The sequence below is a fragment of the Micromonospora sp. NPDC049257 genome, from assembly GCF_040678915.1.
Lineage (GTDB): Bacteria > Actinomycetota > Actinomycetes > Mycobacteriales > Micromonosporaceae > Micromonospora > Micromonospora antibiotica.
The window spans coordinates 112,856-224,550 of sequence record NZ_JBFAQU010000004.1; the positions used below are offsets into that span (position 1 = coordinate 112,856).

The following is a 111,695-nucleotide window of genomic DNA, read 5'->3' on the forward strand; positions in this document are numbered from 1 at the left end:
GCCGGCCGGGCGGCACCCGACCCGCGTACCACCCGCACGGGCAGGATGGTGGCGTCCGGGGCGATGCCGACCGGGCTGCCGTCGACACTGCTGTCACCGGCGATGATGCCCGCCATCGCGGTGCCGCTGCCCAGGCAGTCGGTGTCCCCACGCCCGTTGCCGACCGTGACGTCCGCGCCGACCGCGACCCGGCCGCTGAGCTGCTGCACGCTCGCGTCGACACCGCTGTCGACCACCGCCACCTTGACCCCGTTGCCCCGGGTCAGGGTCCAGGCGCTGTCGGCGGCCATCCGCAGCTGCGCCCAGTCCGAACGGCTGCTCGACCCGGTCGTGGCGGTGCACTTCGGGCCGGTACCCCCGGGGCGGGGGCTGGCGCCCGTGCGGCTCGGGCTCGGCGTCGGGGGCGGGGTCGGGCTGGCGGCGCCGGGTGTGGGACCGGCCGTGCCGGCGGGCCGGGCACTCGGGGTGGGCCGCTTCCCCGCCGGGAGCTGGCCGTACGTCACCCCCTCACCGGCCGCGTCCCACGGCAGCACCAACTGCCAGCCGGCCTTCAACCGCCCCGGGTCGGTCAACCGGGACCCGTCCGGCTGCACCCGTCCCGTGTTCAGGTGGTAGATCTCCGCGGACCGCTCACCGCTGCCGAGGAACCGCCGTGCGATCGCCGTCAGGCTCTCCGGCTGGCCCTGGTACTGCGCCGCGACCACGTAGAACTTCACGTAGGGCTGCGGATCGTTGGTGGCCTTCGCCACAGCCGGCCCGGTCAGCGCCATGAGCACGCAGCCAGCCGTCGCCACCGCGAGCAGGCGGGCAAGGATCGAGCGCTTCGCCAGCACTGGGTGTCCCCCTTCAGTCACCATGGCCGAGCGTCACCGGCCTTCACCGTCTATTGCGGATCAGCGGCGAGTTCGTTCAAATCAATCTGAACCAGATTTCCATGATCCTCGTCATGAGGTCTGCCGAGAGTACCGGCCGACGATGACGGGAAGATCTCCTCGGGCCGTCCCCCCGATGGGAGCGGATGACCGGTAGGCAGCCGACGGTCCACCGCCGACGGTGGCGACGACGACCGAGGAGACCGGGCCGTCAGGCCCGGTGGAGACGAAGGTGGGGCGGCGGTGAACGGGCTTGGGCGTACGGCAGGGCCGACGGGCGGCAACGGCTTCGACCGGGTGCCGGCAACCCGTCGCTTCGACCCCCGCCGACACCGCCGCATCGCCGGGCTGTTCGACCTGTGGTTGGCACCCGGGCCGGGCGGACGGCTGGTGGTGCCCACCGACCCCGGTCGACCGCTCGACGCCCGGGCCGTGGCCACCCTGGTCCGGCACGGCGCGGACGCGGCACAGGACGTGCGGATCCTCGCCGACGACGGAGCCCGGCACGTCGAACTGTTCACCGAGGTGGCCGGCCTGCTCGGCCACGACGTGCTGGTCAGCCCGGACGGGTCCGACATCCGGCACGCCACGGACCGCACGACCGGCCCGGCAACCCGGTCGACCAGCGACGGCGGGCCGCTGGACGCGGTGCCGCTGGACCGGGTGACCCGCCAGCCGATGGACTGGCTCGTGCTCCAACCACCGGATCTCGCCACCTCGCTGCCCGGCTGGTTCGCGGTGGACGACGGTCTGGTCCGCCCCCGTACCGGGGTGGTGGGCCTGCCGCTGCCGGACGGTCTCGCCCTTGCCACCCGGGCCGACTTCGTCACCAGACGGGCCACCGCGCACCGGCTGGGCGCGTCGACCGGGGTGGTCACCGTGGCCGTCACGGCCCGGTCCGGGGGTTTCCTGGTCGGCAACTACAGCGGCACCCAGGACGTGCACAGCGGCGGGCAGCTCGCCGCGGTCCTCGGCGACCTCCCGCTCTACGGCGCGGACCTGCGGCTCTGGCTGACCTGGCCGTCCGACGCCGACGAACAGGCCCGGCTCGTCACCCAGGTCGTCGAGCTGGCCGAGACGACCGGTGCCACCGTCTGGACCCCACCCCCCGGTGGTCGGGCCGAGCTGATCGACGACCGCCGTGACCTGCGCTCCTTCGACCCGGCCGGCGCGATCGCCGCCTGGCAGGCCCACCGGCCGAGGTACGCCGACGGGCCGGCCACCCTCGACGCGACCCCCGAAGGGCTGCTGGTGTCCCGGCTGGACCGGCAGCGGATCGTGGTGGCGTCGGCCACCGGCGGGACCGTCGACACCACCCCGGTGTCCGACCGTCCCCCGGCGGACCGGACCGGCGAACCCGACGGCGTCGACACCGGGAGCCCGACGGCGGACCGTCCCGCGCCCTCGACCCCCGCCACCGCACCCGCCCCGACACCGGCCGGCACCACCGTCGGGTCCGCGGCGGAGCAGCCGGCCGTGGCCCTGGCCCGCCCCGCACTCGTCACCGACAACCGCCGGGCCGCGGACTACGGTCCACCCTGGTTGCGGCGGGGCCAGCAGGTCAACGCCGAGGCGTTCGAGGCGTTCGTCCTCGCCGAGGGTGATCCGGCCCGCGCAGTCACCGACGGTGTGCCGAGCGTCGAGTTGTTCCTGGCCGCCTTCCTCGATCCCCGGTCGGCCCCGGCCGGCAGCGACCTGCTGCGGGTCCGGATCGGACCCGGCGGTGCCGTCGCCATGGCGGTGCTGCGTACCCACGTCCCGGCGCGGTTCAAGTACGTCCTGGGCAGCCCCGACACCTACCTGCTGCCGGCCGCCCGGCTGGACCGGGTCCGGCTGGTGGGCGGGTTCCGGTCCGACGGCCACGGCCGGCTGCTGCCCACCGTGGACGCCGACGGCGAACCACTGCGGATCCGGCCCGCGCCCACCAGCCGCTCGGTCGCCGGGCTACCCCACGACGTCCGCCGCTGGCCCGGATTCGGCACCCGGACGGCGTACGCCCTGCTGCCGGCCAGGTCACGGGGGCTGCCCCGGGGCTGGTTGCCGTTGCACCAACAGCGGCCCGTGGCCCGCCCGGGCCGGTTGCTGGTGGAGGTCCGGGTGCCGGCGGGCCGCACCGTCGACGTCAACGCCACCCACACCGCGCTGACCGGGTTGCCCCTGGCCCGGACCAGGGTCGCGCGGCTGCACCACGCGGGGGTGGCGCTGGTCCTCGGCAGCCGGTCGTACGACCGGATCGTGGTGCAGCGCGCCTACCGTGCGCAGGGCGGCGGGTGGCAACGGATCGGGGATCTCACCCCCGGCCCGCTGCCGTCCGTCGTCGCCGACCTTCAGTCCGCCGTACCGGCCCGGGTGGTCGACCCGCCGCCGGTCGACGCCACCTGAACCGACCACCGGCCGGCGGGCACCGGCCCGATCACCACAGGTACGCACCGTCCCCCGCTCTCCGTGGCGAGTCGACGCGCCCCGGCCAGTTCCGCACCCGCCAGACCGGGCGTGAACACCACGTACGGCGGGGCGGGGTCCACGTCGGGAGCGGGGGCCGCCGGTAACCCGGGCAGCGGACGGCAGCCCTCCGGGGCCTGCGCACCGAGCACCCCACCCACCGTGGCCACCCCGATCCCGGCGGACCGTAGCCGGCGGGCGAAGAGGGCGGCGGTGTCTCGGCAGTCGTCGGTCCCGCCGACGAGGGTGAGCACATCGGGTGCCCGGCCCAGGTCGACGTGCAGCCGCCAGGGTCCCCGGTGCCCCAGCACCAGCGGCAGGGTCGCCGGCGGCGCGGCCTCGTCCGGGCCGAGCCAGGCGTAGGGGGGCGCACCCCGGCCCGCCGCCACCCCGACCAACCGGACCTGGATCGGCCCGAGTTCGGTTTCCAGCTCGGTGCTGAGGTAGGGGACCTCGTTGCCGCCCGGCACCGTCGGCCGGGGCAGCTCGGGTACGGCAGGCGGGACGACCGGCGTGCCGGTGACCGGACGGGCCGGGGCCGGCGCACCCGACGGCTCCGGAAGCCCTGATGGCTCCGACGCACCCGACGGCCCCGACGGCTCGACCGTCGCCAGGTCCACCGGGGTCGGCCGGGGCGGTGCCGACTGCGGTGACCGGGGCGGCCAGACCGGCTTCGCCGGGAGCGCCGGAACCGGGAGCGCCGGTGCGGCGGGGGGTGTGGCCCCTTCGGGCTCCGCAGCGCCGGTGCCGGGCGCACGCCGCTCTGTCGGCTCCGATGGCACCGGCGGAGCCGTGGCCAGTGACGCCGGGATTGGGAGCCGCGGGGGCGACGTCCGGGCCGGTGACGCCACGGCTGATGACGCCGAAGCCGGTGACGCCGGTGACGCCGGGGCCGGTGACGCCGGGGCCGGTGACGCCGGGATCGGTGACGTCGGTGACGCCGGGATCGGTGGCTGGATCGGCAGCGACGGTGTCGGTGACGCGGTGGCCGGTGACGGTGCCGGGACCGCCAGGGTCGGTGGGGACGCTGGTGACGGTGCCGCCGGGGCCGGGGATGACGGTGCCGGTGGGAGCGGTGACGGCTGGGGGGCGGGGGGCGGCTGGGGGGCGGGGGGCGGCTGGGGGGCGGGGGGCGGCTGGGGAGCGAAGGACGGTGCCGGTGGGAGCGGCCCGGCGACCGGGGATGGCGTGGCCAGCCGGGTGACGGGCGGCGGTGGGATCGGCCGGGTGACCGGCGGTGGCAGCGGCGGGGTCGGTCGGGGCGCCACGGCCACCGGAGCCGGCCGGGGCGCTGCGGCCACCGGAGCCGCTCGGGGTGCCGTAGCCGGGGCCGGTCCACTGGTCGGAGGCGGTGGTGGGATGTCCACGTCGCCGACCGCCGGGCCGGCGGTGAGTTCGGCGGGGGTCGGGGTGTGGTGCCGCTGCGGCGGCCACGGCCCGTCGTCCTCCAGCACCACCCGGCGGTTCCCACCCCGCCGCAGCAGCATCACCGCCACCGCCGCGAAGAAGACCGCCAGCAGCCCGGCGGTACCCCGGATCAGCAGCGGGCTCAGCGGGCCGGCCGCCACCGGGCCGTCGGGGGGTCGGGCGACCGCCCGGGTGCCCGCCTGCGCCGGGGTGGTGGCGGGCCGGGGCGCAGCGGACGTCGTCGTCCGGGGGGTCGGGCTGGGACGCACCGGGGTCGAGGGCGGGGCGCTCGGACCCGGTGGCCGCGGGGCGGGCGGGCCGAGCTGCGGCAGTCGTCCGATCCGTACCCCCTGGCCCTTCGCGTCCCGGGGCAACACGAGCTGCCAGCCGGGGCGCAGGACCACACCGTCGGTGAACGTCTCGCCGTCCGGTTGGGCCCGCCCCGCGTTCAGCTCGACGATCTCCCGGAACCGGTTACCGTTGCCGAGGGTACGCAGCGCGATGGCGTAGAGGTACTCCCGCTGACCGTCGACGGGTGGCCCGACCACGTAGTACCGGCCGGTCTCGGCGGGCACCGCACGTACCGGCCCCGCCGCAACGACCAGCACGATCCCGACCAGCAGCACCGTGACAAAGGCTCGCCGCATCCCCACCATTGCTCTCCACACCCTCGGTCCCACCGACATCCTCCCGTCCCGGTCCCCTTCTACGAACCGGGGTGCCGACGGTTCAACCGGAGGGCGATCGGCCTGCGCGCCGGGACGGACGGGCCGCCGGACCATCCCACTTCCACCGGTGGTACGCCGCCCGGGCGGACGTGGTCCGGGGGCCGTGCCAGGATGTGGCGGTGTCGTATCCCCCTCAGCCGTCGTACCCGGCCGCGCCCGGCGGCGTCACGCCGATGATCGCCTACCCCCACCCGATCCCGCCGCCCCCGGGGCACGCGGTGCTGACCGTCTCGGTCAACCGGGGGCCGTACCTGGTGCCCGCCCCCTCCACGAGCCGGTTCAAGGTCGACGGCCGGTTGGTGGCGATCCCGGGCGAGGGCACCTGGTACGTGGCCGTCCCGGCCGGGCCGCACGACGTCCGCTACACCGACTTCATGGGCATCCCCGTCATCACCACCGCGCTGGTCACCCAGCCGGGGGTGGTGTACCCGTTGTCGTTCCGCTTCGGCGGCTGGCGCAACCGGGTCCACGACGGGCAGGGCACCGACGTGACGAAGTTCGGCATGTGGTCGAACTACAGCATCCTGCTCGTCACGCTGGCCGTGCTGGGGGTGCTCTGCTGCGGTGGCTTCGGCCTCGTCGCGGCGTTCTCCACGTCGCCCTGACCGTCGCGCCGGCCGGGGCGAGTACGGGGTCGCAGCCCGTACCGGGGTCAGCGCAGCCGGCGCGCGACGAACCTGGTCGGCGGGTCGGCGATGGCGTCCTGGGCCGCGACCAGCTGGATCTCCCGGGTGCCCGCCGCGAGGGTGCGCTCCAGCACGGTGAAGACCGAGGCGATGGTCCGTTCCAGGGCGATCGCCGGTGAGCCCGTGGTGCGCAGGTGGGCCAGGTAGAGCGCGGCGGTGACGTCGCCGCCGCCGTTGGGGCTGATCGGCAGCAGGGGCGTGGTCACCGCCCAGGCACCCTCGTCCGAGACCGCCACCACCTCCAGCGAGCCGGCCGGCACGTCGTCGTGCAGCACGCTGGTGACCAGGACGTCGCGGGGGCCGGTGGCGCGGACCACGTCGACGGCGTCCAGCACGGCGGTCAGCGAGGTGGTCGTCCGGCCGGCGAGGAAGTCCAACTCGAAGTGGTTCGGGGTGATGATGTCGGCCCGCGGGACCACCACGTCGCGCAGGTACTCCGGGATGCCCGGCCGGACGAACATCCCGCGGCCGGTGTCGCCCATCACCGGGTCGCAGCAGTACACCGCGTCCGGGTTGGCGGCCCGGACCCGGTCGGCCGCGTCGAGGATCACCGCACCCATCGCCGGGTCGCCCTGGTAGCCCGACAGCACCGCGTCGGCGGTGCCGAGCACCCCACGGTCGGCGATGCCCTCGATCACCTCCGCCACGTCGGCCGGGGCCAGCAGCGGCCCGCGCCACGCACCGTAGCCGGTGTGGTTGGAGAAGTGCACGGTGAGCACCGGCCAGACCTCGTGCCCGAGGCGCTGGAGGGGGAACACGGCCGCCGAGTTGCCGACGTGACCGTAGGCGACCGAGGACTGGATGGACAGGATCTTCACCGGCCCATCATGGCCGCTGCCACCGACACCCCGGGTACGGGCCCTCCGATTCGTCCCGGCCGGGCCCACCGGTTCACCCCCGCCGGGCTGCCGGCCCCCGCCGGACGGCCCGGCCGGCTGACGCCTGTGGGCCCGGCGGCCGGGACCACCCGCCGGGTCGGCAATCCGGGGACCGGTCGCCGGGGCCGGCGCTCAGCCCAGGTCTAGGGTGTACTGCGCGGTGTGCACCTGCCCGTCGACCTGGAAGTCGAAGAACGCGCGGTACCGCCCGGTGCTCGGGGCGGTCAGCCAGAACCGGACCGTCCCGTCCACCAGCTCCGGCTCGGGGTGGACGTGCACGTAGCCCAGGTCACCCTCCCGCACCACGACCAGGTGCCCGTACGCCCCCAGGTAGCGCTCCAGCCGGGACGGCTCGACCCCGTCGGGCCGGAAGGACAGCGGCACCGTCACGCCCACTGTCGGCGTACCGGTCATCGTCACCGTGAACGGGCCGGCCGTCGACTGCTGCGCGGCGGGCGGCAGCGGGGCCGGAGTGTGCGCGCCGGGCACCTGGTGGTCGACGCCCAGCACCAGCGGCACCGTTTTGCCGTCGACGCCGGTCACCGAGAAGTCGGCGTAGATGCGGTAGCCGCCGGGCCGGGCCAGCGTCAGCGGGACCGTCCAGGTGCCGTCCGCCGCCATGGTGGGATGCAGGTGCTGGTAGCCACTCAGGTCGCGACCCACCACGACCAGGTGCAGTTGCTTGTCGTGGACGACCGCGAAGCGGGTCGCCGGCTGACCGTCGGCACCGACGATCCGGAACCGGTAGTCCGTGCGTACCCCCGCTGGTTGGGTCCTGGCCTGCGGCTGCACGGTGTAGCCGCCGGAGTTCACCGACAACCCGGTCACCTGCGCCTGTGTCGCGCCGTCACCGGGATGGGTGTGCGCGCCGGTGCCGGGTCCGTGCTGGTGCCCGTCCCCCGCCGACAGCGCCGCCCCGGTGACCGGCGGCGCTGTCGCGCTGCGGTCGGCGGGCCGGGTGCCGGAGCCGAGCCGGCCGAGCCCGAACCCGGCCAGCAGGGCGACCACCAGCCCCCCGACGAGCAGCGCGAGGCCGGTGTTGCCCAGCCGGGTGCCCCGTTCCGCTGCCGGCCCGGCCACGGCGGGTCCCTCCTCGGCCGTGGTGGGTACCGCCTCGGTGGCGGGCGCGACCGTGCTGGCTGCGGCTCCCCTGGTGCCTGCTGCCGCCTTGACGCCTGATGCCGCCTTGGCGGCGGGGGCGGCCTTGGCGGGTACCACCTCGGTGGCGGGGGGTGCCGGCACCGGCTCGGCGGCCCCCGCGCGCGGGGCAGCGGGACGGTTCGCCCCCCGGCGACCGCGCGCCGTCGTCGACCGGGTCGGGCGGGCCCCGGCGGCGGACCGGGCGACCGACCCCCGGCTGCGGGGCCGGCCACCGGCGCGGCCGGCGGCCCGGGCAGCCGGGACCGGGCGACGCCGCCAGGCTGCGAAGCCGACCGCCGCCACGACCAGCACCGCACCGCCGGCCCAGGCCAGCCACCCGAGGTCGTTCCCGTCGCTGCCGGGGGTGGCGGCGGCCGGCGGGGCCGCGGCGGTGGCGGCCGTCGAGGGGGCCGGTGGGACCGCGGAGGCCGGCCCGCCCGGAGCTGCGCCGCCGGTGTGGCCGGAGGTGGCGTGCTGCTCGGCGGCGGCCACCAACGCCGGGTCCGGCTGGTCGACCGGTGGCCGCCAGCCCTGCGGGGCGGCCGTCGCCCGCCCGGTGTACCGGAAACTCATGGTGCCCCGCACCGGCTCGCCGTCCGAGGCCACCGACAGGTAGCTCACCGCGTACTGCCCCGCCGCCGGCAGGTGGGCCAGGGTCACCACCGCCGGGAAACCCGTGCTGTACTCCTTCGGCTCGAACTTGCCGTCGACCAGCAGGTACTCGCGGACCGGCTTGTCCAGGGGCCGGGGTGAGCCCTGCCGCCAGCCGTTGTCGACCCGACCACCCCCGGGGCCGGTGACGGTGAAGTAGGCGTTGGCGGCGACCTGCTCGGTGAAGTACAGCTCCACCTCCGTCAGCGCCTCGGTCACCGTGGCGTCGGCCGCCGGGGTGGACATCGCCAGCGTGCCGTGTGCCTGGGCCGGCCGGGCGGTGGGGAGCAGGACGACCGCCGAGGCGAGCACGAACGCGAGGAGGCCCGCGAGGGCACGCCCGGTGGGCCCGGTGGCTGGAGGGGGACAGCGCATCGGATCATCCTCACGAAGAGTGGACTTCGATCAATAGTTCACCAACTTTTTACGCAGATGGCAAAAGTTTTGGCCAGGACGCCCCGATCCCGACCCCGGATGATCAAAACTCGCCGCGGCGACGGCACCGCCCGACGCAGGACCGCGGCCACCGGGTAAGGACGAGGTGATCCGTTGCCGGCTTCCGTCCGTACCAGTGGGCGAGGGTGACGCCGGGTGTGCCGTACGCTCACCCGAGACCTACTACACCCCGTCGTTACGGTTGGCGGGCGTGCGCGACCGGACACGGAGGTAGCAGGTGAGCGACGACGACGCGGAGGTCACCGCGTGGGCGCTGGCCGCGGGTCGGGGTGACCGGGAGGCAGCAGCCCGGTTCATCCGGGCCACCCAGCAGCACGTACGACGGTTCGTCGCCCACCTGATCAGTCCGGCCGAGGCCGACGACCTCACCCAGGAGACGTACCTGCGGGCGATGCGGTCGCTGCCGTCGTTCGCCGCCCGGTCGTCGGCCCGGACCTGGCTGCTCGGCATCGCCCGGCGCACCGCCGTCGACCACGTACGGGCCGCCACGTCGCGCCCGCGCACCGTGCCGTTGTCCGAGTGGCACGACACCCCGGACACTCGGGGCAGCGGCTTCGACGGCGAGGTGGTCCTCAACGACCTGCTGTTGGCCCTGCCCGCCGACCGTCGGGAGGCGTTCGTCGCCACCCAGGTCCTCGGCCTGTCCTACGCCGAGGCGGCCGAGGTGTGCGGCTGTCCGGTCGGCACCATCCGGTCCCGGGTCGCCCGGGCCCGGGAGGATCTCGTCGTGCTGGTCGAGGGCAACCCCCGCTCGATCCGCCGCCGGCCCGGAAGCGCCGCCGGCTGACCGCTGACCTGGGTCGCGACCACGGTCCACGGGAACCAACGGGCACCCCGGTCCGACTACCGGTACATGGGGTGTGAGCAGTGGCGTGAGATCCTGTCGGCGCAGCTGGACGGCGAGGAGACCCCCGCCGAGCGGATCGCGGTCGACGCCCACCTGGACGGGTGCACGGGCTGCCGGGACTGGTGTGACCAGGCCGCGACGGTGACCAGACGGTCCCGACTGGCCCTCTCCGCCCCCGCCCCCGTCCGGCGGCGTCAGGCGGTGCCCGGCCCCGATCTCACCGACGCCGTCCTGGCCGCGCTCCCCGCACCCCGCCGGCTCCGCGACCGGCTCGTGTTCGCCCTGCGCACCGGGCTGGCCCTCATCGGCGCACTGCAACTGGTGCTGGGACTGGCCCAGGTCGGGCGGGGCCCGGCTGCCGGTCACGCCCACGGCGCGCTCGACACGCTGACCTCCGGGCACCTGTGGCACGAGTCCGCCGCCTGGAACATCGCCGTCGGCGCGGGTTTCCTGTTCGTCGCGGCCCGGCGCACCCCGACCAGCGGGCTCCTGCCGACCCTGAGCGCCTTCGTCGGGGCCCTGGTGCTGCTCTCGGCCAACGACCTGGTCACCGGGCGGGTGGAACCGCCCCGGCTGGTCAGTCACGGTTTCCTGCTCACCGGTTACCTGATCGTGGTCGCCCTGTCCCGACCCCGACTGCGACCCGACGGGCCGGCGGGCCGCGACCAGCGCGACCGTCCCGCGTGGCGGCTGGCCGCGCACGACGTACCGACCGCCACGCCGCCCCTGCGCCTGGTGCCGCCGCACGTCGGTTCGGCGCGGATCCGCGACCGGTCGGCGGCCTGACCGACCACGAAACGTCGATGCCGACCGGCCGGAACTTCCAGGGCCCGGTGACCGACCAACGGGACAGAGCACCAGCACAACGGAGGAAGAACCCATGCGCCCCACCCGTCCACTCGGCTCGTATCGACGCCCGTCGGTCGTCCTCGCCACCACCGCCGCAGCGCTGCTGGCGCTCGGCACCGCCGGCTGCGGCCCGGCCGATCCGGCCGCAGCTCCGCAGTCGAGCGCCTCGGCCCCGGCGAGCGCGGTCACGGGGGTGGTCGACATTCGCGACCCGTGGGTGAAGGCGGCCGACAAGGGCATGACGGCGGCCTTCGCGACCCTGGTCAACAGCGGCGACGCCGACGTGACGCTCACCGGTGCCACGACGTCGGTGTCGCCGATGGAGCTGCACGAGATGACCATGAAGGACGGAAAGATGGTCATGCGACAGAAGGAGGGCGGCATCGTGATCAAGGCGAAGGGCACCCATGTCCTGGAGCCCGGCGGTGATCACCTGATGCTGATGGACCTGCGTCAGCCGGTGCGGGCCGGTGACGCCCTCACCGTGACCCTCACCTTCGGCGATGGTCGGACCCAGCAGTTCACCGCCGTGGCGAAGCCGTTCACCGGCGCGCAGGAGAGCTACGCCCCCGACCACGGCGCCCCCATGCCGAGCATGAGCGGGCAGCCGACGACGAGTCCGGCGTCGTGACCACGACCCCGCCCGCCCGGGCGGTGAGCCGGCGGGGTCTGCTCGCCGGTGGGGCGTTGGCTGCGGGTGGCGCGGTGGCCGGCGCGGCGGTGGTCGCCGCCGCTACCGGTGACCAGGCCGGTGGCCCGCCTGCGACGGCTGCGCCGAGCCCGGTGGCGGCCGTCGGTGCGCTGGTCGAGCCGTTCCACGGTCCCCGGCAGGCCGGGGTCACCACCGAGCCACAGGCGCACGGTGCCTTCGTCGCGTTCACCCTGCGACCGGGCACCGACCGGGCGGCGCTGGGCCGGTTGCTGCGGCTGCTCAGCGACGACGCCGCCCGGCTCACCCAGGGCCGGCCGGCGCTGGCCGACACCGAGGCGGAACTCGGGTTGCTGCCCGCCCGGCTCACCGTGACCTTCGGTTTCGGCCCCGGCCTCTACCGGGCCGCAGGCGTCGACGACCGCCGGCCGCCGTCCGTGGTGGACCTGCCGGCGTTCCGTGTCGACCGGCTCCAGCCGGCCTGGTCCGGTGGGGACCTACTGGTGCAGATCTGCGCCGACGACGCGGTCACCGTCGCCCACGCCCAACGGGTACTGATCAAGGACAGCCGGCCCTTCGCCACCGTCCGTTGGGTGCAGCAGGGCTTCCGGCGCAGCCCCGGCGTCGAGCCGGCCGGCCACACCCAACGCAACCTGTTCGGTCAGCTCGACGGCACCGCCAACCCTCGCCCCGGCCCACCGTCGGACACCGCCGTGTGGGTGCCCGACGGCCCGGCCTGGCTCAAGGACAGCACCACCCTCGTGGTCCGCAGGATCAGCATGAACCTGGAGACCTGGGACCTGCTCGGCCGCACCGACCGGGAACTCGCCATCGGCCGCCGCCTCGACACCGGCGCCCCGCTCACCGGCACCGCCGAACACGACGAACCCAACTTCGCCGCCACCGGCGACGACGGCCTCACCGTCATCCCGGACTTCTCCCACCTCACCCGGGCACACGTCACCGACGACCGGCTGAAGATCCTGCGCCGGCCCTACAACTACGACGGCACACCCACCCCGCAGGGGCACGCCGACAGTGGACTGATCTTCGCCGCCTACCAGGCCGACATCACCACCCAGTTCCTGCCGATCCAACGACGACTCGCCGACCGGGACCTGCTCAACGAATGGACCACCCCGATCGGCTCCGCCGTGTTCGCCGTCCCGCCCGGCTGCCCACCCGACGGCTGGATCGGTCAGCAGGTGCTCGGATGAGCCGGCCCGGTAGAGCGTCATGATCACCTCGACCTGCCGGCTCGCCGCCGCGCTGCTGGCCGCCGCGCTGGCGCTCCTCGTCGCCGCAACGCCGGCCTGGGCACACAACAGCCTCACCTCGGCCTCACCGGCTCGGGAGGCGACCCTGTCCCGCGCGCCCACCGAGATCACGCTCGAGTTCCTGGCCCGGCTGGACCCGGCCTTCACCACCATCGTGCTCACCGACGGGACGAAACGACGCGTCCCCACCGGCGATCCGGTGGTCGACGGGACGAAGAGCACCGTCCAGGTGACGGACACCCTGCCCAACGGGACGTACACCGTCGCGTACCGGGTGGTGTCCGCCGACGGGCACCCGGTGCAGGGGTCGTACCCGTTCACCGTGGCCGACCCCGCCGCGCCGACCGTCGCCCCCAGCACCGCGTCGGCCCCCCCGGCCGCCGCCACCGCCGCGGCCCCGGCCGGGGACGACGACGGCGGCCGGGGCACGGTCCTGGGCGTGGCCGGCGGCGCGGTGGCCGCGCTGGCGGTGGCGGCGGGCGCGCTCCGGTGGCGACGCCGGTCGGCACGCCGCTGAGGGCGGGCCGGCGCGACGCCGGCACCACGAACGCGGGCTGATCCGCCCGTAGGCACGGGACGACCATCGGGTACCTCCCGACGATCTCGATCGGATGAGTATGTCTGTCACTGAGTTGCCCGGCCCGTCGAGGCCGGAACCCGCCCCACCCGCCGACCCGCCCGTCCGGTCCACCCGGGGTGGTTCCCCGTTCGGCGCGTTGCTGCTGCGGTTGCACTTCTACGCGGGTGTGCTGGTCGCGCCGTTCCTGGTGGTCGCCGCGCTGACCGGGTTGGCGTACACGGTCGCGCCGCAGGTGGACGGGGTGCTCTACGGCGACCGGATGACGGTGGCCGAGGTGGGTGAGCGGCCACTACCGGTGGCCGACCAGGTCGGGGCGGCCCGCAACGCCCACCCCGAAGGCGGTGTCGCCTCGGTGCAGCCGGGAACGGGTGACCAGGCCACGAGGGTGGTGTTCGCGGCCCCGGAGTACGGGGAGAAGCAGCACACCGTGTACGTCGACCCGTACACGGCACGGGTGCAGGGGCAGCTGACCACCTGGTTCGGGTCCACCCCGGCCACCACCTGGCTGGACGACCTGCACCGCAACCTGCACCTCGGGGAGGTCGGCCGGCACTACTCGGAGCTGGCCGCGAGTTGGCTGTGGATCATCGCGCTGGGAGGGGTCGTGCTGTGGTGGCGACGCCGCCGGGCCTCCCGGGCCACCGTGCGGCACCTGCTCGTGCCGGACCTGTCCGCCGCCCGGGGGGTCCGCCGGACCCGGGGCTGGCATGCCACCCTCGGGGTCTGGCTCACCGTCGGCCTGTTGTTCCTCTCGGCGACTGGGTTGACCTGGTCCCGGTACGCCGGAGCGAACTTCGGCGCCGGCCTCGACTCCCTCGACGCCCGCGCCCCGCTGCTGTCCACCGCCCTCACCGCGACGCCGAGCGACCCGGCCGATGCCGACGGCGGTGGTCACCACGGTGCGTCCGGGGCGGGCGGGGTGGTCGAGTCGGCCGCCTTCGACCGGGTGCTGACCGCCGCCCGGACGGCCGGGCTGGTCGGCCCGGTCGAGATCGCCCCGGCTGCGGAGCCGGGCTCAGCCTGGACGGTCACCCAGGTCGACAACACCTGGCCGGTCGCGAAGGACCGGGTCGCCGTCGACCCCGCCACGACCACGGTCACCGCCCGCAGCGACTTCGCCGACTGGCCGCTGCTGGCCAAGCTCAGTGGTCTCGGCATCCAGGCCCACATGGGCGTGCTCTTCGGCCCGGTCAACCAACTCCTGCTCGCCGCGCTGGCTCTCGGGCTGCTCTGCGTCATCGTGTGGGGCTACCGCATGTGGTGGCAACGGCGACCCACCCGCACCGACCGGCGCGCGCTCGTCGGCACCCCACCGGCCCGGGGCGGCGTGCGGGCCGTACCGCGGTGGGTCCTGCTCGTCGGCGTGCCGTCGACGGTGGCGATCGGCTGGGCGCTGCCCCTGTTCGGGCTCACCCTCCTGGCCTTCCTCACCATCGACGTCGTCCTGGGCGCGACCTCGCGACGGCGTCGGCGCACCACCACCCCCACGTCACCCGCACCCGCCGGTCGATGACCGGTCCCGGCCGGTTGTCGCGCGACGGCCGGCCGGGACCGTCGACCCGTCAAAGGCGTCGGGCTTCCGCCCGGGGTGGCTCACATTCGTCAGGGTGACGATTGACCAGTCGGGGGTCGCGCCGTTACGGTCGACCTACTATCTGCGGCGTCGCGAGGTAAGCCGGTGAGATTCCGGCGCGGTCGCGCCACTGTGAGCGGTCCCGTCGTCGACGGTGCCACGAGCCAGGACGCTCGGTCGTCCGCAGCCTTGCGATGGGGACGCGTCATCCCCGGGAAGGTTCGTGTCCCATGTCGAGTTCCACTCCCACCCAGTCGCTGGTGCAACCCGTCGGGTCGGCCCGCGTGTGGGGGACGGCCCTGGTCGTCGTCGGCGTACTCCTCCTGCTCACCTACCTGGTCGCCTTCGATCAGGGCGCGATCTCGCGCAGCGGCATGTACCTGCACGAACTCATGCACGACGGGCGGCACCTGCTCGGTGTCCCGTGCCACTGACCACACCCCACAGTCCACCCACGTTCGCGACCGTCCTGCTCCGCGGTCTACTCGCCGGTCTCGTCGCCGGCCTGCTCGCGGGGGCGTTCGGCTATCTCGTCGGTGAGCCGCGCATCGAGGCGGCCATCGCGATCGAGGAGTCGGCCACCCACACCGGGCCGGTGGCCGACGACCACCACGCGGACGACCTGGTCGGTCGGGGCGGGCAGCGGGCCGGCCTGTTCCTGGCCACCGGGCTGTTCGGGACCGCGATGGGCGGCCTGTTGGCGACGGCGTACGTGCTGCTGCGCCGTCGCCTGCGCAGCACGGACGACGGCCGGTCGGTGCTGCTGCTCGCCGGTGGCACCCTGGTCGGCGCGGTGCTCGTGCCGTTCGGGAAGTACCCGGCCAATCCACCGGCGGTCGGTGATCCCGACACCATCGACCAGCGCACCGTCGCCTACCTGGCGCTGGTGGTCCTCGGCCTGGTGGCGGTCTGGGCGGGCACCCTCGGCTACCGGTCGGTGCGCGCCGACGCGCCGGTCTGGCAACGGTTCGGGGCGGGCGTCGGCGGATTCCTCCTGGTCGCCGTCGTCGGCTATGTGGTCCTGCCGTCGTTCCAGGAGGTTCCGGACGACTTCCCGGCGACCCTGCTGTGGAACTTCCGGTTGGCCTCGCTCGGCACCCAGGTGGTGCTCTGGACCGCGATCGGCCTGCTGTTCAGCGCCCTGATGAGTCGGGGCGGCGGACGGCCGAAGAGCGAGCGGCACGCAGGCGACCGCCCCGGTGAGCCGGCGATCGGTCAGGGCACACCGGCTCACCCGTGAGCACGACCAGCCTGCGGCTGGTCGCCCACGCGCACACCGCCGCCCTGCGGCAGGCGGTGTTCGGCGCGGGTGACGACGACCTGGACGAGGGCGGCCGGCAGGCCGCTCTCGCCCTCGTCGGCCCTGACCGGCGCACCCCTCTGGGCCGGGTGGACGTCTGTCTGACCAGCCCGGCGGCGGCAGCGGCGCAGACCGCGTACGCCCTCGGGTTGCATCCCACCGTCGAGGCCGCGTTGGCGGACTGCGACTACGCCGCCTGGGCCGGGCGGAGCCTGGCGGACGTGGGGGCGCGGGAGCCCGAGGCGTTGCGGCAGTGGTGGGAGCACCCCGGGGCGGCACCGCACGGCGGGGAGTCCCTCGCCGCACTGCGCGACCGGGTCGGGGGCTGGCTCGACGGTCGGCTCGCCCCGGGTGTCCGGATCGCCGCGGTGACCCATCCGATGGTGGTCCGGGTGGCGATCGTGCACGCGTTGCGACTTCCGACGGCCGTGTTGCCCCGACTGGACGTCGCCCCGCTGGCGGTGGTGCGGCTCAGCCGGCACGGCTCCCGGTGGCGGCTCCAGTTCACCGCGCCGCGGGTCGGACCAGGTTCGCAGCGCCGGCCGCAAGGGTGATCATCCGGGCCGCCGACCGCCGCCGAATCCCGGTGGCAGTCCCGGCCGGTGGTTGCGAGACTGCCACCGTGCGAGAGCCCGACCGTTTCCGCGCCGCCGTCGGCGCCTGGGCGGCCGGTGGCGCGGACGCGGCGGCGGCGGCGGTGACCGCCCGCCGCCTGGCCGGTGACGTGGTGGCCACGGTCGTGCTCGTCGAGGGGGTCAGTGACCGGAGCGCGGTCGAGGCGTTGGCCGTGCGGCGTGGCCGCGACCTCACCGACGAGGGCGTCTGCGTGCTGGCGATGGGGGGCGCGATGAGCGCCGGCCGGTTCCTGCGGCTGCTCGGCCCGCCGGGTCTCGGCCTGGCCGTCCGGGGTCTCTGCGACGAGGCCGAGGAGGGGTGGTTCCGGCGCGCTCTGGAGCAGGTCGGCCTCGGCGTCGACCTGAACCGCCCCGCGATGGAGGCGCTCGGCTTCCCGGTGTGCGTCGCCGACCTGGAGGACGAGCTGATCCGCGCGCTGGGTCCCGCCGGTGTCGAGGACGTCCTGGACACCGAGGGCGACCTGCCCAGATTCCGGGTCTTCCAGAACCAGCCCGCCCAGCGCGGTCGGTCCGTGCAGCGGCAGCTACGCCGGTTCCTGGGCACCACCAGCGGCCGTAAGGCGAGGTACGCCGCCGCACTGGTGCACGCCCTCGATCTGGAGCACGTCCCCCGGCCGTTGGACCGGCTGCTCCCCGGCGGCAGGTAGGGTCGCCAAGGTGACGGGTGACCTCCTGCTGCTCGCGGTCGACGACCCGCTGGCGGTCACGGCGAGCGGGGCGATCCGCAGCGGCGACCTCACCACGCTGCGCCGGCTGCTCACCGCACATCCGGGGCTGGCCACCGCGCACCTCGTCGACCACGTCGGTGGGGCCTCCGGTGCGACGTCCCGCACGCTGCTGCACGTCGTCACCGACTGGCCGGGCCGGTTTCCGCACGGGGCGGCCACCGTGGCCGCCCTGGTCGCCGCCGGCAGCGACGTCGACGCCCGGTTCGTCGGACCGCACCGGGAGACCCCGCTGCACTGGGCGGCCAGCTGCGACGACGTGGACGTCGTCGACGCCCTGCTGGACGCGGGTGCCGACATCGAGGCTGCCGGGGGCGTGATCGCCGGCGGCACGCCGCTCGCCGACGCGCGGGCCTTCGCCCAGTGGCGGGCGGCGTACCGGCTCGTCGTCCGGGGGGCCCGCACCACCCTCACCGACGCGGCCACCCTCGGCCTGCTCGACCGGGTGGAGCGGGCCTGCACCGACGTCGTCCCGCCGTCGGCCGACGAGATCGACGCGGCGTTCTGGGGCGCCTGCCACGGCGGCCGGCAGTCCTGCGCCGGGTACCTGTGGGAGCGGGGCGCCCGGCTCAACTGGATACCGCCGTGGGAGCACCGCACCGCCCTGGACGCGGCCGTCCGGCGCGGCGCCACCGAGCTGGTCGTCTGGCTGCGGGCGCGGGGCGGCGTCACCGCCGCCGAGCGGGACCGGCAACCGCCCGGACCAACCCCCTAGCCGGTACGCCGACCGCGTCGCCGCGCGGACCACCGGCCGGACGGGCACCACGCGACGATGGTGGCGCGGTGTGCCACCTGCGGGTGACGACGGCCGAGGCGGCCCGCGCGGGGCGCGGCTACTCCCCTGCGGGCAGTTGCTCCTTGGCCTCGTCGTAGCCGGCCGGGGCGGGCGTCTCGACCGGCGCGTAGACCACCCGGATCACCCCGGTCGGGAACACCTCCGTCGTCGTCACCCGCAGGTGGTAGGGCGCGTCACCGTCGTCGAACAGTCTGCGGCCCTTCCGCGCCGCCACCGGGTGCACCAGCAGCCGCAGCTCGTCGACCAGCCCGGCGGCGAGCAGCTGCTGCACCACGGAGATCGACCCGGGGATGAGGACGCCACCGATGCCGGCGTCGTTCCGGAGCGCGGCGACGACCTCGAGGAGATCGCCGTCGAGCAGCTCGGAGTTGCGCCAGGGAAACTCCCGGGACTGCCGCGAGACGACCACCTTGCGCAGGTCACCGAGCTGCTTGGCAAACGGCGCGTCGTCGCCGCCCGCCGTCTCCCGGCCGGGCCACGCCCCGGCGAAGCTGTCGTAGGTCTCCCGGCCGATGAGGAGCACGTCGGCGGCGTCGTAGTCCTCGCTGACGGCCCGACCCATGTTGTCGTCGAAGTACGGGAAGTGCCAGTCGGGGTCGATCTCGGCCACGCCGTCGGCCGAGATGAAAAGCGTGGAGATGACCTTTGCCATCGGAAAGGTCCCTTCGAGTCGGATGGATCACTTGCTGGACCGTCACAGCATCCCAAAGTCGCCGGCCGGGCACCGCCCGTCGGCCGGCACCGCGTGTCGCGCCGCACGCCGCCGGCCCTACCCGTGCAGCGTGATCCGGTAGCGTCGGGTGGGACCGAACCGGGTCTCCCCGATGCCCTCGAAGACTCCGCCGCACCGCTCGATCGTCCGCGCCGAGGCGACGTTGCCGGTTGCGCAGACGACCAGCAACCGTTCCCGCCCGAGCGCGCGCGCCTCGTCGAGCATCCGGCCCAGCGCCCAACTTGCCAGCCCACGGCCCCGGGCGGACGGGCGGATGCCGAACCCGAGGTGGCCGGCCCACTGCGCGTGTTCGTCGCGGTCGTGGCGCAGGGCGATCCCGCCGAGCACCCGCTCGTGTGCGACGATCCAGCGGTACGTGCAGCGGTCGACCTCGGCTGGCCCGGCCGGACCAGGCTGTCGCGTCAACCGCGCCACCCAGGCGGCGAACCCGTCCGGCGAGTCCACCTCGTCGCACGGGCGCAGCCCGAAGCCGTCCTCGTGCCGCCCCGGCCCCCACTCCAGGTGCGCCTCCCGCCAGGCGTCGTACCGCTCGACGGCAGGTGCGATCAGTTCGGGCACCCGACGACGATACCCGCGACCGGGCGACCGGGCGACCGGGCGACCGGGCGGGCATGCGGGCATGCGGGCCTGACGCCCCGGTCCCGCCGCCAGGACGATGTCGGCGGTGCCGAAAAGATCGTGGGGTGGGGCTGAAACCTGGCGGCCACGCCGAACGTCCTGAGAGGTGAGTCGGGCAACGACGTCGGCACCGGGCCGGTGCGACGACGGACCTGCCGACCACGTCCCCAGGTGAAGGAGCGGACAATGGCGATGAGACGATGGCTCGCGGGTGCCGGGTTGCTGGCGCTGACCGGGGCGCTGGCGGCCTGTGCGGTGGACACCCGACCCGGGGCCGACGGTGGGCAGGCGGCCCCGGCGCAACGGGACACCACGGCCGTGGCGGACAGCGTACCGGTGGGGTTGTCGGCCACGCCGCCGACGGCGACCAGGGCCCCACGCGGGTTCACCGGCACCCGGCAGTACACGATCGTCCGGGTCGGCGCGTTCGAGAGCGGCCTGTCGCTGACCGACTCCGGGCGGCTGGCCGAGGTCGACGACGACCAGGGCCGGCAGCTGTTCGTGCCGACCCCGCTGGGTGGGCAGAAGTACCTCGTCAAGTCGTACTCCCGGGCCAGTGCCGGCCCGCTCTGCTGGCGGGTGCATAATCCCGGCAACAGCAAACCGTTGGAGGTTCGGGCCGCCACGTGCAACGCCGATGATCCCCGCCAGCAGTTCGAGATCTTCGCCGCGACCGGCACCACGCCGTCCTACCTGATCAGCAACGCCGGGGCGTTCCTGCGGGACTCCGCACGCTCCGGCCTCATCCTCGAGGAGCTGGGTGACGCCCCGCCGACGAGCAGCTTCCGGTTCAACGACAACGGACCGGCGCCCGCCAACCGCTGACGGCAGGCCGGTCGGATCGGACTGGACCGACGTCCCGTCCGATCCGACCGGGCCCGCGCGGGGCGGGGCGGCCCCCGGGCCGGGCGCTGCGGGTGCAGAGGCGACCGGTCAGGTGGAGAGCGTGATCGATGCGTGACGCCGAGGAGTTCGACGCCTTCTACGCCTCGTCGGCGCAACGGGTGCTGGGGCAGGTGTACGCGATGCTCGGCAGCCGTACCGAGGCCGAGGACGCGGTGGCCGAGGCGTACGCCCGGGCCTGGAGCCGGTGGGCGACGGTGCGGGAGTGCGACAGCCCGGAGGCGTGGGTACGCAAGGTCGCCTACCGGGTGGCGGTGAGCGCGTGGCGCAAGGCGGTGAACCGGGTCACGGCGCACCGGCGGGAGGCGACCGGACAGCAGGTGGAACCGGTCTCCGTCGACCACGTGGTGCTGGTCGACGCGTTACGGCACATCCCCTCCGAGCAGCGCCGGGCCATCGTGCTGCATCATCTGGTCGGCCTCAGCGTGGCCGAGATCGCCGCGGAGACCCGGGCGAATCCGAACACCGTCAAGACCCGGTTGGCCCGGGGCCGCCAGGCCCTGGCCAGGTACCTGAGCGATGACGGACATCAGACGGCGGCCGGGAGGAGCCATGGGGCCTGACGACATGCTCGACGAGGCCCTGCGCGGGCTGGCCCGACAGGCCGGGCAGACCGGTCGGCTCGCCACCGTCGCCGAGGTCCGTCGACGCGGTGACAGCCGGCGTCGGCGTCGGCACGTCGCGACCGCCGCGCTGGGCATCGCCCTGCTGGGGGCGGTGGGTGCCGGTGCCACCGTGGTGCACCTCGCCGGCACTGCGCGCACCACCCTGCCCGCCGGCCCGAGCGGTACGACGTCGGGCCCGACACCGGGGGCCACCCCGTCCACCGGGCCGACCCCGGACACCTCGACCACCGGGGATCCGACGTCCGGGTCGCCCCGGGCCACCCCCAGGGGCACGCCCAGCGGGTCGAAGAGTTCGGCGTCCACCGACCCGCTACGGCTCGGACAGCGCCGCTACGTCGTCCTGCGGTCCGCCGCGATGGAGTCCGTGGTGTCCCTGCTCGACGACGGCAGTCTCGGCGAGGTCGACGGCGACGAGGGGCGCAGCCTGTTCGTGTTCGTGCCCCAGGGGTCCGGCACCTATCTGGTCCGTACCGCCGAACCGAACGCTGACGGTAACCGGGACTGCTGGCAGGTCCGGTCGGCGGGTTCCGACCCGCTCACCGTCGTCGCGGCGGCCTGCTCGCCGGACGAGCCGAGGCAACTGTTCTCGATCGTGGTGCACAGCTCGGAGGGGGGCCAGCGGACCTACGCCCTCAGCAACAACTCCGCCTATCTCCAGTACTCCGACCAGCGCGGGTTGATCCTGGAGGAGCTCGGCGACGCTCCCCTGGAAACGGTGTTCCGGTTCGTGGACAACGGGCCCGCGCCCAAGTGACGACGGTCCGGGGCGCGGCGGCGTCCCGGCCACTCACCTGTCCCGGCCGCTCACCGTCGGGGCAGTGTGGCAAGCCAGCGGTCCAGCTCGGTCGGGGAGCGGAACAGCAGCACCGGTGGTCCCGACGGGTCGGCCTGCCAGGCCCGCATCCGCCGCCGGGCACGACCGAACGCGCTGACGTGCCACACCAGGATCGAGTCCCGGGACAGCACACTGCCCAGTGACTCGCGGTTACCGTTGCAGATCTCCTCCCCCGTGGCCAGCCGGCGGAGGGTACGCCGCAGCAGCCGCCCGAACGAACGCCAGCGGGGGTAGTCCAGGGCGACGACCAGGTCGGCGCGGTCCAGGGGCACGTCCCGCCACCCGTGGTAGGCCCCGTCGAGGATCCACCGGTCGCCCCGGCAGACCTCAATGATCCGGCTGCGCTGCTCGGCGACCGGCACCTCGACCCAGCCGGGTTGCCACAGCAGGTCGTCGACCGGGTGCCACGGCAACCGCAACCGGTCGGCCAGCACCGCCGCGAGGGTCGACTTTCCCGCGCCGTACACCCCGTAGACCAGGATCCGGGACGGTGCGCTCATCCGGGCAGCCTACGTAGCGGGTGCGGGGGCCGCTCGTCGTCTCCGGGTGGGGTTCGGCCCGGCGGGCACGCCGACGTCACGGCGACCCGACGCGCCGCCGGTACCGGTACGGCGACCGTCGATGCCTCTTGTCGGAATCTCCCGCCGTCCATTAGTTTGTTTAACATCCAGACCAACTAGCTTTACCCCAACCTGCGAACCCACTACCTAGCCCTTCTCGAAGGGGGACCGATGACACCCCAGCAACCCGGCTCGACAGGCTCGCGCCGACACTTCCTCGGCCTGGTCGGCCTCGGCACGGCAGCCATCGCCGGCGGCCCGCTGCTCGCCGGGTGCTCCGAGAAGCCGGCCGGCTCCGGTGCCGCGCAGAACCTGGACGCGTACGCCAACCTGCTGCCGACGCAGAAGGACCTCGCCCAGAGCATCAAGCCCGACATCATCGGCACCCGGCCGGTGCCCGACGGCTACACGAAGTACCCGACCTCGCTGGTCGACGCGATCACCGAGCGGCCCGGCACCAGCGGCAAGGAGATCACCGCGATGACCCCGGCCTGGGGCCCGGCCCCACCCGGGGTCGCCCAGAACGCCTACCTCCAGGCGGTCAACGCCGAGCTGGGCACGCCGGTGAACTTCACCATCCAGGACGGCAACACCTACGCCGACAAGCTCAACGCGATGCTCGGCGCGCGGGACGTCCCGGAGCTGCTCTGCGTGCCGGGTTGGGAGGTGCAGAAGATCCCGCGCTTCTCCGAGGCGATCAAGGTGCTCTTCGAGGACCTCACCGACTACCTCAAGGGCGACGCGGCCAACGCGTACCCGATGCTGGCCTCGTTCCCCACCGGCGCCTGGCGCAACTCGCTGTGGAACGAGCGGCTGATGGCCGTGCCCAACCCGACCGACGGGCCGTTCCCCTGGGCGTTGTTCACCCGCAAGGACCTGCTCGACGCGCGCGGGCTGGCGGTGCCGGCGTCACTCGACGACCTGCTCACCGTGGCCAGGCAGGTCACCGACCCGGCCAAGAAGGTGTGGGCGTTCGACAACGTCTTCGAGATGATCCAGATGTACCACAAGGTGCCGGCCTCCAAGCAGGGCTGGCGGCTGAAGGCCGACGGGACCCCGGAGTTCAAGTACGAGACCCCGGAGTACCGGCAGGCCGTCGAGGTGATGGCCAAGATCTACAAGGACGGTCTGGTCCACCCCGAGATCGTCGCCAGCAAGGGCGCGGACAACGTCCAACTGTTCGCCAAGAACGGCGCGATCGTCTTCTCCCGCAACGGGGTGGGCTTCTGGCAGGGCGCCCAGGCCGAGCACCAGAAGGTCAACCCCAAGCTGAACATCCAGCCGGTGCCGGTCTTCTCGGCCACCGGCGGTGACCCGCTGGTCTGGGGTGACGACGAGCCGATCTCCTTCACCTTCGTCAAGAAGGGACTCGGCAAGGAGCGGGTCGAGGAGCTGCTGCGGATCATGAACTGGTGCTCCGCGCCGCTGGGCTCGCAGGAGGCGCAGCTGCGCGACTACGGGTTGGCGGGCAAGCACCACAACAGCACCCCGAACGGGCCGGTCAAGACCGACCTGGCGTTCAAGGAGATCGCCAACCAGTACTTCTTCATCAGCGGACGCAACCCCACCATCGGCCCGTACCCGGAGACCCCGAACTACGTGCCGGACCTCCTGAACTACTCCAACGCCATGGTGAAGTTCCTGGAGAAGGACCCCTGGGACGGGGTGAAGCTGGAGATGCCGGCCGCGTACAAGGCCAACCAGGTGCCCACCGAGGACAAGTTCACCGACCTCCTGCGCGGCCGCCGGCCGCTCTCCGACGTCGACGCCATCGTGCAGGAGTGGAAGGCCAACGGGGGCGAGGAAGCGCGGGAACTGCTCGCCAAGTCCCTGCCCAAGGCCGGGCGATGACCACTCGCGACACCACCGTCGCGGCCGGGTCCGACCGGACCCGGCCCGACGGGCCCACCGGGACGCCACGCGGGCGCCGTCCCGCCCGCCGTCGCCGGGTGCCGCTGCGCACCCGGCTCGCCCGGGACTGGCAGCTGCTGGTCATGGTGACGCCCGGCTTCCTCGTCCTGCTGGTCTTCAGCTACCTGCCGATCCTGGGCAACATCATCGCCTTCCAGGACTACAACCCCTACCTGGGCGACAACCCGTTGCAGGCGTTCGCGCGCAGCAACTGGATCGGGTTCGGCCAGTTCCAACTGCTCTTCGAGGACTCGGCCTTCTGGGAAGCGCTGCGCAACACCCTGGCGATCACCGCGTTCCAGCTGGTCTTCTTCTTCCCGCTGCCGATCTTCCTGGCGATCATGCTGCACAACCTGCTCTCCAGCCGGTGGCGCGGCTTCGTGCAGACCGTCGTCTATCTGCCGCACTTCTTCAGCTGGGTGCTGGTGGTCAGCTTCTTCGTCGCCATGCTCGGCGGCGCCGGCCTGCTCGCACAGACCATGCGCGACGCCGGCATGCAGCCGTGGAACGTGATGACCAACCCGGACACCTTCATCATCCTGGTCACCGCCGAGGCGGTCTGGAAGGACGTCGGGTGGGGGACCATCGTCTTCCTCGCCGCGCTGTCCACCATCGACACCAGCCTCTACGAGGCGGCGGCGGCCGACGGCGCCGGCCGGTGGCGGCGGCTGTGGCACATCACCCTGCCCGGCCTGCGCCCGGTGATCGTGCTGCTGCTCATCCTGCGGCTGGGCGACGCGCTCTCGGTCGGGTTCGAACAGTTCCTGCTGCAACGTGACGCGGTGGGCCGGCAGGCCGCCGAGGTGCTCGACACCTTCGTCTACCACTTCTCCATCGCCACCGGCAACTACGGCTACGGCGCGGCGGCCGGGCTGTTCAAGGCCGCGATCGGGCTGGGCCTGATCCTGGCCGCCAACCGGGTCGCCCACCTGCTCGGCGAACGAGGGATCTATTCGAAATGACCGAGACCGTCGCACTGCGGGCCCGCTCCGGGCGCGACCGCCGGCCGGTGTGGGAGGAGCCACCGACCCGGATCGGCCAGGGGTTCAAGGCCGCCTTCCTGGGTCTGCTCGTGCTCAGTGTGCTCTTCCCGCTCTGGGTGATCCTGGTGACCAGCCTGTCCTCCCGGGAGACCCTCGCCGAGGCCGGCGGCATCGTCGTCATCCCCCGGGGCATCGACACCGCGGCCTACGAGACGATCTTCGCCGGTGGGGCGGTCACCCGGGCGCTGTGGATCAGCACGCTGGTCACCGTCATCGGCAGCACGCTGGCGTTGACCGTGACCGTCCTCGCCGCGTACGGGTTGTCCCAGCCGCGTTCGGTGGGCTACCGCTGGCTGCTGATCTACTTCCTGGTCCCGTTCCTGGTGTACCCGCCGTTGGTGCCGAAATACCTGGTGGTGACCGGGCTGGGCCTCAAGGACACCATCTGGGCGCTGATCCTGCCGCCGGCGATCAGCGTGTTCAACCTGGTGGTGGTGCGCGGCTTCTTCCAGGCCATCCCGCAGGAACTGCTGGACAGCGCCCGGGTCGACGGGGCGAGCCACTTCCGTACCCTGGTGCGGATCGTGCTGCCGCTGTCCCGGGCGGTCATCGCCGTGGTGGGGCTGTTCTACGCGGTGAGCTACTGGAACGTCTGGTTCGACGCGCTGCTGTTCATCGACCGCAACGACATGTACCCGATCCAGCGGGTGTTGCAGAGCTACCTGCTGGCCGGCCAGGCCCCGCACACCTCCGGCGGCAGCACCGGCGTGTCCATGCCACCGACCGAGGCGATCAAGATGGCGGTGGTCGTGCTCACCGTCGCCCCGATCGTCGCGGTCTATCCGTTCATCCAGCGGCATTTCATCAAGGGTGTGCTGATCGGCGCCGTCAAGGGCTGACCGCTGCGGCGGGACCGGGTCGACGGCCACACCGGCCCGCGTGCGACAGTGCCTGGTTGTGAGCACACTTGCCGTACGCGGGCTGACCCGCCGGTTCGGCGCGCTGGTCGTCCTCGACGACGTGCGCTTCCAGCTCGACGCGGGGCAGGTCGCCGTCGTCGTCGGGCCCAACGGCTCCGGCAAGACCACCCTGCTGCGCTGCGTCGTCGGGGCGGACCGCCCCGACGAGGGCGAGGTCCTGCTCGACGGCCGACGCTGCGACGAGACCGACCCCCGGGTCCGCGCGGCGGTCGCCGCCGCCCTCGACGACATCGACTTCTTTCCCGACCTGTCCGTCGTCGAACACCTCGAACTGCTCGCCTACGCCCACGGCGGCACCGCCGACCCGGTCGAGGAGGTGCTCACCGAGCTGGGTCTCGAACCGGCCCGCGACCAGCTTCCGGCGACCCTGTCCAGCGGCCAGCGCCGCCGCCTCGCCCTCGCCTCCTGCTTCGTACGCCCGCGCCGGTTGCTCGTCCTCGACGAACCGGAGCAGCGCCTCGACGTCCGGGGCCGGGCCTGGCTGGCGCAGCGGCTGCTGCGGGAGAAGGCAGCCGGCACGGCGGTGCTGATGGCGTCGCACGACACCGAACTGATCGACGCGGTCGCCGACCGGCGGATCGAGATCGGCGGCTGAGGTGACGTCGACCAGGACCTCCCCACCACCGGTGGTCGGGCCCACGCCCCGGCAACTGCGGGCCGGGCTGCGACGGGCCCGCCGCCGCCACCATCCCGGCTCGCTCGGCGAGGTGCTCACCGACGCCTACGTCGTGGTCCTGTTCGTCGCCCTGTACGGCTGGTTCGCGGTCGCCGCGATCCGCGACCACCTGGCGGCCCCGCAGGTGACCCGGACCGACCCGGGCGACAGGTACTGGATCGCCGTCGCCGCGGTGACGGCAGGGGCCGGGCTCGCCTGGTGGGGCCTGCGGCTGACCGGGCCGCTGCTGGTCACCCCGGCCGCGCAGACCTGGTTGGTCAGCTCACCGGTGGACCGCCGGGCGTGGCTGCTCCCCCGGTTCGGTGGCCTGGTCGGCGGCGGCACCATCGGTGTCGGGCTGCTGGCGGTGGCAGCCGCGTACGCCGGTGGCCTCGACCGCCCCGTCGACCTGGGCTGGGCGGCGTTGGCCGGCCTCACCTGCGGGGCCACCGCGACCGGGTGGGCCGTCGTCGCCCAGAGCGTCCGCCCCACACCCCGCTGGGCGGGACGGCTCGGCGTCGGTCTGTCCGCCGCCGGGGCGACGATCGCGGTGCTGGTGGTGCTCGGGCACGCCGCCGGGTGGTCCCTCCCGCTGCCGCCGGTGCCGCTCACCGCCGGCGTCGGCCTGGTGCTGCTGCCGGTCGCGGTGGCGTCCACCGTCCGCGCGCACCGGCGGCTCGCCCGGGTGGACCGGGCGGCGCTGACCACGGGCGCGCAGTTCGCCAACGCCGCCACCACCGCCGCCGTGCTGCTGGATCCGTCGCTGCTCGCCGCGCTGGTGGAGAGCCGCCGGTGGCGCGGGATCGGCCTGGTGCGCGGGCGGCCCTTCCGTGCCGGTGGTCGGTTGCGGGTGCTGCTCCAGGCAGAGGTACGCCGGTTGTCGCGCCGCCGGGGTGCCCTCGTCGGCTGGGTCGGGGCGCTGCTGACCATGTACGCCGTCGCGGTGGCGCTGCCGTCGATCGCGGGTCCCGCGCACCTGGTGCTGGCGTACCTGGCGACGGGCGGGCTCACCGGCGGGCTCCGCGCGGTCAGTCGCGCACCGGGCCTGCGGCGGTCCCTCGGCGGCAACGACGCCCTGTTGCGGCTGACGCATCTCGTCGTGCCGGGCGTCGGCGCCACCCTCTGGTATCTGGCCACCCTGCCCGCCCTGCGGCCGGTGCCCGTCCCGCTCGACGCGGTGCTGCTGCTCGGGGTCGTGGCGGCGGCCTTCTGGGCCGGCACCCGCCCACCCATGCGGTACGGCGGGGCGATGGTGAACACGCCGTTCGCGATGGTGCCCGTGGACCTGGTCCGTCAGGTGCTGCGCGGCCCGGACCTGGTCGCCGTGCTGGTGGTCGTCCAACTGCTCGCGGGGTGACGGTGGCGGCCTGGCGCTCAGCGGGCCGGCAGGCAGACCTTCCCGGTGAACGCCGGGTCGGGTTGCCGGTTGCCCGCCCAGGCCGGGTTCGCCGCGATCGGCAGCGGCGGCGCCTGCCAGGCGGCGGCGAAGCTCTGCATCAGCGGGTACTCGGCCCGGGTGTGGGCGATCGGCTTGCCGGTCAGGAAGTCGATCAGCCGGTCCTGGAGCAGCCTGCGGTCCAGCAGGCCACCGTGCACGCCGGGGATCTGGTAGACCGGAATCCGGCTGTACTCCCCCGGTGGCGCTTCGGTGGCCGTCGCGGTGGGCAGGAAGGCGACCATCCGGACCCCGGGCACGGGACACATCAACTGGTTGCGGTAGAACGGCGCGTCGTCGAGCAACGACCGGATGAACGGCTCGTCGGGGCCGCCGCCGACGTCGGCGAGCCCGAAGATGGCCCGCAGTTGCCAGCCGGTGACCACCCCCCAGCCCTCGTCGTGGTGCGGGGGCGGGTAGTAGGCCCGGCCGGCATAGATCAACGGGCTGAACATGACGAGGATGTCGACCGTCGCGTCGTGCCGCCGGGCCAGATAGGTGCGGGCCACCATCGCCCCCTCGCTCTCCCCGATCAGCGCCACCCGCCGTCCGGTGCGCCGGTGCAGCAGCTCCACCTGCCGGGCGAGCAGCGCCACGCTGTCCGCCATCGACCGGGTGGTGTCCGCCGACCGGTACGCGAGCGGCTTCCCGTCGGAGTCGAGCCCCCGGTAGGAGAAGCGCTGCACCCGGGGGTCGGACGGCTGCTCACCGCCGTAGTCCGAGCCGTAGCCGGTGAGCACGATCACCGCATGGGTGACCGCGGCGGGCAGCGGTCGTTCCAGCACCGCCGTCCTGATCCACTGCTCGTTTCCCGGGACCAGCTCGGTCACCGGCGGGATGACCAGCGGCACGGCGACGGCCAGCAGCGCCGCCAGCGGGGTCACCGGCACCCGGGCCCAACGCACCCGTGAGGGCAGCAGCGCCGCCCGTACGGTCCGGTTCCACAGCACCCCGTTGAGCGCCCCCGCCGCCCCGGCCACGGGCACCGTCCACCAGCCGGGCACCACCCAGCACAGCGCGCCGGCCACGGTGAGCACCACGAAGTTCAGCAGTGACCAGCCGACCAGCGAGATCGACGGCAGCCCCCGCCACCAGTGCTCCACCACGGCCACCCGTTGCAGGAACGGCGCGAGCAGGAACATCGGCAGCAGCGACGCCAGCAGCACCCAGGACAGGGCGACCACCGACGCCGCCACCGAGATCGCCGCCCAGGGCGCGACGAACCCGCCGACCAGCACGCCGAGCACGACGTTGCGGCGCAGCAGCCAGCCCAGTGGCGGCCGGGGCACCCCGGCCGGCCAGGCCAGCAGCACCAGGCCGGTGGTGAACAGGCCCCGGGCGACCAGCACGTAGGTCAGCCAGAGCGCGAACTCCCACCACGACCGGTGGTAGACGTAGAGCCACCGCAGGTCGTGGTAGGTGTCGTACGGCCACAGGGCGGTGAGCTGCGGGGGGATGCCCTGGGCGGCCCGGAATCCGAGGGCGACCAGCACGGTGGCCTCGATCATCGGCACCAGGCTGGTCACCAGCAGCAGCCCGACGAACCTTCGGTTCAAGACCACCCCGTTCCGCCGCACCGTGCGCGATAGCGTCCCTCGCAGGCTCCACCGGAACGACGGCCGGCGTCGGCGAATCCGGCACATTGCCCCGGTTCGACCGACGCCGGGGTGTCGGCGACGACGCGACCGCGTCGCCCGGACGGGCCGGGTGGCACGGCGGACGGCGGCCGGTCCGGGGTGCCCCGGACCGGCCCCGTCGTGGATCACTGGACCAGGCAGACTCCCCCGTTGAACTGGAACGCGGCCGGGCGTGGGTTGCTCGCGCCGGAGGTGCCCTGGACGCCGAAGCTGACCGTGCCGCTCTGCGGCACGCTGCCGTTCCAGGCGGCGTTACGCGCGGTGACCGCGGACCCGGACTGGGTGACCTGTGCGTTCCAGGCGTTGGTGATCCGCTGGTCGGCGGCGAAGGACCAGGTCAACGTCCAACTGGTGACCGGGAAACCCAGGTTGGTGATGGACACCTCGGCGGTGAACCCGCCGTTCCACTGGTTGGGCTGCCAGACGACCCGGCAGGAGACGGGCGGCGGGGTGCCCGGCGTCGTGGGCGGAGGCGGCGTCGTCGTGGGCGGGGGCGTGGTCGGCGGAGGCGTGGTGGGCGGAGGCGTCGTCGGGGGCGGGGTGGTGGGTGGCTGGCTGGTGGGGGGCGGGGTGGTGTCCTTCGGCGGGAAGCGCAGGATGCGGTCGTCGGTCGACGCCGGGGTGCCACGCCCGTCCCGGTTGCTGGTGGTGACCCAGAGCCAGCCGTCCGGCCCGTACTCCACGGTACGCAGGCGACCGTACGCGCCGGTCAGCTCGGCGGCCGGGGTGCCGACCCCGCCGGTGCCGGTGAGCGGCACGGTCCACAGCCGGGTGCCGCGCAGGGCGGCGACGAAGAGCCGGTTGCCGGCGACCGCCGCGCCACTCGGGGACGCCTCGGCGGTCGTCCAGACCAGCAGCGGGTCCCGGAACCGTGGGTCGTTGGCCCGCCCCTCGACCGTGGGCCAGCCGTAGTTGCCGCCGGCCACGATGAGGTTGACCTCGTCCCAGGTGTTCTGCCCGAACTCGGCGGCGTAGAGCCGCCCCTGAGCGTCCCAGGTCAGGCCCTGCACGTTGCGGTGCCCGAGGCTGTAGACCAGGGAGCCGGCCGTCGGGTTGTCCGACGGCGCGGACCCGTCCGGACGCATCCGGAGGATCTTGCCGTTGCGGCTCTGCGGGTTCTGCGCGTTGGCCGTCTGCCCCGCGTCACCGACCCCGGCGTAGAGCATCCCGTCCGGGCCGAAGGCGATCCGCCCGCCGTTGTGGATGGTGGAGCGGGCCAGTCCGGTGAGGACCGGCTCCTGGTTCTGCGGGGCGCTGAGCCGGAACCGGACGATCCGGTTGTCGGTGGTGGTGGTGAGGTAGACGTAGACGTAGCCGTCCTGGGCGTACCCCGGGGAGACCGCGAGGCCGAGCAGGCCGCCCTCGCCGCTGGCGTTCACGCCGGAGATCTGGGCCACCTGTTCCGGGGCCTGACCGGGTCGGACCCGTACCACCTGGCCGGAGTTGCGCAGCGCGGTCAGGGCGCTGCCGTCGGGCAGGAAGTCCATCCCCCAGGGCACCGTCAGGCCGGTGGCGACCACCTGGGGGCGGGTGAAGTCGAAGTCGCCGACGGCCAGGGTCGGGGCGGCCGGGGCCGGGTCGGCCGGCGCGGCCCCGGCGAGCGTGGCGGTGCCGACGCCGGTGGCCGCCAGCCCCGCCGCGACCGCTGCCGCCACCATCGAACGGACTCTCACGTCGGGCACCTCCAGAGCAGTAGTGACTTGCGTCAATATAGCCCGACCTCGGTGAAAGCCGCAGCGGTGGACGAAACCGACGCTCGTCGACGACCCTGCCGCTGGCCCCGGGTCCGGCGGGCGAGCCTGTCGGGGTCGGCGGTTAGCATCCGCCGGTGACCCTCACCCCTGACGATCTGACCGGCTACGTCGAGCGGGACCTCGACGCCGATCTCGCCCGGTGGTTCGCCGACCGGCCGCCCGTCACCGTTCCCGCCGGGACCCGCCCGGTGACGTCGCTGCTCGACCGTCTCCCCTCCCCGGCCGCCACGGCGCTGGCGGCCTTCGACCACCGCGTCCGGTCCGGGCGGATGCCCCAGTTCCTCGACATCTACGACTGGTCCTACGGGTTCGACTTCGCCGGCAACGACTGCCAACTCCTCGACGCCGACTACCAACCGACGCTCGCCGACGACGACGTCTACTCCGTCGGTGCCGACGGCGGCGGCAACCTGCACGTGGTCCTCGCCGACGGGCAGGTCGGCCTCTGGTTCCACGAGGAGGAGGTCGTCGAGGGCGGCACCCGCTTCGACACCCTCGACGTCTTCCTCTGGTCGGTCGTGCGCTACCACGCGGTGCGGGCGGGCCGGCTGGAGCGGGCCGCCGTCGAGGCCGACTTCCGGTCGCTGGGCCAGGACGGCGTCCTGCATCCGGAGGTCGGGCTGCTCAGCACGATGACCTGACGCGACACCCCGACCCGGACACCCCCAAATCCGTGGTCCCCGTCCGGGCCGGGGTGAGCGCACCGTCGTGTCTATCGGGCCCGGCCGGTGTCGCCGGACTGGGCCCACTCCTTGGCCAGCAGCTGGTAGGACCGCACCCGGTCGGCGTGGTCGTGGGTGATCGTAGTGATGAGCAGTTCGTCGGCGTCGGTGACGTCCCGCAGGGTGCGCAACCGGGCGGCGACCGTCTCCGGCGCGCCGACGAACCGGGTGTCCACCCGGTCGGCGACGAGCTGCCGGTCGGCGTCGCGCCACGGCAGCGTGGCGGCCTGCTCGGGGCTCGGGTACGGGATCGCGCCGTCGCCGCCACGGATGCTGCGCACCCAGTGCCCGTACGGGCTGCCCAGCCGACGCGCCTCGGCGTCGGTGTCGGCGACCAGCACGTCGGCCGAGACCACCAGGTAGGGCTCGGCCAGCGCCGCCGACGGCCGGAACGCGGCCCGGTACGCCTCGGCCGCGTCGAGCACCGTCGCGGGGCTGACGTGGTAGTTGGCGGCGAAGGGCAGGCCCCACGCCCCGGCCAGCCGGGCGCTCTCCCCACCGCTGCTGCCCAACAGCCACACCTGCAGATCCGCCCCCTCCCCCGGCACGGCGTGCGCGTCGAGGCCGTCGGCGTCCCGGTAGTCGCCACGCAGCAACGCGAGGATGTCGTCGAGCTGTCCGGCGAACGCGGGTGGTTGCGCACCGGCCTGGTGCAGCAGCGCGGTGGCGAGGGCGTACCGGGGTGCGCCGACGAGGTGGGCGTAGGAGAACGGGGCGGGGATCAGCAGCCCGTCGACCACCCGGGCCCCGGTCGGTGGCGGGACGGGTTCCCGGGTGGCGTCGGCGCGGGGCGGTCCGGACCGGCCGATGCCGAGGTCGATGCGGCCCGGGTGCAGGGCGGCGAGGGTGCCGAACTCCTCCACCACCGACAGGGCGGTACGGTGCCCCACCAGCAGCGCGCCGGAGCCGACCCGCAGCACGCTGGTGGCCGCGGCGACCTGCCCGATGAGCACGGTCGGGGCGGAGCTGGCCACCCCGGCGGCCAGATGGTGCTCGGCCAGCCAGTAGCGGCGGTAGCCGAACTGCTCGACCCGGCGGGCCAGGTCCACGGTGTGCCGCAGGGCGTCGGTGACGGTGCCGCCGGCAGGCACCGGCGACAGGTCGAGCACGGACAGCGCGGTCGATGACATGGGGGTCCCGTTTCTGGTCAGCGCGACGCGACGGCGGTCGCCGGCGGGCGGAAGGGGCGGCTGGGGATCTCCCGACGCAGCACCGGCGCCACCTCGGCCTGGAACAGCTCCAGGCTCTGCCGGTGGGCCTTGTCGGTCAGCCCGTCGGGGTCGGCCTGGAGGTGGATCACCTCGTGCCCGAGCTGCTCGTGGTGGCGCAGCACCTTGTCGACGATCTGCTGCGGGCTGCCCACCAGCAGGGAGCTGCGGGCGACGGCGTCGGCGATGGTGGGGAAGACCGGCTCCACGCCGAGCCGGCGGAACGCAGCGAGCCGGGCGTCGAAGATCGGCCGGTACGTCTCGACCGCCTCCTGCGAGGTGCGGGCGGCGTAGAACCCGGCGGTGCCGGCCCCGACGAGGGCGTCCGCCGGATCGTGGCCGTGGTGCACCCACCGCTGCCGGTAGTACCGGACCAGCTCGGCGTACGGCTCGACCGGGTTGGTGACGTTGGCGGAGAAGATCGGGTCGCCATGGCGGGCGGCCAGGTCGACCGATTCCCGGCTGGTGGCGCTGCCGTGCCAGACCCGGATCGCCGGTTGCAGCGGACGGGGCCAGGTCTCGGCCTCGGTCAGCGCCGGGCGGTACCGGCCCGACCAGGTGACCCGGTCCTCCCGCCAGAGCCGGCGGAACAGCTCGTAGCTCTCCCGGTTGCGGTCCCACTGGTCCTCGGCGGTGACGTGGAACAGCTGGGCCTGGGCGGCGCCGTTGCCCTTGCCGATGATCAGCTCCAGCCGACCGTCGGAGAGGTGGTCGAGGGTGGCGTAGTCCTCGTAGGCGCGGACCGGGTCGAGCAGGCTCAGCGTGGTGACGGCGGTGAAGAGCCGGATGGTGCTGGTCCGCGCCGCGATGTGGCTGAGCACCACCGGCGGCGAGGAGGAGATGAAGGGGCGTTCGTGCCGTTCGCCGACGCCGTAGCCGTCGAAGCCCAACTCCTCGGCCAGCACGGCGGTGTCGACCACCTCCCGGAACCGTTCGGTGGTGCTGCGGCGTCGCCCGGTGACGGGGTCGGGCAGGTGGGTGATCAGGGTGATCAGCAGGAACTTCATGCCGGGACCGGGGCCTTCCGGGGAGGGATGGGGTGGACCACCAGGGCGTAGCAACGGGAGTAGGGCAACGCGTCGTACGGCGGGAAGACCGGGACCGGTCGGTAGCCGGCCCGAAGGTAGCGGCGGACCGCGTCGGGCTGCCGGTCGCCGGTCTGGAGCACTATCCGGCCGGCACCGAACCGCCCGGCCGCCTCCCGGGCGGCGTCCAGGAGTTGGTCGGCGATGCCCCGCCCCCGGTGGGCGGGCGCCACGTACATCCGTTTCAGTTCCAGGTCGGGGCCGCACCAGCGCAGCGCGGCGTGCCCGACCGGGGTGGCGTCGGCGGTGTACGCCACCCCGGTCCAGGCCACCGAGCCCGGCAGGAGCACCCGTGCCGGGGGCAGGTGGATCGGGTCGTGCGGACGGTCGGCGTAGCGCTGGCGCAGCTCCCCGGTCATCGCCGCGCGCAGCGCCACGGCGTCCGGGTCGTCCCAGCGCAGCCGGCAGACGGTAACCGGCGTCGACGCCACCGGGCCGGTCACGCCGCGCCGACCCGGGTGGCCGGTCGGGCCGGCCGCAGGCCGAGATGCCCACGCAGGGTGGTGGACGTGTACTCGGTACGGAACACGCCGCGTTCCTGGAGCAGCGGGACGACCCGGTCGACGAACTCGTCGAGCCCGCCCGGGGTCAGGTGCGGCACCAGGATGAACCCGTCGGCGGCGTCGGACTGCACGAAGTGGTTCATCCGCTCGGCGACCCGCTGCGGGGTGCCGATGAAGGACTGCCGGCCGGTGACCTCGATGATCAGGTCGCGGATGCCGAGTCCCTTCTCCTCGGCCAGCGCCCGCCACTGCCGGGCGGTGCCGACCGGGTCCGGGTACATGCCGGCCCGGCCCCGGCTGATCGCGTCGCCGTCCACGTCGGGGTCCTCGGCCGGCAGCGGGCCGTGCGGGTCGTACCCGGACAGGTCCCGGTTCCACAGCTGTTCCAGCAGCAGGATCGCGGTCTGCGGGCTGACCTGCTGGCGGCGGATGTGGTGGGCGCGTTCCTGGGCCTCGGCGTCGGTGTCGCCGAGCACGAAGGTCACCCCCGGGATGATCTTCAGGTCGTCGGGGGTGCGGCCGTACCGGGCCAGTCGGGCCTTCACGTCTCGGTAGAACTCCCGACCGTCCTCCAGGGTGCCGTGCCGGGAGAAGATCGCGTCGGCGCTGGATGCGGCGAACTCCCGGCCCTCGGGCGAGTCGCCGGCCTGGAGGATCACCGGGTGCAGTTGCGGGCTGCGCGGCACGGTGAAGTGCCCGGCGATGTCGAACTGGTCGCCGTGGTGGACGAAGGCCCCCGGGTCGGCCGCGCGGACGTACCGGCCGGCGGCACGGTCGCCGACGATCGCGTCCGCCGGCCACGACTCCCACAACCGCCGGGCGACCCGGACGAACTCGGCGGCCCGTTCGTAGCGCAGCGACCGGTCGAGGTAGCCGCCCCGGCGGAAGTTCTCCCCGGTGAACGCGTCGGAGGTGGTGACCACGTTCCAGGCGGCCCGCCCGGCGCAGAGGTGGTCCAGGGTGGCCAACTGCCGGGCCAGCTCGTACGGCTCCCGGAAGGTGGTGTTCAGGGTGCCGGCCAGCCCCAGGTGGGTGGTGACGGCGGCGAGCGCGGCCAGCACGGTGAGGGTGTCCGGCCGGCCCACCACGTCCAGGTCGTGGATCCGGCCGCGCTGTTCGCGCAGCCGCAACCCCTCGGCCAGGAAGAAGAAGTCGAACCGGCCCCGTTCGGCGGTGCGGGCCAGATGGACGAAGGAGGCGAAGTCGATGTGGCTGCCGGAGGCCGGGTCGCTCCACACGGTGGTGTTGTTCACGCCGGGGAAGTGCGCGGCGAGGATGATCTGCTTGGGCACGGGGTCGTCTCCTGGGATCAGCGGGGGCCCGCGACGGCGTACCGGTTGGCCGGCCGGGGCAGGCCGAGCAGGTCGCGCAGCGTTCCGCCGGGGTAGCGGGCACGGAACAGGCCCCGGTCCCGCAGCGCGGGCACCAGCGCCCGGGTGATCGTGGTGAGGTCGTCGGGCAGCACGGCGGGCCGCAGCCGGAATCCCTGCACCCCGGCCCGCCGCCAGTCGGCGAGCAGGTCGGCGAGCTGTCCGGGGCTGCCGGTGAAGCTCGCCGCGTCCGAGGAGAACTCCGCGCCGTGCCACTCGTCCAGCCGGGTCCGCCGACGCCGGGCCAGCTGCGGGGTGTCGTCGAGCAGCACCTCCAGGTCGGCGAGGATCCGCAGGGGTGGGCCGGACCGGCCGACGGTCTCCTCCGTCGCCCGGACCTCGGTGACGACGGCCTCGGCGTGTGCGGCGTCGGTGGGGGTGACGAAGACGACGTCGGCGTGCCGGGCGGCGAACGCGTACGGCACCGTCGAGTGGGCCAGCACGGCGACCACCGGCTGCCCCTGCGGCGGCCGGGGCACGATCGACGGTCCTCTGACGGACAACCACCGGCCGGTGAAGTCGGTGTGGTGCAGCCGGTCCCGGTCGATGAACCGGCCGGTCGGGGCGTCCCGGATCTCCGCGTCGTCCTGCCAGCTGTCCCAGAGCCGCCGGACCACCTCGACGGCCTCGGCGGCCTCGGCGAACAGGTCACCGACGAGGCGTACGGTCCGTGGGTCGTCGGACCGGGTCGGGTCCAGCGGGGGCAGGTCACGCCGGCCGAAGTGCGCGGCCTCGCTGTGGCGGGCGGAGACCCGGGGCCGCCAGCCGGCCCGCCCGCCGCTGACGTGGTCGAGGGTGGCCACCGCGGTGGAGACGTGGAACGGCTCGGTGTGGGTGACGCTGGTGGTCGGGATCAGCCCGATGTGCCGGGTCGACGGGGCGATCCGGGCGGCGACCAGCAGCGCGTCGAGGCGACCCCGGACCTGGTCGGTCCGACCGTCCGGCCCGTCGGGCAGCGACGACTGCAGGTCCAGCGAGTCCTCGATGGTGACCAGGTCCAGGGCGGCCTGTTCGGCCTGTCCGACCAGGGCGGACCACCAGCGGGGGAACAGCGGCCCGGCCGGGTCGGCGTGGGACAGCCGCCAGGCGGCGGGGTGCCAGCCGAGACCGTCGAGGGCCACGGCCAGGTGCAGGGTGGGATCGGGCATGGGTTCCTCCTACGGTCAGCCGGCGGTGACGAGCGTGGGCAACGCGTCGAGCAGGGACCGGGTGTAGTCGTGCCGGGGGTAGCTGAAGACGTCACCGACCGGGCCCTGCTCGACCACCACACCGTCGTGCAGGACCAGCACCCGGTCGGCGAGGTGGTGCACCACGCCGAGGTCGTGGGAGATGAACAGCAGGGCGGTGCCGTCGGCGGCGCGCAACTCGGCCAGCAGGTCGAGGACCTGGGCCTGGATCGAGACGTCGAGGGCGGAGACCGGCTCGTCGCAGATGATCAGGCTGGGTCGGGGGGCGATGGCCCGGGCGATGGCGACGCGCTGCCGTTGCCCGCCGGACAGCGACCGGGGGTGCCGGTGGAGCAGGTCCGGGCCGAGGCCGACCCGGTGCAGCAGGGCGAGCACCCGGTCGGTCCGGTCCGGACCCGGGTCGAGGTTCTCGGCGACCACCCGGCCGACGGTGTAGCGGGGGTCGAAGGAGCCCAGCGGGTCCTGGGAGATCAGCTGTAACCGGCGGCGCAGCGGACGGCGGGCCCGCTCCGGCACCCCGGACCACCGGGCCGACTCGAAGGTGACGGCGCCGGCGTCGGCGGTGAGCAGTCCGGCGGCCAGCCGGGCGATCGTGCTCTTGCCGGAGCCCGATTCGCCCACCAGCCCCAGCGTCTCGCCCCGGGCCACGCTGAACGAGACGTCCCGCACGACGGTGTGCGGGCCGTACCGCCGGGTCAGGCCGACCGCGTCGAGCACGGTGTCGTCGGGACGGACGACGGGCCGCGCCGGCAGCGGGGTGCGCCGCAGCACCGGCACGGCGCAGTCGTCGCGGACCCGGGCCGGTTCGCCGAGTCGACGTCCCCGCGACGAGGCCGACGGCACCGCCGCGAGCAACTGCCGGGTGTACGGGTGCTGCGGGGCCCGCAGCAGCCGGCCGGTCGGACCGTGCTCGACGATCCGGCCGTCCCGCATCACGAGGACCCGGTCGGCCACCTGGGCGACCACCGCCAGATCGTGACTGATCAGCAGCAGGCCGACGCCGGTGTCCCGCCGTTCGGCGAGCAGCCGCAGGATCTGCGCCTGCACGGTGACGTCGAGCGCGGTGGTCGGCTCATCGGCGATGAGCAGGGCGGGTTCCCCGGCGATCGCCGAGGCGATCAGCGCCCGCTGCCGCAGCCCGCCGGAGAGCTGGTGCGGGTACTGCCGGGCCCGCCGTCCGGGTTCGGGCACGTGCACCTGGTCGAGCAGGTGGATGGCCCGGCCGACGCGTTCCCGCCGACCGACGATGTCGTGCGCGGCGAGCACCTCGCCGATCTCCGCGCCGACCGTGCGCAGCGGGTCGAGGGAGACCAGCGCGTCCTGTGTCACCAGCCCGGCGAGCCGGCCCCGCACCCGCTGCCAGTCCCGTGGTCGGTAGCCCCGCACGTCCCGGCCGGCGAGGTCGAGCCGGGCGGCGCGGACCCGGGCGCCGGCACCGGCTAGGCCGACCAGGGTACGGGCGGTGACGCTCTTGCCCGAGCCGGACTCTCCCACGACGGCGACACACTCGCCGGCCCCGACGGTGAAGCCGATGCCCCGGACCGCCTCCACCGGGCCGGTCGGGGTGTCGAAGGTGACGTGCAGGTCCTCGACGGCGAGCAGCGCGGCCATCAGGGTCGCCGCCCGTCGAAGCGGGCCTGCCAGTGCCGGCCGACGACGGTCAACGCCACCACCGTCGCGGTGACCGCCGCACCGGGCAGCACCGTCATCCACCAGGCCACCTGGAGGTAGTTGCGCCCCTCGGAGAGCATCGCGCCCCACTCGGGTGACGGCGGTTGCGGGCCGAGGCCGAGGAAGCTGAGGCCGGCGGCGGCCAGGATCGCCTCGCCGAGCCCGATCACGGCGAGCACCGGGACCGGGCCGAGCACGTTGGGCAGCACGTGCCGCAGCACCAGACGTGGCCGGGACAGGCCGAAGCTGACCGCCTCTTCGACGTAGCCGGCCCGACGGACCAGCAGGGTCTGTGCGCGTACCACCCGGGCGTGGTGCGGGAGGGTGGCGATGCCGATGGCGACGATCAGGCTGGCCGTACCGGGGCCGGCGACCGTGATCAGCAGCAGCGCCAGCAGCAGCAGCGGGAACGCCGACAGCGCGTCGAAGCTGCGGCTGAGCGTCTCGTCGGCGAACCGGTGGGCCAGCCCGGCGAGCAGTCCGAGCAGGACCCCGCCGGTGACCGCGATCGCGGTCGCGGCGAGCCCGATGGTCAGCGAGTGCCCCGCGCCGTGCACCACCCGGGTCCAGACGTCCCGGCCGAGGTGGTCGGTGCCGAGCCAGTGCGCCGCGTCCGGGGCGGCCAGCGCGGCGCGCGGGTCGGCGGCGATCGGGTCGCCGGGGGCCAGCAGCGCCGGCACGGCCGCCGCGACGACCAGCAGGCCCAGGTACGCCCCGGCGACGAGCAGTCCCGGTCGGGGTCGGCCCCGGCGTCGGCGTACCGGTGCGGGTGGGTGGGCGGCGAGGGTGGCCGCCTTCTCGGCGGTGGGCGTGGTGCCCAGGGTGACGGTCATCGTCAGCTCCTTCGCAGGCGCGGGTCGACGAGCAGGTAGGTCAGGTCGGCGGCGGTGTTGACCAGCACGTGGACGGCGGCGGAGAGCGTCACCACGGCCAGCACGACCGGCATGTCCTTGCCGGTCACGGCGCTCAGGGTGACCTGACCGAGGCCGGGTCGACCGAACACCTGCTCGACGATGACCGCGCCGCCGAGCAGGATGCCGAACAGCCAGCCGGCGAGGGTGACCGCCGGCAGCAGCGCGTGCCGCAGCGCGTGCCGCAGCAGCACCGTCCGCTCCCGCACCCCGCGGGCCCGGGCGGTCAGCACGAACGGCTCGTCCAGTGCCCGGTCCAGGCCGTCGCGCAGCACCTGGGCGAGCAGACCGGCGATGGGCAGCGCGAGGGTGACCGCCGGCAGCACCAGGGCGGCCGGCCCCTGGTCGCCGGAGACGGGGAACAGCCCGTACCGGAAGGACAACACGCTGAGCAGCACGAGGCCGATCAGGAACGGCGGGGTGGAGACCAGCAGCAGCTCGCCTGCGGAGCTGACCCGGCGCGGCCACCGGCGACGACGGCCGGCGGTGCCGACCACCACCGCCACGGCCAGCAGCACCCCGAGGCCGGCGGCGGCGACGGCGAGCGTCGCGGTGGGGGCGAGCTGCTCGCCGATGACCTCGGCGACCGGGCGTTGCCGCAGGTAGGAGCGGCCCAGGTCACCCCCGGCCAGCCGCCACAGGTAGTCGAGGTACTGCCCGACCGCCGGCCGGTCCAGACCCCACTCGGCGATGACCTGGGCCCGGATCTGCGGGGTGTCCGCGCCGTCGCCCACGATGCTGTCCACGGTGTCCCCCGGCGCGGCCAGCAGCGCCAGGTAGGCGGCGGTGGCGGCGGCCCACAACACGACCAGACCGGCGACCACACGGCGGGCCACCGCCCGCAGCAGGCTCATCGCGCGATCCACAGGTCGTACGCGCTGGCGGGCACCCCGGCGGTGGGCTCGAACCGCACCCCACCCACGGCGGTGCTGGCGGCGATCTGGTCGGCCGGGGCGTAGAGCGGCAGGGCGAGCGCCTGGTCGGCCACGACCCGCTGTTGCAGGTCGGCGTAGCCGGCGGCCCGACGGGTCGGGTCGGCGGTGGCCTGCCCGGCTTCCAGGAGCCGGTCGAGCTGCGGGTCGTTGATCCGGGTGCGGTTGATGCCGCCACCGGAGTGCAGCAGCAGGTTCAGCGCCGCGCCGGCGTCGGTGTCGGCGCGGGAGTTGTCGAAGACCTCGTACTCGTTGCGCTCGAACGCCTGCTGGGCGGTGCCCTGGTCGACCACGGCGACCTTCAGGTCGATGCCGGCGCTCTGTTTGACCGCCGCCTGCACTGCCTGGGCGAGCACGTCGCGGCGGTCGCGCACGTACGGGGCGGCCTGCACCAGCCGTACGGTGAGCCGCCGGCCGTCCCGGGTGCGGTAGCCGTCGGCGTCGCGGGCCCCCCAGCCGGCCTGGTCGAGCAGGCGGTTGGCCCTGGCGGTGTCACCGCCGAAGCTGCCCTCCAGCCGCTTGTCGTACAGCGGGCTGGACGGGCTGACCACGCTCCACGCCCGGGTGGCGGTGTCCCGGTAGACCGAGGCCAGCACGGTGTCGACGTCGAGGGCCTCCCGGAACGCCTGTCGGACCCGCAGGTCGTCGAAGGGGGCGTGGGAGACGTTGAGGTAGTACGAGTAGGCGGAGCCGGAGTTCAGCTGACGGGTCAGCCGCAGCCGGGGGTTGCCGGTGATCAGTGGCTGGTCGGTGGCGGGCACCCCCTCGATGAGCTGCACCTGCTGCGCGGTGAGGGCGCCGACCCGGACCGCGGACTCCTTGAGGAACCGGTAGGTGATCTCGTCGAGGTGGGCCGGCCCGGTGTGGGCGGCGGTGGGTGGCGCCCAGTCGTAGCCGGGGTTACGCCGGTAGTGCAGTTCCTGGCCGGGGACGTAGCGGTCCAGCACGAACGGTCCGGTGCCGACGACGTCGACGCCGCCGGCCTTGAGGTTCCTGGCCTCCCGCAGCGACCTCGGAGACACCTGGGCGCCCTGCGGGGAGGCGAGGAAGTCGAGGATGAGCACGTCGGGGGCGGTCAGGGTGAGCCGTACGGTGCGCGGGTCGACGACCTCGACGGCCTTGAGGTGGCGCAGTTGCACGGCGGCCACGGCGGGCGCGTACCCGGGTTCGCGGAGCTTGTCGATGTTGGCCTTGACGGCGACGGCGTCGAACGGGGTGCCGTCGGTGAAGGTCACTCCGGCGCGCAACGGCAGGGTGTAGTTCAGCCCGTCGGGCGTGGCCTGCCAGCCGGTCGCCAGCCAGGGCACCAGGGCGCCCCGGTCGTCGTAGGTGAGCAGCGACTCGAAGCTGTTCCACACCAGCAGGCGGGCCTTGGCCTGGGCGTACTGGTGCGGGTTGAGGGTGATCGGTTCGGTCTCCACGGCCCAGGTGAGGGCGCCGCCGGAGCGGGGCTGTCCGACGGCCTCGACGGCCGGGTCGGTGGTGGTGGCGCAGCCGGCGGCGAGGACGAGCACGACGGCGGCGAGGGTCCGCAGGGGGCGGACGGACATGGCGGGGTCTCCTGTCCAGACAGGCGGGAGGGGTACGCCGACATCCGGCCGGGCAGGGTGCGCGGGCCGGTGGGGTGTCGGGGAAGGGGTGCGGCGGTCAGCTCGGCGGTGAGCCCCACCTCGGCGGGCCGGTGCGGCGCGTCGGGTACGGGTGTGGGTGCCGGGTCAGGCCAGACAGGAACTCGACCACACCCGACCGAAGTCGATGTGGCCGCGGATCGTCAACCGCAGCTCGCTGGACATGGGCCGAGTCCACCGTCGGGCGTCGCCGGTGTCAACGAATCGCGCGGCGGATGTCGGCTATCGCACCCGGAGGTGTCGATCCGTTGACGCATACCCTACTAAAGCTATAGGATTTACGGGGATTGTGTCTCGTGCGACGACCCGAGGCGGGACCCACCCCGGGTCCCGGACGGGTGACGCCGACACCGGGACCAGCGGCAGGGACGCCATCGGCACCCGGCACGGCAGCCATCGGCCGCGACGCGGGCCCGGCCGGTCACCCCGGTCGGGCCCGCGTCGGTCAGGCGGCGGGGCGGCGGGTCACGCCGTCCGGACCACCGGCCAGGCCGGCGTAACGACCCCGGTGGTAGAGCAGCGGCGAACCCACGTCGGCGTGCTGGATCAGCTCCGGCTCGGCGAGCACGATCGCGTGGTCGCCGACGACCACCCGCTCGACCACCCGGCAGAGCAGCCAGGCCAGGGTGTCGTCGAGAATCGGCGCACCCTCCGGCCCGGTCCGCCAGCGGGTCGGCGCGGCGAACCGGTCGATGCCGCTGGTCGCGAAGGTACGGGCCAGCTCCTGCTGGTGGTGGGCGAGCAGGTGCACCACCACGTGCCGGCTCCGGGCCACCGTGGGCCAGCTCGACGCGCCGAGATTCAGACAGAACGAGACGATCGGCGGGGCCAGTGACACCGAGGTGAACGAGGTGGCGGTGAAGCCGACCGCCGGGGCACCGGGTGCGGTGACCACCACGACGGTGCTGGCCTGATGGCGCAGCAGCGTACGCAGCGCGTCGGCATCGGCGTCGACGGGCGGTGGACGATTGTCGGGCTCGGTCATCGGGGGGACCTCCTGCGCGCGGATCGGCGGGTCACGGCTGCCCGGCGGACGCGTGCCGCTCGTACGGGAGCTTCTCGCCGGCGTCGACGGCGACCGGCAGCCGGTTCTCCACCGGCGGCAGCGGACAGGTCGCGAAGTCGGTGTAGGCGCAGGGCAGGTTGGTCGCCCGGTTGAAGTCCAGCGTCACCCACCCCTGGGCGTCGGGGGCGTCGACGGCCAGCGACCGGTTCGCCGGGTAGGTGGTGACCCCGGATGTGGCATCGGTGAACAGCACCGACAGGCTGCCCGGCGTGAAGCCGTCGAACGCGGTCAGGCTCAACGGCACCCCGTCGACACTGAACTCGATCCGACCGGGGGCGTCGTAGACGTGTGCCAACCCCTCCACCGCCGCGCCGACGGTGGTCGGCCGGGGTGCGTCGAACGGCACGTACCGCCCGTCGAGGACCCAGCGCGGCGTCGGCGGGTAGGCCGGGGTGCCCCGGAAACCGGTGCGCAGCGGGTGGTCGGGGCGGCGGGGTCGCAGGATGTCCCGGCCGCCCCGACGGGCCACCTCCAGCACCCCGCCCTCGATCCCGACGGTGAGCCCGCCGCGCTCGGCGATCGACGCGAACCCGTGCCGGCCCCGCACCGGCTGCCCGTCGATGGTGAGCTGCTCGCCGTCGGCCAGCTCGACGACCACCCCCTCGTCACCGGTGTGCCAGCGCCCCGGCAGGTCGGGGAAGCGCTGCGGCCGGGAGGTGAGCCAGTGCAGCCCGGTCACGGCGAGGAAACCGTGCGGGGCCGCCAACGCCTCCTCGTGCCGTCGGTGCCAGTCCTGCCAGTCGCGGACGAAGGCGGCGGTGTCGGTCGGTGTGTCGGTCATCGGGACTCCCCCGGTCGGACGACGAGGTCGTGGAAGAAGTGCCGGGCGGGCCGGGCGGCCACGCGCGGGCTGGAGGGCTGAAGGGGCTGAAGCCGGTCGCCGGCCGGTGACCGGGGCCGGCAGCGGGTGACCGGCACGGCGGCGGCGCGGCCGGTCAGGCCGCGACGGGCGTGCCGGGACAGCGCTGCGCGGCGACCCGCATCAGGTCGACGACCCGGCGGGAGGTGAATAGCCGAACGCGCAGCATGGCCTCATTTTCCTATCAATGCGATAGGATTTCAAGCCCCGGCCCGGAGCCGTCCGCTCCGTGGGCGTCACGCGGTCCACGCCACCCTCACCTGCCGACCCTCGCCCTCAGGTCACTGCCGCAGGGTGAGGGTGACGGTGCCGGTGGCCGCCCCGGACGGGTCCACCACGACGGTGTAGACACCGGTGGCCGGCAGGACGGTCGCGTCGATGCCACCGGCACCGTTGACCACGCAGCCGGTGCCCACCGGCACCCCGTCGGGGTCGCGCAGTTCCAGCGGCGAGCACTGGTCCGGCAGGGTGGCGTCGGTGGCCGTCACGGTCACCGACGTGCCGGCCGTACCGGTGAACCGGTAGCCGAGCACCGCGCCGGGCCGGTCGACGGTGGCGACGACCGGCGGTCCGTCGAGCGCGATCGGGTCGAACCGGTCCCCGGTGACGAACAGCCGCAGCGCCACCGTGCCGACGGTACGGTCCACCGGGTCCACCAGCACGGTGTACGTGCCGTCGGCGGGCAGCACCGTGCCGTCGATGTCGCCGGTGCCGTTGACGACACAGCCACTGCTGAGCCGCTGTCCGTCCGGATCGCGCAGCTCCAACGGGGAACACTGGTCCGGCAGGGTGCTCTCCGGCACCTCGACGAAGACCCGCTGGCCGGCGACGCCGGTGAACCGGTACCGGGCCCGGCCGCCCGGCCCGGCGATCGTCACCGGGACCGCCGGCCCGTCCGGTCGCAGGGTGCCGGTGACGTCCCGGGCCGCGTAGACCCGCACGGCCGCCCGACCGGTGCCCCCGGCGGCGGCGTCGACCACCACCGTGTAGTTGCCGTCGCGGGTGAGTTCGGTGCGGTCGACGAGGCCGCGTCCGTCGATGTTGCAGCCGCTGGCCAGCTCCGTCCCGGTCGGGTCGAGCAGCCGGTACGGGGAGCAGCGGTCCGCCAGGCCGGGCGCGCTGACGTCGACGAACACGGCGTCGCCGGCCCGGCCGCGGAAGGTCAGCGGGTCGCCGCCCGGGGTCAGCGCGCCGGTGGCGATCGGTGTCGCGGCGATCGGCGCGTCGGCCGGCGGGGCGATCCGCTCGGTGCCGACGCCGCTGACCGCGAACTCGGGACGGCCGGTCACGGCCACGTCGAAGACGCACTCGGCGAGTTGCCAGGGATCGGTGATCCCGGCCCACCGGCACACCTGCTCGGCGGCGGCCCGCCGGGCCGGGTCGAGGTCGTCGAGGGTCACCGCCCGCTCCGGGAAGCCGCGATCGGTGAACGACCCGGTGTCCTGGCCGTCGGGATAGCTGAACAGGGAACTGTCCCGGGTGACCCGCCAACTGTCCGCGTACGACGGGTAGAGCTTCGCGAACGGCGCGGGTTGGGGCAGGGCGGCACCGGACGGCGCGGCGACGTCGTCGGTCGGGTCGCCGTCGAAGTCGCCGAGCAGTCCCCGGACCTTCCCCGCCCGGCTCGCCGCCAGCTTCGTCAGCACCCGGTAGCCGTAGGGGCCGATCTGGTCGACGGCGGCGGCGGAGCCGTCGGGCCAACCCAGGTCGTAGCCGTCGGCGGCACCGGTGTCGGAGTCACGGCGGGTGAGCGTGCCACCGCCGGGCAGGGCCGTCTCCCCCGGCGGCGGGACGCGGACGGCACCGTCGACGCGTACCTCGGTGTCGCCGTCGACCAGGGTGAGGGCGACCCGGTGGGCGCCGATCCGGACGGCGACGGCGGTGTTGACCGACACCGTCCGCGAGTCGCCCATCGGCGTCTGCCGGACCTGCACCGCCAGCGGGGCACCCGAGGTGGAGCCGACCAGCACGAACTCGCCGACGGCCTGGAAGTCGTAGTAGTGCCGGTCGAAGGTGACCAGGTGCGGGTCGCCGTTGGTGCCGCCGCAGTCGCCCCCGTCCTCGCAGAGCTTGACCGGGCCCTTCGGCGGTGGAGTCTTCTTCGCGGGCTTCCTGCACTCGTCGAGGCTCTTCGGGAGGGTCTTGCCGTCGTACTCGGTGCGCGCCGGCAGACCCTTGGCCGCCCGGTACCTGTTCTCCGCCAGGGTCGCCTTGACCTCGGCGGTCTTGATCCCGGTGCCACCGCAGTCGCCCTGCGGCACCGCGTCGCGGGAGATGTCGTCGGAGTGGTTCAGCTCGTGGTAGAGCGCCGCGCACGGGTCCCGGGCGATCCCGTCGCCGTACGGGTCGACCGAGGTCGGGTTCCAGGTCACCGTGGACGAGCCTTTGCCGTCCTTGCTGGTGGGAGTCTCGAAGGACCCCGACCCACCGGGGGTGGGGATGATCCGCACCCGGGGGGTCTTGGTGTCCTTGAGCCGGGGCAGGATGCCCGCCGGGTCACCGCCGGCCGCCGCGAACCCCTGGAGGCAGCCGTCGACCGCCGCCTGGAAGTCGACGCCGCTGACCGGCACCCCGGCGCTCGGGTCGACCTGGTAGTCGGCCCGGGCCGGCCCACCGGTGCCCCCGACGGCGGTCCCGACGCCGACGAGCAGCAGCGCCACGACGAGCGTCGGGCGACGGCGACCACGCCGCAGGAGCAGGACGGCCAGCCCGCCCACGACGACCAGCAGCAGCACCGCCCCGCCGAGCAGCCAGGGCCACCACCCCCGGCCGGCCGGGTCGTCGCCGACGGTGAAGCTGGTGGTCCGCAGCGCCGTCGCGCCCGTGCACGGGGTGTCGAGACCGGTCACCGGCAGCGCCGTCCAGCTCGCCGTCACCTCGTAAACCCCGGGTGCCCCGACCGGCCAGAGGGTGTCCAACCCGCCGCCGTCCGGGGTCGCCGCCACCGACCGCAGCACGACGGCACCGGCGTCGGTGCCGTCGTGCATCCGGGTGCCGGCCAGCGGCACGGCCACGCTCGCACCGGGTTCCACGGTCGTCGTGCCGGCGGTGGCGGCGGCACCGATGCCGTCGCCGTAGAAGCTGCGGCCCAGCGCCGGCACCAGTTCCTGACCGTCGCGGCGGACCGAGATCACCTGCACGGTGCCGTCGGCCACGGTGGCCAGGCCGCAGGCCGCGCCGGTGGCGTTGGTGACCGTGAGCGTCAACCGGATCGCCTCGCCCGGGGCGTACCGCGGGGCGGTGGTCCGCAGGTCCAGCCCGAGACCTCCGTCGGCCGGCGCGGCGCAGGCCGCCCCCGGCCCCGCCGCCAACGCCGCCACGAGGACGGCGAACCCGCCGGCGAGTCGCACGATCAGCTTCATGCGCGGCACTCTAGGACCGCGACGCCCACCGCCCGCGCCACTGTCGTGCATCGGTCGCCGCCGCCCCGGCCGGTCCTACGGTACGCGGGTCACTCCGGCCGTCCGTCGACCTACGGACGCCCCACCGTCACGAGGCGATCACCTCGCGCAGCCGGGCGGCGAAGCCGGCGGGGTCGTCGGTGAAGCCGATGTGCCCGCCGGGGAACATCGTGGGTGGCACCCCCAGCGCGGCGGCCAACGCCCGGGAGCTGCGGTCGCACAGTTCCCCGGCCGACTCCTCGCCGAGGCCGACCAGCACCCGGGTGGGTCCGTCGCGCAGCGCGGCGACGTCCGGCTGGTAGCGGGTCGTGCCGCGCAGGGTGTGCAGGTACTGGTAGCGCTCGTCGGCGGCGTCCTGCGGGTCGGGGTCGCGGCCGAACATGCCCTGGATCATCTCCTCCGGCATGGCGATGTTGGCGTTGGCGAGGAACTTCCGCCAGGCGCCCAGCCGGTCCCCGCGCCGGTAGGTGGCGACCATGTCGTCCTCCCGGGCGAGGAGTTCCTCGCGGTCGTCGAGCAGGAGCAGCAGCGGCGGTTCGTGGGCGATCACGGTGTGCGCCGCCTGCGGGTGGGCGTGGGCGAGCGCCAGCACGGTGACCGCGCCGCCGCTGGAGCCGAGCACCGTCGCCGGGCCGGCGTCGAGGTGGGCCAGCAGCCGGGCCAGGTCGTCGGCGCGTAGTTCGGGCGTGGAGTCCTGCTCCGGGTCGTGCAGCCGACTGCGGCGGATGCCGCGCGGGTCGGTGGTGAGCACGGTGTGGTCGGCGGCGAGCAGGTCGGCCAGCGGGGCGAACGCCCGGGCATCCATCGGGGCGGCGACCAGCGCCACCAGGGGGCCCTGGCCGCGTACCTCGAAGTGCAGGGTCCCGTCGGGGACGGACAGGGTGGCGGTGGTCACCGGGATGGTGGTGGGACTGCTCATGATCGGGTCCTCCGGGTCGTGACGTGCGGCTCTTACACGGTGCAGACTCCCGGCGTGGGGCAGAATCGTCGGTCGTGAGCATGATTCTCGCCGACATCACGGCCGACGACCACGAGGCGACGCTGACCCGGGCCCGGGGCGGGGACGACGCCGCGTTCACCGCGCTCGTCGCGCCGCTGCGGCCGGAGCTGCACGCGCACTGCTACCGGATGCTCGGTTCCCCGCACGACGCCGACGACGCGTTGCAGGAGGCGCTGCTGCGGGCCTGGCGGGCGCTGCCCCGGTTCGAGGGGCGCAGCTCGCTGCGGACCTGGCTCTACACCGTGGCCACCCGCACCTGCCTGGACCTGTCCACCGGGCGGGGCCGGCGGGCGTTGCCTGTCGACCTGGGGCCGGCCAGCGAACACGCCGTGCCGGGCAGCGCCGCCGCCGACCACGTCCGGTGGCTCGGCCCGTATCCCGACGCCGCCCTGGTCGCCGGCCCGGCCGCCCCCGACGCCCGCTACGAGCAGCGGGAGGCCGTCGAGTTGGCGTTCGTCGCCGCGCTGCAACACCTGCCCGGCAACCAGCGCGCCGCGTTGCTGCTGTTCGACGTGCTCGGCTTCACCGCCGCCGAGATCGCCGCCATGATGGGCACCTCCACCGGTTCGGTCAACTCGGCGTTGGCGCGGGCCCGCCGGGTCGTCGCCGAGCGGGTGCCGGCCCGCAGCCAGCAGCGGACCCTCCGCACGCTCGGTGACGCCCGGCTGCGGGAGGTCGCCGCCGGCTACGCCGCCGCCCTGGAGAACGGCGACGCCGACGCCCTGGTCGCCCTGCTCACCGAGGACGTCACCTGGTCGATGCCACCGCTGCCGCACTGGTACGCCGGCCGCGACGCGGTGCTGGACTTCGCCCGGACCATGCCGTTGGGCAGTTGTGGCAGCTGGCGACACGTGTCGGTGGCGGCCAACGGGCAACCGGCGGTGGCCAACTATCTGCGCACGGGCGACACCGGCCCCTACCTGCCGTGGTCGATCACGGTGCTGACGGTGCGCGACGGCCGGATCGCCCAGCTCGTCTCGTTCCTCGACGACACCCTGTTCCCGGCGTTCGGCCTGCCCGCCACCCGCTGACGGCCGGGGCCGGCCGGTGGACGTGGCTGCGCCCACCGGCCGGCCCCGCGCCGGGCTCAGGCCAGCGGCGTGGTGAGGGTGTACGAGGCGTCCCCGGCGAAGGTGCTGCCGGCGGCGTACGGGTCGACCCGCAGCACGTAGTCGTAGTGGCGCAGGTAGCGGCCGGGGTGGTTCCACGACTCGAACGAGTAGCTGCCGCCCCCGGCCAGCCCGGTGCGGCTGCAGAAGGTGGCGTCCCCGGCGAAGACGGCGCTGCCGTCGTTACCGGCGAGCCGCATCGTGAAGTCCCAGTGCCGCAGGTAGGAGCCGTTGACCGCGCGGAACGAGTAGCAGGACGCGTTGGCCAGCCCGGGGACGATCTGGAAGGTGGCGTCCTGCCGGTCGGCGAGCGGGCTGCCGCTGCCCAGCACGTCGATGCGGGCGACGTTGTCGCGGTGGCGGACGTAGCGGTCGGGGAAGTTCGCCGAGCGCAGCGAGCGGTTGCCGGTGGGCGGGGCGGAGCTGTCCCCGACGCTCTCCCTCAGCACGGTGAAGTGGCGCACCGTGCCGGACAGCCCGGCCAGTTCGGTCTTGCCGGTGAAGCCGTACAGGTCGCTGCTGTCGGCGGAGTAGTAGCGGCCGGCGCCGTACTGGTCGAAGTAGATGCGCCACCGGTTGTCGGGCAGCCGGACCAGGGCGGGGCCTTCCAGGCCGGAGCCCCAACCGGCCCAGTTGCCGGTGCCGACCCAGCTCCACGGGCCGGTCAGCGCGGGGGCGGTCGCGTGCTCGATGTACTTGGTGGTCTCGTTCTTCATGAAGTTGTGGTAGGTGTTGCCGACCTTGACGATGAAGCTGTCGATGTGGTTGGTGCCGATGCCGGCGAGTGCCGCCGGGGCGCTCCACGCCGACAGCGCCGCGTTCGTCGCGGTGATCCGGTACGGCTGGAACTGCCCGGCCGTGCCGGTCTGCGAGACGGACACGACGATGTGCACGCTGCCGTCGCTGTCGACGAACCACTCCGGGGCCCAGGTGCTGCCGTTGGCCGGCGCGACGGAGATGGTGACGTTGCGCTGGAACGTCCAGGTCAGGTAGTCGCTGCTGCGGGCGATGCCGATGGTGTTGCCGGTCCAGCCGGTGGTGTAGACGAGGTAGTAGTAGCCGTCGGTGTGCCGGATGACGCTGGGGTCGCGGACCAGCCCGGACGGCGGGGTGTAGGCGTTGGCCCGCTGGAGGGTGAACCGGGTGGCGTCGGCCGAGTCGTAGACGTACATGTTGGATTCGCTGCTGTTGGTGAACGCGGTCATCAGGTAGTGCGGGACCGGCCCGGCGGCGTTGGCCCGCGCGGGTGCGGCGACCAGCAGGCCACCGAGCATGCAGAGCACCGCCGCCAGAGCGGCGTAACGGAGACGTCCCATCGACACACCTCTTCCCCATAAATCGACGGTTGTCATCCTGCACTATTGCCAAGGGTTTTCGTAAGTGTTGCGATAAGCCATGGCCCGGACCTCCCGCGACATCCGCTCCGCCAACCGCCTCACCGTCGTCCAGCAGGTCGTCGCCGCCGGCACCACCAGCCGGCAACGCCTCGCCGCCGACACCGGCCTCAGCCTCGGCACCGTCGCCACCCTGGTCGGCGAACTCACCGCCCTCGGGCTGCTCACCGAAGCGGGCCGGGAGGACTCCGGTGGCGGCCGGCCCCGTGGCCTGGTCACCGCCGACCCGCACGGCGGACTGCTCGTCGGCGTCGACGTCGCCGAGACGTACGTGCACGTCGACCTCTTCGACACCACGCTGACCCGGCTGGCCGGGGCCGAGGAGCCACTGCACCCGCTGGAACGCCGCCCCCACCAGGTGGTCCGGCACATCGTCAGCGGTGTCGACGCCGTCCTGGCCGGCACCGACGCCCGGGTGCTCGGCGTCGGCGTCAGCGTCCCCGGGCAGGTCGACCGGGAGGGCGGCGTGTCGGTGTTCGCACCGAACTGGGACTGGCACGACGTACCGCTGCGGGACCTGCTCGCCGACGGCCTGGCACTGCCGCTGCACCTGGACAACCCGCTGCGCGCGGCGGTGCTCGCCGAGCTGTGGGCCGGGGCCGCCCGGGGCCGCGACGACGTCGCCGTGATCAACCTGGGCACCGGGGTCGGCGCGGGCCTCGCCTTCGGCGGCACCCTCTACCGGGGTGGCAGCAACAGCGCCGGCGAGTGGGGGCACACCACCCTGGTCCTCGACGGGCGGCTGTGCCGGTGCGGCAGCCGGGGCTGCGTGGAGGCGTACGTCGGTGCACCCGGCATCATGCAGACCCTGCGCGACCTGGCCCCGACCAGCCCGCTGCTGCACCCCGAGGACCAGACCGCCACCCTCGACGCCCTCGCCGCCGCACTGGCCGCCGACGATCCCACCGCCGCCAAGGTGGTCGCCGAGACCGCCCGCTACCTCGGCGTCGCCGTCGCCGACCTGGTCAACCTGATCAACCCGGAGGTCGTCGTGCTCAGCAGCTGGGTCGCCGACCGGCTCGGCGACCGGCTGCGCGACGAGGTCCGCACCGTCGTCGCCCAGCACGCGCTGCGCCGCCCGCTCGCCGCCACCGAAATCGTCCGCTCCCCCGTCGCCGGCAACCCCGTCAGCCTCGGCGCGGCCACCCTCGCCCTGGAGGGCTTCCTCACCAGGGGACGCTAGCCCGCCGCGCGGCGACGCCGCGTCGACCAGGTCCGTCGATGCCCTGACGCCCCCGGTGCCGGAGGCGGCTGCTCCCCGCCGCCCCCGGCACCGTCGGGTCCGCGCCCCGCCCGCCCCGGCCGGACCGTCCCCGCGACCCGCACCGGCCGGACCGTCCCCGCGACCCAGCCCGGCAGGCCCCGGTCACGCGCGGCCCGGCGGGCGCAGGGCGAGCGCGGCCCGGCGGGCGCAGGGCGAGCCGGCCGGGGGTGGTCCCGGCAGGGCAGGGCGGCGTCAGCGGGCGACGTAGGCCGCGAGGTGTTCGCCGGTCAGGGTGGAGCGGGCGGCGACCAGATCGGCGGGGGTGCCCTCGAAGACGACCCGCCCGCCGTCGTGGCCCGCGCCGGGACCGAGGTCGATGATCCAGTCGGCGTGTGCCATCACCGCCTGGTGGTGCTCCACGACGATGACCGAGGTGCCGGCGTCGACCAGCCGGTCGAGCAGGCCGAGCAGCTGGGCCACGTCGGCGAGGTGCAGCCCGGTGGTCGGCTCGTCGAGGACGTAGACGCCGCCCTTGTCGGCCATCCGGGTGGCGAGCTTGAGCCGCTGCCGCTCACCGCCGGAGAGCGTGGTGAGCGGCTGGCCGAGGCGCAGGTAGCCGAGCCCGACGTCGGCGAGCCGGCCGAGGACGGCGCTCGCCGCCGGGGTACGCGCCTCGCCCGCACCGAGGAACTCCGCCGCCTCGGTCACCGACATCGCGAGCACCTCGCTGATGTCCCGACCGCCGAGGCGGTATTCCAGCACGGCGGCCTGGAACCGTCGGCCCTCGCACTCCTCGCAGACGGTGGCGACCCCGGCCATCATCGCCAGGTCGGTGTAGATGACACCGGCGCCGTTGCAGCCGGGGCAGGCCCCCTCGGAGTTGGCGCTGAAAAGGGCGGGTTTCACCCCGTTGGCCTTCGCGAACGCCTTGCGGACCGGGTCGAGCAGTCCGGTGTACGTCGCCGGGTTGCTGCGCCGCGACCCCCGGATCGCCCCCTGGTCGATCGCCACCACCCCGTCGCGCCCCGCCACCGAGCCGTGGATCAGGGAACTCTTGCCCGACCCGGCCACCCCGGTGACCACCACCAGCACGCCCAGCGGAATGTCGACGTCGACGTCGCGCAGGTTGTGGGTGTCCGCGCCGCGTACCGGGAGGACGCCCGACGGGGTGCGCACCGCCGGCTTCACGGCGGCCCGGTCGTCCAGGTGCCGCCCGGTCAGGGTGCCGCTGTCGCGCAGCCCGGCGACGGTGCCGGCGAAGACCACCTCGCCACCGGCCGAGCCGGCACCCGGGCCGAGGTCGACCACGTGGTCGGCGATCGCGATGGTCTCCGGCTTGTGCTCCACGACCAGCACCGTGTTGCCCTTGTCCCGCAATCGCAGCAGCAGGTTGTTCATCCGCTGGATGTCGTGCGGGTGCAGCCCGACGGTGGGCTCGTCGAAGACGTAGGTGACGTCGGTCAGCGAGGACCCCAGGTGGCGGATCATCTTGGTCCGCTGCGCCTCCCCGCCGGACAGGGTGCCGGCGGGGCGGTCCAGCGACAGGTAGCCGAGGCCGATCTCCGCGAACGAGTCGAGCAGCCGTTGCAGCCCGGTCAGCAGCGGGGCCACCGAGGGTTCGGCGAGGCCGCGCAGCCAGCCGGCGAGGTCGCTGAGCTGCATGGCGCAGACGTCGGCGATGTTCTTCCCGGCGATCTTCGACGACCGGGCCTCCGGGCCGAGGCGGGTGCCGGCGCAGTCGGGACAGGTCGTGAAGGTCACCGCCCGCTGCACGAACGCCCGGATGTGCGGTTGCAGGGTGTCGACGTCCTTGGCCAGGTACGACTTCTGGATCTGCGGGATCAGCCCGGCGTACGTCAGGTTGATGCCGTCGATCTTGATCTTGGTGGGCTCCCGGTGCAGCAGGTCGTGCAGCTCGGTCTTCGTGTACCTGCGGATCGGCTTGTCCGGGTCGAAGTAGCCACAGCCCCGGAAGATCCGGCCGTACCAGCCGTCCATGCTGTAACCGGGGATGGTCAGCGCGCCCTCGTTGAGCGACCTGCTGTCGTCGTAGAGCGCCGACAGGTCGATGTCGGTGACCGCGCCCATCCCCTCGCAGCGCGGGCACATGCCGCCGAGACGGTGGAAGGTCGCCTTCTCGGTCTTCGTCCGGCCCGCGCCCCGCTCGACCGTGATCGCGCCGCTGGCCCGGACCGAGGGGACGTTGAACGAGTACGCGTTGGGCGGGCCGATGTGCGGCTGCCCCAACCGGCTGAACAGGATGCGCAGCATGGCGGTGGCGTCGGTGGCGGTGCCGACGGTGGAGCGGGCGTTCGCCCCCATCCGCTCCTGGTCCACGATGATCGCCGTGGTCAGCCCGTCGAGCACGTCGACCTCGGGTCGGGCCAACGTCGGCATGAAGCCCTGCACGAAGGCGCTGTAGGTCTCGTTGATCAACCGCTGGGACTCGGCGGCGATCGTGCCGAACACCAACGAGCTCTTGCCCGACCCGGAGACCCCGGTGAACACGGTCAGCCGGCGCTTCGGGATCTCCACGTCGACGTCGCGCAGGTTGTTCACCCGCGCGCCCTGCACCCGGATCAGATCATGGCTGTCGGCACCGTACGGCCCGGGCGAGCGGTCGTCCGTCATCGCGTCTCTCCCACCATCGGACGGGCCACCGGCGGATCATAGCCGGCACGACGCCCCTGAGCTCGCCGCTCAGTCCAGGATCGCCGTCGCCTCGACCTCGACGAGGACGTCGGGCTCGAAGAGGTAGTCGACGCCGATGAGCGACGACGGGGGCAGCGGCTGCGGCAGGCCGAGTTCCCCCGCGACATCCTCGACCCCGGCCATGAAGTCGCCGATCCGCTCCGGCGACCAGTTCGTCACGTAGAACGTCAGGCGGACGACATCCGCGAAGCCCGCGCCGGCACCGGCCAGGCCGTGTCCCGTGCTGCGCAGCGCCTGGGCGACCTGACCCCGTAGGTCGCCGGTGGCGACCGGCCGGCCAGCCTCGTCCCGACTGATCTGGCCGGCCACGTGGACGTGGCGTGACCCCGACGCGACTGCGACGTGGTGATAGGGGACGGGCTGCATCATGCCCTGCGGCGAGAAAAGCTGGACACCCATCTGGCTTCCTTCCTCTTGGGTAGCTCATGGATACCTGGTGCGCCAAGGAAACTTCAACGAGACTAAGTGTCATGGCAGTTACCGACCCCCTCGCGGCAGAACGCCTCCAGATCACCCCGCCGCACCGTGAACTCCTGGACCAGGTCCTCGACAAGTGGTCGTTGGAGGTGCTCCACCAGCTCTGCGAACGACCATCCCGGTTCAACGAACTGCGCCACGCCATCCCCGCCGTGTCCCAGAAGTCGCTGAGCGCCACCCTGCGCCGGCTCGAACGCAACGGCATCGTCGCGCGACACGTCCTCTCCTCCCGGCCGGTCGCCGTCGAGTACCGCATCACCCCGCTGGGCAAGACCCTGCGCAACCCGGTCGACGTGCTGCTCGACTGGGCCGGACAGCACCTACCCGCCATCGAAGCCGCCCGCCGGTCGTACGACGAGGCGACCTGACGGCGCGCGACCGCGCCGCCTCCCCGGGGTGACGCCTCAGACGAGGCGTTGGAGGCGTACCTTCGGGTGCTCGTTCCTGAGATGGCCGTGCTTGTGCTGGCGGACCTCCTCGTTCCACACCTCCTGGTCGTAGTCCGGGTCCGGCGGGACCCACCGGTGTGAGCCGTCGCCGTAGTGGTACTTCTCGTCGCCACGTCGCAGGATGCTCATCGGGTCCAGCCGAGGAAGCGGTGGTGCAGCTGGCCCGCGGGCAGCCGGGCGAGGTCCCGGCCGGCGGTGACGAGCTGGGCAGCCAGATAGAGCGCGAGGGCCACCCGGGCATCCCGGTACTCGGCCAGCAGTTTCCGGCGACCCGGCCCACAGGGCCAGTCGGCACCGCAACCGCCACAGGTCCAGGTCGGCGAGGTCGGGTGATGGTTCGTCATCGGGGATCGTCCTGATCGGGCCAGTGACCACGGTTGATCGGGATGCGGTGCCGGCTGTGACAGGGCAGGTCAGCACCGCAGCGGCAGACCCGCCGCCAGCGCTGCCAGGACCAGACCGGCCGGTGCCGCCGGGCGAGCGTCAACGCCACCGCCGCGACGTACCCGTCGTACGAGACGCGCGGCTGGTCGCCTCCGAGTCCTGCGCTCCGGGCTGCCGGGCGGCGATGACCAGGACCTCGGTTGTCATGCCCCATCGGCACACCGTTCACCGCCCCCTCGCTGGGTTGAGTCACTACACCTCCCGTGGACGCTTCCAGGGGCCGTGGGCACCCCGGCCGGTCCGTTCGAGGCGGGGCACCCACGGCGGGGAGGTCCGGCCGCCAAGCTGGGCCATCCCACAAGCAACTTAAGACGCAATGTGCGCAGGGTCAACACCTGGCAACACATTGCGTTGCAAGTCCGGCGGCGACGTGGTCTCCTTGCACCAGCCGCCAAGCTGGGAGCACCACCATGTCTGAAGCCGCGTACCTACAGGTCGCCCGGGATATCCGCGAGCAGGTCCGCTCTGGTCACCTGAAGCCGGGCGACAAGCTGCCGTCTTTTGCCGCCCTGTGCGAGCAATACGAGGTGAGCAACACCGTCATCAGGGCCGCGATGCTCATCCTCAAAGCCGAGGGAGTGATCGACGGCAGACAGGGCAAAGGCGTGTACGTGACAAAGCCGCTCCCCCGCTAGAGTCGGCCGTTCACGGGATTCCCCGTCCACTACGCGCCTGGTCACAGAGCGCCTTCCGCTGGTCGTCACTGTAGTCACGGGTTGGCGCAGGTGGCCTACTCGTGTTGCCAGCAGAGGAGGATCGCTGTGCCACCGCGCTACCGCTACGAGCAGATCGCCGACGAACTCGCCGAACGCATCGCTGCCGGCGAGTTCCCGCCGGGTGCCAAACTGCCCAGCCGACGAGAGTTGATCGAGCACTACGGGGTCACCGAGCCCGTGATCGACCGGGCGATGCAGGTGCTACGGATCAAGGGGATGACCGAAACCCTGCCCGGCGTAGGCGTCTTCGTCGCCGAACAGCCTCCGGCAGACAAGCCATGAACAGGCAGCTACCACCTCGACGACGCGGCCGGGGGCCATGACAACAGCATCACCCGCTTCCCGCCGACCGCGACACTTGTCCGCCAACTGGCCCGCGTCACCTCAACAGTTGATCGCGATCCTGACGACCAGCACGCGTGTTGACACCGGCTGCCATGCTGCACTGGGCGAGATCGGCGCGAGGGAGAACTTCAGTGGACTTCACTGGCATCGTCCAAACTCTTATTGGCGGTGCCCTTGGCGGTGCCATTGTCCCCCTTCTGACTCACGCCAAGGAGAAGCGGGTTGCTCGTAGTGCTGTTCGTGAGCACCTCTCCCAGGTTGAACAACAACGCTGGTGCACGACGAAGGATGCGGATGCGGAGAGCCAGTTCATCAGGGCCACCGAGCGACTTGAAGCTGTAGCGCTTAGCGCTGGCATCCCTAAGGGGGTAGTGCGGACGTATATCAACTTGGCCGGGGTTGCTTTCTACTCCACCCAGCGGAACGTGGGAAAGTACGTCGACATGGAGGGCCAGCCGCTAGAGGGCGGCGCGCTACATTCTGATCCAGCCGCTGTTGTCGAAGCGAGTCACGAACTCCTCACGGACGCCATCTGGCGTCCCGTCAGAAGCGCGCTCTTGAGGCGGCAGCGACTTCGCCGTATTCGACGGACCGTGGCGTTGCTTATCGAGTTGGCGTATATCGACGATCCGAATGACGATGGGCTGACCGACTGGGATAGCTGGCAGGAGGACCAAGTCCGGTCCAAAGTGAAGCTTCGGAATGTGGCTAGACAAGCGAAGGTCAGGCTGGCACGCGGTGGCACCCGTGCGGCGGGCGAAACAGACTGCGGGGCGCAGGCGGTTGAAGGCTCGACGGCGGCACCCAACCCTCCCATCCCGAAGGAATGATCAGACGGTGGCAACCAAGGACGGCAGACGCCCTGAGCTGCTGAGACGTTCCGTCAACGCCCTTAGCCGTCCGTCGTTGGTCGTCCTCGTTGTCACTCAGTTCGTCAGTCGTCCTGCCCGACGGCTTCCCGGGGGCCCGAGGGCTACCCTCACACCATGCTCACTCTCCTAGTCGACCACCCACCTCTTGCCGGCCAGCGAGGACCGCACCCGCCGAGCGATCGACACCGCCTTCGGGCACGGCCCCACGACCCCCGACGGCCTAGCGACGGCCTAGCAGGGCGGTGGAACCATGTTTGCGCAGCTCAGACGGGGTGACGGTGTCACTTGGCGTTGAAGTAGTTGGCCTCCGGGTGGTGCACCACGATCGCGTCGGTGGCCTGCTCCGGCACCAACTGGAACTCCTCCGACAGCTGCACGCCGATCCGCTCCGCCCCGAGCAGCTCCACGATCTTGGCCCGGTCCTCCAGATCGGGGCAGGCCGGGTAGCCGAACGCGTACCGGCAGCCCCGGTAGTCGTTGCGCAGCAGCCCGGCCAGGTCGGTCGGGTCGCCGGTGGCGACCGTGCCGCCGCCTGGGAGGGTCAGCTCGGAGCGGATACGCCGGTGCCAGTACTCGGCGAGCGCCTCGGTGAGCTGCACGGACAACCCGTGCACCTCCAGGTAGTCGCGGTACTCGTTGGCGGCGAACATCTTCGCGGTGTACTCGCTGATCGGCTGGCCGACGGTGACCAGCTGCAACGCCACCACGTCGAGCCCGTCACCCCTCGGGCGGAAGAAGTCGGCCAGGCAGAGCCGGCGTTCCTGCCGCTGCCGGGGGAACGAGAACCGGGCCCGCTCGCTGTTGCCGTTCTCGTCCAGGATCACCAGGTCGTTGCCTTCGGAGTACGCCGGGAAGTAGCCGTACACCACGGCGGCCTCCAGCACCTGGTCGGCGATGAGCCGGTCCAGCCAGTAGCGCAGCCGGGGCCGCCCCTCCGTCTCCACCAACTCCTCGTACGACGGGCCCTGGCCGCCCCGCGACCCGCGCAGCCCCCACTGGCCGAGGAAGGTGGCCCGCTCGTCCAGCAGGGACGCGTAGTCGGCCAGCGGCACCCCCTTGACCACCCGGGTGCCGAAGAACGGCGGGGTGGGCACGGCCACGTCGGTCGCCACGTCGGAGCGCACCGAGGCGTCGTCCAGCTCCGGCAGCACCTCGGTGACCATGGTGCGCTGCTTCTCCCGGCGGGCCCGCCGGGCCGCCAGCGCGGCCTCCCGCTCCGGGTCGATCACGGGTGCGCCACCGCGCTTGGCGGTCATCACCCGGTCCATCAGGGCCAACCCCTCGAAGGCGTCCCGCGCGTAGTGCACCTGGCCGGGGAACATCGCCCGCAGGTCGTCCTCGACGTACGCGCGGGTCAGCGCCGCCCCGCCCAGCAGCACCGGCCACCGCTCGGCCACCCCGCGCGAGGCCATCTCGGCGAGGTTCTCCTTCATGATGACGGTGCTCTTGACCAACAGCCCGGACATCCCGATCGCGTCGGCGCGGTGTTCCTCGGCGGCGTCGAGGATCGCGGTGATCGGCTGCTTGATGCCGATGTTGACGACCTCGTAGCCGTTGTTGGACAGGATGATGTCGACCAGGTTCTTGCCGATGTCGTGCACGTCGCCGCGCACGGTGGCCAGCACGATCCGGCCCTTGCCGCCGTCCTCGACGGCCTCCATGTGCGGCTCCAGGTAGGCCACCGCCGTCTTCATCACCTCGGCGGACTGGAGCACGAACGGCAGCTGCATCTGCCCGGAGCCGAACAGCTCACCGACGACCTTCATCCCGTCCAGCAGGATGTCGTTGATGATGGACAGCGGGCTGCGCCCCTGCGCCATCGCAGTGTCCAGGTCGGCCTCCAGGCCGTTGCGCTCGCCGTCGATGATCCGTCGCTTGAGCCGCTCGTCCAGCGGCAACCCGGCCAACTCCTCGGCCCGGGTGGCCCGCGCCGAGGCGGCGTCGACCCCCTCGAACGCCTCGATGAACCGCTGCACCGGGTCGTAGCCCTCGCGCCGCCGGTCGTAGATCAGGTCGAGGGCCACCTCCCGCTGCGCCTCGGGGATCTTGGACATCGGCAGGATCTTGCTGGCGTGCACGATCGCCGAGGTCAGCCCCGCCTGCACGCACTCGTGCAGGAACACCGAGTTGAGCACCTGCCGGGCCGCCGGGTTGAGCCCGAAGGAGACGTTCGAGATGCCCAGGGTGAAGTTGACCCCGGGGTAGCGGGCGGCGATCTCCCGGATCGCCTCGATGGTCTCGATGCCGTCCCGGCGGGTCTCCTCCTGGCCGGTGGCGATCGGGAAGGTCAGCGCGTCGATGAGGATGTCCCCCCGGTCCATCCCCCACCGGCCGGTCAGGTCGTCGATCAGCCGGGCCGCGACCCGGACCTTCCACTCCCGGGTACGCGCCTGCCCCTCCTCGTCGATGAGCAGCGCCACCACGGCCGCGCCGTGCTCGGCGATCACCGGCATCACCCGGGCGTAGCGGGAGCCGGGGCCGTCGCCGTCCTCGAAGTTGACCGAGTTGACCACGCAGCGCCCACCGAGCATCTCCAGCCCGGCCTCGATGACCTGCGGCTCGGTGGAGTCCAGCATGATCGGCAGGGTGGACGCGGTGGCGAACCGGCCGGCCAGCTCCCGCATGTCCTGGGTGCCGTCGCGGCCGACGTAGTCGACGCACAGGTCGAGCAGGTGCGAGCCGTCGCGGGCCTGGCTGCGGGCCACCTCGACGCACGCCTGCCAGTCGGCGGCGAGCATCGACTCACGGAACGCCTTGGAACCGTTGGCGTTGGTCCGCTCCCCCACCATCAGCACCGAGGCGTCCTGGGCGAACGGCACCGGGTGGTAGATCGACGAGACGCCCGGCTCATGCCGGGGCTCCCGGGGTGCCGGGGACGCGTCGTGCAGCCGCTCGGCCAGCGCCCGGATGTGCTCCGGGGTGGTGCCGCAGCAGCCACCGATCAGCCCGACGCCGTACTCGCCGACGAACCGCTCCAGGGCGTCGGCCAGCTCCACCGGGGTCAGCGGGAAGTACGCCCCGTCGGCGGTCAGCACCGGCAGGCCGGCGTTGGGCATCACCGACAGCGGGATCCGGGAGTGCTGCGACAGGTAGCGCAGGTGCTCACCCATCTCGGCCGGGCCGGTCGAGCAGTTCAGCCCGATCAGGTCCACCCCGAGCGGCTCGATGGCCGCCAGCGCCGCCCCGATCTCGCTGCCCACCAGCATCGTGCCGGTGGTCTCCACCGCGACGTGACAGATGATCGGCACCTGCTGGCCCAGCTCGGCCATCGCCCGCTTGGACCCGACCACGGCCGCCTTGACCTGCAACAGGTCCTGGCAGGTCTCGATGATCAACGCGTCCGACCCGCCGGCGATAAGCCCGGCGGCGTTCTCCTGGTAGGCGTCCCGCAGCGTCGCGTAGGGGGCGTGGCCGAGGGTGGGCAGCTTGGTGCCGGGGCCGATCGAGCCGAGCACGAAGCGGGGCCGCTCGGCCGTGGTGTACGCGTCGGCGGCCTCCCGGGCGATCCGTGCGCCGGCCTCCGACAGCTCCCGGATGCGCTCCGGGATGTCGTACTCGGCGAGGTTGGCGAGGTTGGCACCGAACGTGTTCGTCTCGACACAGTCCGCGCCGGCCGCCAGGTATTCCTCGTGCACACCGCGGACCACGTCGGGGCGGGTCACGTTGAGGATCTCGTTGCAACCCTCCAGCCCCTCGAAGTCGTCGAGGCTCAGGTCAGCCGCCTGGAGCATCGTCCCCATCGCGCCATCGGCGATGAGGATCCGGTCGGCCAGCACATCCCGCAACGAAGTCCGCACAGGTTCAGGTTAGTGCGAGGATCCCGACGATTGTCGACGCCCGGCCCCGTCCCACTATGTGTCCATCCGCTCATCGGGTCGGTTCGTACCGGTTCGGGGGCGGGGTGGGTCGGCGGACCGGCGCGGCCGACGGGCCACGCGCCGCGCCGGGACGTAGGCTGGCGGACGTGAAGGACATCAGGGACGCCACCGTGCACGGCGGGCGGGTGACCGGGTCGACCCCCGGCACCGTCGGCGACGAGCGGGGCGAGGTGACGGCGTGACCGAGTTCGACGGGCTGCCGGTGTTGCGGTCCCCGGTGGCGATCGCCGCCTTCGAGGGGTGGAACGACGCCGCGGACGCCTCCACCGCCGCCGTGGAACACCTGGAGCAGGTCTGGCAGGCCCGGCAGATCACCGAGATCGACCCGGAGGAGTTCTACGACTTCCAGGTCAGTCGGCCGACGATCACGATGTCCGACGGCGAGACCCGCCGGGTGGAGTGGCCCACCACCAAGTTCGTGGTGGCCAGCCCCGAGGGCACCGAACGCGACGTGGTGCTGATCCGGGGCATCGAGCCGAGCATGCGCTGGCGCACCTTCTGCGAGCAGGTGCTGGAGATCTGCCACAGCCTGGAGGTCGAGCGGGTGGTGCTGTTGGGCGCGTTGCTGGCCGACGTGCCGTACACCCGGCCGTTGCCGATCAGCGGCAGCGCCTCCGACGCCCAGGCTGCCCAGCGCTACCAGCTCACCCCCACCCGCTACGACGGGCCCACCGGCATCGTCGGGGTGCTCCAGGACGCCTGCACCCGGGCCGAGGTCGACGCGGTGTCGTTCTGGGTGCACGTGCCGCACTACGCCAACAACCCGCCCTGCCCGAAGGCCACCCTCGCCCTGCTGCACCGGGTGGAGGAGGTGCTCGACCTGCCGGTCCCGATGGCCGACCTGGCCGAGGAGGCCGCCGAGTGGGAGCAGCGGGTCCGCAGCGCCGCCGAGCAGGACGCCGAGCTGGGTGAGTACGTCCGCGAGCTGGAGGAACGGGTCGGTGACGCGGGCATCACGCCGTTGACCGGTGACGAGATCGCCCAGGAGTTCGAGAAGTACCTGCGCCGCCGGGGTGGCTCCGCCGGCCCCACCGCCGGCTCCTGGTAGTAGTTCTTCGCATTCCTGGTAGTCATCTTTCGGGTTTCTGGCAGTTGTCTTCGAAAGGCCCCGGACGTCGCGGCGTCCGGGGCCTTTCGGCGTGTCCGGGGTGGCGTCGTCACGTCCTCTAGGGCATCCTAGGAACCTAGCTGTCAGGAGGAGGCGGGCGTGCAGATCAACCCGGGGACCGCCGAGTTCCCGCACCGGCAGATCGCCGCGCAGCTCAAGGCCCAGGTGCGCCGGGGCGACTGGGGGCCGGGCGAGCGGCTGCCATCCATCCCGGCCATCGCCGAGCTGTTCGGGGTCGCGAAGCAGACCGTGCAGCGCGCCATCGACCAGCTGCGGGTCGAGGGCATCCTGATCACCAAACCCGGCTCCGGTACGTACGTGCGGGGCACCCGGCGGCGACTCAACCGGCTCTCCCGGGGCCGGTACGGCGGCTTCCGGGGCTACCACGCCGACCTCGCCGCCCGGTACCGCCAGCAGCTCGTCTCCGTCGGTCGGGCACCCGCCCCGCCCGAGGTGGCCGACGCGTTCGGGATCCCCGACGGCACCGAACTGCTCTGCCGCCGGCACCTGGTACGCACCGACGAGTCCCCGGTGGAGGTGGGCGCGTCGTGGTTCCTGCCGAAGGACACCGCCGGCACCTCCCTGGAACGGGCAGAGGCATTCGGTCGACCGCTCTACCAGGAGGCCGAGGAGGCGACCGGCCGGCGGTACACCACCGCCGCCGACACCATCAGCGCCCGCCAGCCCAGCCGGGAGGAGGCGGAGACCCTCCAGATCCGCCCCGACACGCCCGTGCTGCACCTGCTGCACGTCGCCTACGACGCCCACCGTAAGCCGATCGAGGTCGCCCAGGCCACCTGGCCCGGCCCGATGACCACGCTGACCGAGGAGTACCAGATCCCCGCCCCCGCGCCGGACCCCGACCCCGACCCCGGCCTGGTCCTCGGCTGATCCCGCCCGGGCACCGCCCGCCGTCCCGGCCCCCGCACGGCCGGGCAGCACCGCGCGGGGGCCGGGCGGCAGTACCGCAGGCCGGGCAGGGGTGGCGCGGCTCGCGGGACGGCACCGGGCGCACGGGGCCAGCCGTGCCTCAGGTGACGGCGGTGACCACGACGACGGCCGCCCCAAGCGCGACGACGATCAGGGAGGCGACCACCCCGAGCAGGTCGGCGACCCGTACCGGGACGGTGGCGCCCAGGGCCGCGCCGATCGCGGCGAGGCCGGTCTGCCACAGCAGGGAGGCCAGCCCGGCAGCGACGACGAACACCCCGGGCCCCGTCCAACTGCCCGGCACGGCGTTCACCGTCCCGGCCAGGGCGAAGAAGTACACCAGGGTCAACGGGTTGACCGCAGTGAGGAGCACGAAGCGGACGTAGACCGGTCCGGCGGCGGTCCGGGCCGGACGCTCCCCACCGCCGCCGTTCCGCTCGGCACCGGCCCGGTCCCGCAGGGCTCCACCGGTGCCGTTCCGCCAGGCCTCGCCGGTGGCGTTCCGCTCGGCACCGGTCCCGTCCCCGGGGGCTCCACCGGTGGCGTTCCGCTCGGCACCGGCACCGTCCCGGCGGGCTCCGCCGCTGGCGTTCCGCTCGGCTCCGGCACCGGCGGGGCGTGCCGGGGCGCGGCGCAGGGTGACCAGTTGGTGGCAGCCCAGCCCGACGATCACCAACCCGGACAGATAGCGGGGGGCGTCGCCCCACGAGGCGATCACCGGCGCGAGCGCCGCCCCGGTCAGCAGCGCGCCGAGGCAGTAGAGGGTGTCGACGGTAGCGACGCCGGAAGCGGCGGCCAGGCCACTGCGGTGGCCACGCAGCATCCCCTCCCGGACGACGCCGGGACCGACTACGAGGCGTTCGTCGATGCCATCGCCCCGATCGAGCAGATCGTCGACGCGGTGCACATGACCGGGCCGTACGACTATCTGCTGCGGGCCCGGCTACGGGACACCGCCGCCCTGGACGCGTTGCTGCGTCGGCTCAAGAAGAGCTGCGGCGTGGTGCAGACCCAGACGCGGGTCGCGCTGCGCCAACCCGCCCCGCAACCCCGCAACGGGGCTCAACCCCACCACAACTCCATGATCGACGAGCCGGACGGGGCCACGCGGAGTCCGGCCGGGGGCCGTGCCGTGGTCGGGGCGGGTGGGGTTAGAGGCGGATGCCGAGCAGGGCGTCGACGGTGGTGGCGAAGAGGGCGGGGGCCTGCGGGTCGTCGGTGGTGCCGGCCAGCGCCGCATCCGCCCAGCCGTCGGCCAGGGCGAGTGCGCCAGGGGTGTCCAGGTCGGCGCCGAGGCGCTCGCGTACCCCGGCGAGGAAGGCCGCGCCGGACGGCCCGGACGGCGCGGTAGCGGCCCGCCGCCACCGGTCCAGCCGCTCCTGCGCGGCGGTCAGCACGTCGTCGGTCCAGGCCCGGTCGGTCCGGTAGTGCCCGGACATCAGGCCGAGCCGGACGGCCATCGGATCCACCTGGTCGGCGCGCAGCCGGGAGACGAAGACCAGGTTGCCCTTGGACTTCGACATCTTCTCGCCGTCCAGGCCGATCATGCCGGCGTGCACGTAGTGGTCGGCGAAGGGGGCGGTGCCGGTGAGCCGCTCCGCGTGCGCGGCGGAGCACTCGTGGTGCGGGAAGATCAGGTCGTTGCCGCCACCCTGCACGTCGAGCCGGTCACCGAGCAGGTTGAGCGCGATCACGGTGCACTCGATGTGCCAGCCGGGCCGCCCCGGGCCCAGCTCACCGCCCGGCCAGGACGGCTCGCCGTCGCGCGCGCCGCGCCACAGCAACGGGTCGAGCGGGTCGCGCTTGCCGGCCCGTTCCGGGTCGCCACCGCGCTCCGGGAAGATCTCCAGCATCTGCTCCCGGGTCAGGTTCGACTCGTAGCCGAACGCGGGGGCGGCAGCGATGTCGAAGTAGACGTCGCCGGTGCCGTCGTCGAGCCGGTAGGCGGCACCGCCCTTGAGCAACTCCTGCACCCGGTCGGCGATGTCCGGGATCGACTCGACCGCGCCGACGTAGTACGCCGGCGGGATGATCCGCAACGCCTCCATGTCCTCGCGGAACAACGCGGTCTCCCGCATCGCCAGGACCTTCCAGTCCTCCCCGTCACGCTCGGCGCGTTCCAGCAGCGGGTCGTCGATGTCGGTGACGTTCTGCACATACCGGACGGTCAGACCGGCGTCACGCCACATCCGCTGCACCAGATCAAAGGTGATCATGGTGGCGGCGTGCCCCAGGTGGGTGGCGTCGTACGGGGTGATGCCACAGACGTACATGGTGGCCGGGCCGGCAGGGCTGCTCGGGTGGACACCGCGCCGCGCCGAGTCGTACAAGCTCAGTGGCCCGCCGTCGCCCGGCAGCCGTGGCACCTCGTGTCCCGCCCAAGACTCCATGACCGTCAGCCTAACGAGCCGTCCCGCCGCCGGGCACGGTCGCCCGGGTGATCAACACGACAACGGCTCACATGGGCGGCCAGGGCATCGCCGGCCACTCCTGCGGCGGCAACGGGAAACGACCGGTGTCCCGCAACCGCCCCACCCGGGCCCCCACCTCGGCGACCTCGCCGAGGGTCAGGTGCTCCGCCAACTCCTCACCCAACTCGCCGGCAAGCTGCCCGGCGAGGGCGTCGAGCACCTGCACCGCATCCGCCGGGAGCTGGCGGCCCGCCCACCCCCACAGGACGGTCCGCAGCTTGTCCTCGACGTGGAAGCAGACCCCGTGGTCCACCCCGTAGATGCGGTCGTCCGCGCCGGCCAGCACGTGCCCGCCCTTGCGGTCGGCGTTGTTGAGCACCGCGTCGAGCACCGCCAGCCGGGCCAACCGGGGATCGTCCGCGTGGGCCAGGGCGTACGCCGCCCCGTCGTCGTCGCGGGCGGCGGCCACCGGGAACCAGCGTGGCGGCACCGCCTCGGCCGGCACGAACCCGACCAGCGGATCGGCGTCGTCCGGCTCGTCGATCCAGAGCTGACACGACCCCGGCCCGAGCGGCCCGTCCCGCAGCACCGTCGGCGGGACCAGGTCCCAGCCGGTGGCCCGGGAGACCAGGTAGGCGGAGACCTCCCGGCCGGCGAGGGTGCCGTCGGGAAAGTCCCAGAGCGGGCGCTCGCCGCGCACCGGCTTGTAGACGCACCGGGCCGTCCGGCCGTCCAGGGTCAGGATCGCCCGCAGGGTGGTGTTGGAGGCGTCGACCAGCCGCCCCTCCAGCTCCAGTTCACCGTCGCACAGCAGCCGGAGCGCGGCGTCGGCGTCCTGACGCCGCACCTCCGACGAGGTCACCGGTGGTAGCCGTTGTGCCGGGGGCAGAGGTGCCCGGCCGGGTCGAGCGGCTGCCCGCACAGCGGGCAGGGCGGACGGCCGGCGTTGACCACCCGGCGGGCCCGTTCGATGAACTCGCGGGTCGCCTCGGGGGTCAGCCGCACCCGCAGCCGGTCGAGGTCCTCGTCCGGCTCCTCGTCGTCGTCCTCGTCGGCCTCGTCGTCGTCGCCCAACTCGACCTCGGCCTCCCCCTCACCGGCGGCGATCGCCTCGATCACCACGGTGGCGGAGTCCACGTCGAAGGCCAACCCGAGGGTGCCGACCCGGAACTCCTCGTCGACCGGGTTGTCCAACGGGTCGTTGTCACCCACGGCCACGGGCGCCTCCGGCAGCTCGACACCGAACCGGCGCTGCGCCTCGGAGAGGAGCTCCTCCAGCTTTTCGGCGAGCAGGGAGACCTGCACCTTCTCCAGCGCGACGCTGACCAGCCGACCGCCACCGCGGGCCTGGAGGAAGAACGTGCGCTCCCCCGGTGGCCCGACGGTCCCGGCGACGAACCGCTCCGGCGGCTCGAAGGCGTGCACCTGGTGGGTCATACCCACGACCCTATCCGGAGCGTGGAACGGTCGCGCAAGGCACCGACGCCGAATCAGCCGAGGGCGAAACGGCGCGACCCGGGTGCGACGTCGGACCGCCGGCTCAGCCGGCGGTCCCCGCACCCCCGCCGACGGCCGCGTCGGAGTCGGCCGGTCGGGTCGCCCGACGCCGCCGCCGGGCCGGCGGCGGCACCAGTGCGGCCAGGTCACCGCCGGTGTCGTTGAGCCGGACCAGGAACGGCCGCAGCGAGGTGTAGCGGATCGCGGTGACCGAGGCCGGGTCGGCGACGATGCGTTGGAACAGGTCCAGGTGCACCCCGAGGGCGTCGGCCACGATGGCCTTGATCACATCGCCGTGACTGCACGCCAGCCAGACCGCCTCCGGCCCGTGCTCGGCGGTGACCCGGGCGTCCCAGGCCCGCACCGCGGCGACCGCGCGCGCGGACATCTGCGCCATCGACTCCCCGTCGGGGAAGACGGCCGCGCTGGGATGCTGCTGCACCACCGGCCAGAGCTTCTCCTTGGCGAGCTTCTTCAACGGCTGCCCCTCCCAGGCGCCGTAGCCGCACTCGATCAGCCCCTCCTCGACCACCGGCGCGGCCTGCGGGAGCGCCAGGTCGAGGGTCTGCCGGCAGCGGATCAGCGGACTGGTGACCACCGCCGCCAACGGCAGGCCACGAAGCCGCTCGCCGACCGCGGCCGACTGGGCCCGCCCGGTGTCGTCCAGCTCGACCGGCTGCCGGCCGGCCAGCCCGCCGTCGGCGTTCGCGGTCGTCCGGCCGTGTCGCAGAAGCAGAAGGGTCGCCACGCCCCCACCCTAGGGGCAGGTGGCACGGCGACGGCCCCCGACACCGGCTGGTGGTGTCGGGGGCCGTCGGGTCCGGCGGGCCGGCGTCGGGTCAGGTGGCGCTGATCGTGCCGGTGAGCAGCAGCGCCAGTACCAGGGTGCCGAGCGCCACCCGGTAGAGGACGAAGACGTAGAGGGTGTGGTGCGCCACATAGCGCAGCAGCCAGGCGATGGCCGCGTAGCCGATGCCGAAGGCGATGATCGTGGCGACCACCATCTGCGCCACCGAGGGCACCGAGGTGCCCGGCGCGGCCGGCTCGAAGACGTCCCCGACGCTGAAGATGCCGGACATCACCACCGCCGGGATGGCCAGCAGGAACGAGTACCGCGCGGCGGCCTCCCGGGTCAGGTTGAGCAACAGGCCGGCGGTGAGCGTGCCGCCGGAGCGGGACACGCCGGGGACCAGCGCCATGGCCTGGGCGAAGCCCATCACGATGCCGTCGCGCATCCGGAAGTTCGCCAGGGTACGGGTCTGCCGGCCCCAGTACTCGGCGAAGGCCAGCACGAAGGCGAAGACGATCAACGTGGTGGAGACCACCCACAGGTTGCGCCCGGCGGTGCGGATCTGGTCCTTGAACAGGAAACCGAACAGCCCGATCGGGATCGAACCGACGATCACGTACCAGCCCATCCGGTAGTCGAGGCTGGAGCGGACCGAGGCGTCCCGGATGCCGACCAGCCAGGTCCGGGTGATCCGCCAGATGTCCTTGGCGAAGTAGATGAGCACGGCCGCCTCGGTGCCCAGCTGGGTCACCGCGGTGAAGGACGCGCCCGCGTCCCGGTCGAAGAAGATCGCCGAGGTGATCCGCAGATGCCCCGACGAACTCACCGGAAGAAACTCGGTGAGCCCCTGGACGATGCCCAGGACGATGGCCTCGACCCAGGTCACTCGCCGACTCCCGAGAGGTCGAGGGCCTCGGCGACGGTACGCAGGGTCTGCACGCCGCTGTCCCGGTCGGCCACGAACAGGGTGACCGACAGGGTGGTCACCCCGGCGGCCGCGTACTCCCGCATCCGCTCGGCGATGCGTTCCTTGGGGCCGAGCAGCGAGGTGCGGTCGATGAACTCCATCGGCACCGCCGCCGCCGCGTCCCGCTGCTGCCGGGCCAGGTAGAGATCCTGGACCTGCCGGGCGGCGTCGCCGTAGCCCATCCGGGTGGCCAGCTGGTTGTAGAAGTTCTGCTGCCGGCTGCCCATCCCGCCGACGTAGAGGGCGGCGTACCAGCGGACCAGCTCGGCGCAGGAGGCCACGTCGTCGCCGACCACCACCGGCACCGACGGCACCACGTCGAAGCCGGCCAGCTCCCTGCCCGCCTTCGCCCGTCCGGCCCGCACCGAGGCGAGCTGCTCCTCGGCGAACTCGGGGGCGTAGAAGACCGCCAGCCAGCCGTCGGCGATCTCACCGGCCAGTTCCAGGTTCTTGGGGCCGACGGCGGCCAGGTAGATCGGGATGTGCTCGCGTGGCGGGTGGAAACCCAGTCGCAGCGCCTTGCCGGGGCCGTCGGGCAGCGGCAGCGTGTAGTGCTCACCGGCGTAGGCGACCTCCTTGCGGGCCACCGCCAGCTTCACGATGTCGACGTACTCGCGGGTGCGGGCGAGCGGCTTGGCGAACCGGACGCCGTGCCAGCCCTCGGAGACCTGCGGGCCGGAGACGCCCAGGCCGAGCCGGAACCGGCCGCCGGAGAGGGCGTCGATGGTCGCCGCGGTCATCGCGGTCATCGCCGGGGTACGGGCGGGGATCTGCATCACCGCGCTGCCCACGTCGATCCGCTGGGTCTGGCCGGCCATCCAGGCCAGCATGCTCGGGGAGTCCGAGCCGTACGCCTCCGCCGCCCACACCACCGAGTAGCCGAGGCGGTCCGCTTCCTGGGCGAGCGCCAGGTGGTCCGCCGGCATGCTCCACGCTGTCTGATATCCGAGGCTGAGCCCGAGTCGCACTGATCCTCCCCATCCCGCACCACAGGTCGCATCAGGTTACGCAATGCCATGGGTCCCGTCGGAGACCGGCTCACCCCCGGGCACCGCGTCCGCCGACACCGGCGGGCCGAGCCGGTCGGGCCGAGCCGGTCGCGGGTACGCCGACGTAGACCGGTGCGGGACGGGCGGTGACGGCCGGGCGGGTCGGCCGGGCGACCGACGTCGGACGGGGTGGCGACGGGCGGCCCACGTCGGACGGGCAGCGGCGGGTGGGCGGGGTCGACAACCAGCGACCGGATCGGCGCATCGGGTGCACAACGCGCCACCGGGGGCGGCGGTGACGGTCGGATCGGCGACCCGACAGGCAGAGATGCCGGGAGCAAGGATATCGGTTGCGCCGGGTTCGAAATAAGGTTCACCCATGCAACAGCGACCGCTCGGCCGAAGCGGGCTGGCGGTTTCCCGGCTCGCGCTCGGCACCATGACCTGGGGCCGGGACACCGACGCCGACGACGCGGCGGCCCAGCTGAAGAGTTTCCTCGACGCGGGCGGCAACCTGGTCGACACCGCCGACGTGTTCGCCGACGGGGACGCCGAGTCGGTGCTCGGCTCGCTGCTGGGCACCCTGGTCCCCCGGGAGGACGTGCTGATCGCCACCAAGGCGGGTCTGCGGCCGGGCAGCGGCCGACGGCGCGACGGCTCCCGGGGGCACCTGCTGCGGACGCTGGACGGCTCGCTGCGCCGGCTCGGCACCGACCACGTCGACCTGTGGCAGGTGCACGGCTACGACCCGGACACCCCGTTGGAGGAGACCCTCGCCGCGTTGGACCACGCGGTGGCTTCCGGCCGGGTCCGCTACGTCGGGGTGTCGAACTTCTCCGGCTGGCAGACCGCCCGCGCCGCCGCCTGGCAGGCCGCCTGGCCGGGGCGGGCCCCGGTGGTCGCCACCCAGATGGAGTACTCACTGCTGGAGCGGGGGGTGGAGCGGGAGGTGCTGCCGGCCTGCGCCGCGCTGGGCCTGGGCGTGCTGCCGTGGTCGCCACTGGGGCGGGGGGTGCTGACCGGCAAGTACCGCAACGGCCGCCCGGCGGACTCCCGGGCCGCCTCGGCGCACTTCGAGCCGTTCGTCGCCACCTACCTGGAGCCGCGCTGCTCCAGCATCGTCGAGGCGGTGAGCATCGCCGCGGGCGGGCTGGGCGTGTCGCCGCTGGAGGTGGCGCTGGCCTGGATCCGGGACCGGCCGGGGGTGACGGCGCCGATCCTCGGTGCCCGCACGGTCGGCCAGCTGCTCGGCGCGTTGCAGGTGGAACGGATGACCCTGCCGGAGGAGATCACCACGGCCCTGGACGACGTGTCCGCCGTGCCGGCCGGCTACCCGGAACGCGAGGGCTGACCCGCCCGCACCGGAGCGGGGGCTGACCCGGACCGTCCCGGTGCCGGAACGCGGAAGGCTGACCCCGGCCCGCCACCGGACGCCGGTGGGGCCGTCGCCGTGCCCCGACGGGCGTCGGACCGTCCTCGCCCGTTCACGCCGGCCGGGCGGCTGCCGTGCCCGCAGCGGGCCGACGGTGTGGCAGTCCGGCCGCAGCGGGCCCCGGCGGCGACCCCGCACAAGGTAGCGGAACGCCCCAAAAGCGCACCGGAGCCCGTCAATTCCGCCGATCATCCTTTACCAACTGTCACACCCCCATAATTCGATCCACCCGCTGGTGTGTGTTCCGCCCGAATAGGCGGACTTCGACGCCCCTGGCGCGCTTTTGGCCCGGCTTTGTTCGTCCGCTTTCCGGCGGCCCTGCCCGAAAAGGGATTACCGCCCTCGCGGGCCACCTGATCCGGCCCCCGAAAACATTGTGGCGAACCAATGGCGGTGCTCTAATGATTGCGGCGCGAGCGACCCCCGCCGCGTCGTTTCTCCCATTTCGTTGGAGGACCCGTGGACCGTAAGACCGACGTCAAGCGCAAGCCCGCCAAGGTCGTCGTGCGCAAGCTCGAGCGGCTCGAGACCACCGTCGCCATCATCAGCGAGCCGGGCTGCCGCAACGACGTCTGCGGCTGACCCACCCCGTTTCGGCCGGGGCGCGGCGTGCCGCGCCCCGGCCGGCCATCTTCCAGGAGGTCTTCGCCCGATGCAGCGGCCCCGGATCAAGGGCATCCACAAGCCGGTACGGCTCCGCCCGACCCTGATCAACATCGGTGGTCGGCAGCTGGGGATCGGCGCGGAGATCGACGACGAGGACGGCAGCCTCTGGGCGCTGCTCGGTCTGATGGACGGCACCCGCACCCGGGCCGAGATCGTCGCGGCGCTGCTCGCCGGGCACCCGGAGATGACGGCCGACGAGGCGACCGACGCGCTGGAGACGATCATCGACGCCGGGTACGTGGAGGACGCCGCCGCGCCGCCCCCGCCCGAGCTGAGCCCGGCGGAGATCGACCGCTACGACCGGGCGTTCACCTACCACGCCTGGGTGGATCTCACCCCGCGTACCTCCCGCTACGAGGTGCAGGCCCGGCTCAAGGCGGGCCGGGTGGTGGTGCTGGGGCTCGGCGGCTCCGGTTCGGCGGTGGCCGCCTCGCTGGTGGCCGCCGGGGTGGGCACGGTGCACTGCGTCGACTTCGACGTGGTCGAGACGGGCAACCTGACCCGGCAACTGCTCTACACCGAGGACGACATCGGCGCCGCCAAGGTGGACACCGCGGTGGCCCGGCTGCGCCTGATGAACTCCCACGTCACGGTGACCGGCGAGGAGGCCCGGGTCGACTCGACGGCGGACGTGGCGGCGTTGATGCGCGACCGCGACCTGCTGGTGCTCTGCGCCGACCAGCCCCGGCACGCCATCCGGGAGTGGACCAACCGGGCGGCCCTGGCCACCGGCACCCCCTGGATGCTCGCCCAGTACGCCGGCCCGATGGCGGTGATCGGTCTCTTCGTGCCCGGTCAGACCTGCTGCGAGGCGTGCCTGCCGAGCGTCACCGACCGGCTGCGTGAGGAGCACGGCACCGAGCCGGAGGAGCTGTTCGGATTCACCGGGCACGCGGTGATCGCCCCCACCGCCAACCTGACCGGGCACCTGGCCGCCCTCGACGTCGTCTACCACCTCGCCGGCATCCCGACGACCACCCGGGGCCGGATGTTCCACCTGAGCCTGACCGACCTGACCTATCACTACGTGGTCAATCCCCGGCCCGGCGTGAAGTGCGACACCTGCGGCTGGTTCCAGGAGGAACGGTGACCGTGCTCGGGTTGGACAGCCACCCTCCGGTGACCCACCTGGTGGTCCGCCAGGAGGAGGACGACGAGTACGTCGTCGGCGACCTGGCCAGCGGAAACTTCGTGGTGGTGCCCGAGGTGGGGGCGCGGCTGGTGGCGCTGTTCGCCGCCGGCCGGACCGTCGCCGAGGCCGCCGACGAGGTGGAACGCGAGACCGGTGAACCGGTCGACGCGTTGGACTTCGTCGAGGTGCTGGTCGAAGCGGGCATCATCCGGGTGCAGGAGGGGCCGCCACCGGCACCGGCCCGACCCTGGTCGGTGTCGCGCATCCCGGCCCGGCTGGTCCGGCCGTTGTTCGGCCGGGTGGCCTGGACGATCTACGTCGGCGCGTTGCTGGCCACCCTGGCGATGTTCGTCGCCGAGCCGTCGCTGCTGCCCACCTACGAGGACACCTTCATCTTTCCCGACGTGGTGCTCAGCCTGCTGATCACCAATGTCACGGTGGCCCTGCTCACGGTGGTGCACGAGGCGTGGCACGCGTTCGCCGGGGCGGCCGTCGGCGTACGGTCGCAGCTGCGGTTGGAACGCCGGGGAATCTTCCCGGTGCTGGAGACCGACCTGACCGGGCTCTGGGCGTTGCCGCCGGAACGCCGCTACGGCCCGTTCCTCGCCGGTATGGCCATCGACGGGATCCTGCTGTTCGCCGCCGTCGCCCCACGGTTCGCCTGGTCGCGGGGCTGGCTGGAACTGCCGCCGGGGATGGTGCGGTTCCTCGCCATGGTGGTGTTCAGTCAGGCCGTCAAGCTGGCCTTCCAGACGCTTGCCTATCTGCGCACCGACATGTACCTGGTGATGGCCACCGCGACCGGCTGCCGCAACCTGCACGAGGTGACCCGGCTCAGCGTCAAGAAATGGATTCGCCGGTTGACCCCGGCCGAACGCGCCGTGCTGCGTGACGCACACGCCCGGGATCTGCGGGTGTCCCGCTGGTACCGATTGTTGTATGTCGCCGGAGTAATCTGGATGCTCTGGTTCGCCATCCATTTTCTGCTACCGGGGGCGAAAGTGACCCTGGGGTGGGCCGCCGGGGTGCTGACCGGCGCACCGTTCGGCAGTGCCTACTGGTGGGAGGGAATTGCGCTGGCGGCTTTCGCCTCGCTCAACATTCTGCTTCCACTCGGGGTGATCGTGCGTAATCGTTACCGCGCCGGAAGGTTGGCCACGTGAACCGCAGATGGCTCGGCCCGGTGGTCAGCGTGGTGGTCACCGTGCTCAGTGTGGCGACCATGTCCAGCCTCGGGGTGGGGGTGTTGATCAACCTGGTCGGCGGGGACACCGCGCTGCCCTGCGACCGGCTGCCCGGCACCGCGCAACCGTTCGAGGGCGACCGGCACATCGCGTACGAGGGGGCGCCGCACGAGCCGTACCGGACGCTCCCGCCGACGTCGGGGCCGCACTCGCCCCGGGTGGTGGTGCCGGGCATCTACCGCGACGCGGTGCCGGAGGAACTCCAGGTGCACGCGCTGGAACACGGCCACGTGCTGGTGCAGTACGCCCCGGACGTCCCGCCCGGCGATGTCGAGAAGCTGGAGCGGCTCGGCCGCCGGCATCCCCGTGACGTGGTGGTGGCCCCCTACCCACCGCTGGGTCACGGCATCGGGTTGACCGGCTGGCAGCGGCTGGACCGGCTGGACACCCTCGACGAGCGGGCGGTCGAGGAGTTCATCGAGCGGATCGCCGGCCGCTACGACCATTCCTGGCAGCACGGGGCGACCGACTGTGTGTCGGGGTGACGGGTGGGGCTGAGCGCAGCAGGGCGACCTGACGGTCCGGGCCGACGGGCGGACCTGACGGGCCGGGTCGACGGGGGCGGGGTCACCCCCGGTGGTGGCGCGGCGCACCGCGCGGGGGGTGGCGCCCGGCCGCCGGGCTGGGCAGCATGGATGCCATGGACTACGAATACGCGCCGTTGCGGTTGCCGCCGAACGTCGACCGGTTGACCGCTGCGGCGCAGCTGGCCATCCAGGCCGAGTTCTCCGGCTGGGAGCTGGCCCGGGTGCAACTGTTCCGCGACGGCACCCGCAAGGTGGTGCTGCGTCGCCGCCGGGTCAGCCAGCCGCAGCCGGGCCTGTCCTACTGACCACCGGCACCGGCAGAGGCCACCGGCACCCGGCAGTGCCCTCCGGCACCGAAGGCTGGCCGCCGGCACCGAAGGCTGGCCGTCGGCACCGAAGGCTGGCCGTCGGCACCGAAGGCTGGCCGTCGGCACCGACGCGGCGGGTGCGGAGGGACACCGTGCCGGCCCGGGTCAGATGAGCCCGGGCCGGCACGCCCGACACCTAGTGCTGGTGCCCGGCGTGGTCGTGGTCGTCCTCGTCGAGGAACGGGTGCTCGTCGAGCCGGCCCACCAGCCGGTCGTCGGCGGCCGGGGAGAACGGGCCCACCGGGTCGTCGTCGTCGAACGACTCCAGGTCGACCGGGGTGCCCACCTCGCTGACCATCACCACGCCGTCCAGCGGCTCCAGCTCCGGCACGTCCAGGGCGCTGAGCGAACCGTCGCCGCTCTGCAACAGCTCCAGCACCGCCTCGCCGACCCCCTCGACCGGCGCCGGCTCGTCGTCCTCGGGGGTGCCCTCCCGGCGGGCCACCTCGGCGACCCGCAGCAGCGCCGAGACGCTGGGCACCCGGTAGTCGCGGCGCTGCCGCACCGAGATGACCTGGGGGTGCGGATCGGTGGCCTCGGCGCCCTCGGCCGCGCCGCCGAAGCGCTCGTCGGCCTCGTCCGGGTCGATCGACTCCACGTCCCAGGGGGTGACCTCGCCGAACGCGTCGAGCAGCTGCTCGTCGTAGGCGAAGGAGGCGTTGTTCAACGCCACGTACGCCTGCCACACGTCGTCGTCGTCGATCCGCCCCTGGGCGGCACGCACGGCCGTCAGGTGGGCGCGGGCCGCGTCGATCACGCGCTCCAGGGCGGCGTCCAGCTCACCGTGCTGGTCGGTCATGAGGCAGTCCCTTCAACAAATGGGGGAAGGTGCGGCACCGGTGCTGCTCAGCAGTTGCGGAGGAACCGGTCGAGCACCCGCACGCCGAACTGTAGTCCGTCCACCGGTACCCGCTCGTCGATGCCGTGGAACAACGCCGAGAAGTTGAGGTCCGCCGGCAGCCGCAGCGGGGCGAAACCGAAGCAGCGCATCCCGAGCTGCGCGAACGCCTTGGCGTCGGTGCCACCGGAGAGCATGTACGGCACCGGCCGCGCCCCCGGGTCCTCGGCGCGCAGGGCGGCCGACATCGCCTCGACCAGGTCCCCGTCGAAGGTGGTCTCCAGGGCCGGCTGCCGCTGGATGTACTCGATCTCGATGTCCGGGCCGACCAGCTCGCGCAGCTGCCGTTCCAGCAGCTCCGACTGGCCGGGCAGGCTGCGGCAGTCGATGGTGGCGGTGGCCCGGCCGGGGATGACGTTGTCCTTGTAGCCGGCGGCGAGCCGGGTCGGGTTGGCGGTGCTGCGGATGGTCGCCCCGATGATGTTGGCGATCGGGCCGAGCTTGGCGATGGCGGTCTCCGGGTCGTCCGGGTCCAGCTCGACGCCGAGCACGTCGGACAGTTCCGTCAGGAAGGCCCGGACGGTCGGGGTGACGGTGATCGGGAAGCGGTGCCGGCCGATCCGGGCGACCGCCTCGGCCAGCGCGGTGACCGCGTTGTCGTCGTGGACGAACGAGCCGTGCCCGGGGCGGCCCTTGGCGTGCAACCGCATCCAGTCCAGCCCCTTCTCGGCCGTCTCGATCAGATAGAGCCGCTGGGCGTCGCTGATCGAGTAGGAGAAGCCGCCGACCTCCCCGACCGCCTCGGTGCAGCCGTCGAAGAGGTCCCGGTGCTGCTGGACGAGGAAGTGCGCGCCGTAGTCGCTGCCCGCCTCCTCGTCGGCGGTGTAGGCCAGCACGATGTCGCGGGGCGGACGGACACCGGTGCGCTGCCAGTGGCGTACCACCGCCAGGACCATCGCGTCGAAGTCCTTCATGTCGATCGCGCCCCGGCCCCACAGGTAGCCGTCGCGGATCTCCCCGGAGAACGGGTGCACCGACCACTCGTCGGCGTCGGCGGGCACCACGTCCAGGTGCCCGTGCACCAGCAGGGCGTCCCGGCTCGGGTCGACGCCGGGGATGCGGGCGACCAGGTTGGCCCGGCCCGGCGCGGACTCGTGGATCTCGGCGGCCACGCCGACCTCGGCGAGCTTCTCCGCGACGTACTCGACGGCCCGGCGCTCCCCCGCACTGGTGGCGTTGTCACCGGTGTTGGTGGTGTCGATGCGCAGCAGGTCACGGCAGAGGTCGACGACCTCGACGGTGGGATCGGGCGGGGCGGAGGCGGCATCGCTCGTCATCGCCTCTTTCTACCAGTCGCCGGTCCCGCCGCGAACGGCCCGGCCGGCTCTGGCACGTCCCGCCCCGCCGACCGCACCGGGACCACCCGCCGGGCCGGGCCGGCCTGCGCCGCCGAGCCCGGTCGACAGCGCCGGACGGCCCGGTCGACAGCGCCGGACGGCCCGGTCGACAGCGCCGGACGACCTGGGCCGGGGTGCCCGCACCGGCCGCCGGGGTTTGCCGGTCACCGGGTACGGGTACCGGCGCTGGCGTCCCCGTTTCGCCCGTCGCACCGGCCGGCGACCCGTGCCGGCCCCGTCGAGGAGGGCGTCATGTCCGCCGTTCCCCTGCCCCCGCTGCCCCCGGCCGCCGACGACGCCTACCGCCCGGGTGGGCGGAGCATGGCCGATCTCGCCGACACCGAGCACCGGCAACTGCTCGACCTCGTCGAGCAGGTCACCGACCCCACCCTGGCGGTCGAGCGTCGGCGGGAGGTGCTCCAGGTGCTCACCGCCACGGTGTCGCGGCACCTGTCGGCGGAGGAGCAGTACCTGCTGCCCAGCGCCCGTGCCGCGCTGCCCGACGCCGGGGCCCGGGTGGACCGGGAGATCGCGGCGGACGCGGCGCTGCTCACCGTGCTGAAGGCCCTGCGCGGCCCGGACGACCCGACGCTCGCCGACGTGGTGGTCCAGATCCGGCGGCACGTCACCGCGGTCGGCGCGCTCATCGTCCCGCTGCGCGAGGTGGCCACCGACGCCGAGCTGATCCGGTTGGGCAACCGGTGGGAGATCGCCGAAGAGGCGGCCCCGACCCGGCCGCACCCGGGCACCCCGGCCACCCCGCCGTGGAACCGGATCGTCGAGCCGGCCGTCGGAGTGGTGGACAAGCTCCGCGACGCGGTGACCGGCCGGCGTACCCAGCTGAGCGACCTCACCCGCCGCGCGCGGCGGTGACCGGTCGACTCCGATCCGTTCAGCTCGGCCAGCCGGTTGCGTTCAGGGCCTTCCGTCTATCGACGAGTGGCCATACCGTCACCATATGAATCTGGAGCTGCGCCACCTGCGGGTGGTCTGCGCGATCGCCGAGACGGGCAGCGTGACCAAGGCCGCGTCCGCCCTCGGCCTGGCCCAGCCGGCCCTGACCGCCCAGCTTCAGCGCATCGAGCGGACGCTGGGCGGTCCGTTGTTCGAACGGGACCGCCGGGGGGCCCGGCCGACCGCCCTGGGAGAGTTGGTGCTGTCCCGGGCCCGGGTGCTGCTGCCGGCGATGAAGGGCCTACAGGACGAGGCGGCCCGACTGGCCGGCGCCGACGACGCCCTCGGCCGGTACCGCTTCGGCGGGGTGAACAGTCCCATCCTGGGCCGGCTGGTGCACCGGCTCGCCGCCGAGCAGCCGCACGCCCAGATCACCACCTACGCGTCGTGGTCGGCCGACGAGTTGGCCGCCCTCGTCGCCGGTGGCCGGCTCGACTTCGCACTGACCGGGATCTGCGGCGATGCCACCCCACCGGCGGAGTTCGGCCTGACCTGGCAGGAGGTGGCGGTCGACCCGGTGCTGGTGCTGCTGCCCGCCGGCCACCCGACGGCCGGCCAGGACGAGGTCGGCCTGGCCGAACTGCGCCACGAGCAGTGGGTGGCCGCCCCGGGCGACGGCTGCTTCGGCGACTGCTTCGCCGCCGCGTGCGCCCGCGCCGGGTTCACCCCCCGCAAGGTGTACGAGACCGACGTGCGCGGCTGCATGGACCTGGTCGACGCCGGGGAGGCGGTGGCGTTGTGCCAGGCCACCTTCCGTCCGGTCGCCGGGCTGGTGACCCGTCGGCTCGCGGGCATCCCGCTGCGCTGGCGGCTGCTGCTCGGCTGGCACCCCGAATCCCCGGCGGCCCGGGTCGCCGAGGCGGTGCTGGAGGACGCGGTGGCCGCGTACACCGATTCGTTGGCCGCGCATCCCGACTACCTGGCCTGGTTGCTGCGGCATCCCGAGTTCGGGGCCCGGGACACCGGCACGGCCCGCCCGGCCGGGCGGGTGCGAACGGCGTGACGACGGGTATCAGCCCTGCATGACCGATCTCTATCCGGCCGCCGACCAGCGGAAACTGCTGCGCCGGGCGGCCACCGCGCACACCGCTGCCGCCCGCGACGTCGAGACGTTCCTGCGTCGCCTGCCCGAGGTGCCCGACCCGGCCGACATCACCGAGTACGCGACGCTGCTCACCCGGGAGGAGCAGACCCGGGCCGAGCGGCAGGACGCCGCCGACGCCGCCGGCCTGCAACTGCCCAGCCTCGGGTCCGAGTAGCCCACCGACGAGCGGGCACCCGGGACGGCGTCCCGGGTGCCCGCGCCATCGTCGACCAGCCTTCGGAGCCGCCCGGCCCCCGCCGGACCGGTCCGCCCGCCGGACCGGGTCGGCATCCGAACCGGGTCGGCGGGCGACGGTCCCGGTCAGCGTTCGACGAGGACGTCGTGGCCCAGGTCGAGCAGGGCGTACCGCCACTCGTCGTCGACGTCGCCGGGCTTCTCGTCCACCAACGACCGGATCCGGTCGATCGCCGTCCGCATCACCGCCACGTCGGCCGGGGTGAGGTCGACCTTGCGCTTGCGCAGCACGGCCAGGATCTGCCGGCCGGGCTCGGGCAGGTCGAGATCCGGGTCGGGGCCGAACGCCTCCTCCCCCGACCCCCGGGTCAGCAGCCACTGCCGCAGCTGCTCGGAGGGGACGTTCACCTCGGCGTGGAAGTCCTCCCAGAGCACCTCCACCTCGGGGTCGAGTCGCTGTTCGCGTGCCATCACGCCTCCTCTTCCGGTGCCCCGGGTGGTGCCGGGTCCCCGTCGTCGGTCCACTGCTTGAGTCCCTCCGGCGGCACCTGGACCCGCCCCGGGTTCGCCGTCGGGGCCGCGAGGATGGGTGGGGTCTGCTCGGCGTACTCCTCGGTCTCCTCGGGTTCGGTCATCTCCGCCCTCCGGTCATCGGGGATGCGAGGTGGTGGCGGGCGCGTAGTCGCGGTCGCCGGCGGACACGTCGAAGGTGAGCTGCCCGTCCCGCGCGTCGACGGTGACCTTCTGCCCTGGTGAGAGCTGGTTCTCCAGCAGCATCCGGGACAGCCGGTTGTCCACCTCCCGCTGGATCACCCGGCGCAGCGGGCGGGCCCCGAACTCCGGCTGGTAGCCGTGCTCGGCCAGCCAGTCGGTGCCGGCCGCCGTGACGTCGACCTGGATGTCCTGGGCGTGCAGCCGACGCCGGGTCTCCTCCAGCAGCAGGCCGGTGATCTGGCGTAGCTGCTCGGCCTCCAGCCGCTGGAAGATGATCGTCTCGTCGATCCGGTTGAGGAACTCCGGCCGGAAGTTCTCCTGGAGCCGGCGCATCAGCCGCTCCCGCAGCTCGTCGGCCTCCTGCTGGTCGCCCTGCGCGCCGACCCCGAACCCGACCGTACGCTGGGCACCGGTGATCAGCTCCGAACCCAGGTTGCTCGTCATGATCAGTACGGTGTTCTTGAAGTTGACCGTGCGGCCCTGGCTGTCGGTGAGCCGCCCGTCGTCGAGCACCTGGAGCAGGATGTTGAACACGTCCGGGTGGGCCTTCTCGATCTCGTCGAGCAGCACCACCGCGTACGGGCGGCGGCGTACCGCCTCGGTGAGCTGACCGGCCTCCTCGTAGCCGACGTAGCCGGGGGGCGCACCGACCAGCCGGGCCACGGTGTGCCGTTCCTGGAACTCGCTCATGTCCACCCGGACCATCCGGTCGGCCTCCCCGAACAGCGCCTCGGCCAGGGCGCGGGCCAGTTCGGTCTTGCCGACGCCGGTCGGGCCGAGGAACAGGAAGCTGCCCATCGGCCGGTTCGGGTCGGCCAGCCCGGTACGCGAGCGGCGGACCGCCTCGGCGATCGCGGTGACCGCGTCGTCCTGGCCGATCACCTTCTGGTGCAGGTGCCCCTCCAGGCGCAGCAGCCGGTCGCGTTCCTCCTCGGTGAGTTGGCTGATCGGGATGCCGGTGGAGCGGGAGACCACCTCGGCGATCTCCGTGGTGTCGACCGACGGGACCTGGCTGTCCCCGCCGTCGCCCCGGGCCCGCCCGATCTGCGCCTCCACCTCGGCGAGCCGGTCGCGCAGGGCGGACGCCTTCTCGTACTGCTCGTCGGCGACGGCTTGTTCCTTGTCCCGGCGGACGTCCTCCAGTTGCTGCTCCAACTCCCGGACGTCCGAGGCGGGGGTCCGGGTGCGCAGCCGTACCCGCGCACCGGCCTGGTCGATCAGGTCGATCGCCTTGTCCGGCAGGAACCGGTCGGTGACGTACCGGTCGGACAGTTCGGCGGCGGCGACCAGCGCCTCGTCGGTGAACCGGACCTGGTGGTGGGCCTCGTAGCGGTCCCGCAGGCCGCGCAGGATGGCCACGGTGTCCTCGACGTCGGGCTCGGGCACCAGCACCGGTTGGAACCGGCGGGCCAGGGCGGCGTCCTTCTCGATGCTGCGCCGGTACTCGTCAAGCGTGGTCGCCCCGATCACCCGCAGCTCGCCGCGGGCCAGGGCCGGCTTGAGCATGTTGGAGGCGTCCATGCCGCCCTCGCTGCCGGCGCCGCCCGCGCCGACCAGGGTGTGGATCTCGTCCAGAAAGATGATCAACTCGTCCCGGTGGGCCCGGATCTCGTCGATCACCTTCTTGAGCCGCTCCTCGAAGTCGCCCCGGTAGCGGGTGCCGGCGACCAGGCCGGCCAGGTCGAGCTGGACGACCCGCTTGCCGAGCAGGGTCTGTGGCACGTCGCCGTCGCAGATCCGCTCGGCCAGGCCCTCCACGATGGCGGTCTTGCCGACGCCGGCCTCACCGATGAGCACCGGGTTGTTCTTGGTGCGCCGCGACAGGATCTCGACGGCCTGTTCGATCTCGTCGGCGCGGCCGATCACCGGGTCGATCTGGTCGTTGCGGGCCAGGTCGGTGAGGTCCTGGCCGTACTGGTCGAGGGTGGGGGTGCCCCGGTCGGGTTTCGGGCCGGCCATCGGGCCGCGTTCGGCGCCGGCCGCCTGGAGCGACTCGGGCTGGATCCGGCCGGCGGCGAGCATCCGACCGGCGGGCGACTCGGGGTTGAGCGGCAACGCCATCAGGATGTGTTCGGGGCCGATGTAGTTCGCCCCCATCGCCCGGGACAGCTGGTGGGCGTCGAGCAACGCCCGTTTCGCCGCCGGGGTGAGGGAGAGGTTGGGTGGCACCTCGCCGCCCGGGGCGCCGTCGGCGCGGCCACCGAGCGCGTTGACCAGGGTGTCCGGGTCGGCACCGGCGCGGCGGACCAGGTCCCGCAGCGGGTCACGCTGCAACGCTGCCCAGAGCAGGTGGTCGGTGTCCAGGTCGGTGCTGTGCTTCTGGGCGGCCCGGCGGGCCGCGTCGGCCAGCATCTCCCGGGCGTCGGCGGTCATCAGCCGGGTGATGTCGACCCGATGGGCCGGCCGGCGTCCGCCCTCACCCCGGCCGAAGTACCGGGCCAGGAACTCGTCCCACGGGTCGGAGCCGAAGTCACCGGGTCCCATCATGTCTGTCCTCCGCTCCTCGGGCGCGGCAGGGTCGCCGAGGGCGACACGTAGGCGCGACACGATCGCCGGTGGCTACCCGACGGTCGCCCCGACAAACGCCCGCAGGTGGCAGGGTGGGGGGCATGGACACCAACCCGCTGCTGATCGTCGACGGTGCGAACGTGGTCGGCTCCCGACCGGACGGCTGGTGGCACGACCGGGCCGGCGCGGCGGCCCGGCTGCGCGACCGGCTGGTCCCGGTGGCCGACGCCGGCGTACCCCCGGAGCTGCCCGCGCCCGTCGAGGTGGTGCTGGTGGTGGAGGGCGCGGCCCGCGACGTGCCGGGGGTGGCCGGGGTACGCACCGTCGCGGCCCCCGGCTCGGGCGACGACACCATCGTCGACCTGGTCCGGGACGCGCCGGACCGGCGTCGGCTGGTGGTCACCGCCGACCGGGAGCTGCGCGGCCGGGTGGGTGAGCTGGGCGCCGAGGTGTACGGCCCCCGCTGGTTGCCCTCCTGATCCGGGGCGGTCCGGGGTCCGGGACCACCCCCACCCAGTCCCGCCGACGGGATCAGGCGTCTTGCTTGCGGGACCCCGCGACCGCTTTCCCGCACGTCAGGGCAGTAACCGGACACCCGGGCAGCAACACCGACAGGGCGGATGTTCTCTCCCCGTCGGGGATACGTTGTAATGGAGATCTCCCCGCCCACAGGAGGTCACCGTGGCGAGCGTCGCCGAGCTGAAGGCCGCGATCGACATCGCCCTCCAACAGATCGGTGACGGGCAGAGCGCCGTGCAGGCCGCCGGGGAGAAACTCTCCGAGGCGCAGCAGACCCTCGCCGGGGCGTTGGAGGGCAGCGGGCACGAGACCGTCGAGGCGGCCCAGGCCTCCCTCACCCAGGCCGGCCAGGAGCTGGAGGAATGTCTCGCCGCGACACTCGTCGCGGTGGAACAGGCACAGCTCTACGTGTCGTCGTTGTAGCGGGGCGTCGTGTCCATCGTCGAGGACGTCGGAGCCCAGGTACGGGCCGCCGCCGAGGAGTTCCCGCTGGCCCAGCTCGCCCTGGCCCTGGAGAAGTTCGGCCAGGCCACCGAGCGGCTGCGCTGGGTACGTCAGGAGTCGGCCAACCCGATGGGGGTGCCGGAACTCGCCGCCGCCACCGAGCACGCCGAGTCGGCCGGGCACGCCCTGCGGGTCGCCCAGGAGCAGCTCTCCGGATACCTGGCCGCCATCGGGCTGGCCCCCGACGGCCCGCCCCCGGCCCGCGCCGACGGTCCCGCGCCACGCCACGACGGGCCCCGGGGCGAGAGCACCGCACCGCCGGCCGCACCGGCACCGGCCGCCGACGAGGACCCCACCGTCAAACGCTGGTGGGCGGTCCGGGTGGCCGAGCTGACCGGCGGGCGGGAAGGCCCCGCCGAGCAGCCGGACGAGCGGGTCGCCGACTCGCGTGAGCTGCTGCGTCGGGTGGTGGCCGGCATCCGCTCCGGCGACCGGGACCGGCTGCACCGGGAGCTGCGCGCCGCCCACGCCGACGTCGGCCTCGGCCTGGCCGCGATCGCCCCGCCGCTGCTGCGCGACCTCGCCGGGGAACTACTCGGCCACCCGCCCCGCGCCGACGACCTGCCCCGGTTGCGCCGGGAGCTGGACGGCCGGGTCCGCGACCTGCTGCCCGGCCTGCCCCCACCGGTGCTGCACACCCTGCTCACCCGGGTCTGCCGGATGCCCCCACCACGCCGGGGTGACGGGGACGACGCGCAACCCCACGCCGCCGACCCCGCCGTCACCGCAGGCGTGCTCACCGGTGTGCTGCTGGCCCGGCTCGGCCGGGAGCTGCCCCGCGAGGACCACGACCCGTCGCGGCAGCCGGCCCCGCAGCCGCCCGAGCGGACACCGCAGGCCGACCGCTCCCGCCCGCGTCCGCTCGCCGAGCGGCACCCCGAGCCACGCCCACCGCGCCGGCCTGAGCCGGGCCCACCCCGCCGGCCCGAGCCGGGCCCGCCGCCGGGAGCGGGGCCACCCACCGGGTTTCCCGCGCCGGGCCGCAGGAGTCCGTGGGCGGACGGTGGGCCCCGTGGCTGACCTACGCGCCCAGGTGGCGGCGCGGGTGCGGGGGATGCTCTCCGAGGCGCTCGGCGTCACCCGTACCCGGCTCGCCTCGGCGGAGGTGGAGCTGACCGCCGCCCGGGACCGACTGACCCGGGTCCGGCGGGCCGCCACCGCCGTACCGGAGCGGGTCGGCGCGGAACGTGACCGACGACTCGTCGAGATCGACCGACGACACGCCGCCCGGCTCGCCGAACTGGCCCACCGGGCGACCGAGGCCGCCCGGCGGGAGGCCCCCGGGGCGGCCGGCATGCCGTGGTCCGGGTGGCGGGTCACCCCGGCGGGACGCGGCGAGAGCCCCGGCCCGCTGCGCGTCGGCACCCTGCGGGTGCCCGGAGCGGAACCCGTCCCGGCGCTGGTGCCGCTGCTCGACGCCGGTCACGTACAGCTGCTCGGTGACGACCGGGAGGGCGCCGACGCGGTGGTGTCGGCGCTGCTGCTGCGCGGGGTCGGCCGGGCCGAGCCGGGCGCGGTCCGGCTTTACGGCTACGACCCCGAACACCTCGGTGGCGGCTTGGCCGGCTTCGCCCCGCTCGGCACCGCCGGGCTGCTCACCTTCGTCGGGCCGGGCGGGCTGGCCCGGCTCCTCGACGATCTGGTGGAACAGATCCGCCGGATCAACGAGACGGTGCTGGCCGGCGAGTACGGCTCGCTGCGCGCCCTGGCCGTGGCCACCGGCCGACGCCCCGAACCGTGGCGGGTGGCGGTACTGCTCGGCGGGGACGAGTTGTCCCGGCACGAACGTGGCCAGCTCGACCGGGTGGTCCGCACCGGCGCGGCCTGCGGGGTGCACCTGGTGACACGCGGCATCGACCTGCCGGACGACCCGAGCCTCACCCGGATCGTCACCGGGCCGGGCGGGGTCCGCATCGGCGACCCACCCGGCCCCCCGGTACGCCTCGACCCGCCCCCACCGGCCACCCTGGTCACCGAGACCTGCCGGGAGGTCGCCACCCGGGTCAACGCCGGGCCGCCACCGACCCCCTTCACCGACCTGCTCCCCCCGCCGGAGCAGATGTGGAAGGACGACTCGGCGCACGGGCTGACCGCCCCGATCGGCGAGGGACCGCACGGCCGGCCGGTGCTGCTGACCCTCGGCGACTATCCCCCGCACGCGCTGATCGGCGGGCCGTCCGGCACCGGCAAGACCAACCTCATCTTCGCCTGGATCGGTGCGCTGGCCGCCCGCTACTCCCCCGCCGAGCTGGAGTTCTATCTGCTCGACTTCAAGGAGGGGGTGTCCTTCGCCCGGTTCGCCCAGGGCCGCCGTGACCCGAGCTGGCTGCCGCACATGCGGCTGGTCGGGATCAACGTGAACACCGACCGGGAGTTCGGCCTGGCCCTGCTGCGTTTCCTCGCCGAGGAGCTGCGCCGACGCGCCGACGCGGCCAAGAAACACGAGGTGACCAAGCTGGCCGAGCTGCGCGCGGTGGACCCGACCGGGCACTGGCCCCGGATCGTCGCGGTGGTCGACGAGTTCCAGGCGCTGCTGGCCGGTCGGGACGTGGTGGCCCGGGAGGCCGCCGACCTGCTGGAGGACCTGGCCCGACGCGGTCGGTCGCAGGGCATCCACCTGGTACTCGCCTCGCAGGACGTCCGGGGCATCGAGGCGCTGTGGGGGCGGCCCGCCCTGGTCGCCCAGTTCACCCTGCGGATCGCCCTGCCCAAGGCGCTGCGCATCCTCGCCGAACGCAACGACGCCGCGCAGGCGCTGCCCCGCCACCACGCGGTGGTCAACGCCGAGTCGGGGATGACCGAGGGCAACCAGGTGGCCCGCATCCCGTCGGCCAGCGACTGGGAGACCTGGAGCGAGTTGCAGCACCGGCTGTGGCGGATGCGGCCCGCCGACGCCGCCCCGGCGCGGCTCTTCGACGGCGACGCCATCCCCCGGCTCGCCGAGGCACCCGACTTCCGGGCCCTCACCCCGCCGGAGGACGACCTCCCGCCGCGCGGCCCGGTCGCCGTGCTCGGGGAGATCATCGACGTGCAGTCCCGGTCGGCGGCGCTGCGGTTGCCCCGGGCGCCCGGGCGCAACCTCGCCGTCCTGGGCACCCGGGTCGACGAGGCGTGCGCGGTGCTCGACGCCGCCGCCCGCTCCCTGGCCCGGCAGCACCGCCCCGGTAGCGCCCGGTTCTCCATCGCCTGCCTCGACCCGGACGCCGACCCGGCGGCCCGCGCCCTCTACGAGGACCTCGCCGACGACGCCGCCTGGTACGACGAGGAGACGGTGGCCGAGCTGATGGCCGAGACGGCGACCGCGCTGACCCGCCCCGGCACCCCGTCCACCCCGCACTACCTGCTGCTGTTCGCCGTCGACGCGGCGGCGGGGGCGCTGGCGACTGGCTCACCCGGATCGACCGGGCTGGACCGGCTGCGCCGCATCCTGCACGACGGGCCGGAACGGCGTACCCACGTGCTGGCCTGGTGGCGGGGGGTGGCCCGGATGCGGGCGGACCTGGGCGGGCCGGCCGCCCGCACCGACCAGATCGGCGCCTGGGTGGCCCTGGACGTGCAGGGTGGCGAGCTGGGCTCGGCGCTCTACCCGGGCTCCGGCGGGCCGGACTGGTACCCGCGTCCGTGGCGTGGGCTCTTCTTCGACCGGGCGGTGCACCGCACCGGACAGGTGATCATCCCTTATGGTCCGTCCCGATGAACGAACCGGTCGCCAGTGACACCTACGCCGCGCACGTGCGCCGGCTCGCCGAACTGACCGGCCGGGTGGCCGCCCAGCGGGCCGAGGCGCAGGCCTGGCACGACCAGCAGTGCGCCGCCGCGCAACGGGCCGTGGCCCAGGCGAGCGCCCAACTGCGGGACGCCGAGCAGGAGGCCACCGACGCTCGGTCGATGCTGGAGCGGGTCGACACCGAGGTCGGTCACCTCTGGGCCGAGCTGCGCTCCCTGCTGGGCACCCGCCGCCTCGGCGACCCGCCGGGGCCGGCCCGGGACGTCACCGGCGACCCGGTGCCGCTGCTGCACGGCGTACGCGAGCTGCTGGACCGGACCGGGCAACGAGGTGAGCTGCCCGGGTCGGTGAACCCGCTGCTCGCCCTCTGCGGGGTGGCCGGGGCGGTCGTCGCGTACGCCCTCGGCGCCGGCGCCCGGGCCGTCGGCCAGCGCTACGGTGGTGACCTGGCCGTCGGGATGCCGGTGCTGGCGCTGGTGGTGACGCTGCTCGGCCCGGTGGCCGGGCTGGCACCGGCGAAGCGGCTCGCCGACCGCCGGCATGCGCTGCTCGGCCCCCGCCCGTTGGCGGTCGTGCTGGCCGCCGGGGTGCTGACCACGATCCTGCTGCTGGTGTCGACCCGCTGACCACGCCCCGGACCGCCCGGCCCGGGGCGCAGGTCGGACCACTCGCCACCCCGGCCCGGGCCGGCGCTCACAGCGGTACGGCGACCGCCTCGCGTAGCAATCGACGGGCCAGCACCAACCGGTCGGCGTCGTCGTCGAGACCGGGCAGGTCGCCCACCCGCAGACCGGTGGACCCGAGCAGGGCACGCAGCGCCGCCGCACACTGGGCGGGCAGGGTGACGGTGCGGTCGACCAGCCGCAGCGCCACCCGGTCGGCGTCGGCGGTGAGCTGCCAGCGCAGGCCGCCCCGGGGTGCTATCCGGCTGTCGGCGGTGAGGCCGTCGAGTGCGGCGGCCTGGGCCAGCGGCCGGATCGGGGCCGGCCGGGCGGCCGGCCAGGCCCGGTCCCGCAGCCGGGCGGAGACCGCAGCCGGGTCGGCCCGCAGCAGCCAGTCGCGCAGCGCCTCGACGGTCTCGGTCAGCTCCGGCTCGATGGCGTCCGGGTCGGCGACGTCGGTGCCGAAGGGCAACCCGGCCCGCAGCCGGGGATCCTCGGCGGCCAGCGCCAGCAGCTCCTCGACCAGGGCGTACCGGGTCAGCGCCCGGATGCCGACGGTCAGGTGCAGCGAGCGGGACTCCTGCGCCTGGGCGCTGTGCAGCCAACCACGCGGCAGGTAGAGCGCGTCGCCCGGTTCGAGGACCACGTCCAGCGCGGCCGGGCCGTCGGCGGTGGCGGACACCTCGTCGGCCCGACCGCCCCAGGGCTGACGCTCCAACGGGTCGGTCAGCACGGGCGGGTGGATCCGCCAGCGCTTACGGCCGTCGACCTGGAGCACGAAGACGTCATGGGTGTCGTAGTGGGTGGCGAAGCCCTGGCTCCCCGGTGGGGTGAGATAGGCGTTGACCTGCAACGGCTGCGTCAGGGCGGCACCGAGGTCGCGGGCGAAGTCGACCAGGGCCGGCCAGAGCCGGTGCAGTCCCTGGAGCACCAGCGTCGCACCACCGGCGTACAGCTCCAGGATGCGCTCGTCGAGGACCTGGTCGCTGATCTCCGCGCCCGCGCCGCCGCCGCCGGTGAACCGCGCCGCCGGCACCAACTGGCCGTCGCGGGCCACCCGCAGGAACGGGGTACGCAGACCGCGCCGGCTGAGCAGCTCGTCGGCGTCGTCCGGGCTGAGCAGATCGGTGAACCCGGCGGCGTTGGGCAGCTCGGCGGCGCGGGACAGCAGTGGCGCGCGGCCCCAGTGGGCCGCGGCGAACTTGGCCGGTTCGACGCTGACGCAGCGCGCCAACGCCCGGGTCGCCGCAGACGGGACCGCCGGGCGGCCGTAGCCGCCCGGCGGGTCGATGATCGTCACGGTGCCGGTCAGCGGGCGCTGCCGTCGGCGCCACCGTCGTGCTGACCCGGGGTGGCCCCGCCGTCAGCCGGGCCCTCCGCGCTGCCGTCGGCGCCGCCGTCGTGCTGACCCGGGGTCGCGCCGCCGTCAGCCGGGCCCTCGGCCCCGCCGTCCGCGCCACCGTCGTGCTGACCCGGGGTGGCCCCGCCGTCAGCCGGGCCCTCCGCGCTGCCGTCCGCGCCACCGTCGTGCTGACCCGGGGTCGCGCCGCCGTCGGCCGGACCTTCGAGGCCGCCGCCGCTGGTGGTCTGGATGTCGTCGTCGTTCAGTGCCATGGGTGCTCCCTCGGGTGTGCCGCCCCGCCACGGGCGGGGTCTGTCGTGCGGGTGGTACCCCCCACACGATCTTCTCTAACCACACCGTAGACGCCCGGTCCGACGCGCGGGACGGATCGCCGGGCCCGGGTCGGGGGCAACGTGCGACCCGGATCAGGGAATCAGCCGTTGCAGGTCCCTCGGCATGCCGGACTTCACGTCCTGCCACTCGCCCTGGGTGACGTGCCGGCGCAGGGCGTCCAGCACCACCTGCGCCACCCGCTGCGGGCCACCCTCGACGTCGTACGGGAAGCCCTGCCGGACCTCGTAGAGGAAGTCGTCCCGGTTGAGCTTGACCGGCACGTTCTCCGGCTGCCACCCGTCGAAGTAGATGCCCCGCACCAGGACCGGCAACTGGGCGGCGAACTCCGCGCACTCCTGCACGGTCATCCGGTCGCGCAGCAGGTGCAGCACCGTACGCAGCGCCGCGTACGACTGGTTGCGTCGCGCCCGGGGCCACCCGTACGCCTGCTCGATGTCCTTGAGGATCAGGTTGGTCTTGTCCACCGACGACTCGAACGCCGACATCAGTTGCTCCGCCATCGGGTCACCTCCCGGCCTTCGGCTCGCCGTCCCACCGACGGTCGTCGGCACGTCGGGGTGGCCCCGACGGTCCCCGCCCCTGGCGGGCCGGACTCCCGCCCCGGCCGATCCGCTCCGGTCGACGGGTGTCCCCACCCGAGCCGACGACGTGCAGCACCGCGCCCCGTCGTGGGTCCACCACCACCCGCACCGCCATCTCGGTCACCTCCGTGCCCGTTCTCGGTGTCCGGCCGCACGACGCGACCGGTCGGCCCTGCCGGCCGGCACGGCCGGGAGCATCGCCCCGGTCCGCCAGCACCGGCCGGCACCTTCGATGCTGCCCGGTGGCGGGGTGAGTCGTCCTCACCCCGACGAGGTGAAACCAGGCGACCTGGGGGGAGGTGACCGGCGTCGGTCACCGGCCGGTGGTGGCGGCACCAGGGCCGCGGTCAGCGGCCGGCCGCACGTGGTGGACGGCGGTCGGCGCGTGGTGGCGGGAGGGCTGCGGTCAGGCGGCCCGCCGCTCCCGGTTCTGCTTGCAGGTCACGCAGGCGGTGGCCGAGGGGTAGATCTCGAGCCGCTCCACCGGGATCGGCGCCGTGCAGCCCTCGCAGAAGCCGTAGGTGCCCTCGTCCAGCCGGGTCAGCGCGTGCTCGAACTGGGCCCGCCGGTCGAGGATGGTGCGCAGCAGGGACTGGGCGGTGTCCCGCTCGGCGGTCTTGGTGCCGCTGTCGGCCTGGTCGTCGCCGGCGGTGTCGCCGACCTCCACCAGCCGCAGCACCTGGCTCTGCGCGACGGCCTGCTCGTACTCCGCGGACAACTCGTCGTAACGGGCCCGCAGGGAGGTCCGGATCTGGTCGGCCTCCGCCGTGGTACGGGCGGTGCCGACGGTGTCGTGGACGAGCATCGCTGCCTGCCTTTCCTGGGACCGGCGCGGCCGAACGGCGCGCTCCGGACTCGGACGGCACGGTTGAGATCACCCGTGCCGGATGAGCCCCGCGATTACCCACTCTCCCGATCCAGCAAACCATCGGGTTTCCCGGTCCGGTGAGCGCCGCCTCCCGCGAGCCACGCCGAGGGCTCAGCCGGTCGCCTCGTCCCGCTGCACCCAAGCCGGGTGGCGGGGGTCGTCGACCCGGACCACCACGTCGGCGAAGGAGGCCGGGGCGACCTCGTCGGCATACCGGGCGAAGGCCGGGAGGGTCCACCGCTGCGCCGGTTCGGTGCGCCGGGCCAGCGCGCCCGGCGAGAGCACCAGGTGCACGGTGACGTCGAACGGGAGTCCCCCACCGAGCAGGAACGCCCCACTGACCACCAGCACCGTACCCGGGGACAGGACCCGGTAGGCCGCCCGGCTGGCCCGGTCGGCCGCCGCGTCCCACAGCGAGGGCAGCACCCGCCCGGTGCCACCGGGGCCGGCCGGGTCGAGCACCTCCCGACGCAGGCCGGCCTCGTCGGTCCAGCTCTCGTAGTAGGCGTCGGGGTTGGTCCGGCCGGTTTCGTAGCGGACCGAGGCGGGCCGGAGGAAGTCCCCGGCACGCAGGTGCACCGCCGGGCGACCCCCGGCGCGCAGCGGGTCGATCAGGGCGGCGGCGAGCCGCTCGGGAGCCGCAGCCGGTGGGCCGTCGACCGCGACCCGTAGATGGGCCGGCGCAGCGGATCCGGCGGAGGCCGGTGCGGACGCGACCGTGAGGAGCCGTTCGGTCAACTCGGCGACGAGCCGGTCGGGCGAGATCGGACGGACACGCATCCCCCCATGGTGCCCTGCGGGCCCTCAGCCGGTGCGGTCGACGGTGACCCGGGCGTCGTCGGCGAGCCGGTAGCCCACCCCGTAGACCGTGGTCACCAGCGGGACGTCGATGCCGACCTTGCCGCGCAGCCGACGGACGTGCACGTCCACGGTGCGTACCCCGGCATGCTCGTAGCCCCACACGGCGTTGAGCAGTTGCAACCGGGTGAACACCCGACGGGGGTGGGCCACCAGGTGCAGCAACAGGTCGAACTCCAGTCGGGTCAGCGGCAGCGGCTCGCCGTCGCGCAGCACCGAGCGGGAGGAGGCCAGGATGTGCAGCATCGGGATGGTGGCCGCGAGGGACCGACCCGGGGACCGGCCGGCCGGGACCTGGTCGGGTCGCCGCTCGGCGGGGACGCCGGTGGTGGTGATGGTGCCCTCGCCGCGTTCCAGCATCTCGCGGGCCGCCTCCAGCAGCCGGCGGGCCGGCGGGGTCAGCGACTCCTCGCTGGCCAGCGGGATCGACAGGGTCACGGTGAGCACGGGGGTCACGCCGTTGGCCGGCCGACGCTGGCCGCCGGGGGGTCGACCCGGGACCGAGGGTTGGGACGTATGCCATCCGGCGCGCGACGATGCGGGGCTGACCGACATGGTCCTCCTTGGGCTGGTCCGGGTAACTCCGCACGGCCCGGGACGCCGCTGCATCGATGCTTCCCGGCCCCTGGACGGGGGTCAAGGGGCGACCGCGTTGCATGAATGTGACAATTGACGAACAGTTCGCAGCCGGTCCCTCGCTCTGCGTACGAGCCAGATGATTACAGCAGAAGCGCCGACGTGTCCCAAAACGGGGGGTGCCTGCGCGTCAGGGCACCACCACGACGACGCGACGCACCCGCTCGGCTGAGCCGGGTGCGTCGCGAATGGGTCCGACGGTCAGCGGAAGCGGTCCACCCGGACCCTCGCCTCGTCGGCGAGCCGGTAACCCACTCCGTACACGGTGGTCACCAGCGGGGTGTCCACGCCGAACTTGGCGCGCAGCCGCCGGACGTGCACGTCCACGGTACGGGCGACGGCGTGCTCGTACCCCCAGACGCTGCCGAGCAGCTGGAGCCGGGTGAAGACCCGGTGCGGGTGCTCGGCGAGGAAGAGCAGCAGGTCGAACTCGATGCGGGTGAGCGAGATCTCCCGCTCGCCCTGGCGCACCACCCGGGTCCCGGCGAAGATCCGCAGGGTCTGCGGGTCGTCACCGGCCGGCGAGGGGTCCATCGTGGCCGGCGACGGGCGCGGGGGCGGCACCGACGACAGCAGGCGCGGGGCGGTCGGCTCGCTGAGCCGGACCGCCCCCTCCCCCGTCTCGACCAGTTCGCCGAGCAGGTCGACCAGGCGGGCCAGCCGGGGCGTCAGCGGCCCGGCGGCCAGGTCCAGGGTGATGGTCACCGACGGCGTGGACCGGGGCCGACCCGGCGCCACCCGGTCGGGGCGGCCCGGTGGGTGCGGACGCGCGGTGAGGGTGACGAGGGACATGGGAGCCTCCTGTGTGGCGGTGCGTCCGCCACGCCCGGTGGGGCGCGACGGTCAGTGCGGCGTCCGGCCGGCGGTCACCGGCGGCGCGAGGGAGGGGGTACGGGGCGACGGCGCCGGCCCCAGGGTCGGCAGTCCGGCGATCCGCCAGGCGACAAATCCGCCGACCACGTCGGTGGCCCGGTGCAGCCCGAGATCCTGCAACGCGACGGCGGCCAACGACGAGGTGTAGCCCTCCTGGCAGATCACCAGCACCGGCAGGTCGTAGCCGGCCGCCTCGGGTAGCCGGGCCGGGCAGCGTGGATCGAGCCGCCACTCCAGCACGTTGCGTTCGATCACCAGAGCGCCCGGCACGGTGCCGTGGGCGGCCCGTTGGGCGGCCGGCCGGATGTCGACCATCAGTGATCCGCCCCGGTGGGCCAGGTGCGCCTGCTCGGGGTCGAGCCGGCGCAGGCGGGTGCGGGCCTCGGCGAGGATCTCGTCGATGCCACGCGAACCCGGTGGCGGGGCCGGACAACTCTCGGTGAGGGTGAGGTGCTGCGGCATCGTCGCGGTCCTTCCATGGGCGAGCCGACGGGCGGGCGGAACAGGGGCGGAGGCGGGGACAGCGGCAGGGACGGGGACAGCGGCGGCGGGGGGCGTCACCAGGAGACGCCGGCGAGGGCGACCTCGGCCACCTGGAGCCGGCCGTCGACGAGGTGGTACCGGGTCATGTGGCGCAGTGCGGGCCGGTAGACGTGCACGCTGACCGCGGGCCGGTCGCCCCGGTTGGTCACCACGTGCACGTGGCGGGGGCCGAACCGTCGCCCGGCCCCGGCAGCGAGCCGGTGCGGGCGCAGCCGTCCACCGGAGACCGTCTGTTCGGTCAACTCACCGGCGACGACCAGGAAGGCGCCCGAGGAGCCACCGTGATCGTGCAGGTCGGTGCCCTGACCGGGCAGCCAGCTCAGCGCCCAGACCTCGTGGTCGTCGGCCGAGACGAGCCGGGCGTACCACCGCTCGGCGCGGTCGAAGCACAGCGGCACCGCCCAGGTGGTGGGGTCGGTGTACCGGCCCGCGACGGCGAGCAGGTCGGCGGTGTGGATGCTGGTCATGGTCACTCCCGTGGTGAAACGTCCCGCACCACTCTAAGCTGTAAAGCCTATAGGTTTAGTAGGTAATACCGCATGCTGGGACAGGCGGTGCGGGCCGGCCCGCTCCGGCATCCGGACGGGTGACAGCGGGCACCCGGCGACCACGCCCCCGCCCGCGCCCGGACCTCTAGGCTGGACCGGTGACCGAGGAGTTGGACGCCGAGACGCTGGCCTTCGCCCACCGCATGTTCGACCTGGCCCGGCTGGGCGAGGCCACCGAACTCGGCGGCCACGTCGACGCCGGGCTACCGGTGAACATGACCAACGACAGGGGCGACACCCTGCTCATCCTGGCCGCCTACCACGCCCACCCGCAGACCGTGGCGGTGCTGCTGGCCCGGGGCGCGGACCACACCCGGGTCAACGACCGGGGGCAGACGGCGCTCGCCGCAGCGGTGTTCCGGCGCGACGCCGAGACGGTACGTGCCCTGCTCGACGCCGGAGCCGACCCGGAGCACGGCACCCCGTCGGCGGTGGAGACGGCCCGCTTCTTCGACCTGCCGGAGATGCTCACCCTGCTCGCCACCCGCTGACCCCGGCTCCGGCGGGGACACCGGCCAGCCGCGACGGGCGCGGCGGCCTCCGGGCCCGGTCGACTCGGCCCGGTCGACGGTGCGGTGTCCTGGCAGGCGGACACCGCGTCGGCGACCCCCCGGAGTGGACCTTCCGCCCGACCGGTCGACGTGGTCGGGGTCACCCGGCCGGCTTGTCGGCCTCGATCAGAAAGCGGCGGGAGTGGGCGACGAACACACCGTCGGCCCGGATCCGCGCGTGCAGCCGCTCCAACTGCGGCCGGTACCGCTCGACGTCGAAGTCCGGCACGGTCCAGACCACCTTACGCAGGAACCAGACCACGGCACCGACGTCGTGGAACTCCACCCGCAAGACGGCCCGCTCGAGGCATACCACGTCGAGGCCGGCGGCCCGGGCGGCGGCCACCGCCTGGGCGGTGTGCCGGGTGGCCGGCGGCGGCAGGGGCCCCAGCACCGCCTCGCTCAGCTCGCGCATGGTGCCGGCGCCGATCTGCTGGGACAGGTAGTGGCCGCCGGGCCGCAGCACCCGGGCGATCTCCGCCCACGGGGTGTGCACCGGGTGCCGGCTGGTCACCAGGTCGAAGGCGGCGTCCCGGAACGGCAGGCCCGCGTCGGGGTCGACCTGCACCACCCGCCCGTCGAGCCGTTCCAGCGTCCGCCGGGCGACCGCGACGTTCGGCGGCCACGCCTCGGTGGCGACCAGCAGCGGGGGCGGCTGCGGCACCTCGGCGAGCACCTCACCACCACCGGTGTCGATGTCCAACGCCGACTGGGCCGCCGCCATCCGGGCGGCCGACAGGCGGGCGTAACCCCACGGTGGGCGTTCCTCGGTGGCCCGGCCGCCCAGCCAGTCGAACCCCCAGCCGTCGACGGGGGCCACCGCCGCCTCGGCGATCAACTCGGCACAGCTCCGACCGACCATCCGCCCACCCTGCGGCACCCCGGCGCGAGCAGCAACCCCATTGTCCGCGCCGGACCCCACCCGGATCGCCGCCCGGCGCGTTGCCGGGGCGGGGACAGCGGTCAGGGGGCGGGGCGGGCGATCTCGACGGTGGAGCCGGCGGGGAGGGCGTCGAAGGCGTCGAAGCCGGTGGGCTCCGGGAGGCCGGAATCGAACTGGCGCATCAGCCGGGCACCGAGCCCGACGCCGACCGCACCGACCGTCAGCGCCACCAGCTCGGTCACCAGCAGCACCCCGGTCGCACCACGCTGTGGGGCGTCCGCCCGGATCAGGCAGGCCAGCAGGAAGAGCGCGGCCATGCCGGCGTTGACCATGTTGAAGGTGATCATGGTGCGACGGTGCGGCCCCGGCCGTACGTCCCACAGGTCGATCATGCCGGCCACTGCGGCGAGCCCGGCGGCCACCAGCGCGGCGACCGCCGTCCAGTAGCCGACCTCACCGAGAAAGGCCGGACCACCGGCCACGTCGGCGAGGTCGAAGACGGTGGCGCTGACGAAGAGCCCGAACGGGAACGTCACGAGCATCGGTTGGATGGGATGCCCCTGCACCCTCAGGCGGCTCTCCATCGTTTCCTCCCCGGGATCGGCTCAGCTCACCGGTCCAGGGTGCTACCCGCACGCCGCTGCGACGAAACGGTCGGGCCGTGATTCGCGGGTCCGGAGAGAAACGACACCGTCGGCTGACGCCGTACCGGGATCAGCATCGGCGACATGGCGGCATCGCCATACGTCGATACTGCTACGTCGGCCCCGGCGAGCGGGTCGACCGAACCGGCCGGTCGTCAGGACTCGCGGGGGCGGGAGACCGTGGTGACCAGCCGTTCGGCCACCTCCCGTAGCGGGATGTCCAGTGAGGACGCCGCGCTGCGCAGCACGTCGAGGGCCTCCGGCGCCGGGCAGCCCCGCTGGGTCATGATCACCCCGACGGCCTGGCCGACGACGTTCTCCCCGAGCAGCGCGCCGTCACGTTCGCTGTCCCGCTCGGCCCGCCTGGCCCGGTCCCGTACGGCGGCCAGCAGCAGTCCCGCGTGCTCGGCGAGCAGCATCGCGGTGAGCTGGTGCCGGGTGCCCAGCGTGCCGTGCCGGCCGGCGTACAGGTTGATCGAGCCGATCGCCCGCTCGTCCACGTCCACCGGGGCGGAGATCACCCCACGCACGCCGAGCCGGCGGGCGCGGTCGGTCCAGGCCGCCCACCGGTCCTCGACGGTCAGATCCGTCGCGATGATCATCTCGCGGCGGCGGATGGCGCTCATCGCTGGTGACTCCGCACCGTGCCCCAGGTCGTCCAGCTCGGCCAGCCGGGGGTCCGACGCGGCCACCCCGGCGGGCTCACCGGCCCGCAGCGCGGTGAAACCGCACCAGAGCACCCCCGGGACGGCGTCCGCGGCGATCCGGACCAGCTCGGTCAGCGCCTCGTCGAAGTCGTCGACCGCGATCAGCCCCGCGGTCAGCTCCCGCAGCAGGGCGGCCGTCTCCAGTACCCCGAGCGTGTCGATGGTCAGCTCCCGCATGTCCAGGTTCACCGGCCCACGGGCTCCGTCGTACAGCTGCCGCCCGGCACCGGCGTCGTTGCCTGTGTCATCGTGATGATCTCTCCCCCGAGTCGTGGGCCCCGGGCTACTACCCTGGCAAAACCGGATCGAAACCGCGTAAAGGAACCCCTCCGGCGCGTTTCGCGCCGGAGGGGTTCCCGGGCCGCTCAGCGGGCGGCGGCGAGCCGACGACCGACCGAGGCGATCAACCGGTCCAGCTCCGAGCCGAACGGGTTGTCGTGCACCAGGTACGTCCAGGTCGCGCTGGGCCGCACCAGCTTGGCGGCGTCCGGCTCCCAATCCTCGGCGAACTCGGTCTCCTCGAAGGTCGCCAGGGTCCGCGTCTCGATCTCGGGGATGAGGTTGGTGAACGCCGGCACCGCCGCCCGGTGGAACTCGTCGAGCGGGTCGAGCCGGCCCAGCGCCCGCAGGTGCACGCCCTCGCGAACCTCGGACAACTCGGCCAGGTGCTCCGCCCAGAGCCGGTCGGTGTGGTAGAGCGCGATGGAGCGGGCCACCCGGGCCAGCAGGTCCTCGTCCATCTCCCCGGCCTTGTCGGGCATCCGGTCGAGCAGCATCAGCGCGGCCACGTCCGAGGTGAGCAGCCGCTCCCGGCGCTCGGCCAGGGCGATGCGCTGCTGCTCGATGACGACGCTGTAGCGCCAGGTGTTGCGGTGGATCTCGTGGTTGACGCCCTCGGCGACCCGCTGGGCGTGCTCCACCGCGTAGTCGACCTGCTCGTCGGTGACCAGGCCGTCGGCGTTCATCCGGGGCGAGGCCGGGATGGTGTCGCCGGCGTGCCGCACGACCAGGTCGTCCTCCAGGCTGGTGAAGAAGACCGAACCGCCCGGGTCACCCTGCCGGCCGGCCCGACCACGCAGCTGGTCGTCGACCCGACGGCTGTCGTGCCGGCCGCTGCCGATCACGTAGAGGCCGCCGAGTTCGGCCACCCGCTCCTGGTCGACCTGCTCGCTGCCGCCGAGCCGGATGTCCACGCCCCGGCCGGCCATCTGGGTGGAGACGGTCACCGCGCCGTACGCGCCGGCCTCGGCGATGATCGCCGCCTCCTCGTCGTCGTTCTTGGCGTTGAGCACCACGCACGGCACCCCGGCGGCGTGCAGGCCGGCGGCGAGCCCCTCGGACTCCTTGACGTCGAGGGTGCCGACCAGCACCGGGCGGCCGGCCTCGTGGCAGCGCCGGATCTCGTCGATCAGCGCCTCCTCCTTCTCCGCCCGGGTCGCGTAGATCCGGTCCGGCTCATCCTCGCGGACGCAGGGGGTGTTCGGCGGGATCACCGCCACCTCGAGGCCGAAGAACTCGCGGAGCTGGTCGCCGACCAGCACCGCGGTCGCCGTCATGCCGCACAGCTTGGGGTAGCGCGCGATGTACGCCTGCACGGCGATGGTGCCCAGCACCTCGCCCTCGGCGGTGGCGTCCAGTCCCTCCTTCGCCTCCACGGCGGCCTGGAGGCCGTCGGGCCAGCGGCGGCGCTGGGCGACCCGGCCGCGCATCTCGTCGATCAGCTCCACCGAACCGTCACGGACGATGTAGTCGACGTCGCGGTGCAGCAGGGCGTGCGCGTGCAGCGCCACGTTCACCGCGGAGAGCTGGCCGACGTGCTCGGTGTCGTACAGGTCGATGCCGCCCAGCTTGGCCTCGACGGCGGCCAGGCCCTCGGTGGTGAAGGCGACGCTGCGGCCGTCCTCGGCGACCGTGTAGTGCCGGCCTCTGCGCAGGCCGCGCACGAGTGCGGCGGAGGCGTGCACCGGATCCTGCTCGCCGGTGGTCGAGCCGGCCAGCACCATCGGCACCCGGGCCTCGTCGATCAGGATCGAGTCGGCCTCGTCGACGATCGCGGTGGCCAGCGGCGGCTGGACCCGGTCGGCGATGTCGGTGACGAGCTGGTCGCGCAGGAAGTCGAACCCGGCCTCGCTGACCGAGACGTAGGTGACGTCGCAGCCGTACGCGGCCCGCCGCTCGGTCGGGGTGGAGGCCTCGTTGACCCAGCCCACGCTCAGCCCGAGCAGCCGGTAGACCGGCGTCATCCACTCGGCGTCCCGGCGGGCCAGGTAGTCGTTGACGGTGAGCACGTGCACCGGCCCGTTGCCCAGCCGGACGTGCCCGTAGGCGGCGATGGTGGCGGTGAGCGTCTTGCCCTCACCGGTGGCCATCTCGGCGACCTTGCCGGACAGCAGCGCCATCGCGCCGAGCAGCTGCACGTCGTACGGCCGCTGGTCGAGGCCCCGGCGGGCGGCCTCGCGGCCGACGGCACAGATCTCGGCGTACTCCGTGGCCGCACCGGCGGCCACGGTCAGCGCGTCGTCGTCGAGCGCCGACAGGTCATCCTCGCGCGCGGCGATCCGCGGCAGCAGCTTCTCCAGCGGAGCCAGGTCGACCGTCGTCCCGGGGCGCTGGAGGAACCGGCGGAACCTGCTCTTCAACCGTTGCGACACACCCATGAGCGGCAACGGTACGCGAACCAGCGCGGAAAAGGCTGCCCGGTTGGCCCGACGCGGGCCCGGTGTCCCGTTCCCCACCCGTGCGGGCAGGTCAACGCGGGTGCCGGCGGGTCCGGGTGGCCACCGGCCGACCGGCGGCGACCGACGCGGTGGACTGGCGGGCGTCGATCCGGGGGGCCGGTCCGGCCCGCCGGGCGGGGGCTCGGTGGCCGGAGCACCCCCGATCCACAATTCCCACTTTATGGGACGTGTGAGCGGCGGATTCGGCGGCGGACGGCGGGCCCACGGCGACGGGGGGCGAAGCTCCCATAGCCCTCCGTAGTCGCAGGTCAGTTCGCCCCACCGCCACCGCACAACCGCCGGGGCGACGCGATCCGGACGCCGGCCGCCACCACGGGTGCCGCAATTATCCGGCGTCGGGGGCGCGGGTGCTGGCGGACACCCGGTACATTGACTGCTGTTGCTCCCGGGCAGGCATCCCAGGGGGAGGAGAATGCCATCCCGACTTCCGCTGGATCCGCTGTCAAATGCCCGCGACGGGCGGTCGAGCAACCCCGGTGCGGCACGCCGAAGACGGTTGGCGATTCGCCGCACCCGAACCGCTACGATCATTACTCTCACTATTCCGCCGGGGGGCTACGGGTAGGAGTATGGACATCTTCTTCGCCGGCCTGTTGCTCGGGCTGGCCATGATTACGCCGATCGGTCCACAGAACATCTTCCTCATCAACCAGGGCTTCAGCGTGGGCATGCCACGGGCCTGGGTGGCGGTCGGTGCCGCGGGCGTCTGCGACACCGTCCTCATCGTCCTGGGCGGCGCCGGCGCCTCGGCGGTGCTGCAGAGCGTCCCCGGCCTCAAGACGGTGCTGCTCGTCGTCGGGGTCGGCTTCCTGAGCTACCTCGGGGTGCAGTGCTTCCGCACCAGCACCCGCGGGCCGGACGCCCTGGCCACGGGTGGTCTGCCCTGGACCCGGGTGGTGGCCCGGTGTGCCTCGGTCTCGGTGCTCAACCCCCACTCGGTGCTCGACGTGGTGGGTGTACTCGGCGTCGCCATCGCCACCCAGACCCCGGACGACCGACCGGTGTTCGCCGCCGGCACGGTCAGCGCCTCCTGGGTGTGGTTCATCGTCCTCACCTCCGCGGCATCCTCCCTGCGGCGCTGGTTGACCCCGCAGCGTCGGCAATGGATCGATTGGCTCTCCGGTTCGCTGCTGCTCCTGTTCGCAGCACTGTTCGCCATCGAAGCGGTACGCGGTTAGTCCCTCCTATTCGCGAACGGAGACACCGCACCATGTTCAAGATCGGATTGGTGCAACAAAGCGCATGGGACCTGCCCATCGATTCCATGCCACTGGCGGCGGGATATCTCAAGGCGATCCTCGACGCCGATCCCGACCTCGGTTCCGAGACCGACGTGCAGATCCACAACCTGCGCGGCGGCTGGTCGATCACCGAAATGGCCCGAAGGATATTCGCCAGTGAGCCGCCGGACATTCTCGCGTTCTCGGTGCTTGGTTGGAACTACCGGAACTTCGCCTGCCTGGCCGACCTCTACAAGCAGCTGAAGCCGGGCGGCACCGTGGTCTTCGGCGGCAACCACGTCAGCCACCAGGGGCCCCGGGTGTTCCGCGAACACCCCGCGGTCGACGTGGTGGTCAACGGGGAAGGGGAACTCACCTTCCGTGACCTGACCGCCGCGATCCTCGCCCGCCCCGGTGACCCGGCGCTCGACACCGTGGCCGGGGTCTCCTACCGGGACCCGGACGGGGCCTGCCACACCACCGAGGACCGGCCACGGATCGAGAACCTCGACGTGATCCCCTCGCCGTTCCTCACCGGAGCCATCCCCCTGGTCGACCGCAACGGAGCGTTCCCGTACGAGTTCGCGTTGCTGGAGACCAACCGGGGCTGCCCGTACAAGTGCTCGTTCTGCTACTGGGGCGGGGCGACCGGGCAGCGGGTGCGCTCGTTCTCCCGGGAACGCCTCGCCGAGGAACTCGACCTGTTCGGCTTCCACCAGGTGCCCACGGTCTTCCTCTGCGACGCCAACTTCGGCATGTTGGAGGCCGACGAGGAGTTCACCGAGGACCTGCTGAGCACCAACGCCCGGTACGGCTTCCCGACGGCGCTGGAGGCCAACTGGGCCAAGAACAAGTCCGAGCGGTTCCACCGCATCGTGCGGACCCTGCGGGACCGGGGGTTCAAGAGTTCGTTCACGCTCGCCCTCCAGACGCTGTCCGACGAGGCGCTGGGCGACATGCAGCGGCGCAACATGAAGCTCAACCAGTGGGAGGCGCTCGCCGACTGGCTGGCCCAGGAGAAGATGGAGGCGTTCGTCGAGTTGATCTGGGGAGCGCCCGGTGAGACCACCGCCTCGTTCTTCGACGGCTACGACCGCCTCGCCGAGAAGGTCCCCCGGATCGCGGTCTACCCGTTGCTGCTGCTGCCGAACACGGGCTACAGCGAGCAGCGCCAGCTCCACGGGTTCGTGACTGTCCGGGGCCAGCACGACGACTTCGAGTACGTGCTGGCCAACCGCACCTCGACCCTGGCCGAGAACTTCGCCATGCAACGCTTCATGTACCTGGCCCGCATCCTCGGCGAGAACCAGTACTTCCGGCGGCTGTGGCGACCGGCCCGCCTACTCGCCGGGCTCACCCAGAGCCAGGTGATCAACAGTCTGCGGGACTTCATCGAGGCGTCGGCCCACCCGGCGGTGGTGGCGTTCCGGGAGAGCTTCCCGATCATCGCCGAGTCGCCGGCCGTGGCGGCGGGGCACCGGATGCTCTACAGCGAGCCGGCGCTCGACGAGCAGATCGAACGGTGGTGGAACGACGCCGTGGTCAGCCGCTTCCCGGCCGACTGGGCCGAGTTCGGCCGGGAGCTGTACCGCTTCGAGCGCTGGAGCCGCCCGGTCTACCAGCCACCGGGCGCCACCCGGCCGGCCGGCTGGCGGGTCGACGGCGAGGAGTACGCCAGTGACCCGGTCACCTTCCCCATGCCGGTCGCGGAGGTGCTCGCCGCCCTGGCCGACGGGGACCTGACCGCCCCGCGCGCCGCGGTGACGACGTACGAGTTCCGCAGCACACGCGGGTTCTACCAGCACCTGGACAACCACGAGACCGGGGCGCACTACTTCGCCCGGGCCGTGCCGCAGGTGACCGCCGCCGCGCGGTGACCTGCGGTACCGGTCGCGTGCGGTGGCCGGCCCATCGCACGCGACCGGCCCCCGGTGCGGTGCCGGTCAGCCGGTGAGCACCACCTGGAGTTCCTGGCGACGGCGTTCGGCCAGCTCGGTGAGGAGGGCGGGTCCCTGCCCGAACGGGACCACGGCCGAGATCAGGTGGGTGCGGATCAGGTCGCCGTACCGGCGCAGCAGGTCGATCGTCTCGGCGGAGAGGCGTTCCCGGTCCCAGGTGGGGGCGAGACCCCGGGGCACCCGGCCGATCTGTGCGCAGCGCAGCGACAGCCCGTTGTGGTGGAACTCCTCACCGAGCCGGACGGCGTCCGCGCCGCCCTGGTAGAACGCCAGGTCGATCACGGTGCCCTGGGGGCGCAGCAGGCGCAGCGCCAGGTGCAGCGCCCAGTCCTGACCCCGGCACTGGAACACCACGTCGGCGCCCCGGTCCCCGGCGCTGTGATGCCACCGGGTCTTGAGCACCACGGCGGGGTCGTCGGCGTCCGGGTCCAGGGTCTGCAGGCCGAGCGCCTCGGCGACCTGGCGGCGCTGCGGCGTCGGGTCGACCACCACCACCGAGGCGGCACCGTGCTGCCTGGCGAACAGGGCGGTGAGCAGGGCGACCACCCCACCGCCGACCACCGCGACCCGTCGGCCGCGCACCCCGTCGCCGAGCGAGCGGACATCGGTGCCATACAGGTCGGCGGCGGCGTGCAGCAGCCCGTTGGCGCAGATCGGGCCCATGTGGGCCACGTAGACGCCGAGCAGCGGATCGAGGTCGTCGGGCAGCGGCACGAACCGTTCGGCCAGCGGGTCGGCGACGTACCCGGTGCGGTGGCCGTAGGTCATCGCACCGACGGTGCCGACGGCGATCGCCGGGGTACGGCTCTGCACCACCTCGGCGACCTGCATGTAGCCGAGCCGGGTGACCGGGTACGGGGTGCTGGCCGTTCCGGGCCGGAACAGGCCGAGGCCGGTGTCGAAGGTGACGTTGAGGTAGGGGTTGGTGCCCTTGACGAAGCTCAGCTCGGTGCCGGCGGAGATGCCGCTGTAGCGGGTCCGCACCCGGATGGTGCCGTCGCGCAGCTCACCGGCCTCCTGCTCGGCCAGCTCGACCCGTCCCGGTCCGCTGACCACCACCACCGTGTCACGCATCGACGGTCGCCCCCGCGGGCCTCGCCGGCACGCCGCCGGCCACCGACGTCAGGGCGGCCGGGCCGGTGGGCAGGGTGACGGGGCGACCGGTGCGGGCGCTCTGCGCGACCGCGACCGCCAGTCGCTGGGTGCGCAACGCCTCCGCGTACGGCACCCGGATGTCGTCGCCGACGCCGGTGACCGCGTCGACGAAGGCCCGGTCGACGGCGACCCGGGCGTCGTCCGGGTCGGCCGCCAGGTGGCGTTCCCCGTCGGCGTCGCGGATCGTCAGGCCGTCCTCGGCCAGGGACAGGGCCAGCCCGTCGGCGAGGATCTCCAGGCCGGCGCGGTGTTTCCAGCCGAGCACGCAGGCGGTGGCGAGGGTGCCCACCGCCCCGGAGGCGAAGCGCAGCGTGGCAGCGGTCACCGCGTCGATGTCGGCGTCGTCGACCGGCGGCGGGTTGCCGTCGCCGTACGCGGTCACCTCGACGGCCTCACCGGCCAGCACGCGGATCAGGTCCAGCACGTGGGCGGCCTGCTCGACGACCGGGCCACCGGAGCGGTCCCGCACCGCCCACCAGGACACCGGGGGCACCTTGTCCAGCCAGGCTCCGTTGACCATCCGTACCGGACGGTCGGCGAGCAGTTGCCGGGCCCGCTGCACCACGTGCAGGTGACGCCAGTGGTGTCCGACGGCGGTGAGCAGCTGCTTCTCCTGGACCAGGGCGGCGATCCGCTCGGCGGTGTCCAGGTCGGCGGCGACCGGTTTCTCCACGAACATCGGCACCCCGGCTGCGATCACGGCTTCCTCCACCGGCCCGTGGGCGAACGGAGGCACGCAGACGTAGACGGCGTCCGGGCCGGCGGCCAGCAGTTCGTCGACGTCGGCGAAGACGTGCGCGGAGTGCGCGGCGGCCAGTTCCGTCGCCGCGTCCCGGGCCACGTCGGTGACGCCGAGCAACTCCACGTCGGCGAAACTCCCCAGCACGCGGGCGTGGCGTTGCGCCACCCCGCCGGCCCCGACCAGCCCCACCCGGCACGTACGCATTCTTCGGCCCTCTCGACGCGGTCATGACCAACGCCGTCAGCACTCCCCCCGATGGGCCGGGGCGAAACCCCGGGGTCGTCGCGCAACACAGCGTTCACCTGCCGGGAACCGGCCGGTGGAACCGACGTGATCAAGCTGTTAGGGATTATCCGGTTAGCGGTTGTGCGGGGGTGGGAAAACCACATCCGGGTTTTCCGCCATGGATCTGGGGGTTTGCCAGTGCGGGATACAACACCGATCGTCTCTCCTGTCGTGGAGGCGTGGGCCACCTATCGAACGACGTCGGCGCAGGACTGGCCCACGCGACGGCTGATGCGGGCGAAGGGAGAGAACCGGGTCAGCGTCGTGCTGCCCGCCCGCAACGAGGAAGCCACCGTCGGGGCGATCGTCGCGACGATCCGGGAACACCTGATGGACCGGGTTCCCCTGGTCGACGAGCTGATCGTGGTCGACTCCCGGTCGACCGACCGGACCGCACAGGTGGCCCGGGCCGCCGGCGCTGAGGTGGTCGGTCAGGACGAGATGACCCGGGGGCTGCCCCGGCTGACCGGCAAGGGTGACGCGCTCTGGGCCGGCTTGGCCGCCGCCGAGGGCGACGTCGTCGCGTTCATCGACGCCGATCTGCGGGAGTTCCGGCCGCACTTCGTGACCGGCCTGATCGGTCCGCTGCTGGTCGATCCGTCGGTGGAGTTCGTGAAGGGCTTCTACCACCGGCCCCTGGTCGGCACGACCAGCGTCGAGACCGACGGCGGCGGACGGGTGACGGAGCTGATGGCCCGGCCGCTGCTGAACCTGTTCTGGCCGGAGCTCGCCGGCTTCGTGCAGCCCCTGGCGGGCGAGTACGCCGGCCGGCGCGAGGTGCTGGAGCGGGTGCCGTTCGTCACCGGTTACGGGGTCGAGACGGCCATGCTGATCGATCTGCTGGAACTGGTCGGCCTGGACGCGTTGGCCCAGGTCGACCTGGGCGAGCGCAAGCACCGGCACCAGGACACCGCGGCCCTGGGCCGGATGTCCGCGCAGATCATGCACACCGCCTGGACGCGGTTGCAGCGGCGCGGTTGGGCCGCCCCGGGCACCAGCCCGGGAGCGCTGCTGACCCAGTTCCGTCGGGGCGGCTCGGAGGCGCTGCCGAATCTCGACCGGGAGATCGTCGTCAACGACGTCTCGGTGCAGGAACGTCCACCCCTGGCCGAGCTGCGGCCCCGGCTGCCGCGCCGGCGGGTGGCCGCGTGACGACGCGGCGGACCCTCCGACGCGACACCGGCAGTGCCACCCGACGCGCGGGGTCGACACCCGCCCGGGACTCCCACCGTCCCGAGAGGATTCCCCGATCATGAGTCTCACCGTGCTGATGAACGCCGGCCCCTGGCTGTCCGTGCCCCCACCCGGCTACGGCGGCATCGAGAACGTCATCGCCACCCTGGTGCCGGAGCTGCGTCGGCTCGGGGTGAAGGTGGTGCTGGCCTCGGTGGGGTCGAGCACCCTGCCGGTGGACGAGAGGTTCTCGGTCTACGACGACGGGCAGTTCGCGGCGTTGCAACGGCCCTACAACCAGGTGTGCGGGGTGTCCCAGGCGCACCTGGCCGGGGTGGTCCGGCAGGTACACGGCCGCGACGACATCGACCTGGTGCACGACCACGTGGAAGCCGTCGGGCTGGCCACCCTCGCGGCGATGGGGCCGGCCGCCCCACCGGTGCTGCACACCCTGCACTGGGACCTCGCCAAGCACCCCGAGCTGTACGGCAACCTCGACGCCGGGGCGCGGGTCCGGGTCAACGGGGTCTCCGCCGCCCAACTGGCCCGCGCACCCCGGGCGCTGCGGGCGCACTCGGTCGGGCACGTGCACCTGTCCACCCCGCTGGCCGTGCACGCCGACCGGGCGCCCCGGCCGGCCAAGGGTGACTACACGATCATTCTCGGCCGGATCAACCCGGGCAAGGGCCAGGACGTCGGCGCCCGGCTGGCCCGGCGCACCGGGGTGCCGCTGGTGCTCGCCGGCCCGGTCGGGCCGTACCACCGGCCGGCGGACCTGGCCGCGGCGGGCGAGGAGGCCCGGCAGAACCCGGACGTGCGGTTCTTCTACGACCAGGTCGCCCCGCACGTCGACGGTGACCTGGTCCGCTGGGTGGGCACGGTGGCCGGCCGGGAGCGCGACGACCTGCTGGCCGGGGCGCGGGCGTCACTGTTCCCGCTGCGCTGGGAGGAACCCGGCGGGACCGCCGTGGTGGAGTCGCTGGCGTTGGGCACGCCGGTGGTGGCGACCGGTCGGGGTTGCCTGCCCGAGCTGATCGCGCACGGGCGGACCGGCCTGCTCACCGACGACGAGGAGGAGCTGGGTGAGCTGCTGCTGGCGGCACGCCGGCTCGATCCGGACGAGTGCCGGCGGGAGGCCGCCGAGCGGTTCACCCCGGCGGTGATGGCGCAGCGGTACGTCACGCTCTACGAGACGGTCCGCGCCGGGGCCCGCAAGCCGCAGCTCCAGGCCGCCTGAACCACCGACCCGACCGGGTCCGGCCCGTCCTCGGTCCGGGCCCGGTTTCGTTCCCCGGGACCGCGGGTACCTGGCAGTTCTGCCCAGCACCGCGAGCGGAATCGAGGGGCCGATGGCCAGCCGGATCACCTGCGAGGTCCACGACGAGTCACCCGTGACCGTCGTACGCCTCGCGGGCGCACTCGACCTGGGCACCATGCGCGCCGTACACACCGTGCTGGACCGCTGCCTGGCCACGCTGCCGGACGCGTTGGTGGTCGACCTGGGCGGGGTGACCGTCGCCGACCGGTTGGCGCTGTCGGTCTTCGCCGCCACCGCCCGGCAGGCCGCGGACTGGCCGGCCGTGCCGGTGGTGCTCTGCTCCCCCCCGCCGGACGCCGCCGCCTGGCTGTCCACCTCCACCACCTGCCGGGTGGTGCCGGTACGGCAGGACTGCGCCGAGGCGGCCCGGCTGGCCGGGGCGAGGGCCGCACCCCGGTTGCGGGTCCGGTTGGATCCGGTGGCGGGGGCCTGCCGGCGGGCCCGTGAGCTGGTCGGTGACGCCTGCGCCCGGTGGAACGTCCCGCACCTGGTGGAACCGGCGTCGCTGGTGCTCAGTGAGCTGGTCGGCAACGTGGTGCGGCACGCCCACACCCCGATGCGGATCACGTTGACCCTGCACCAGCCGTACCTGCGGGTGGCGGTCGCCGACGGCAGCCGGGCGGTGGCGCGCGCGGCCAGCCCGGACGTGACCGCCGAGGGCGGCCGGGGTTTGCTGCTGATCCGGGACATGGCGCAGCGCTGGGGCAGTTCCCCGCTGGCCGACGGCAAAGTGGTTTGGGCACTCCTGCCCGCGAATTGACCGAAATTCCCTCTCTCGCCTGGTTACATGGGCGGAGGGACGGGTAGTCGCGCCCGTCCTTTCTGTCGTCACGACGGGGTGAGAGAGCCATGCCCAGACGGGTAACCACGGAACCCGCCCGAGACCGCGGCCCGGCGATCCTCGCCCCGGCCCGGTTCGGTGGCTTCCCCGGACCGGTCCGCCCGGCACTGCCCGGGAACAAGCTGCTGCGGCTGCTCGGCACCACCGACGCCAAGCAGATCGGCCTGCTCTACCTGGCCACGTCGTTCGTGTTCTTCCTGATCGGCGGCGTGCTCGCCCTGCTCATCCGGGCCGAGCTGGCCCGGCCCGGGATGCAGTTCCTCTCCCCCGAGCAGTACAACCAGGCGTTCACCATGCACGGCACGATCATGCTGCTGCTCTTCGCCACCCCACTGGTGTTCGCCTTCGGCAACTACATCGTCCCGTTGCAGATCGGCGCACCGGACGTGGCGTTCCCCCGGCTCAACGCGTTCGCGTACTGGCTGTACCTGTTCGGCGGCACGATGGTCG

107 protein-coding genes, 2 pseudogenes and 1 riboswitch (2 of these 110 running past the window's edge) are annotated in these 111,695 nt (G+C 73.5%); of the genes and pseudogenes, 52 read left to right on the plus strand and 57 right to left on the minus strand.

All coding sequences use genetic code 11. The annotated features are described in order from the left end of the window. On the minus strand, nt 1-833 hold the 5' portion of the coding sequence (locus AB0K25_RS08885) for a S8 family serine peptidase (protein WP_363819345.1). It extends 658 nt beyond the left edge of the window; the window shows 833 of its 1,491 coding nt (coding positions 1-833); the start codon lies at nt 831-833; its stop codon lies beyond the left edge, outside the window. Between the two features lie 282 nt (nt 834-1,115). Here AB0K25_RS08885 and AB0K25_RS08890 point away from each other — a divergent pair, with 282 nt between their 5' ends. After that, complete coding sequence (locus AB0K25_RS08890; protein ID WP_363819348.1) at nt 1,116-3,254, plus strand: hypothetical protein; 2,139 nt, start codon at nt 1,116-1,118, stop codon at nt 3,252-3,254. Here the strand turns inward: AB0K25_RS08890 and AB0K25_RS08895 are convergent. Beyond that, nucleotides 3,200-5,368: a hypothetical protein gene (locus AB0K25_RS08895; RefSeq protein ID WP_363819351.1), complete on the minus strand. Its 2,169-nt coding sequence runs from the start codon at nt 5,366-5,368 to the stop codon at nt 3,200-3,202. The two genes, AB0K25_RS08890 and AB0K25_RS08895, sit on opposite strands and share 55 nt — an antisense overlap. A gap of 200 nt (nt 5,369-5,568) precedes the next feature. Between AB0K25_RS08895 and AB0K25_RS08900 the strand changes: the two genes are divergently transcribed. Continuing rightward, nucleotides 5,569-6,054 carry a hypothetical protein gene (locus tag AB0K25_RS08900; protein ID WP_208566208.1) on the plus strand — a complete coding sequence of 162 codons (486 nt, stop codon included), beginning with the start codon at nt 5,569-5,571 and terminating at the stop codon, nt 6,052-6,054. 47 nt (nt 6,055-6,101) lie between these two features. Here the strand turns inward: AB0K25_RS08900 and pdxY are convergent, their stop codons facing one another. Next, nucleotides 6,102-6,953 carry a pyridoxal kinase PdxY gene (gene pdxY / locus AB0K25_RS08905; protein WP_208566209.1) on the minus strand — a complete coding sequence of 284 codons (852 nt, stop codon included), beginning with the start codon at nt 6,951-6,953 and terminating at the stop codon, nt 6,102-6,104. A gap of 192 nt (nt 6,954-7,145) precedes the next feature. Continuing rightward, a complete protein-coding gene (locus tag AB0K25_RS08910; protein WP_363819355.1) occupies nt 7,146-9,179 on the minus strand; it encodes a copper resistance protein CopC in 2,034 nt (677 codons plus the stop codon). Between the two features lie 298 nt (nt 9,180-9,477). Between AB0K25_RS08910 and AB0K25_RS08915 the strand changes: the two genes are divergently transcribed. The 11 genes from AB0K25_RS08915 to AB0K25_RS08965 all read left to right on the plus strand — a co-directional run bounded on the left by AB0K25_RS08915 (nt 9,478) and on the right by AB0K25_RS08965 (nt 18,410). Next, nucleotides 9,478-10,047, plus strand: coding sequence for a sigma-70 family RNA polymerase sigma factor (locus AB0K25_RS08915; protein WP_208566211.1), 570 nt, complete (start codon nt 9,478-9,480; stop codon nt 10,045-10,047). A 66-nt stretch (nt 10,048-10,113) separates the two neighbouring features. Continuing rightward, entirely contained in the window at nt 10,114-10,893 is a 780-nt protein-coding gene (locus AB0K25_RS08920; RefSeq protein WP_219461336.1) for a zf-HC2 domain-containing protein, read from the plus strand. Between the two features lie 94 nt (nt 10,894-10,987). Then, on the plus strand, nt 10,988-11,587 hold the full coding sequence (locus tag AB0K25_RS08925) for a copper chaperone PCu(A)C (protein ID WP_357533740.1): 600 nt from the start codon (nt 10,988-10,990) through the stop codon (nt 11,585-11,587). Nucleotides 11,588-11,610: 23 nt separating this feature from the next. Continuing rightward, nucleotides 11,611-12,822, plus strand: coding sequence for a Dyp-type peroxidase (locus AB0K25_RS08930; RefSeq protein WP_219469933.1), 1,212 nt, complete (start codon nt 11,611-11,613; stop codon nt 12,820-12,822). Nucleotides 12,823-12,841: 19 nt separating this feature from the next. Continuing rightward, nucleotides 12,842-13,399: a copper resistance CopC family protein gene (locus AB0K25_RS08935; protein WP_357533742.1), complete on the plus strand. Its 558-nt coding sequence runs from the start codon at nt 12,842-12,844 to the stop codon at nt 13,397-13,399. A 100-nt stretch (nt 13,400-13,499) separates the two neighbouring features. After that, complete coding sequence (locus AB0K25_RS08940) at nt 13,500-14,975, plus strand: PepSY domain-containing protein (RefSeq protein ID WP_219461331.1); 1,476 nt, start codon at nt 13,500-13,502, stop codon at nt 14,973-14,975. 161 nt (nt 14,976-15,136) lie between these two features. After that, nucleotides 15,137-15,205: riboswitch (cobalamin riboswitch) on the plus strand. Between the two features lie 60 nt (nt 15,206-15,265). Further along, on the plus strand, nt 15,266-15,469 hold the full coding sequence (locus AB0K25_RS08945) for a CbtB-domain containing protein (RefSeq protein ID WP_208566216.1): 204 nt from the start codon (nt 15,266-15,268) through the stop codon (nt 15,467-15,469). Next, complete coding sequence (locus tag AB0K25_RS08950; protein WP_219461329.1) at nt 15,460-16,275, plus strand: CbtA family protein; 816 nt, start codon at nt 15,460-15,462, stop codon at nt 16,273-16,275. The genes AB0K25_RS08945 and AB0K25_RS08950 overlap by 10 nt, the downstream gene beginning before the upstream one ends. Continuing rightward, nucleotides 16,272-16,889 (plus strand): histidine phosphatase family protein, encoded by a 618-nt coding sequence (locus tag AB0K25_RS08955; protein ID WP_363819362.1) that lies wholly within the window; start codon nt 16,272-16,274, stop codon nt 16,887-16,889. Before AB0K25_RS08950 ends, AB0K25_RS08955 begins: the two co-directional genes overlap by 4 nt. Before the next feature lie 68 nt (nt 16,890-16,957). Continuing rightward, entirely contained in the window at nt 16,958-17,617 is a 660-nt protein-coding gene (locus AB0K25_RS08960; RefSeq protein ID WP_363819365.1) for a TOPRIM nucleotidyl transferase/hydrolase domain-containing protein, read from the plus strand. Between the two features lie 10 nt (nt 17,618-17,627). Beyond that, nucleotides 17,628-18,410 (plus strand): ankyrin repeat domain-containing protein, encoded by a 783-nt coding sequence (locus AB0K25_RS08965; protein WP_357533751.1) that lies wholly within the window; start codon nt 17,628-17,630, stop codon nt 18,408-18,410. A 118-nt stretch (nt 18,411-18,528) separates the two neighbouring features. On the opposite strand, the gene AB0K25_RS08970 is transcribed toward AB0K25_RS08965, so the two are convergent. Together AB0K25_RS08970 and AB0K25_RS08975 are read right to left on the minus strand one after the other, a co-directional pair. After that, on the minus strand, nt 18,529-19,143 hold the full coding sequence (locus tag AB0K25_RS08970) for a dihydrofolate reductase family protein (protein ID WP_357533753.1): 615 nt from the start codon (nt 19,141-19,143) through the stop codon (nt 18,529-18,531). A gap of 117 nt (nt 19,144-19,260) precedes the next feature. Continuing rightward, nucleotides 19,261-19,782 (minus strand): GNAT family N-acetyltransferase, encoded by a 522-nt coding sequence (locus AB0K25_RS08975; RefSeq protein ID WP_357533754.1) that lies wholly within the window; start codon nt 19,780-19,782, stop codon nt 19,261-19,263. Nucleotides 19,783-20,028: 246 nt separating this feature from the next. On the opposite strand from AB0K25_RS08975, the gene AB0K25_RS08980 reads away from it, so the two are divergent. The 3 genes from AB0K25_RS08980 (at nt 20,029) to AB0K25_RS08990 (ending at nt 22,125) form a co-directional block, all read left to right on the plus strand. Next, complete coding sequence (locus AB0K25_RS08980; RefSeq protein WP_219461313.1) at nt 20,029-20,667, plus strand: hypothetical protein; 639 nt, start codon at nt 20,029-20,031, stop codon at nt 20,665-20,667. A 128-nt stretch (nt 20,668-20,795) separates the two neighbouring features. Beyond that, on the plus strand, nt 20,796-21,308 hold the full coding sequence (locus AB0K25_RS08985) for a sigma-70 family RNA polymerase sigma factor (protein WP_357533757.1): 513 nt from the start codon (nt 20,796-20,798) through the stop codon (nt 21,306-21,308). After that, the gene (locus AB0K25_RS08990; protein WP_357533759.1) at nt 21,298-22,125 is read left to right on the plus strand and encodes a hypothetical protein; all 828 of its coding nucleotides are present in this window, start codon (nt 21,298-21,300) and stop codon (nt 22,123-22,125) included. The genes AB0K25_RS08985 and AB0K25_RS08990 overlap by 11 nt, the downstream gene beginning before the upstream one ends. A 50-nt stretch (nt 22,126-22,175) precedes the next feature. Here the strand turns inward: AB0K25_RS08990 and AB0K25_RS08995 are convergent, their stop codons facing one another. Beyond that, complete coding sequence (locus AB0K25_RS08995; RefSeq protein ID WP_219461306.1) at nt 22,176-22,706, minus strand: adenylate kinase; 531 nt, start codon at nt 22,704-22,706, stop codon at nt 22,176-22,178. A gap of 231 nt (nt 22,707-22,937) precedes the next feature. Between AB0K25_RS08995 and AB0K25_RS09000 the strand changes: the two genes are divergently transcribed. The 5 genes from AB0K25_RS09000 to AB0K25_RS09020 are packed head-to-tail and all read left to right on the plus strand — an operon-like array spanning nt 22,938 to nt 28,652. Then, nucleotides 22,938-24,617, plus strand: a complete 1,680-nt coding sequence (locus AB0K25_RS09000) for an extracellular solute-binding protein (protein ID WP_219461303.1) — start codon at nt 22,938-22,940, stop codon at nt 24,615-24,617. Next, entirely contained in the window at nt 24,614-25,639 is a 1,026-nt protein-coding gene (locus tag AB0K25_RS09005) for an ABC transporter permease subunit (RefSeq protein WP_357533762.1), read from the plus strand. The genes AB0K25_RS09000 and AB0K25_RS09005 overlap by 4 nt, the downstream gene beginning before the upstream one ends. Beyond that, complete coding sequence (locus tag AB0K25_RS09010) at nt 25,636-26,559, plus strand: carbohydrate ABC transporter permease (RefSeq protein ID WP_357533764.1); 924 nt, start codon at nt 25,636-25,638, stop codon at nt 26,557-26,559. Before AB0K25_RS09005 ends, AB0K25_RS09010 begins: the two co-directional genes overlap by 4 nt. 58 nt (nt 26,560-26,617) lie before the next feature. Further along, on the plus strand, nt 26,618-27,235 hold the full coding sequence (gene ccmA / locus AB0K25_RS09015; RefSeq protein WP_307799071.1) for a heme ABC exporter ATP-binding protein CcmA: 618 nt from the start codon (nt 26,618-26,620) through the stop codon (nt 27,233-27,235). A 1-nt stretch (nt 27,236) separates the two neighbouring features. Further along, nucleotides 27,237-28,652, plus strand: a complete 1,416-nt coding sequence (locus tag AB0K25_RS09020) for a DUF6297 family protein (RefSeq protein ID WP_357533767.1) — start codon at nt 27,237-27,239, stop codon at nt 28,650-28,652. 17 nt (nt 28,653-28,669) lie between these two features. Here AB0K25_RS09020 and AB0K25_RS09025 read toward each other — a convergent pair whose 3' ends face one another. From AB0K25_RS09025 to AB0K25_RS09035, 3 genes and pseudogenes are all read right to left on the minus strand, one after another. Next, nucleotides 28,670-30,373 (minus strand): hypothetical protein, encoded by a 1,704-nt coding sequence (locus tag AB0K25_RS09025; RefSeq protein WP_219461290.1) that lies wholly within the window; start codon nt 30,371-30,373, stop codon nt 28,670-28,672. A gap of 119 nt (nt 30,374-30,492) precedes the next feature. Further along, the gene (locus tag AB0K25_RS09030; protein ID WP_357534031.1) at nt 30,493-30,966 is read right to left on the minus strand and encodes a cellulose binding domain-containing protein; all 474 of its coding nucleotides are present in this window, start codon (nt 30,964-30,966) and stop codon (nt 30,493-30,495) included. Then, a pseudogene (locus AB0K25_RS09035) lies at nt 30,958-32,025 on the minus strand (PQQ-dependent sugar dehydrogenase); the annotation flags it as partial. The gene AB0K25_RS09030 and the pseudogene AB0K25_RS09035, both read right to left, overlap by 9 nt. Before the next feature lie 170 nt (nt 32,026-32,195). Between AB0K25_RS09035 and AB0K25_RS09040 the strand changes: the two are divergent. After that, the gene (locus AB0K25_RS09040) at nt 32,196-32,762 is read left to right on the plus strand and encodes a hypothetical protein (RefSeq protein ID WP_219461287.1); all 567 of its coding nucleotides are present in this window, start codon (nt 32,196-32,198) and stop codon (nt 32,760-32,762) included. 71 nt (nt 32,763-32,833) lie between these two features. Here AB0K25_RS09040 and AB0K25_RS09045 read toward each other — a convergent pair whose 3' ends face one another. The 13 genes from AB0K25_RS09045 to AB0K25_RS09105 form a co-directional block, all read right to left on the minus strand. After that, nucleotides 32,834-33,973 (minus strand): LLM class flavin-dependent oxidoreductase, encoded by a 1,140-nt coding sequence (locus tag AB0K25_RS09045; RefSeq protein ID WP_219461284.1) that lies wholly within the window; start codon nt 33,971-33,973, stop codon nt 32,834-32,836. A 17-nt stretch (nt 33,974-33,990) separates the two neighbouring features. Then, nucleotides 33,991-35,058: an LLM class flavin-dependent oxidoreductase gene (locus AB0K25_RS09050; protein WP_219461281.1), complete on the minus strand. Its 1,068-nt coding sequence runs from the start codon at nt 35,056-35,058 to the stop codon at nt 33,991-33,993. Further along, on the minus strand, nt 35,055-35,579 hold the full coding sequence (locus AB0K25_RS09055) for a GNAT family N-acetyltransferase (RefSeq protein WP_219461277.1): 525 nt from the start codon (nt 35,577-35,579) through the stop codon (nt 35,055-35,057). The genes AB0K25_RS09050 and AB0K25_RS09055 overlap by 4 nt, the downstream gene beginning before the upstream one ends. Continuing rightward, nucleotides 35,576-36,931, minus strand: coding sequence for an NtaA/DmoA family FMN-dependent monooxygenase (locus AB0K25_RS09060; RefSeq protein ID WP_219461274.1), 1,356 nt, complete (start codon nt 36,929-36,931; stop codon nt 35,576-35,578). Before AB0K25_RS09060 ends, AB0K25_RS09055 begins: the two co-directional genes overlap by 4 nt. Nucleotides 36,932-36,948: 17 nt before the next feature. Beyond that, nucleotides 36,949-38,157, minus strand: coding sequence for an LLM class flavin-dependent oxidoreductase (locus AB0K25_RS09065; protein WP_219461260.1), 1,209 nt, complete (start codon nt 38,155-38,157; stop codon nt 36,949-36,951). A 15-nt stretch (nt 38,158-38,172) separates the two neighbouring features. Beyond that, the gene (locus AB0K25_RS09070) at nt 38,173-39,807 is read right to left on the minus strand and encodes an ABC transporter ATP-binding protein (RefSeq protein WP_363819377.1); all 1,635 of its coding nucleotides are present in this window, start codon (nt 39,805-39,807) and stop codon (nt 38,173-38,175) included. Further along, complete coding sequence (locus AB0K25_RS09075) at nt 39,807-40,700, minus strand: ABC transporter permease (RefSeq protein ID WP_357533773.1); 894 nt, start codon at nt 40,698-40,700, stop codon at nt 39,807-39,809. The genes AB0K25_RS09070 and AB0K25_RS09075 overlap by 1 nt, the downstream gene beginning before the upstream one ends. A gap of 2 nt (nt 40,701-40,702) precedes the next feature. Further along, nucleotides 40,703-41,632 (minus strand): ABC transporter permease, encoded by a 930-nt coding sequence (locus tag AB0K25_RS09080; protein ID WP_357533775.1) that lies wholly within the window; start codon nt 41,630-41,632, stop codon nt 40,703-40,705. Next, entirely contained in the window at nt 41,629-43,260 is a 1,632-nt protein-coding gene (locus AB0K25_RS09085) for an ABC transporter substrate-binding protein (RefSeq protein ID WP_219461252.1), read from the minus strand. Before AB0K25_RS09085 ends, AB0K25_RS09080 begins: the two co-directional genes overlap by 4 nt. 523 nt (nt 43,261-43,783) lie before the next feature. Continuing rightward, on the minus strand, nt 43,784-44,323 hold the full coding sequence (locus AB0K25_RS09090) for a flavin reductase family protein (RefSeq protein WP_219461248.1): 540 nt from the start codon (nt 44,321-44,323) through the stop codon (nt 43,784-43,786). A gap of 31 nt (nt 44,324-44,354) precedes the next feature. After that, the gene (locus AB0K25_RS09095; RefSeq protein WP_219461243.1) at nt 44,355-45,185 is read right to left on the minus strand and encodes a DUF1684 domain-containing protein; all 831 of its coding nucleotides are present in this window, start codon (nt 45,183-45,185) and stop codon (nt 44,355-44,357) included. A gap of 359 nt (nt 45,186-45,544) precedes the next feature. Further along, a complete protein-coding gene (locus AB0K25_RS09100) occupies nt 45,545-48,625 on the minus strand; it encodes a VWD domain-containing protein (protein ID WP_363819382.1) in 3,081 nt (1,026 codons plus the stop codon). A 127-nt stretch (nt 48,626-48,752) separates the two neighbouring features. Then, on the minus strand, nt 48,753-49,583 hold the full coding sequence (locus tag AB0K25_RS09105) for an alpha/beta hydrolase (protein WP_219461240.1): 831 nt from the start codon (nt 49,581-49,583) through the stop codon (nt 48,753-48,755). An 80-nt stretch (nt 49,584-49,663) separates the two neighbouring features. Between AB0K25_RS09105 and AB0K25_RS09110 the strand changes: the two genes are divergently transcribed. Next, a complete protein-coding gene (locus AB0K25_RS09110) occupies nt 49,664-50,695 on the plus strand; it encodes a sigma-70 family RNA polymerase sigma factor (RefSeq protein ID WP_219469930.1) in 1,032 nt (343 codons plus the stop codon). 56 nt (nt 50,696-50,751) lie between these two features. Here the strand turns inward: AB0K25_RS09110 and AB0K25_RS09115 are convergent, their stop codons facing one another. Beyond that, complete coding sequence (locus AB0K25_RS09115; protein ID WP_363819385.1) at nt 50,752-52,089, minus strand: glycoside hydrolase family 43 protein; 1,338 nt, start codon at nt 52,087-52,089, stop codon at nt 50,752-50,754. 79 nt (nt 52,090-52,168) lie between these two features. Here AB0K25_RS09115 and AB0K25_RS09120 point away from each other — a divergent pair, with 79 nt between their 5' ends. Further along, a complete protein-coding gene (locus AB0K25_RS09120; RefSeq protein WP_219461234.1) occupies nt 52,169-53,350 on the plus strand; it encodes an ROK family protein in 1,182 nt (393 codons plus the stop codon). A gap of 273 nt (nt 53,351-53,623) precedes the next feature. On the opposite strand, the gene AB0K25_RS09125 is transcribed toward AB0K25_RS09120, so the two are convergent. Beyond that, a complete protein-coding gene (locus AB0K25_RS09125) occupies nt 53,624-56,002 on the minus strand; it encodes an excinuclease ABC subunit UvrA (protein ID WP_363819388.1) in 2,379 nt (792 codons plus the stop codon). 69 nt (nt 56,003-56,071) lie between these two features. Continuing rightward, a complete protein-coding gene (locus AB0K25_RS09130; protein WP_219461227.1) occupies nt 56,072-56,482 on the minus strand; it encodes a RidA family protein in 411 nt (136 codons plus the stop codon). A 71-nt stretch (nt 56,483-56,553) separates the two neighbouring features. Here AB0K25_RS09130 and AB0K25_RS09135 point away from each other — a divergent pair, with 71 nt between their 5' ends. Then, nucleotides 56,554-56,928 (plus strand): helix-turn-helix domain-containing protein, encoded by a 375-nt coding sequence (locus AB0K25_RS09135; RefSeq protein ID WP_363819390.1) that lies wholly within the window; start codon nt 56,554-56,556, stop codon nt 56,926-56,928. Between the two features lie 36 nt (nt 56,929-56,964). Here AB0K25_RS09135 and AB0K25_RS09140 read toward each other — a convergent pair whose 3' ends face one another. Further along, nucleotides 56,965-57,138 (minus strand): hypothetical protein, encoded by a 174-nt coding sequence (locus AB0K25_RS09140; protein WP_363819393.1) that lies wholly within the window; start codon nt 57,136-57,138, stop codon nt 56,965-56,967. Then, on the minus strand, nt 57,135-57,353 hold the full coding sequence (locus AB0K25_RS09145; RefSeq protein ID WP_363819396.1) for a flavin reductase: 219 nt from the start codon (nt 57,351-57,353) through the stop codon (nt 57,135-57,137). The genes AB0K25_RS09140 and AB0K25_RS09145 overlap by 4 nt, the downstream gene beginning before the upstream one ends. Before the next feature lie 510 nt (nt 57,354-57,863). Here AB0K25_RS09145 and AB0K25_RS09150 point away from each other — a divergent pair. The 3 genes from AB0K25_RS09150 to AB0K25_RS09160 all read left to right on the plus strand — a co-directional run bounded on the left by AB0K25_RS09150 (nt 57,864) and on the right by AB0K25_RS09160 (nt 59,344). Continuing rightward, complete coding sequence (locus tag AB0K25_RS09150) at nt 57,864-58,088, plus strand: winged helix-turn-helix domain-containing protein (protein WP_363819399.1); 225 nt, start codon at nt 57,864-57,866, stop codon at nt 58,086-58,088. A 90-nt stretch (nt 58,089-58,178) separates the two neighbouring features. Beyond that, complete coding sequence (locus AB0K25_RS09155; protein WP_363819402.1) at nt 58,179-58,451, plus strand: GntR family transcriptional regulator; 273 nt, start codon at nt 58,179-58,181, stop codon at nt 58,449-58,451. Between the two features lie 194 nt (nt 58,452-58,645). After that, nucleotides 58,646-59,344: a hypothetical protein gene (locus tag AB0K25_RS09160; RefSeq protein WP_363819405.1), complete on the plus strand. Its 699-nt coding sequence runs from the start codon at nt 58,646-58,648 to the stop codon at nt 59,342-59,344. Nucleotides 59,345-59,667: 323 nt separating this feature from the next. Here AB0K25_RS09160 and metH read toward each other — a convergent pair whose 3' ends face one another. Further along, nucleotides 59,668-63,183, minus strand: a complete 3,516-nt coding sequence (metH, locus tag AB0K25_RS09165; protein WP_363819408.1) for a methionine synthase — start codon at nt 63,181-63,183, stop codon at nt 59,668-59,670. Between the two features lie 259 nt (nt 63,184-63,442). Between metH and AB0K25_RS09170 the strand changes: the two genes are divergently transcribed. Further along, entirely contained in the window at nt 63,443-64,312 is an 870-nt protein-coding gene (locus AB0K25_RS09170) for a PAC2 family protein (protein WP_208566261.1), read from the plus strand. Nucleotides 64,313-64,471: 159 nt separating this feature from the next. Beyond that, nucleotides 64,472-65,263: a GntR family transcriptional regulator gene (locus tag AB0K25_RS09175; protein ID WP_363819411.1), complete on the plus strand. Its 792-nt coding sequence runs from the start codon at nt 64,472-64,474 to the stop codon at nt 65,261-65,263. Between the two features lie 139 nt (nt 65,264-65,402). Here the strand turns inward: AB0K25_RS09175 and AB0K25_RS09180 are convergent, their stop codons facing one another. Then, on the minus strand, nt 65,403-66,209 hold the full coding sequence (locus AB0K25_RS09180; protein ID WP_357533789.1) for a LysE family transporter: 807 nt from the start codon (nt 66,207-66,209) through the stop codon (nt 65,403-65,405). Between AB0K25_RS09180 and AB0K25_RS09185 the strand changes: the two are divergent. After that, nucleotides 66,210-66,278 (plus strand): annotated as a pseudogene (locus tag AB0K25_RS09185) (Lrp/AsnC ligand binding domain-containing protein); the annotation flags it as partial. 175 nt (nt 66,279-66,453) lie between these two features. Here AB0K25_RS09185 and mshC read toward each other — a convergent pair. The 6 genes from mshC to AB0K25_RS09215 form a co-directional block, all read right to left on the minus strand. Continuing rightward, nucleotides 66,454-67,692, minus strand: coding sequence for a cysteine--1-D-myo-inosityl 2-amino-2-deoxy-alpha-D-glucopyranoside ligase (gene mshC, locus AB0K25_RS09190; protein ID WP_219461210.1), 1,239 nt, complete (start codon nt 67,690-67,692; stop codon nt 66,454-66,456). A gap of 67 nt (nt 67,693-67,759) precedes the next feature. Continuing rightward, nucleotides 67,760-68,575, minus strand: a complete 816-nt coding sequence (locus AB0K25_RS09195; protein WP_219461206.1) for an SCO1664 family protein — start codon at nt 68,573-68,575, stop codon at nt 67,760-67,762. Beyond that, on the minus strand, nt 68,572-69,150 hold the full coding sequence (locus AB0K25_RS09200) for a DUF3090 domain-containing protein (RefSeq protein WP_208566267.1): 579 nt from the start codon (nt 69,148-69,150) through the stop codon (nt 68,572-68,574). Before AB0K25_RS09200 ends, AB0K25_RS09195 begins: the two co-directional genes overlap by 4 nt. A 103-nt stretch (nt 69,151-69,253) precedes the next feature. Continuing rightward, on the minus strand, nt 69,254-69,958 hold the full coding sequence (locus AB0K25_RS09205) for a histidine phosphatase family protein (protein WP_208566268.1): 705 nt from the start codon (nt 69,956-69,958) through the stop codon (nt 69,254-69,256). Nucleotides 69,959-70,049: 91 nt separating this feature from the next. Beyond that, nucleotides 70,050-70,886, minus strand: a complete 837-nt coding sequence (locus AB0K25_RS09210; RefSeq protein ID WP_219461202.1) for an undecaprenyl-diphosphate phosphatase — start codon at nt 70,884-70,886, stop codon at nt 70,050-70,052. Then, a complete protein-coding gene (locus tag AB0K25_RS09215; protein WP_219461199.1) occupies nt 70,883-71,935 on the minus strand; it encodes an LLM class F420-dependent oxidoreductase in 1,053 nt (350 codons plus the stop codon). The genes AB0K25_RS09210 and AB0K25_RS09215 overlap by 4 nt, the downstream gene beginning before the upstream one ends. A 400-nt stretch (nt 71,936-72,335) precedes the next feature. Here AB0K25_RS09215 and AB0K25_RS09220 point away from each other — a divergent pair, with 400 nt between their 5' ends. From AB0K25_RS09220 to AB0K25_RS09245, 6 genes are all read left to right on the plus strand, one after another. Continuing rightward, complete coding sequence (locus AB0K25_RS09220; RefSeq protein ID WP_208566271.1) at nt 72,336-73,307, plus strand: aldo/keto reductase; 972 nt, start codon at nt 72,336-72,338, stop codon at nt 73,305-73,307. Nucleotides 73,308-73,847: 540 nt separating this feature from the next. Continuing rightward, entirely contained in the window at nt 73,848-73,970 is a 123-nt protein-coding gene (locus AB0K25_RS09225) for a hypothetical protein (RefSeq protein WP_255470009.1), read from the plus strand. 70 nt (nt 73,971-74,040) lie between these two features. After that, nucleotides 74,041-75,144, plus strand: a complete 1,104-nt coding sequence (locus AB0K25_RS09230) for a ThiF family adenylyltransferase (protein ID WP_208566272.1) — start codon at nt 74,041-74,043, stop codon at nt 75,142-75,144. Continuing rightward, nucleotides 75,141-76,349: a hypothetical protein gene (locus tag AB0K25_RS09235; protein WP_357533792.1), complete on the plus strand. Its 1,209-nt coding sequence runs from the start codon at nt 75,141-75,143 to the stop codon at nt 76,347-76,349. The genes AB0K25_RS09230 and AB0K25_RS09235 overlap by 4 nt, the downstream gene beginning before the upstream one ends. Next, nucleotides 76,346-76,915, plus strand: a complete 570-nt coding sequence (locus tag AB0K25_RS09240; RefSeq protein ID WP_219461182.1) for a DUF3105 domain-containing protein — start codon at nt 76,346-76,348, stop codon at nt 76,913-76,915. Before AB0K25_RS09235 ends, AB0K25_RS09240 begins: the two co-directional genes overlap by 4 nt. Before the next feature lie 155 nt (nt 76,916-77,070). Continuing rightward, nucleotides 77,071-77,262 (plus strand): DUF5703 family protein, encoded by a 192-nt coding sequence (locus AB0K25_RS09245; RefSeq protein ID WP_363819420.1) that lies wholly within the window; start codon nt 77,071-77,073, stop codon nt 77,260-77,262. A 199-nt stretch (nt 77,263-77,461) separates the two neighbouring features. On the opposite strand, the gene AB0K25_RS09250 is transcribed toward AB0K25_RS09245, so the two are convergent. Both AB0K25_RS09250 and AB0K25_RS09255 read right to left on the minus strand, forming a co-directional pair. Then, the gene (locus AB0K25_RS09250; protein ID WP_208566275.1) at nt 77,462-78,124 is read right to left on the minus strand and encodes a hypothetical protein; all 663 of its coding nucleotides are present in this window, start codon (nt 78,122-78,124) and stop codon (nt 77,462-77,464) included. Nucleotides 78,125-78,171: 47 nt separating this feature from the next. Continuing rightward, nucleotides 78,172-79,500 (minus strand): M20/M25/M40 family metallo-hydrolase, encoded by a 1,329-nt coding sequence (locus AB0K25_RS09255; RefSeq protein ID WP_357533794.1) that lies wholly within the window; start codon nt 79,498-79,500, stop codon nt 78,172-78,174. A gap of 312 nt (nt 79,501-79,812) precedes the next feature. On the opposite strand from AB0K25_RS09255, the gene AB0K25_RS09260 reads away from it, so the two are divergent. The 3 genes from AB0K25_RS09260 (at nt 79,813) to AB0K25_RS09270 (ending at nt 81,773) form a co-directional block, all read left to right on the plus strand. Beyond that, nucleotides 79,813-80,433, plus strand: a complete 621-nt coding sequence (locus AB0K25_RS09260; RefSeq protein WP_208566277.1) for a hemerythrin domain-containing protein — start codon at nt 79,813-79,815, stop codon at nt 80,431-80,433. An 85-nt stretch (nt 80,434-80,518) separates the two neighbouring features. Next, a complete protein-coding gene (locus AB0K25_RS09265) occupies nt 80,519-81,517 on the plus strand; it encodes a LysR family transcriptional regulator (RefSeq protein ID WP_208566278.1) in 999 nt (332 codons plus the stop codon). A gap of 19 nt (nt 81,518-81,536) precedes the next feature. Then, nucleotides 81,537-81,773, plus strand: coding sequence for a hypothetical protein (locus tag AB0K25_RS09270; RefSeq protein WP_363819424.1), 237 nt, complete (start codon nt 81,537-81,539; stop codon nt 81,771-81,773). Between the two features lie 146 nt (nt 81,774-81,919). Here AB0K25_RS09270 and AB0K25_RS09275 read toward each other — a convergent pair whose 3' ends face one another. Genes AB0K25_RS09275 through AB0K25_RS09285 form a run of 3 tightly spaced genes read right to left on the minus strand, consistent with a single transcriptional unit; the run spans nt 81,920 to nt 84,994 of the window. Further along, on the minus strand, nt 81,920-82,264 hold the full coding sequence (locus tag AB0K25_RS09275) for a DUF3140 domain-containing protein (protein WP_219461179.1): 345 nt from the start codon (nt 82,262-82,264) through the stop codon (nt 81,920-81,922). Further along, complete coding sequence (locus AB0K25_RS09280; protein ID WP_208566281.1) at nt 82,264-82,428, minus strand: hypothetical protein; 165 nt, start codon at nt 82,426-82,428, stop codon at nt 82,264-82,266. The genes AB0K25_RS09275 and AB0K25_RS09280 overlap by 1 nt, the downstream gene beginning before the upstream one ends. A gap of 13 nt (nt 82,429-82,441) precedes the next feature. Further along, nucleotides 82,442-84,994: an ATP-dependent Clp protease ATP-binding subunit gene (locus tag AB0K25_RS09285; RefSeq protein WP_219461175.1), complete on the minus strand. Its 2,553-nt coding sequence runs from the start codon at nt 84,992-84,994 to the stop codon at nt 82,442-82,444. A 122-nt stretch (nt 84,995-85,116) separates the two neighbouring features. On the opposite strand from AB0K25_RS09285, the gene AB0K25_RS09290 reads away from it, so the two are divergent. The 5 genes from AB0K25_RS09290 to AB0K25_RS09310 all read left to right on the plus strand — a co-directional run bounded on the left by AB0K25_RS09290 (nt 85,117) and on the right by AB0K25_RS09310 (nt 90,391). Further along, nucleotides 85,117-85,494 (plus strand): hypothetical protein, encoded by a 378-nt coding sequence (locus AB0K25_RS09290; RefSeq protein WP_208566283.1) that lies wholly within the window; start codon nt 85,117-85,119, stop codon nt 85,492-85,494. Nucleotides 85,495-85,696: 202 nt separating this feature from the next. Further along, nucleotides 85,697-85,957: a hypothetical protein gene (locus tag AB0K25_RS09295; protein ID WP_208566284.1), complete on the plus strand. Its 261-nt coding sequence runs from the start codon at nt 85,697-85,699 to the stop codon at nt 85,955-85,957. 9 nt (nt 85,958-85,966) lie between these two features. Further along, nucleotides 85,967-87,058, plus strand: coding sequence for a hypothetical protein (locus AB0K25_RS09300; protein WP_363819428.1), 1,092 nt, complete (start codon nt 85,967-85,969; stop codon nt 87,056-87,058). Further along, complete coding sequence (locus AB0K25_RS09305; protein WP_357533798.1) at nt 87,051-89,735, plus strand: FtsK/SpoIIIE domain-containing protein; 2,685 nt, start codon at nt 87,051-87,053, stop codon at nt 89,733-89,735. Before AB0K25_RS09300 ends, AB0K25_RS09305 begins: the two co-directional genes overlap by 8 nt. Continuing rightward, nucleotides 89,732-90,391 carry a hypothetical protein gene (locus tag AB0K25_RS09310; RefSeq protein WP_219461155.1) on the plus strand — a complete coding sequence of 220 codons (660 nt, stop codon included), beginning with the start codon at nt 89,732-89,734 and terminating at the stop codon, nt 90,389-90,391. Before AB0K25_RS09305 ends, AB0K25_RS09310 begins: the two co-directional genes overlap by 4 nt. 67 nt (nt 90,392-90,458) lie before the next feature. On the opposite strand, the gene AB0K25_RS09315 is transcribed toward AB0K25_RS09310, so the two are convergent. The 10 genes from AB0K25_RS09315 to AB0K25_RS09360 form a co-directional block, all read right to left on the minus strand. Then, complete coding sequence (locus AB0K25_RS09315) at nt 90,459-91,727, minus strand: cupin domain-containing protein (protein ID WP_363819432.1); 1,269 nt, start codon at nt 91,725-91,727, stop codon at nt 90,459-90,461. Between the two features lie 8 nt (nt 91,728-91,735). After that, a complete protein-coding gene (locus AB0K25_RS09320) occupies nt 91,736-92,041 on the minus strand; it encodes a hypothetical protein (RefSeq protein ID WP_208566288.1) in 306 nt (101 codons plus the stop codon). A 153-nt stretch (nt 92,042-92,194) separates the two neighbouring features. Further along, entirely contained in the window at nt 92,195-92,623 is a 429-nt protein-coding gene (locus tag AB0K25_RS09325; protein WP_208566289.1) for a DUF2267 domain-containing protein, read from the minus strand. A gap of 4 nt (nt 92,624-92,627) precedes the next feature. Further along, on the minus strand, nt 92,628-92,819 hold the full coding sequence (locus tag AB0K25_RS09330) for a hypothetical protein (protein WP_219461148.1): 192 nt from the start codon (nt 92,817-92,819) through the stop codon (nt 92,628-92,630). 291 nt (nt 92,820-93,110) lie between these two features. Beyond that, the gene (locus AB0K25_RS09335; RefSeq protein WP_219461145.1) at nt 93,111-93,509 is read right to left on the minus strand and encodes a TraR/DksA C4-type zinc finger protein; all 399 of its coding nucleotides are present in this window, start codon (nt 93,507-93,509) and stop codon (nt 93,111-93,113) included. 174 nt (nt 93,510-93,683) lie between these two features. After that, nucleotides 93,684-94,352 (minus strand): uridine kinase, encoded by a 669-nt coding sequence (locus AB0K25_RS09340; protein WP_219461142.1) that lies wholly within the window; start codon nt 94,350-94,352, stop codon nt 93,684-93,686. Between the two features lie 24 nt (nt 94,353-94,376). Next, a complete protein-coding gene (locus AB0K25_RS09345; protein WP_219461137.1) occupies nt 94,377-94,985 on the minus strand; it encodes a winged helix-turn-helix domain-containing protein in 609 nt (202 codons plus the stop codon). 282 nt (nt 94,986-95,267) lie between these two features. Further along, nucleotides 95,268-95,771, minus strand: a complete 504-nt coding sequence (locus AB0K25_RS09350) for a winged helix-turn-helix domain-containing protein (RefSeq protein WP_308291092.1) — start codon at nt 95,769-95,771, stop codon at nt 95,268-95,270. Between the two features lie 138 nt (nt 95,772-95,909). After that, nucleotides 95,910-96,401: a rhodanese-like domain-containing protein gene (locus AB0K25_RS09355; RefSeq protein WP_208566295.1), complete on the minus strand. Its 492-nt coding sequence runs from the start codon at nt 96,399-96,401 to the stop codon at nt 95,910-95,912. 95 nt (nt 96,402-96,496) lie between these two features. Beyond that, nucleotides 96,497-96,949 (minus strand): cysteine dioxygenase family protein, encoded by a 453-nt coding sequence (locus AB0K25_RS09360; protein WP_219461128.1) that lies wholly within the window; start codon nt 96,947-96,949, stop codon nt 96,497-96,499. Nucleotides 96,950-97,128: 179 nt separating this feature from the next. On the opposite strand from AB0K25_RS09360, the gene AB0K25_RS09365 reads away from it, so the two are divergent. Then, the gene (locus tag AB0K25_RS09365; RefSeq protein WP_208566297.1) at nt 97,129-97,521 is read left to right on the plus strand and encodes an ankyrin repeat domain-containing protein; all 393 of its coding nucleotides are present in this window, start codon (nt 97,129-97,131) and stop codon (nt 97,519-97,521) included. 160 nt (nt 97,522-97,681) lie between these two features. Here AB0K25_RS09365 and AB0K25_RS09370 read toward each other — a convergent pair whose 3' ends face one another. The 4 genes from AB0K25_RS09370 to secA2 all read right to left on the minus strand — a co-directional run bounded on the left by AB0K25_RS09370 (nt 97,682) and on the right by secA2 (nt 102,472). Continuing rightward, the gene (locus AB0K25_RS09370) at nt 97,682-98,443 is read right to left on the minus strand and encodes a class I SAM-dependent methyltransferase (RefSeq protein WP_363819439.1); all 762 of its coding nucleotides are present in this window, start codon (nt 98,441-98,443) and stop codon (nt 97,682-97,684) included. Nucleotides 98,444-98,544: 101 nt separating this feature from the next. Continuing rightward, the gene (locus tag AB0K25_RS09375) at nt 98,545-99,048 is read right to left on the minus strand and encodes a DUF2231 domain-containing protein (protein ID WP_357533805.1); all 504 of its coding nucleotides are present in this window, start codon (nt 99,046-99,048) and stop codon (nt 98,545-98,547) included. Between the two features lie 215 nt (nt 99,049-99,263). Further along, entirely contained in the window at nt 99,264-100,004 is a 741-nt protein-coding gene (locus tag AB0K25_RS09380) for a GAF and ANTAR domain-containing protein (protein ID WP_219461117.1), read from the minus strand. 176 nt (nt 100,005-100,180) lie between these two features. Beyond that, the gene (gene secA2 / locus AB0K25_RS09385; protein ID WP_363819443.1) at nt 100,181-102,472 is read right to left on the minus strand and encodes an accessory Sec system translocase SecA2; all 2,292 of its coding nucleotides are present in this window, start codon (nt 102,470-102,472) and stop codon (nt 100,181-100,183) included. Nucleotides 102,473-103,122: 650 nt separating this feature from the next. Here secA2 and AB0K25_RS09390 point away from each other — a divergent pair. Continuing rightward, nucleotides 103,123-103,731 (plus strand): LysE family transporter, encoded by a 609-nt coding sequence (locus AB0K25_RS09390; protein ID WP_208566302.1) that lies wholly within the window; start codon nt 103,123-103,125, stop codon nt 103,729-103,731. Between the two features lie 32 nt (nt 103,732-103,763). Then, nucleotides 103,764-105,650 carry a KedN5 family methylcobalamin-dependent radical SAM C-methyltransferase gene (locus AB0K25_RS09395; RefSeq protein WP_219461112.1) on the plus strand — a complete coding sequence of 629 codons (1,887 nt, stop codon included), beginning with the start codon at nt 103,764-103,766 and terminating at the stop codon, nt 105,648-105,650. 66 nt (nt 105,651-105,716) lie between these two features. Here the strand turns inward: AB0K25_RS09395 and AB0K25_RS09400 are convergent, their stop codons facing one another. Together AB0K25_RS09400 and AB0K25_RS09405 are read right to left on the minus strand one after the other, a co-directional pair. Further along, complete coding sequence (locus tag AB0K25_RS09400; RefSeq protein ID WP_357533810.1) at nt 105,717-106,805, minus strand: zinc-binding dehydrogenase; 1,089 nt, start codon at nt 106,803-106,805, stop codon at nt 105,717-105,719. Continuing rightward, the gene (locus AB0K25_RS09405; protein ID WP_219461104.1) at nt 106,798-107,832 is read right to left on the minus strand and encodes a Gfo/Idh/MocA family oxidoreductase; all 1,035 of its coding nucleotides are present in this window, start codon (nt 107,830-107,832) and stop codon (nt 106,798-106,800) included. Before AB0K25_RS09405 ends, AB0K25_RS09400 begins: the two co-directional genes overlap by 8 nt. Nucleotides 107,833-108,084: 252 nt before the next feature. On the opposite strand from AB0K25_RS09405, the gene AB0K25_RS09410 reads away from it, so the two are divergent. The 4 genes from AB0K25_RS09410 to ctaD form a co-directional block, all read left to right on the plus strand. Next, nucleotides 108,085-109,065, plus strand: a complete 981-nt coding sequence (locus AB0K25_RS09410; protein WP_308290700.1) for a glucosyl-3-phosphoglycerate synthase — start codon at nt 108,085-108,087, stop codon at nt 109,063-109,065. 100 nt (nt 109,066-109,165) lie between these two features. After that, entirely contained in the window at nt 109,166-110,323 is a 1,158-nt protein-coding gene (locus AB0K25_RS09415) for a glycosyltransferase (protein WP_219461098.1), read from the plus strand. A gap of 112 nt (nt 110,324-110,435) precedes the next feature. Beyond that, the gene (locus tag AB0K25_RS09420) at nt 110,436-111,164 is read left to right on the plus strand and encodes an ATP-binding protein (protein WP_357533813.1); all 729 of its coding nucleotides are present in this window, start codon (nt 110,436-110,438) and stop codon (nt 111,162-111,164) included. Between the two features lie 89 nt (nt 111,165-111,253). Beyond that, a protein-coding gene (gene ctaD, locus AB0K25_RS09425; RefSeq protein WP_363819449.1) for a cytochrome c oxidase subunit I crosses the window boundary here: on the plus strand, nt 111,254-111,695 show its beginning. Its footprint extends 1,565 nt past the window's final position; the window shows 442 of its 2,007 coding nt (coding positions 1-442); the start codon lies at nt 111,254-111,256; the stop codon falls past the right edge of the window.

Excerpts from the sequence above, each read along its gene's own strand:
- AB0K25_RS08895 (WP_363819351.1), bottom strand. The coding sequence starts at position 5,368 with ATGCGGCGAGCCTTTGTCACGGTGCTGCTGGTCGGGATCGTGCTGGTC.
- AB0K25_RS08910 (WP_363819355.1), bottom strand. The coding sequence starts at position 9,179 with ATGCGCTGTCCCCCTCCAGCCACCGGGCCCACCGGGCGTGCCCTCGCG.
- AB0K25_RS08920 (WP_219461336.1), top strand. The coding sequence starts at position 10,114 with ATGGGGTGTGAGCAGTGGCGTGAGATCCTGTCGGCGCAGCTGGACGGC.
- AB0K25_RS08925 (WP_357533740.1), top strand. The coding sequence starts at position 10,988 with ATGCGCCCCACCCGTCCACTCGGCTCGTATCGACGCCCGTCGGTCGTC.
- AB0K25_RS08935 (WP_357533742.1), top strand. The coding sequence starts at position 12,842 with ATGATCACCTCGACCTGCCGGCTCGCCGCCGCGCTGCTGGCCGCCGCG.
- AB0K25_RS08940 (WP_219461331.1), top strand. The coding sequence starts at position 13,500 with ATGTCTGTCACTGAGTTGCCCGGCCCGTCGAGGCCGGAACCCGCCCCA.
- AB0K25_RS08945 (WP_208566216.1), top strand. The coding sequence starts at position 15,266 with ATGTCGAGTTCCACTCCCACCCAGTCGCTGGTGCAACCCGTCGGGTCG.
- AB0K25_RS08970 (WP_357533753.1), bottom strand. The coding sequence starts at position 19,143 with ATGGCAAAGGTCATCTCCACGCTTTTCATCTCGGCCGACGGCGTGGCC.
- AB0K25_RS08980 (WP_219461313.1), top strand. The coding sequence starts at position 20,029 with ATGGCGATGAGACGATGGCTCGCGGGTGCCGGGTTGCTGGCGCTGACC.
- AB0K25_RS08985 (WP_357533757.1), top strand. The coding sequence starts at position 20,796 with ATGCGTGACGCCGAGGAGTTCGACGCCTTCTACGCCTCGTCGGCGCAA.
- AB0K25_RS08990 (WP_357533759.1), top strand. The coding sequence starts at position 21,298 with ATGGGGCCTGACGACATGCTCGACGAGGCCCTGCGCGGGCTGGCCCGA.
- AB0K25_RS08995 (WP_219461306.1), bottom strand. The coding sequence starts at position 22,706 with ATGAGCGCACCGTCCCGGATCCTGGTCTACGGGGTGTACGGCGCGGGA.
- AB0K25_RS09000 (WP_219461303.1), top strand. The coding sequence starts at position 22,938 with ATGACACCCCAGCAACCCGGCTCGACAGGCTCGCGCCGACACTTCCTC.
- AB0K25_RS09005 (WP_357533762.1), top strand. The coding sequence starts at position 24,614 with ATGACCACTCGCGACACCACCGTCGCGGCCGGGTCCGACCGGACCCGG.
- AB0K25_RS09010 (WP_357533764.1), top strand. The coding sequence starts at position 25,636 with ATGACCGAGACCGTCGCACTGCGGGCCCGCTCCGGGCGCGACCGCCGG.
- AB0K25_RS09025 (WP_219461290.1), bottom strand. The coding sequence starts at position 30,373 with ATGTGCCGGATTCGCCGACGCCGGCCGTCGTTCCGGTGGAGCCTGCGA.
- AB0K25_RS09045 (WP_219461284.1), bottom strand. The coding sequence starts at position 33,973 with ATGTCATCGACCGCGCTGTCCGTGCTCGACCTGTCGCCGGTGCCTGCC.
- AB0K25_RS09050 (WP_219461281.1), bottom strand. The coding sequence starts at position 35,058 with ATGAAGTTCCTGCTGATCACCCTGATCACCCACCTGCCCGACCCCGTC.
- AB0K25_RS09065 (WP_219461260.1), bottom strand. The coding sequence starts at position 38,157 with ATGCCCGATCCCACCCTGCACCTGGCCGTGGCCCTCGACGGTCTCGGC.
- AB0K25_RS09070 (WP_363819377.1), bottom strand. The coding sequence starts at position 39,807 with ATGGCCGCGCTGCTCGCCGTCGAGGACCTGCACGTCACCTTCGACACC.
- AB0K25_RS09075 (WP_357533773.1), bottom strand. The coding sequence starts at position 40,700 with ATGACCGTCACCCTGGGCACCACGCCCACCGCCGAGAAGGCGGCCACC.
- AB0K25_RS09080 (WP_357533775.1), bottom strand. The coding sequence starts at position 41,632 with ATGAGCCTGCTGCGGGCGGTGGCCCGCCGTGTGGTCGCCGGTCTGGTC.
- AB0K25_RS09085 (WP_219461252.1), bottom strand. The coding sequence starts at position 43,260 with ATGTCCGTCCGCCCCCTGCGGACCCTCGCCGCCGTCGTGCTCGTCCTC.
- AB0K25_RS09090 (WP_219461248.1), bottom strand. The coding sequence starts at position 44,323 with ATGACCGAGCCCGACAATCGTCCACCGCCCGTCGACGCCGATGCCGAC.
- AB0K25_RS09095 (WP_219461243.1), bottom strand. The coding sequence starts at position 45,185 with ATGACCGACACACCGACCGACACCGCCGCCTTCGTCCGCGACTGGCAG.
- AB0K25_RS09100 (WP_363819382.1), bottom strand. The coding sequence starts at position 48,625 with ATGAAGCTGATCGTGCGACTCGCCGGCGGGTTCGCCGTCCTCGTGGCG.
- AB0K25_RS09105 (WP_219461240.1), bottom strand. The coding sequence starts at position 49,583 with ATGAGCAGTCCCACCACCATCCCGGTGACCACCGCCACCCTGTCCGTC.
- AB0K25_RS09110 (WP_219469930.1), top strand. The coding sequence starts at position 49,664 with ATGATTCTCGCCGACATCACGGCCGACGACCACGAGGCGACGCTGACC.
- AB0K25_RS09115 (WP_363819385.1), bottom strand. The coding sequence starts at position 52,089 with ATGGGACGTCTCCGTTACGCCGCTCTGGCGGCGGTGCTCTGCATGCTC.
- AB0K25_RS09120 (WP_219461234.1), top strand. The coding sequence starts at position 52,169 with ATGGCCCGGACCTCCCGCGACATCCGCTCCGCCAACCGCCTCACCGTC.
- AB0K25_RS09125 (WP_363819388.1), bottom strand. The coding sequence starts at position 56,002 with ATGACGGACGACCGCTCGCCCGGGCCGTACGGTGCCGACAGCCATGAT.
- AB0K25_RS09130 (WP_219461227.1), bottom strand. The coding sequence starts at position 56,482 with ATGGGTGTCCAGCTTTTCTCGCCGCAGGGCATGATGCAGCCCGTCCCC.
- AB0K25_RS09135 (WP_363819390.1), top strand. The coding sequence starts at position 56,554 with ATGGCAGTTACCGACCCCCTCGCGGCAGAACGCCTCCAGATCACCCCG.
- AB0K25_RS09140 (WP_363819393.1), bottom strand. The coding sequence starts at position 57,138 with ATGAGCATCCTGCGACGTGGCGACGAGAAGTACCACTACGGCGACGGC.
- AB0K25_RS09145 (WP_363819396.1), bottom strand. The coding sequence starts at position 57,353 with ATGACGAACCATCACCCGACCTCGCCGACCTGGACCTGTGGCGGTTGC.
- AB0K25_RS09150 (WP_363819399.1), top strand. The coding sequence starts at position 57,864 with ATGTCTGAAGCCGCGTACCTACAGGTCGCCCGGGATATCCGCGAGCAG.
- mshC (WP_219461210.1), bottom strand. The coding sequence starts at position 67,692 with ATGGAGTCTTGGGCGGGACACGAGGTGCCACGGCTGCCGGGCGACGGC.
- AB0K25_RS09200 (WP_208566267.1), bottom strand. The coding sequence starts at position 69,150 with ATGACCCACCAGGTGCACGCCTTCGAGCCGCCGGAGCGGTTCGTCGCC.
- AB0K25_RS09220 (WP_208566271.1), top strand. The coding sequence starts at position 72,336 with ATGCAACAGCGACCGCTCGGCCGAAGCGGGCTGGCGGTTTCCCGGCTC.
- AB0K25_RS09230 (WP_208566272.1), top strand. The coding sequence starts at position 74,041 with ATGCAGCGGCCCCGGATCAAGGGCATCCACAAGCCGGTACGGCTCCGC.
- AB0K25_RS09245 (WP_363819420.1), top strand. The coding sequence starts at position 77,071 with ATGGACTACGAATACGCGCCGTTGCGGTTGCCGCCGAACGTCGACCGG.
- AB0K25_RS09250 (WP_208566275.1), bottom strand. The coding sequence starts at position 78,124 with ATGACCGACCAGCACGGTGAGCTGGACGCCGCCCTGGAGCGCGTGATC.
- AB0K25_RS09255 (WP_357533794.1), bottom strand. The coding sequence starts at position 79,500 with ATGACGAGCGATGCCGCCTCCGCCCCGCCCGATCCCACCGTCGAGGTC.
- AB0K25_RS09260 (WP_208566277.1), top strand. The coding sequence starts at position 79,813 with ATGTCCGCCGTTCCCCTGCCCCCGCTGCCCCCGGCCGCCGACGACGCC.
- AB0K25_RS09265 (WP_208566278.1), top strand. The coding sequence starts at position 80,519 with ATGAATCTGGAGCTGCGCCACCTGCGGGTGGTCTGCGCGATCGCCGAG.
- AB0K25_RS09270 (WP_363819424.1), top strand. The coding sequence starts at position 81,537 with ATGACCGATCTCTATCCGGCCGCCGACCAGCGGAAACTGCTGCGCCGG.
- AB0K25_RS09275 (WP_219461179.1), bottom strand. The coding sequence starts at position 82,264 with ATGGCACGCGAACAGCGACTCGACCCCGAGGTGGAGGTGCTCTGGGAG.
- AB0K25_RS09280 (WP_208566281.1), bottom strand. The coding sequence starts at position 82,428 with ATGACCGAACCCGAGGAGACCGAGGAGTACGCCGAGCAGACCCCACCC.
- AB0K25_RS09285 (WP_219461175.1), bottom strand. The coding sequence starts at position 84,994 with ATGATGGGACCCGGTGACTTCGGCTCCGACCCGTGGGACGAGTTCCTG.
- AB0K25_RS09290 (WP_208566283.1), top strand. The coding sequence starts at position 85,117 with ATGGACACCAACCCGCTGCTGATCGTCGACGGTGCGAACGTGGTCGGC.
- AB0K25_RS09310 (WP_219461155.1), top strand. The coding sequence starts at position 89,732 with ATGAACGAACCGGTCGCCAGTGACACCTACGCCGCGCACGTGCGCCGG.
- AB0K25_RS09320 (WP_208566288.1), bottom strand. The coding sequence starts at position 92,041 with ATGGCACTGAACGACGACGACATCCAGACCACCAGCGGCGGCGGCCTC.
- AB0K25_RS09325 (WP_208566289.1), bottom strand. The coding sequence starts at position 92,623 with ATGGCGGAGCAACTGATGTCGGCGTTCGAGTCGTCGGTGGACAAGACC.
- AB0K25_RS09330 (WP_219461148.1), bottom strand. The coding sequence starts at position 92,819 with ATGGCGGTGCGGGTGGTGGTGGACCCACGACGGGGCGCGGTGCTGCAC.
- AB0K25_RS09335 (WP_219461145.1), bottom strand. The coding sequence starts at position 93,509 with ATGCTCGTCCACGACACCGTCGGCACCGCCCGTACCACGGCGGAGGCC.
- AB0K25_RS09340 (WP_219461142.1), bottom strand. The coding sequence starts at position 94,352 with ATGCGTGTCCGTCCGATCTCGCCCGACCGGCTCGTCGCCGAGTTGACC.
- AB0K25_RS09345 (WP_219461137.1), bottom strand. The coding sequence starts at position 94,985 with ATGTCGGTCAGCCCCGCATCGTCGCGCGCCGGATGGCATACGTCCCAA.
- AB0K25_RS09355 (WP_208566295.1), bottom strand. The coding sequence starts at position 96,401 with ATGCCGCAGCACCTCACCCTCACCGAGAGTTGTCCGGCCCCGCCACCG.
- AB0K25_RS09360 (WP_219461128.1), bottom strand. The coding sequence starts at position 96,949 with ATGACCAGCATCCACACCGCCGACCTGCTCGCCGTCGCGGGCCGGTAC.
- AB0K25_RS09370 (WP_363819439.1), bottom strand. The coding sequence starts at position 98,443 with ATGGTCGGTCGGAGCTGTGCCGAGTTGATCGCCGAGGCGGCGGTGGCC.
- AB0K25_RS09375 (WP_357533805.1), bottom strand. The coding sequence starts at position 99,048 with ATGGAGAGCCGCCTGAGGGTGCAGGGGCATCCCATCCAACCGATGCTC.
- secA2 (WP_363819443.1), bottom strand. The coding sequence starts at position 102,472 with ATGGGTGTGTCGCAACGGTTGAAGAGCAGGTTCCGCCGGTTCCTCCAG.
- AB0K25_RS09390 (WP_208566302.1), top strand. The coding sequence starts at position 103,123 with ATGGACATCTTCTTCGCCGGCCTGTTGCTCGGGCTGGCCATGATTACG.
- AB0K25_RS09395 (WP_219461112.1), top strand. The coding sequence starts at position 103,764 with ATGTTCAAGATCGGATTGGTGCAACAAAGCGCATGGGACCTGCCCATC.
- AB0K25_RS09400 (WP_357533810.1), bottom strand. The coding sequence starts at position 106,805 with ATGCGTGACACGGTGGTGGTGGTCAGCGGACCGGGACGGGTCGAGCTG.
- AB0K25_RS09405 (WP_219461104.1), bottom strand. The coding sequence starts at position 107,832 with ATGCGTACGTGCCGGGTGGGGCTGGTCGGGGCCGGCGGGGTGGCGCAA.
- AB0K25_RS09415 (WP_219461098.1), top strand. The coding sequence starts at position 109,166 with ATGAGTCTCACCGTGCTGATGAACGCCGGCCCCTGGCTGTCCGTGCCC.
- AB0K25_RS09420 (WP_357533813.1), top strand. The coding sequence starts at position 110,436 with ATGGCCAGCCGGATCACCTGCGAGGTCCACGACGAGTCACCCGTGACC.